This window comes from Bradyrhizobium sp. 25ACV, from assembly GCF_054863005.1.
Genome location: NZ_JAVAYO010000019.1, coordinates 1 through 109,510 on the forward strand (window position 1 = coordinate 1; position 109,510 = coordinate 109,510).

121 protein-coding genes and 2 pseudogenes are annotated in these 109,510 nt (G+C 64.3%); 58 read left to right on the forward strand and 65 right to left on the reverse strand.

Annotation, left to right across the window (positions count from 1 at the left end):
* The first annotated feature begins 195 nt into the window (after positions 1-195).
* From RAD04_RS32490 to kynU, 3 genes are read left to right on the forward strand one after another with little or no spacing between them, the layout of a single operon-like run.
* Positions 196-1,005 carry an alpha/beta hydrolase gene (locus RAD04_RS32490; protein WP_461627050.1) on the forward strand — a complete coding sequence of 270 codons (810 nt, stop codon included), beginning with the start codon at positions 196-198 and terminating at the stop codon, positions 1,003-1,005.
* A 36-nt stretch (positions 1,006-1,041) separates the two neighbouring features.
* Complete coding sequence (gene kynA / locus RAD04_RS32495) at positions 1,042-1,881, forward strand: tryptophan 2,3-dioxygenase (protein ID WP_461627051.1); 840 nt, start codon at positions 1,042-1,044, stop codon at positions 1,879-1,881.
* A gap of 20 nt (positions 1,882-1,901) precedes the next feature.
* Entirely contained in the window at positions 1,902-3,104 is a 1,203-nt protein-coding gene (gene kynU, locus RAD04_RS32500; RefSeq protein ID WP_461627052.1) for a kynureninase, read from the forward strand.
* Between the two features lie 180 nt (positions 3,105-3,284).
* On the opposite strand, the gene RAD04_RS32505 is transcribed toward kynU, so the two are convergent.
* A complete protein-coding gene (locus RAD04_RS32505) occupies positions 3,285-4,064 on the reverse strand; it encodes a cobalamin-binding protein (protein WP_461627161.1) in 780 nt (259 codons plus the stop codon).
* A 117-nt stretch (positions 4,065-4,181) separates the two neighbouring features.
* On the opposite strand from RAD04_RS32505, the gene RAD04_RS32510 reads away from it, so the two are divergent.
* Together RAD04_RS32510 and RAD04_RS32515 are read left to right on the forward strand one after the other, a co-directional pair.
* Positions 4,182-4,580: a PaaI family thioesterase gene (locus tag RAD04_RS32510; protein WP_461627053.1), complete on the forward strand. Its 399-nt coding sequence runs from the start codon at positions 4,182-4,184 to the stop codon at positions 4,578-4,580.
* Positions 4,581-4,747: 167 nt separating this feature from the next.
* Positions 4,748-5,359 carry a GNAT family N-acetyltransferase gene (locus RAD04_RS32515; protein WP_461627162.1) on the forward strand — a complete coding sequence of 204 codons (612 nt, stop codon included), beginning with the start codon at positions 4,748-4,750 and terminating at the stop codon, positions 5,357-5,359.
* 80 nt (positions 5,360-5,439) lie between these two features.
* Here RAD04_RS32515 and RAD04_RS32520 read toward each other — a convergent pair whose 3' ends face one another.
* The 4 genes from RAD04_RS32520 to RAD04_RS32535 form a co-directional block, all read right to left on the reverse strand.
* A complete protein-coding gene (locus RAD04_RS32520) occupies positions 5,440-5,745 on the reverse strand; it encodes a hypothetical protein (protein WP_461627054.1) in 306 nt (101 codons plus the stop codon).
* 95 nt (positions 5,746-5,840) lie between these two features.
* Positions 5,841-6,527, reverse strand: a complete 687-nt coding sequence (locus RAD04_RS32525; protein WP_461627055.1) for a DUF2161 domain-containing phosphodiesterase — start codon at positions 6,525-6,527, stop codon at positions 5,841-5,843.
* A 100-nt stretch (positions 6,528-6,627) separates the two neighbouring features.
* Entirely contained in the window at positions 6,628-7,308 is a 681-nt protein-coding gene (locus tag RAD04_RS32530; RefSeq protein ID WP_461627056.1) for an SDR family oxidoreductase, read from the reverse strand.
* A 23-nt stretch (positions 7,309-7,331) separates the two neighbouring features.
* Entirely contained in the window at positions 7,332-8,075 is a 744-nt protein-coding gene (locus RAD04_RS32535; RefSeq protein WP_461627057.1) for a tyrosine-protein phosphatase, read from the reverse strand.
* Between the two features lie 72 nt (positions 8,076-8,147).
* On the opposite strand from RAD04_RS32535, the gene RAD04_RS32540 reads away from it, so the two are divergent.
* Positions 8,148-8,474 carry an MliC family protein gene (locus RAD04_RS32540; protein ID WP_461627058.1) on the forward strand — a complete coding sequence of 109 codons (327 nt, stop codon included), beginning with the start codon at positions 8,148-8,150 and terminating at the stop codon, positions 8,472-8,474.
* Positions 8,475-8,585: 111 nt separating this feature from the next.
* On the opposite strand, the gene RAD04_RS32545 is transcribed toward RAD04_RS32540, so the two are convergent.
* Positions 8,586-8,789, reverse strand: coding sequence for a DUF2735 domain-containing protein (locus tag RAD04_RS32545; RefSeq protein ID WP_018317483.1), 204 nt, complete (start codon positions 8,787-8,789; stop codon positions 8,586-8,588).
* Positions 8,790-9,329: 540 nt separating this feature from the next.
* Here RAD04_RS32545 and RAD04_RS32550 point away from each other — a divergent pair.
* From RAD04_RS32550 to RAD04_RS32575, 6 genes are all read left to right on the forward strand, one after another.
* Complete coding sequence (locus tag RAD04_RS32550) at positions 9,330-10,364, forward strand: glutamine synthetase beta-grasp domain-containing protein (protein ID WP_461627059.1); 1,035 nt, start codon at positions 9,330-9,332, stop codon at positions 10,362-10,364.
* A gap of 199 nt (positions 10,365-10,563) precedes the next feature.
* Positions 10,564-11,265: a GrlR family regulatory protein gene (locus RAD04_RS32555; protein ID WP_461627060.1), complete on the forward strand. Its 702-nt coding sequence runs from the start codon at positions 10,564-10,566 to the stop codon at positions 11,263-11,265.
* 18 nt (positions 11,266-11,283) lie between these two features.
* Positions 11,284-11,967, forward strand: coding sequence for a substrate-binding domain-containing protein (locus tag RAD04_RS32560; RefSeq protein ID WP_461627061.1), 684 nt, complete (start codon positions 11,284-11,286; stop codon positions 11,965-11,967).
* A gap of 31 nt (positions 11,968-11,998) precedes the next feature.
* Positions 11,999-12,820: a tetratricopeptide repeat protein gene (locus RAD04_RS32565; protein ID WP_461627062.1), complete on the forward strand. Its 822-nt coding sequence runs from the start codon at positions 11,999-12,001 to the stop codon at positions 12,818-12,820.
* A 70-nt stretch (positions 12,821-12,890) separates the two neighbouring features.
* Positions 12,891-13,040, forward strand: a complete 150-nt coding sequence (locus RAD04_RS32570) for a hypothetical protein (RefSeq protein WP_007591825.1) — start codon at positions 12,891-12,893, stop codon at positions 13,038-13,040.
* A gap of 263 nt (positions 13,041-13,303) precedes the next feature.
* Entirely contained in the window at positions 13,304-14,008 is a 705-nt protein-coding gene (locus RAD04_RS32575) for a GrlR family regulatory protein (protein WP_461627063.1), read from the forward strand.
* 99 nt (positions 14,009-14,107) lie between these two features.
* Here the strand turns inward: RAD04_RS32575 and RAD04_RS32580 are convergent, their stop codons facing one another.
* From RAD04_RS32580 to RAD04_RS32590, 3 genes are all read right to left on the reverse strand, one after another.
* A complete protein-coding gene (locus tag RAD04_RS32580) occupies positions 14,108-14,524 on the reverse strand; it encodes a RidA family protein (RefSeq protein ID WP_461627064.1) in 417 nt (138 codons plus the stop codon).
* A 261-nt stretch (positions 14,525-14,785) separates the two neighbouring features.
* Positions 14,786-15,634, reverse strand: a complete 849-nt coding sequence (locus tag RAD04_RS32585) for an SDR family NAD(P)-dependent oxidoreductase (RefSeq protein WP_461627065.1) — start codon at positions 15,632-15,634, stop codon at positions 14,786-14,788.
* A gap of 246 nt (positions 15,635-15,880) precedes the next feature.
* Complete coding sequence (locus tag RAD04_RS32590; RefSeq protein WP_461627066.1) at positions 15,881-16,297, reverse strand: SRPBCC family protein; 417 nt, start codon at positions 16,295-16,297, stop codon at positions 15,881-15,883.
* Positions 16,298-16,645: 348 nt separating this feature from the next.
* On the opposite strand from RAD04_RS32590, the gene RAD04_RS32595 reads away from it, so the two are divergent.
* Positions 16,646-16,912 (forward strand): hypothetical protein, encoded by a 267-nt coding sequence (locus RAD04_RS32595; protein ID WP_028144937.1) that lies wholly within the window; start codon positions 16,646-16,648, stop codon positions 16,910-16,912.
* A gap of 234 nt (positions 16,913-17,146) precedes the next feature.
* On the forward strand, positions 17,147-18,769 hold the full coding sequence (locus RAD04_RS32600) for an ABC-F family ATP-binding cassette domain-containing protein (protein WP_091956946.1): 1,623 nt from the start codon (positions 17,147-17,149) through the stop codon (positions 18,767-18,769).
* On the opposite strand, the gene RAD04_RS32605 is transcribed toward RAD04_RS32600, so the two are convergent.
* Entirely contained in the window at positions 18,766-19,761 is a 996-nt protein-coding gene (locus RAD04_RS32605; RefSeq protein WP_461627067.1) for a glycerophosphodiester phosphodiesterase family protein, read from the reverse strand. The two genes, RAD04_RS32600 and RAD04_RS32605, sit on opposite strands and share 4 nt — an antisense overlap.
* A gap of 147 nt (positions 19,762-19,908) precedes the next feature.
* Here RAD04_RS32605 and RAD04_RS32610 point away from each other — a divergent pair, with 147 nt between their 5' ends.
* Positions 19,909-20,784, forward strand: coding sequence for an MBL fold metallo-hydrolase (locus RAD04_RS32610; protein WP_461627068.1), 876 nt, complete (start codon positions 19,909-19,911; stop codon positions 20,782-20,784).
* 194 nt (positions 20,785-20,978) lie between these two features.
* Here the strand turns inward: RAD04_RS32610 and RAD04_RS32615 are convergent, their stop codons facing one another.
* Complete coding sequence (locus tag RAD04_RS32615; protein WP_461627069.1) at positions 20,979-21,227, reverse strand: hypothetical protein; 249 nt, start codon at positions 21,225-21,227, stop codon at positions 20,979-20,981.
* A 202-nt stretch (positions 21,228-21,429) separates the two neighbouring features.
* Here RAD04_RS32615 and RAD04_RS32620 point away from each other — a divergent pair, with 202 nt between their 5' ends.
* Positions 21,430-21,903 (forward strand): cupin domain-containing protein, encoded by a 474-nt coding sequence (locus tag RAD04_RS32620; RefSeq protein WP_461627070.1) that lies wholly within the window; start codon positions 21,430-21,432, stop codon positions 21,901-21,903.
* Here RAD04_RS32620 and RAD04_RS32625 read toward each other — a convergent pair.
* Entirely contained in the window at positions 21,900-22,862 is a 963-nt protein-coding gene (locus RAD04_RS32625; protein WP_461627071.1) for an alpha/beta hydrolase, read from the reverse strand. The genes RAD04_RS32620 and RAD04_RS32625 overlap by 4 nt on opposite strands.
* Positions 22,863-23,000: 138 nt before the next feature.
* Between RAD04_RS32625 and RAD04_RS32630 the strand changes: the two genes are divergently transcribed.
* Both RAD04_RS32630 and RAD04_RS32635 read left to right on the forward strand, forming a co-directional pair.
* Positions 23,001-23,351, forward strand: a complete 351-nt coding sequence (locus RAD04_RS32630) for a nitroreductase family protein (protein WP_461627072.1) — start codon at positions 23,001-23,003, stop codon at positions 23,349-23,351.
* Positions 23,352-23,484: 133 nt separating this feature from the next.
* Positions 23,485-23,688, forward strand: a complete 204-nt coding sequence (locus RAD04_RS32635; RefSeq protein WP_018322924.1) for a hypothetical protein — start codon at positions 23,485-23,487, stop codon at positions 23,686-23,688.
* A 40-nt stretch (positions 23,689-23,728) separates the two neighbouring features.
* On the opposite strand, the gene RAD04_RS32640 is transcribed toward RAD04_RS32635, so the two are convergent.
* The 3 genes from RAD04_RS32640 to RAD04_RS32650 are packed head-to-tail and all read right to left on the reverse strand — an operon-like array spanning position 23,729 to position 26,336.
* Entirely contained in the window at positions 23,729-24,847 is a 1,119-nt protein-coding gene (locus RAD04_RS32640) for an HD-GYP domain-containing protein (protein ID WP_461627073.1), read from the reverse strand.
* Positions 24,848-24,897: 50 nt separating this feature from the next.
* Positions 24,898-25,230, reverse strand: coding sequence for a PilZ domain-containing protein (locus RAD04_RS32645; protein WP_461627074.1), 333 nt, complete (start codon positions 25,228-25,230; stop codon positions 24,898-24,900).
* The gene (locus RAD04_RS32650; RefSeq protein WP_461627075.1) at positions 25,227-26,336 is read right to left on the reverse strand and encodes a DUF2336 domain-containing protein; all 1,110 of its coding nucleotides are present in this window, start codon (positions 26,334-26,336) and stop codon (positions 25,227-25,229) included. The genes RAD04_RS32645 and RAD04_RS32650 overlap by 4 nt, the downstream gene beginning before the upstream one ends.
* Positions 26,337-26,637: 301 nt before the next feature.
* Here RAD04_RS32650 and RAD04_RS32655 point away from each other — a divergent pair.
* Positions 26,638-27,283, forward strand: a pseudogene (locus tag RAD04_RS32655) (helix-turn-helix domain-containing protein).
* A gap of 49 nt (positions 27,284-27,332) precedes the next feature.
* Positions 27,333-27,923: an NADPH-dependent FMN reductase gene (locus tag RAD04_RS32660; RefSeq protein ID WP_461627076.1), complete on the forward strand. Its 591-nt coding sequence runs from the start codon at positions 27,333-27,335 to the stop codon at positions 27,921-27,923.
* A gap of 6 nt (positions 27,924-27,929) precedes the next feature.
* Here RAD04_RS32660 and RAD04_RS32665 read toward each other — a convergent pair whose 3' ends face one another.
* Positions 27,930-30,011 carry a methyl-accepting chemotaxis protein gene (locus RAD04_RS32665; protein ID WP_461627077.1) on the reverse strand — a complete coding sequence of 694 codons (2,082 nt, stop codon included), beginning with the start codon at positions 30,009-30,011 and terminating at the stop codon, positions 27,930-27,932.
* Between the two features lie 106 nt (positions 30,012-30,117).
* On the reverse strand, positions 30,118-30,549 hold the full coding sequence (locus RAD04_RS32670) for a DUF1810 domain-containing protein (RefSeq protein WP_461627078.1): 432 nt from the start codon (positions 30,547-30,549) through the stop codon (positions 30,118-30,120).
* Positions 30,550-30,738: 189 nt separating this feature from the next.
* Between RAD04_RS32670 and RAD04_RS32675 the strand changes: the two genes are divergently transcribed.
* The 3 genes from RAD04_RS32675 (at position 30,739) to RAD04_RS32685 (ending at position 33,324) form a co-directional block, all read left to right on the forward strand.
* Positions 30,739-31,689, forward strand: a complete 951-nt coding sequence (locus tag RAD04_RS32675; RefSeq protein ID WP_461627163.1) for a DUF2778 domain-containing protein — start codon at positions 30,739-30,741, stop codon at positions 31,687-31,689.
* Positions 31,690-31,755: 66 nt separating this feature from the next.
* On the forward strand, positions 31,756-32,013 hold the full coding sequence (locus tag RAD04_RS32680) for a hypothetical protein (protein WP_018322933.1): 258 nt from the start codon (positions 31,756-31,758) through the stop codon (positions 32,011-32,013).
* A gap of 219 nt (positions 32,014-32,232) precedes the next feature.
* Positions 32,233-33,324 carry a TRAP transporter substrate-binding protein gene (locus RAD04_RS32685; protein ID WP_461627079.1) on the forward strand — a complete coding sequence of 364 codons (1,092 nt, stop codon included), beginning with the start codon at positions 32,233-32,235 and terminating at the stop codon, positions 33,322-33,324.
* Between the two features lie 150 nt (positions 33,325-33,474).
* Here the strand turns inward: RAD04_RS32685 and RAD04_RS32690 are convergent, their stop codons facing one another.
* The 6 genes from RAD04_RS32690 to RAD04_RS32715 form a co-directional block, all read right to left on the reverse strand.
* Positions 33,475-34,248, reverse strand: coding sequence for an ABC transporter ATP-binding protein (locus RAD04_RS32690; protein ID WP_201759891.1), 774 nt, complete (start codon positions 34,246-34,248; stop codon positions 33,475-33,477).
* Positions 34,245-35,300: a dihydrodipicolinate synthase family protein gene (locus RAD04_RS32695; protein WP_461627080.1), complete on the reverse strand. Its 1,056-nt coding sequence runs from the start codon at positions 35,298-35,300 to the stop codon at positions 34,245-34,247. Before RAD04_RS32695 ends, RAD04_RS32690 begins: the two co-directional genes overlap by 4 nt.
* A 6-nt stretch (positions 35,301-35,306) precedes the next feature.
* Positions 35,307-36,128, reverse strand: a complete 822-nt coding sequence (locus tag RAD04_RS32700) for a GNAT family N-acetyltransferase (protein ID WP_461627081.1) — start codon at positions 36,126-36,128, stop codon at positions 35,307-35,309.
* Positions 36,115-37,152: an NAD-dependent epimerase/dehydratase family protein gene (locus RAD04_RS32705; protein ID WP_461627082.1), complete on the reverse strand. Its 1,038-nt coding sequence runs from the start codon at positions 37,150-37,152 to the stop codon at positions 36,115-36,117. Before RAD04_RS32705 ends, RAD04_RS32700 begins: the two co-directional genes overlap by 14 nt.
* Positions 37,153-37,178: 26 nt before the next feature.
* A complete protein-coding gene (locus RAD04_RS32710) occupies positions 37,179-37,949 on the reverse strand; it encodes an ABC transporter permease (RefSeq protein ID WP_461627083.1) in 771 nt (256 codons plus the stop codon).
* A gap of 83 nt (positions 37,950-38,032) precedes the next feature.
* Positions 38,033-38,680, reverse strand: coding sequence for a TetR family transcriptional regulator (locus RAD04_RS32715; protein ID WP_461627084.1), 648 nt, complete (start codon positions 38,678-38,680; stop codon positions 38,033-38,035).
* Between the two features lie 100 nt (positions 38,681-38,780).
* On the opposite strand from RAD04_RS32715, the gene RAD04_RS32720 reads away from it, so the two are divergent.
* The 5 genes from RAD04_RS32720 to RAD04_RS32740 all read left to right on the forward strand — a co-directional run bounded on the left by RAD04_RS32720 (position 38,781) and on the right by RAD04_RS32740 (position 42,275).
* The gene (locus tag RAD04_RS32720; RefSeq protein ID WP_461627085.1) at positions 38,781-39,797 is read left to right on the forward strand and encodes an ABC transporter substrate-binding protein; all 1,017 of its coding nucleotides are present in this window, start codon (positions 38,781-38,783) and stop codon (positions 39,795-39,797) included.
* Positions 39,798-40,100: 303 nt separating this feature from the next.
* On the forward strand, positions 40,101-40,799 hold the full coding sequence (minC, locus tag RAD04_RS32725) for a septum site-determining protein MinC (RefSeq protein WP_018322942.1): 699 nt from the start codon (positions 40,101-40,103) through the stop codon (positions 40,797-40,799).
* Between the two features lie 19 nt (positions 40,800-40,818).
* Positions 40,819-41,634 (forward strand): septum site-determining protein MinD, encoded by an 816-nt coding sequence (minD, locus tag RAD04_RS32730; RefSeq protein ID WP_018322943.1) that lies wholly within the window; start codon positions 40,819-40,821, stop codon positions 41,632-41,634.
* Positions 41,631-41,912, forward strand: a complete 282-nt coding sequence (gene minE, locus RAD04_RS32735) for a cell division topological specificity factor MinE (protein ID WP_018322944.1) — start codon at positions 41,631-41,633, stop codon at positions 41,910-41,912. Before minD ends, minE begins: the two co-directional genes overlap by 4 nt.
* A gap of 177 nt (positions 41,913-42,089) precedes the next feature.
* Positions 42,090-42,275 (forward strand): hypothetical protein, encoded by a 186-nt coding sequence (locus RAD04_RS32740; protein WP_091956924.1) that lies wholly within the window; start codon positions 42,090-42,092, stop codon positions 42,273-42,275.
* A gap of 19 nt (positions 42,276-42,294) precedes the next feature.
* Here the strand turns inward: RAD04_RS32740 and RAD04_RS32745 are convergent, their stop codons facing one another.
* Both RAD04_RS32745 and RAD04_RS32750 read right to left on the reverse strand, forming a co-directional pair.
* Positions 42,295-42,546 (reverse strand): hypothetical protein, encoded by a 252-nt coding sequence (locus RAD04_RS32745; protein ID WP_461627086.1) that lies wholly within the window; start codon positions 42,544-42,546, stop codon positions 42,295-42,297.
* A gap of 108 nt (positions 42,547-42,654) precedes the next feature.
* Positions 42,655-43,044: a hypothetical protein gene (locus RAD04_RS32750; RefSeq protein ID WP_461619980.1), complete on the reverse strand. Its 390-nt coding sequence runs from the start codon at positions 43,042-43,044 to the stop codon at positions 42,655-42,657.
* A 130-nt stretch (positions 43,045-43,174) separates the two neighbouring features.
* Between RAD04_RS32750 and RAD04_RS32755 the strand changes: the two genes are divergently transcribed.
* Positions 43,175-43,960 (forward strand): SDR family NAD(P)-dependent oxidoreductase, encoded by a 786-nt coding sequence (locus tag RAD04_RS32755; protein ID WP_461627087.1) that lies wholly within the window; start codon positions 43,175-43,177, stop codon positions 43,958-43,960.
* On the opposite strand, the gene RAD04_RS32760 is transcribed toward RAD04_RS32755, so the two are convergent.
* Entirely contained in the window at positions 43,961-44,191 is a 231-nt protein-coding gene (locus tag RAD04_RS32760) for a DUF6894 family protein (protein ID WP_018322949.1), read from the reverse strand.
* 376 nt (positions 44,192-44,567) lie between these two features.
* The gene (locus tag RAD04_RS32765) at positions 44,568-45,632 is read right to left on the reverse strand and encodes a hypothetical protein (RefSeq protein ID WP_461627088.1); all 1,065 of its coding nucleotides are present in this window, start codon (positions 45,630-45,632) and stop codon (positions 44,568-44,570) included.
* A 360-nt stretch (positions 45,633-45,992) separates the two neighbouring features.
* Between RAD04_RS32765 and RAD04_RS32770 the strand changes: the two genes are divergently transcribed.
* The gene (locus RAD04_RS32770; RefSeq protein WP_461620072.1) at positions 45,993-46,589 is read left to right on the forward strand and encodes a L,D-transpeptidase; all 597 of its coding nucleotides are present in this window, start codon (positions 45,993-45,995) and stop codon (positions 46,587-46,589) included.
* A 71-nt stretch (positions 46,590-46,660) separates the two neighbouring features.
* On the opposite strand, the gene RAD04_RS32775 is transcribed toward RAD04_RS32770, so the two are convergent.
* Together RAD04_RS32775 and RAD04_RS32780 are read right to left on the reverse strand one after the other, a co-directional pair.
* Positions 46,661-47,095: a COG4315 family predicted lipoprotein gene (locus RAD04_RS32775; protein WP_461627089.1), complete on the reverse strand. Its 435-nt coding sequence runs from the start codon at positions 47,093-47,095 to the stop codon at positions 46,661-46,663.
* A 121-nt stretch (positions 47,096-47,216) separates the two neighbouring features.
* Positions 47,217-47,681, reverse strand: a complete 465-nt coding sequence (locus RAD04_RS32780) for a MarR family winged helix-turn-helix transcriptional regulator (RefSeq protein ID WP_461627090.1) — start codon at positions 47,679-47,681, stop codon at positions 47,217-47,219.
* Between the two features lie 101 nt (positions 47,682-47,782).
* On the opposite strand from RAD04_RS32780, the gene RAD04_RS32785 reads away from it, so the two are divergent.
* The 5 genes from RAD04_RS32785 (at position 47,783) to RAD04_RS32805 (ending at position 52,180) form a co-directional block, all read left to right on the forward strand.
* The gene (locus RAD04_RS32785; protein ID WP_461627091.1) at positions 47,783-49,705 is read left to right on the forward strand and encodes an FAD-binding monooxygenase; all 1,923 of its coding nucleotides are present in this window, start codon (positions 47,783-47,785) and stop codon (positions 49,703-49,705) included.
* A gap of 155 nt (positions 49,706-49,860) precedes the next feature.
* Positions 49,861-50,877, forward strand: coding sequence for an SH3 domain-containing protein (locus tag RAD04_RS32790; RefSeq protein WP_461627092.1), 1,017 nt, complete (start codon positions 49,861-49,863; stop codon positions 50,875-50,877).
* A 212-nt stretch (positions 50,878-51,089) separates the two neighbouring features.
* Complete coding sequence (locus RAD04_RS32795) at positions 51,090-51,317, forward strand: hypothetical protein (protein ID WP_244550826.1); 228 nt, start codon at positions 51,090-51,092, stop codon at positions 51,315-51,317.
* Positions 51,318-51,581: 264 nt separating this feature from the next.
* A complete protein-coding gene (locus RAD04_RS32800) occupies positions 51,582-51,788 on the forward strand; it encodes a hypothetical protein (protein WP_028144895.1) in 207 nt (68 codons plus the stop codon).
* Between the two features lie 71 nt (positions 51,789-51,859).
* Positions 51,860-52,180 (forward strand): hypothetical protein, encoded by a 321-nt coding sequence (locus tag RAD04_RS32805; RefSeq protein ID WP_461627164.1) that lies wholly within the window; start codon positions 51,860-51,862, stop codon positions 52,178-52,180.
* Between the two features lie 14 nt (positions 52,181-52,194).
* On the opposite strand, the gene RAD04_RS32810 is transcribed toward RAD04_RS32805, so the two are convergent.
* The 3 genes from RAD04_RS32810 to RAD04_RS32820 form a co-directional block, all read right to left on the reverse strand.
* Positions 52,195-52,764 (reverse strand): TetR family transcriptional regulator, encoded by a 570-nt coding sequence (locus RAD04_RS32810; protein WP_461627093.1) that lies wholly within the window; start codon positions 52,762-52,764, stop codon positions 52,195-52,197.
* On the reverse strand, positions 52,764-53,108 hold the full coding sequence (locus RAD04_RS32815) for a DMT family transporter (protein WP_028144892.1): 345 nt from the start codon (positions 53,106-53,108) through the stop codon (positions 52,764-52,766). Before RAD04_RS32815 ends, RAD04_RS32810 begins: the two co-directional genes overlap by 1 nt.
* Positions 53,109-53,298: 190 nt before the next feature.
* Complete coding sequence (locus tag RAD04_RS32820; RefSeq protein ID WP_461627094.1) at positions 53,299-53,964, reverse strand: O-methyltransferase; 666 nt, start codon at positions 53,962-53,964, stop codon at positions 53,299-53,301.
* A gap of 97 nt (positions 53,965-54,061) precedes the next feature.
* Between RAD04_RS32820 and RAD04_RS32825 the strand changes: the two are divergent.
* Positions 54,062-54,693 (forward strand): annotated as a pseudogene (locus RAD04_RS32825) (TetR family transcriptional regulator).
* 45 nt (positions 54,694-54,738) lie between these two features.
* Entirely contained in the window at positions 54,739-55,557 is an 819-nt protein-coding gene (pdxY, locus tag RAD04_RS32830) for a pyridoxal kinase (protein WP_461627095.1), read from the forward strand.
* A gap of 3 nt (positions 55,558-55,560) precedes the next feature.
* Here the strand turns inward: pdxY and RAD04_RS32835 are convergent, their stop codons facing one another.
* Positions 55,561-56,865: a hypothetical protein gene (locus tag RAD04_RS32835; RefSeq protein ID WP_461627096.1), complete on the reverse strand. Its 1,305-nt coding sequence runs from the start codon at positions 56,863-56,865 to the stop codon at positions 55,561-55,563.
* Positions 56,866-57,192: 327 nt separating this feature from the next.
* Between RAD04_RS32835 and RAD04_RS32840 the strand changes: the two genes are divergently transcribed.
* The 4 genes from RAD04_RS32840 (at position 57,193) to RAD04_RS32855 (ending at position 58,535) form a co-directional block, all read left to right on the forward strand.
* Positions 57,193-57,363, forward strand: coding sequence for a Flp family type IVb pilin (locus tag RAD04_RS32840; protein ID WP_461627097.1), 171 nt, complete (start codon positions 57,193-57,195; stop codon positions 57,361-57,363).
* A gap of 63 nt (positions 57,364-57,426) precedes the next feature.
* A complete protein-coding gene (locus RAD04_RS32845) occupies positions 57,427-57,681 on the forward strand; it encodes a hypothetical protein (RefSeq protein ID WP_461627098.1) in 255 nt (84 codons plus the stop codon).
* 172 nt (positions 57,682-57,853) lie between these two features.
* Entirely contained in the window at positions 57,854-58,102 is a 249-nt protein-coding gene (locus tag RAD04_RS32850) for a hypothetical protein (RefSeq protein ID WP_461627099.1), read from the forward strand.
* A gap of 286 nt (positions 58,103-58,388) precedes the next feature.
* The gene (locus tag RAD04_RS32855) at positions 58,389-58,535 is read left to right on the forward strand and encodes a hypothetical protein (RefSeq protein WP_162832230.1); all 147 of its coding nucleotides are present in this window, start codon (positions 58,389-58,391) and stop codon (positions 58,533-58,535) included.
* An 18-nt stretch (positions 58,536-58,553) separates the two neighbouring features.
* On the opposite strand, the gene RAD04_RS32860 is transcribed toward RAD04_RS32855, so the two are convergent.
* A complete protein-coding gene (locus tag RAD04_RS32860) occupies positions 58,554-59,114 on the reverse strand; it encodes a bifunctional transcriptional activator/DNA repair enzyme AdaA (protein WP_461627100.1) in 561 nt (186 codons plus the stop codon).
* 125 nt (positions 59,115-59,239) lie between these two features.
* On the opposite strand from RAD04_RS32860, the gene RAD04_RS32865 reads away from it, so the two are divergent.
* On the forward strand, positions 59,240-59,656 hold the full coding sequence (locus RAD04_RS32865) for a nuclear transport factor 2 family protein (RefSeq protein WP_461627101.1): 417 nt from the start codon (positions 59,240-59,242) through the stop codon (positions 59,654-59,656).
* Between the two features lie 86 nt (positions 59,657-59,742).
* Positions 59,743-60,663: a DMT family transporter gene (locus RAD04_RS32870; RefSeq protein ID WP_461627102.1), complete on the forward strand. Its 921-nt coding sequence runs from the start codon at positions 59,743-59,745 to the stop codon at positions 60,661-60,663.
* A 7-nt stretch (positions 60,664-60,670) separates the two neighbouring features.
* On the opposite strand, the gene RAD04_RS32875 is transcribed toward RAD04_RS32870, so the two are convergent.
* Both RAD04_RS32875 and RAD04_RS32880 read right to left on the reverse strand, forming a co-directional pair.
* Complete coding sequence (locus tag RAD04_RS32875) at positions 60,671-61,021, reverse strand: zinc ribbon domain-containing protein YjdM (protein WP_461627103.1); 351 nt, start codon at positions 61,019-61,021, stop codon at positions 60,671-60,673.
* A gap of 115 nt (positions 61,022-61,136) precedes the next feature.
* On the reverse strand, positions 61,137-61,310 hold the full coding sequence (locus RAD04_RS32880; protein ID WP_461619966.1) for a hypothetical protein: 174 nt from the start codon (positions 61,308-61,310) through the stop codon (positions 61,137-61,139).
* 389 nt (positions 61,311-61,699) lie between these two features.
* Between RAD04_RS32880 and RAD04_RS32885 the strand changes: the two genes are divergently transcribed.
* The 5 genes from RAD04_RS32885 (at position 61,700) to RAD04_RS32905 (ending at position 64,876) form a co-directional block, all read left to right on the forward strand.
* Positions 61,700-62,104: a VOC family protein gene (locus RAD04_RS32885; RefSeq protein ID WP_461627104.1), complete on the forward strand. Its 405-nt coding sequence runs from the start codon at positions 61,700-61,702 to the stop codon at positions 62,102-62,104.
* Between the two features lie 39 nt (positions 62,105-62,143).
* Positions 62,144-62,791 carry a cell envelope biogenesis protein TolA gene (locus tag RAD04_RS32890; RefSeq protein WP_461627165.1) on the forward strand — a complete coding sequence of 216 codons (648 nt, stop codon included), beginning with the start codon at positions 62,144-62,146 and terminating at the stop codon, positions 62,789-62,791.
* A 252-nt stretch (positions 62,792-63,043) separates the two neighbouring features.
* Entirely contained in the window at positions 63,044-63,580 is a 537-nt protein-coding gene (locus RAD04_RS32895; protein ID WP_461627105.1) for a helix-turn-helix domain-containing protein, read from the forward strand.
* A gap of 124 nt (positions 63,581-63,704) precedes the next feature.
* Positions 63,705-63,986, forward strand: a complete 282-nt coding sequence (locus tag RAD04_RS32900; protein WP_461627106.1) for a hypothetical protein — start codon at positions 63,705-63,707, stop codon at positions 63,984-63,986.
* Between the two features lie 383 nt (positions 63,987-64,369).
* The gene (locus tag RAD04_RS32905; protein ID WP_461627107.1) at positions 64,370-64,876 is read left to right on the forward strand and encodes a hypothetical protein; all 507 of its coding nucleotides are present in this window, start codon (positions 64,370-64,372) and stop codon (positions 64,874-64,876) included.
* Positions 64,877-65,080: 204 nt separating this feature from the next.
* On the opposite strand, the gene RAD04_RS32910 is transcribed toward RAD04_RS32905, so the two are convergent.
* On the reverse strand, positions 65,081-66,148 hold the full coding sequence (locus RAD04_RS32910) for a hypothetical protein (RefSeq protein ID WP_461627166.1): 1,068 nt from the start codon (positions 66,146-66,148) through the stop codon (positions 65,081-65,083).
* Positions 66,149-66,305: 157 nt separating this feature from the next.
* Positions 66,306-67,100: a transglycosylase SLT domain-containing protein gene (locus RAD04_RS32915; RefSeq protein ID WP_461627108.1), complete on the reverse strand. Its 795-nt coding sequence runs from the start codon at positions 67,098-67,100 to the stop codon at positions 66,306-66,308.
* Between RAD04_RS32915 and RAD04_RS32920 the strand changes: the two genes are divergently transcribed.
* Both RAD04_RS32920 and RAD04_RS32925 read left to right on the forward strand, forming a co-directional pair.
* Positions 67,099-67,245 carry an HNH endonuclease gene (locus tag RAD04_RS32920; RefSeq protein WP_461627167.1) on the forward strand — a complete coding sequence of 49 codons (147 nt, stop codon included), beginning with the start codon at positions 67,099-67,101 and terminating at the stop codon, positions 67,243-67,245. The genes RAD04_RS32915 and RAD04_RS32920 overlap by 2 nt on opposite strands.
* 4 nt (positions 67,246-67,249) lie before the next feature.
* On the forward strand, positions 67,250-67,720 hold the full coding sequence (locus RAD04_RS32925; protein ID WP_461627109.1) for an SMI1/KNR4 family protein: 471 nt from the start codon (positions 67,250-67,252) through the stop codon (positions 67,718-67,720).
* Positions 67,721-67,892: 172 nt separating this feature from the next.
* On the opposite strand, the gene RAD04_RS32930 is transcribed toward RAD04_RS32925, so the two are convergent.
* From RAD04_RS32930 to RAD04_RS32950, 5 genes are all read right to left on the reverse strand, one after another.
* Positions 67,893-68,408 (reverse strand): ParB N-terminal domain-containing protein, encoded by a 516-nt coding sequence (locus RAD04_RS32930; protein ID WP_461627110.1) that lies wholly within the window; start codon positions 68,406-68,408, stop codon positions 67,893-67,895.
* A gap of 234 nt (positions 68,409-68,642) precedes the next feature.
* A complete protein-coding gene (locus RAD04_RS32935; protein ID WP_461627111.1) occupies positions 68,643-69,422 on the reverse strand; it encodes a hypothetical protein in 780 nt (259 codons plus the stop codon).
* Positions 69,415-69,966, reverse strand: coding sequence for a hypothetical protein (locus RAD04_RS32940; RefSeq protein WP_461627112.1), 552 nt, complete (start codon positions 69,964-69,966; stop codon positions 69,415-69,417). Before RAD04_RS32940 ends, RAD04_RS32935 begins: the two co-directional genes overlap by 8 nt.
* 71 nt (positions 69,967-70,037) lie before the next feature.
* Positions 70,038-70,562: a hypothetical protein gene (locus RAD04_RS32945; protein ID WP_461627113.1), complete on the reverse strand. Its 525-nt coding sequence runs from the start codon at positions 70,560-70,562 to the stop codon at positions 70,038-70,040.
* A 482-nt stretch (positions 70,563-71,044) separates the two neighbouring features.
* A complete protein-coding gene (locus tag RAD04_RS32950; protein ID WP_461627114.1) occupies positions 71,045-74,818 on the reverse strand; it encodes a vitamin B12-dependent ribonucleotide reductase in 3,774 nt (1,257 codons plus the stop codon).
* 762 nt (positions 74,819-75,580) lie between these two features.
* Between RAD04_RS32950 and RAD04_RS32955 the strand changes: the two genes are divergently transcribed.
* Complete coding sequence (locus RAD04_RS32955; protein ID WP_461627115.1) at positions 75,581-76,477, forward strand: DMT family transporter; 897 nt, start codon at positions 75,581-75,583, stop codon at positions 76,475-76,477.
* 19 nt (positions 76,478-76,496) lie between these two features.
* Here the strand turns inward: RAD04_RS32955 and RAD04_RS32960 are convergent, their stop codons facing one another.
* Positions 76,497-78,296: a cache domain-containing protein gene (locus tag RAD04_RS32960; protein ID WP_461627116.1), complete on the reverse strand. Its 1,800-nt coding sequence runs from the start codon at positions 78,294-78,296 to the stop codon at positions 76,497-76,499.
* An 8-nt stretch (positions 78,297-78,304) separates the two neighbouring features.
* The gene (locus RAD04_RS32965) at positions 78,305-79,276 is read right to left on the reverse strand and encodes an ABC transporter substrate-binding protein (protein ID WP_104464392.1); all 972 of its coding nucleotides are present in this window, start codon (positions 79,274-79,276) and stop codon (positions 78,305-78,307) included.
* Between the two features lie 566 nt (positions 79,277-79,842).
* On the opposite strand from RAD04_RS32965, the gene RAD04_RS32970 reads away from it, so the two are divergent.
* A complete protein-coding gene (locus tag RAD04_RS32970; RefSeq protein ID WP_461627117.1) occupies positions 79,843-81,420 on the forward strand; it encodes a sensor histidine kinase in 1,578 nt (525 codons plus the stop codon).
* 91 nt (positions 81,421-81,511) lie between these two features.
* Here the strand turns inward: RAD04_RS32970 and RAD04_RS32975 are convergent, their stop codons facing one another.
* From RAD04_RS32975 to RAD04_RS32985, 3 genes are all read right to left on the reverse strand, one after another.
* On the reverse strand, positions 81,512-83,770 hold the full coding sequence (locus RAD04_RS32975) for a CHASE3 domain-containing protein (RefSeq protein WP_461627118.1): 2,259 nt from the start codon (positions 83,768-83,770) through the stop codon (positions 81,512-81,514).
* Positions 83,767-84,189: a response regulator gene (locus RAD04_RS32980; protein ID WP_104464395.1), complete on the reverse strand. Its 423-nt coding sequence runs from the start codon at positions 84,187-84,189 to the stop codon at positions 83,767-83,769. Before RAD04_RS32980 ends, RAD04_RS32975 begins: the two co-directional genes overlap by 4 nt.
* Positions 84,190-84,557: 368 nt before the next feature.
* A complete protein-coding gene (locus RAD04_RS32985) occupies positions 84,558-85,226 on the reverse strand; it encodes a BA14K family protein (protein WP_461627119.1) in 669 nt (222 codons plus the stop codon).
* A gap of 243 nt (positions 85,227-85,469) precedes the next feature.
* Here RAD04_RS32985 and RAD04_RS32990 point away from each other — a divergent pair, with 243 nt between their 5' ends.
* Positions 85,470-85,877: an NADH:ubiquinone oxidoreductase subunit NDUFA12 gene (locus tag RAD04_RS32990; RefSeq protein ID WP_461627120.1), complete on the forward strand. Its 408-nt coding sequence runs from the start codon at positions 85,470-85,472 to the stop codon at positions 85,875-85,877.
* 356 nt (positions 85,878-86,233) lie between these two features.
* Here RAD04_RS32990 and RAD04_RS32995 read toward each other — a convergent pair whose 3' ends face one another.
* Both RAD04_RS32995 and RAD04_RS33000 read right to left on the reverse strand, forming a co-directional pair.
* On the reverse strand, positions 86,234-86,953 hold the full coding sequence (locus RAD04_RS32995; protein WP_461627121.1) for a DUF899 family protein: 720 nt from the start codon (positions 86,951-86,953) through the stop codon (positions 86,234-86,236).
* Between the two features lie 82 nt (positions 86,954-87,035).
* Positions 87,036-87,722: a DJ-1/PfpI family protein gene (locus RAD04_RS33000; protein WP_461627122.1), complete on the reverse strand. Its 687-nt coding sequence runs from the start codon at positions 87,720-87,722 to the stop codon at positions 87,036-87,038.
* 95 nt (positions 87,723-87,817) lie between these two features.
* Between RAD04_RS33000 and RAD04_RS33005 the strand changes: the two genes are divergently transcribed.
* Positions 87,818-88,756, forward strand: coding sequence for a GlxA family transcriptional regulator (locus tag RAD04_RS33005; RefSeq protein ID WP_461627123.1), 939 nt, complete (start codon positions 87,818-87,820; stop codon positions 88,754-88,756).
* Here the strand turns inward: RAD04_RS33005 and RAD04_RS33010 are convergent.
* Both RAD04_RS33010 and RAD04_RS33015 read right to left on the reverse strand, forming a co-directional pair.
* Complete coding sequence (locus tag RAD04_RS33010; protein WP_461627124.1) at positions 88,753-89,757, reverse strand: Na+-dependent transporter; 1,005 nt, start codon at positions 89,755-89,757, stop codon at positions 88,753-88,755. The two genes, RAD04_RS33005 and RAD04_RS33010, sit on opposite strands and share 4 nt — an antisense overlap.
* A 32-nt stretch (positions 89,758-89,789) precedes the next feature.
* On the reverse strand, positions 89,790-90,737 hold the full coding sequence (locus tag RAD04_RS33015) for an alpha/beta hydrolase (protein ID WP_461627125.1): 948 nt from the start codon (positions 90,735-90,737) through the stop codon (positions 89,790-89,792).
* Between the two features lie 209 nt (positions 90,738-90,946).
* Here RAD04_RS33015 and RAD04_RS33020 point away from each other — a divergent pair, with 209 nt between their 5' ends.
* Positions 90,947-91,981 (forward strand): DUF2155 domain-containing protein, encoded by a 1,035-nt coding sequence (locus RAD04_RS33020; protein ID WP_461627126.1) that lies wholly within the window; start codon positions 90,947-90,949, stop codon positions 91,979-91,981.
* A gap of 40 nt (positions 91,982-92,021) precedes the next feature.
* On the opposite strand, the gene aat is transcribed toward RAD04_RS33020, so the two are convergent.
* From aat to RAD04_RS33070, 10 genes are all read right to left on the reverse strand, one after another.
* A complete protein-coding gene (gene aat / locus RAD04_RS33025; protein WP_461627127.1) occupies positions 92,022-92,702 on the reverse strand; it encodes a leucyl/phenylalanyl-tRNA--protein transferase in 681 nt (226 codons plus the stop codon).
* Positions 92,703-92,765: 63 nt separating this feature from the next.
* Positions 92,766-93,869 carry a sensor histidine kinase gene (locus RAD04_RS33030; RefSeq protein WP_461627128.1) on the reverse strand — a complete coding sequence of 368 codons (1,104 nt, stop codon included), beginning with the start codon at positions 93,867-93,869 and terminating at the stop codon, positions 92,766-92,768.
* On the reverse strand, positions 93,866-94,306 hold the full coding sequence (locus tag RAD04_RS33035) for a response regulator (RefSeq protein WP_461627129.1): 441 nt from the start codon (positions 94,304-94,306) through the stop codon (positions 93,866-93,868). Before RAD04_RS33035 ends, RAD04_RS33030 begins: the two co-directional genes overlap by 4 nt.
* A complete protein-coding gene (locus RAD04_RS33040) occupies positions 94,303-95,829 on the reverse strand; it encodes a sensor histidine kinase (protein ID WP_461627130.1) in 1,527 nt (508 codons plus the stop codon). Before RAD04_RS33040 ends, RAD04_RS33035 begins: the two co-directional genes overlap by 4 nt.
* A gap of 106 nt (positions 95,830-95,935) precedes the next feature.
* Positions 95,936-97,294, reverse strand: a complete 1,359-nt coding sequence (accC, locus tag RAD04_RS33045) for an acetyl-CoA carboxylase biotin carboxylase subunit (RefSeq protein ID WP_461627131.1) — start codon at positions 97,292-97,294, stop codon at positions 95,936-95,938.
* Between the two features lie 97 nt (positions 97,295-97,391).
* Entirely contained in the window at positions 97,392-97,880 is a 489-nt protein-coding gene (gene accB / locus RAD04_RS33050; RefSeq protein ID WP_461627132.1) for an acetyl-CoA carboxylase biotin carboxyl carrier protein, read from the reverse strand.
* A 37-nt stretch (positions 97,881-97,917) separates the two neighbouring features.
* Positions 97,918-98,385 (reverse strand): type II 3-dehydroquinate dehydratase, encoded by a 468-nt coding sequence (aroQ, locus tag RAD04_RS33055; protein ID WP_461627133.1) that lies wholly within the window; start codon positions 98,383-98,385, stop codon positions 97,918-97,920.
* Between the two features lie 258 nt (positions 98,386-98,643).
* Positions 98,644-99,432: a DUF1236 domain-containing protein gene (locus RAD04_RS33060; RefSeq protein ID WP_461627134.1), complete on the reverse strand. Its 789-nt coding sequence runs from the start codon at positions 99,430-99,432 to the stop codon at positions 98,644-98,646.
* Between the two features lie 211 nt (positions 99,433-99,643).
* The gene (locus RAD04_RS33065; RefSeq protein ID WP_461627135.1) at positions 99,644-100,411 is read right to left on the reverse strand and encodes a DsbA family protein; all 768 of its coding nucleotides are present in this window, start codon (positions 100,409-100,411) and stop codon (positions 99,644-99,646) included.
* Between the two features lie 98 nt (positions 100,412-100,509).
* Entirely contained in the window at positions 100,510-101,910 is a 1,401-nt protein-coding gene (locus RAD04_RS33070) for a M48 family metalloprotease (RefSeq protein WP_091956985.1), read from the reverse strand.
* Positions 101,911-102,087: 177 nt separating this feature from the next.
* Between RAD04_RS33070 and RAD04_RS33075 the strand changes: the two genes are divergently transcribed.
* The 3 genes from RAD04_RS33075 (at position 102,088) to RAD04_RS33085 (ending at position 105,341) form a co-directional block, all read left to right on the forward strand.
* Positions 102,088-103,275 carry a pyridoxal phosphate-dependent aminotransferase gene (locus RAD04_RS33075; RefSeq protein WP_461627136.1) on the forward strand — a complete coding sequence of 396 codons (1,188 nt, stop codon included), beginning with the start codon at positions 102,088-102,090 and terminating at the stop codon, positions 103,273-103,275.
* An 89-nt stretch (positions 103,276-103,364) separates the two neighbouring features.
* Positions 103,365-103,922 carry a biotin transporter BioY gene (locus RAD04_RS33080; RefSeq protein ID WP_461627168.1) on the forward strand — a complete coding sequence of 186 codons (558 nt, stop codon included), beginning with the start codon at positions 103,365-103,367 and terminating at the stop codon, positions 103,920-103,922.
* 84 nt (positions 103,923-104,006) lie between these two features.
* Positions 104,007-105,341 carry a dicarboxylate/amino acid:cation symporter gene (locus tag RAD04_RS33085; protein ID WP_461627137.1) on the forward strand — a complete coding sequence of 445 codons (1,335 nt, stop codon included), beginning with the start codon at positions 104,007-104,009 and terminating at the stop codon, positions 105,339-105,341.
* 85 nt (positions 105,342-105,426) lie between these two features.
* On the opposite strand, the gene RAD04_RS33090 is transcribed toward RAD04_RS33085, so the two are convergent.
* From RAD04_RS33090 to RAD04_RS33100, 3 genes are read right to left on the reverse strand one after another with little or no spacing between them, the layout of a single operon-like run.
* A complete protein-coding gene (locus tag RAD04_RS33090) occupies positions 105,427-106,659 on the reverse strand; it encodes an NAD(P)/FAD-dependent oxidoreductase (protein ID WP_461627138.1) in 1,233 nt (410 codons plus the stop codon).
* 16 nt (positions 106,660-106,675) lie between these two features.
* Positions 106,676-107,899, reverse strand: coding sequence for an MFS transporter (locus RAD04_RS33095; RefSeq protein ID WP_461627139.1), 1,224 nt, complete (start codon positions 107,897-107,899; stop codon positions 106,676-106,678).
* 43 nt (positions 107,900-107,942) lie between these two features.
* Positions 107,943-109,439, reverse strand: coding sequence for an amidase (locus tag RAD04_RS33100; RefSeq protein WP_461627140.1), 1,497 nt, complete (start codon positions 109,437-109,439; stop codon positions 107,943-107,945).
* Positions 109,440-109,510: the final 71 nt, after the last annotated feature.

Here is a 109,510-nt window from a genome sequence, read left to right on the forward strand (position 1 = left end):
GACTCTCCGGGGGTTCGAGTGTGGAAACCCAAACCTACCGGAAAGGCCACGCTCACCACCCCATGGAATCTACGGCATCTCGACTCGAGCACCAGCTGCCCCAAATCCTTTAAGCTTAAAAGAAGGACTAGGAGGCTGGCCTGACCAGTGGCAGACTGGCGCCCGGTTCGCTGGACGAGTCCTCTGGGAGTTACAATGCGCGATTGGGATGATGCTTACGCCAATTCGGCCCATATCCCCGGCTCGGACAAGATGCCTGGACAATGGGCCGAGCGGGCGGCGGATTACCGCGCCGGGCTGAAGAATTTTCGCCCCGACATCGCCTATGGCGCCGGTGAGCGTCAGCACCTCGACCTGATCCTGCCCGACAGCGACAGCAAGGGCCTCGTCGTCTTCGTCCACGGCGGCTATTGGATGCGCTTCGACAAGTCGACCTGGACGGATCTGGCCGAAGGCGCGCGCCAGCATGGCTGGACGGTGGCGTTGCCGAGCTACACGTTGACGCCGGCCGCACGCATCTCCGAAATCACCGCCGAGATCGCCGCGGCGATCGCCAAGGCGGCTTCGCTCGTCTCCGGGCCGATCCGGCTCGCCGGCCACTCCGCTGGCGGCCATCTCGTCACCCGCATGCTGTGCGACGACAGCCGGTTGGAGCCCGCCGTCTACAACCGTATCGCCGGTGCGCTCTCGATCAGCGGCCTGCATGATCTGCGTCCGCTGCTCAAGACGAAGATGAACGAGACGCTCGGCATGACCATGGAGGAGGCGACGCTCGAAAGCGCGGCGCTGCACCTGCCGCGCGGGCATTCTCCCGTCACCGCCTGGGTCGGTGGTAGCGAGCGGCCGGAATTCATCCGCCAGTCCGATCTGATGGCCAATGTCTGGACCGGCTTCGACGTGCCGACGCGCCTCGTCGTCGATCCCGGTCTGAACCACTTTACCGTGATCGACGGACTGAAGGATCCGTCATCGCCGATCACCGCGCGCCTGATCGGCCTCGACTGAGCAAAGCCGGGAAGATCGATCGAAAGGGCCTGCCCCATGACGTCCAACGATTACGATCCCACGAGAGAAGGCGCCGAGACCGATTTCGCCCGGCGCATGTCCTACGGCGACTACCTCGCGCTGGATGCGATCCTTGGCGCGCAACATCCGCTGTCGGAAGCGCATGACGAGATGCTGTTCATCATCCAGCATCAGACCACGGAGCTATGGATGCGCCTCGCCATCCACGAGCTCAGTGCCGCACGCCGTGCCATCGCCGGGGACAAGGTGCAGCCCGCCATGAAGATGCTGGCGCGGATGTCGCGGATCTTCGAGCAGCTCAACAACGCCTGGGACGTTCTGCGCACGATGACGCCGAGCGAATACACGCGTTTCCGTTCGCAGCTCGGACAGTCCTCCGGCTTCCAGTCGCGCCAATACCGGCTGATCGAATTCCTGCTCGGCAACCGCAACCACGCCATGCTCAAGCCGCACGAGCACGATGTGGAGACGACGAAGCTGCTCGAAGCTGAACTGGCGACGCCCAGCCTCTATGACGAGGTGCTCAGGCTCGCCGACCGCAACGGGCTGAAGATGCCGGCGGCGGTGCTGTCGCGCGACGTCCGCGAGACCCACAGCTTCAACGAAGGCGTGCTGCAGGCCTGGCGCGTCGTCTACGAGGCGCCGGAGACGCATTGGATGCTCTACGAGCTTGCCGAAAAACTGGTCGACTTCGAGGATTACTTCCGCCGCTGGCGCTTCAACCACGTGACGACGGTCGAGCGCGTCATCGGCTTCAAGCGCGGCACCGGCGGCACTGGTGGCGTCAGCTATCTCAAGCGCATGCTGGAGGTCGAGCTATTCCCCGAACTCTGGCGCGTCCGCACCATTCTGTAGAAATGCCCAAAGAAATGTCTATGACCAGATATCGCGTCTATGACGACACCAAAGCGCTGTTCCATCTGCCTGACGGCGTGATCTATCTCGATGGCAATTCGCTCGGCGCGCTGCCGCTGGGGGTGGCCGAGCGCGTCAACCGCGTCATCACGACCGAGTGGGGCAATGAGCTGATCCGCGCCTGGAACAGTGCAGGCTGGTATGCGCAGCCGCGCCATGTCGGCGATCGCATTGCGCGGCTGATCGGTGCCGAAGCCGGCTCGGTGATGGTCGGAGACACGCTGTCGCTCAAGGTCTACCAGGCGCTGGCTGCTGCGCTCGACATGAACCCGTCACGCAAGATCGTGCTCTCGGACACCGGCAATTTCCCGACTGATCTCTATATGGCCGAGGGCCTGATCGCCACGCTCGGGCGTGGCCATCAATTGCGTCTGGTGGCGCCGGAAGAGATCGCGGCTGCGTTGTCGGAGGAGGTCGCGGTGCTCTACATCACCGAGGTCGACTACCGCACCGGCCGCCGTCACGACATGGCGAAGCTCACGGCGGAGGCGCATGCGCTCGGCATCGTCACGGTCTGGGATCTCGCGCATTCGGCCGGCGCGCTGCCGGTCGATCTCGCCGGGAGCGGCGCCGATTTCGCGGCGGGGTGCACCTACAAATATCTCAACGCCGGTCCCGGCGCGCCGGCTTTCCTCTATGTCGCGCCACGCCACGCCGACAGCGCGCGTGCCGCTCTGTCGGGATGGATGGGGCATGCAAAGCCGTTCGCATTTGAGCTTGGCTATGCGGCCGCGGGTGGCGTCGAACGCATGCGCGTCGGCACACCCCCGGTTCTGGCAATGGCGGCGCTGGAGGCCTCGCTCGACATCTGGGACCGTGTCGATATGGCAGAGGTCCGTGCGCGCTCGCTGGCGCTCGGTGACTTGCTGATCGCCGAAGTCGCGCGCCGCTGCCCGTCTCTGAAGCTGGTGACCCCGCGCGCGCATGAGCATCGCGGCTCCCAAGTCTCCTTCGCCTTCGATGGCGGCTACGCAGCGATGCAAGCCCTGATCGCTCGCGGCGTCATCGGCGATTTCCGCGCGCCCGACATCATGAGGTTCGGAGTTACGCCGCTGTATATTGGTGAGACCGAGGTACTGAAGGCAGCCGAGATCATCGAGGAGGTGATCGCAGGCGAGGTCTGGCGGCGGCCGGAATATCAGGTCGTGAATGCGGTGACGTGAGGGAAGCCGTGCCCCGGACGCAGCGCAGCGCGCCGCACTTGCGGCGTGATGCGCTGCAGAGCCGGGGCCCACGCCGCACCGTGCTCCGTCGCGAGATGGGTCCCTGCTCTGCGCAGCAACCCTGGGGGCGTTGCAGCGCGTCCGGGACACGAGAGCGTCGGTGGCCGCGCTATTAGCGCTTCATCCCCACAACGCCATAACGATCGCATCCAGCCCGTCCGTCAGCGCCGCCGGTCCCGGTTGCAGAATGATCGGCGACTTGATCTCGACGATACGATCGTCGCGGACGGCCGGAATTTCACTCCAGCCCTCGCGCGCGCGGATGCGGGTTGGCACGACCTTCTTGCCGCACCAGGAGGCGAGGATGATTTCGGGCGCTGCCTCGCGTACCGCCTCCGCCGCAACGATGCGATCCTTCGCGGCCTGCTGACGTCGCAGCTCCGGAAAGATGTCCGTTCCGCCCGCGATCTCGATCAACTCCGACACCCAACCGATGCCCGAGATCAACGGATCGTCCCATTCCTCGAAATAAACTCTCGGCCGCGGCGAGGGGCGGGGTGTCGCGGCGATCGTGGCAAGGCGCCGCTCAAGGCCTTGCGCGAGTTCCTCCGCGCGTTCCGCCGCGCCGACCAGCGCACCCAGCGTGCGGATCATCGCCAAAATCCCGGTGACGTCGCGCTGGTTGAAGACGTGGACGTCGATGCCTGCGCGGACGAGATCGGCGACGATGCCGGCCTGGAGATCGGAGAAGGCCAGCACAAGGTCCGGTTCCAGCGCCAGGATTTTTGGAATGTCCGCGGACACGAACGCCGATACCCGCGGCTTCTCCCGCCGCACCTGGGGCGGGCGGACGGCGTAGCCGGAGACGCCGACGATGCGGTCCTGCTCGCCGAGCAGGTACAGCGTTTCGACGGTCTCTTCGGTCAGGCAGACGATGCGGCGGGGCGGGAAGTGGCGCATGGCGCTCCATATGCGCAAATGCCGCGGCGATGTCACGGCGGCCATTACCTCTGACGTCATTGCTTTGCCGCCCGAAGCAATTCACGCTGGGACAACAATCCATTGGGAGGACTTTTGATGACGCCGCTCGAGAAACTTAAAGCGATGAAGATGCCGTTTGCCGAGCTCAAGGGCGTCGAGTTCGTCGAGGCCGGGAAGGACCGCGTGGTGGCGCGGATGATGGTCCGGCCCGATCTCTGCACGCTGCACCACACCATCCATGGCGGCGCGGTGATGGCGCTGGCCGATTCCGTCGGCGCGGCCGCGACCGTGATCAACCTGCCTGAGGACGCCAAGGGCACGACCACGCTGGAGAGCAAGACCAATTTCATCGGCGGGGCGAAGGAGGGAACCACGCTCATCGCCACCGCGACCCCGGTTCATCGGGGCCGGCGGACCCAGGTTTGGACCACCCGGCTGGAGACCGAGGACGGCAAGCTGGTCGCCCTGGTCACCCAGACCCAGCTGGTCCTGTAAGACTACGGGGCGTTGATTTTATTAACGAATTGGTCGTCTCCCGTGCCTCTAAGTTGGGCAGGTCCTCGTCTTGCAAAAGATGCTGCGATGCACAATATAGGGGACCTAGGGATTCGAACGCCTCCTCGAGGGACACCAAGAGGAGTTTTGACTTGTCACTCGAAGATTTGGCCCTTGAGGCCATCACCCGCACAACCCACGTTCCGGGCTATGTGCGGACCTTGAGCCAGCAGGAAGAATTGCCGCTCCTGCGCGATCATCTGCTGCGGCTCGATGCCGGAAGCCGGCACGACCGTTTTAACGGCTTTCTCGACGACTCATTCATCGAGCGTTACGCCGCCCGCTGCGCCGAGGACGGCACCGTGATCGTCGCCTATATCGTCGACGGCGTGGTCCGTGGTGCTGCCGAGCTGCATCCGCCCGAAGATGGTTCGCTGCCTGAAGTTGCCTTCAGTGTGGAAGCCACCGCGCGCCGCCAGGGCGTCGGCACGGTCTTGTTCAGCCGCCTGATCGCTGAAGCGCGCTGGAAAGGCTATAAGAGCCTGCGCATCACCACGGGCGCCGAGAATCACGCCATGCGGGCGCTCGCCAGGAAGTTCGGCGCGCATCTGGCTTTCCGCCACGGCGAATCGACTGGCACTATCGACCTCGCCAAGACGCCTGAGGCCGAACTCGCCGATCTCGCGGCCTCGCCGTTCAGGGCCGGCCGCGCTTTGCTCAGCTTCAACTCGACCTGCTGGAAGATCATCTCCAGCATGTACGGCCATCGCGCCGCCTGAGTTCAGGAAACTGTCGGGAATCAAAAAGCGGACCGGCAAAACCGGTCCGCTTTCGTATTGGGAGCAGGGAATGAAGCCCTTTAGGTGCCAGTGCGTGTGGCGGCGCCGAAGCGGCGGACGACGCGGCGTTCGACCACCACCGACCGCTGTGCGCCCTGTTCGCCGGCGATCACGCGCGTGGCAGTGATGCGGCTGTTGGTGCGCGCCTGCTTCTTGACCTCGGCCTGCACGACATCAAGCGGCATCCCCATCAGAGCTGCGGCGATCTCGGCCTGCTGCTCATGATCGTCGGTGATGCCGACGGCGGCGAAGATCGCCTCGTCCAGGGTGGGCGGATCATGGCGGACGCGCCGCGTGCCATATTTGGTATTCCAGTCTGCGCTCATAACGGCCTCGTTTTGATGCCGGGATACCTAGTGCCGCAAATGTTGCATTGCAATATGAAATTAGTGTGGCATCTCAGCTATGCACCGGTCGGGTGTCAGGGCGGTGACGCGACACCGGCATCGATCTCAACCCGTTGTTGCGGCCAGCGCTTCAGGGCGGCATGCCCGGCCTCGGTGAGCCCGTAAATTCCCCGGTCGGCCCGTTCGAACCAGCCATACACATTGTTAAGCAAGATCTTGCCGGCGTCAGGGCAGCGCTCGCGCAAATCGCGCACGGGCCGCGGCCCGTCGGCGAGCGCCGAGGCGCAGGCCAGAGCCTGCTGCCGATAGGCCGTCATGATCGGCGCGCGGGTGCTGCCGCCGAGCACGGGATCGCCCTGGCGGCGCTGGTGTTCCGCGACGAGACGCGACCGTACCTTCGGCTCGCGGCGCGGCGCCGCCGTCGGCGGCTTCACCAGCACCTCGACCTCGCCACGATCGGTCACGCCGAGCATGCCGAAGCCGAGGCGGCGGCAGAGATTGCGATAGCGCGCATCGCTCTCGCGCCCCTTGCCCCGGATCGACATCTTGGCCGCGATCCAGACCTCGTCGCCAGCCGGTGCGCGGTCGACCGCCTGGAGGATCAGCTCGAGATTGAAGGCGAGCTTGAGCTCGCCGATCACCACCAAGGGCGGATCGCCGGCGCTGAGGCCCACGAGATCGCAGCCGCCGATCTCGCCCTTCACGGTGAAGCCGAGCTCTTCGAGGAAGCGTTTGACGGGCAGGTAAAGCGCGGTTTCCAAAGGGGACGTCCGGTCGGAGAATCAGTTGTGGGCAGTTTAGAGCCTTCTGGGGTCCGATTGAATCAGAGCTGCCGCGCAGGAGGATCCGAACGCAACGCGCTTACACCCGTCCACCCACCGGGATCAGCGCACCTGTGACGCCGCTGGCCGCGTCGCTGGCGAGGAACAGGATGACCTCGGCGAGTTCCTGCGGCGTCACCCATTTGGAGAAGTCTGCTTTCGGCATATCGGCGCGGTTGGCTGCGGTGTCGATGATCGACGGCAGCACCGCGTTGACGGTGACTTTGCCTTTCCACTCGCTGGCGAGCGCTTCGGTGAGCCGGTGCACGCCCGCTTTCGAGGCCGCATAGGGACCCATGCCGGAGCCTGCCCGGAGCGCGCCCATGGCGCCGATATTGACGATGCGGCCGGCCCTGGACGCTGCGAGATGCGGCAGCGCCGCGCGCGAGGCGTTGAGCGCGGTCAGGACGTTCAGCGCGTACATGCGCTGCCACGTCTTGATGTCGCCATCGCCCACGGTTTCGAAGGCGAAGCCGCCGGCGATGTTGACGAGCGCGTCGAGCCTGCCGAAATGCTTGGCTGCCGCATCAATTGCCGTCTTCGCCTGCGCCGCGTCAGAGAGGTTGACGCCGCCGATCTCGATGCTCTCGGGCGTTGCGGGACTCTGCGAAGGCGCTTGATCGATGCCGGCCACGCGCGCGCCGCGCGATCGTGCGATCTCCGCAACCACCTTGCCGAGCGCGCCGTGTGCGCCTGTCACGATCAGGACCTTGCCTTGCATCATCGTTCTCCGGGCACGGCTGTCTATGATTGCAGATAGCGCGTCTTCAGCGCGGTCCGCTCCGCCGTGCCGAGCTTGAGGGCGTCGCGCAAATAGGTTTCGAGATCGCCATATTCACTGCCGATGGCTTCGAATGCAGCGGCAAGGTACGAGGCTTCGACGCTGCCGATGGCATTGCGTACGTCCTCCGGCAGGTCGAAGGCGGCCGTCGCATCGCGCTTGTAATGCCGGTTGGTGAGCAGATAGTCCTCGGCAATGATTTCATCGGGCACGCCCAGCGCATGCAGGATCAGCGCGCTGGCAAAGCCGGTGCGGTCCTTGCCCGCCGTGCAATGGATCACCAGCGGCGCCCGGTCCTCCAGGAGATGGCCGAACAGGTTGCGAAAGCTGTTCGTGTGGTGGCGAACGTAGTTGCGATAGGATTCGCGCATGAGCTCCAGCGCGACCGGTGCAGTCAGCGTGCCGCTTGCGAGTTCGGTACGCAGCGCAGCCACGACGCTCGGCTCGATCGGCAGCGAATGCACCGTGATCTCGCTGACAACGCAGACGCCGGCCGCGCGCTCCTCAACCCCTCGGAAATCGAAAGCGCTGCGTACCCCCAGCGCGCGGACGATCTCGATATCGGCGGCGGTGAGTTGGCCGAGATGGTTGGAGCGGAAGATGTGCCGCCAGCGCGTGGTGCGTCCGTCGGTGGTCGGGTAGCCGCCGAGGTCGCGAAAATTGCTGGCGCCTTGCAGGGCGAGGTGACGGGCAGGGGAATCTGACATGGGATCGGCTTCGGTTATGGTTCCATTGGGCGCACGAGGGGGCGTCCTTGAAAGCTATTACAGGGGGCGATCATGGGCCGGCACAAGGCCATTCTTTTGACGACCGCCATGCTGGCAGCTGGAATGACCAGTGCGCGGCAGACTGAAGCGCAGACGTTCCAGACCTATCGCTGCGCCGATGGTACGCAGTTCATCGTTGCATTTTATGACGCCGACAAGCGGGCCTTTCTCCAGATCGATGGCGAGCCGGTCACGCTCGCCAAGCGGCTGTCGGTCGCCGGCGCACGCTATTCGGGGGCGGGGGTCACCCTAACGATTCCCAAGAGGGGATCCACCACGGTGAAGCATCTGAGGCGGCCGGTCACGGCATGCGCGGTGATCGAAAAGCCCGGGATCTAGCCGGGAGGGCAGCTGGAATTCAAAAAGGGCCGAAACATCGCTGTTTCGACCCTTTTCGAGCTGCCGCCGGGCGCCTGCGAGAGCGCGGCGGTTTCAAACCGACCATAGGCATTAGCGATCCCATTTCGGCTTGGCGTCGTCGACCGCCTCCTGGTGGTACCAGCTGTCGCTGCAGATCGAGACATTCGCCGGAAGCGAAGCGTGATCGGCAGGAAGGCGGGTCTCGCCATAGCGGCGTCCCGCGAGAGCCGCGCGGCCCCCGACCGGGAATTGGTAGATCGTTGCCGATCCGTGACTCAGACCATTGTTCATCATTACGATTTCTCCTTGGTCGAAGCGCCTTGGCCTCCATGGTGCGCCCGACTCGTTCGATTGTGGTTACTGGAATCCCCATATCGGCCGCGCATCCCGAAATGCAAAGTGCTGAAAACGAAATCAGTTTCCGCCCAATTTGTAGGCATATGGCCTGCTGCATCCCCTAAGGCACGGTGTCGGTGGCTAACCGCTGGGCCATTCCAAAGGTTGCTAGGCAGGGGCATGTAGCTTTGCAAAAATTGCCGAACGTTGATGCGCGTTTCATCGGCAACCTGGGGCACGGGCCGGCCTGCATCAGAATCGGGCGTTTTTCGCGGGATTTTTGCGGTGCAGCTACACGCAAAGGTGCGCCGCTATGACGCACGACGCCGTCGGCGTCGCGTCGACACCGGGCAGGGGACAACCGCGGTGGAGAACCTCCCGCGCTGCGGCCTTTTGGCACGTTAAATGCTTGTAAAGGGCCGGCCGATGATGGCCGGGTACAAAACGTTCGGGGGCCGCCAGGCCCCCAACCTTTCGCATCATCTACAGAGAGGCTCAATGACCAAGTATAAGCTCGAGTACATCTGGCTCGACGGATATACGCCGACTCCGAACCTGCGCGGCAAAACTCAGATCAAGGAATTCGCGTCGTTCCCGACGCTCGAGCAGCTTCCGCTCTGGGGCTTCGATGGCTCCTCCACCCAGCAGGCCGAAGGCCACAGCTCCGATTGCGTGCTGAAGCCGGTCGCCGTCTTCCCGGACGCCGCGCGCACCAACGGTGTGCTCGTGATGTGCGAAGTCATGATGCCCGATGGCAAGACCCCGCACGCCTCCAACAAGCGCGCCACCATTCTCGACGACGCAGGCGCCTGGTTCGGCTTCGAGCAGGAGTACTTCTTCTACAAGGACGGCCGTCCGCTCGGCTTCCCGACCTCGGGTTATCCGGCGCCGCAGGGCCCGTACTACACCGGTGTCGGCTATTCGAACGTCGGCGACGTCGCCCGCAAGATCGTCGAAGAGCACCTCGACCTCTGCCTCGCGGCCGGCATCAACCATGAAGGCATCAACGCGGAAGTCGCCAAGGGCCAGTGGGAATTCCAGATCTTCGGCAAGGGCTCCAAGAAGGCCGCTGACGAAATGTGGATGGCCCGCTATTTGATGCTGCGCCTCACCGAGAAGTACGGCATCGACATCGAATTCCACTGCAAGCCGCTCGGCGACACCGACTGGAACGGCTCCGGCATGCACGCCAACTTCTCGACCGAGTACATGCGCACGGTCGGCGGCAAGGAGTATTTCGAGGCCCTGATGGCCGCCTTCGACAAGAACCTGATGGACCACATCGCCGTCTACGGCCCGGACAACGACAAGCGTCTGACCGGCAAGCACGAGACCGCGCCGTGGAACAAGTTCAGCTACGGCGTTGCCGACCGCGGCGCTTCGATCCGCGTGCCGCACTCCTTCGTCAACAATGGCTACAAGGGTTATCTGGAAGACCGTCGTCCGAACTCGCAAGGCGACCCATACCAGATCGCTTCGCAGATCCTGAAGACGATCGCCTCCGTGCCGGCCGACAAGAAGGCCGCGGCCTAAGATCCTCCCGGCCCGGGCTGGGGGGCTGGCCCGGGTTGGCTTTCAATCCGCCGGAGCTGCAAGGCTCCGGCGGATTTTTAGCATCTTGATGACAGCCATTCCCGTGACGCAGCAGGGCTGCGTCACGTGAAACCTGTCCATCTCAGTCCAAAGCGGGATAGAGTGCCCCGCAGGATGCGCGCAGGGCCGGGGACGGCTGGTGTTTGAAGGCTTCTACAAGGTGAAATTTCAGCTCGGCGACGCCGTCGGCCGGAGCGTGATGCATGCCGGCAACGGCAAGATGCTCGGCGGCAATTCGGCCTTCGCCCATATCGGCACCTACGAGAAGACCGACAGCGGCGTCGACGTCGTGATCAGCACCGTCCGCCATAACCCCGATCCGAATTACCGCGCCATGGCGGGCACCGACGATGCGACCTTGCTCGCCAAGGGCTGGGCGGATGGCAACCTCTATCGCTTCAAGGGCGAGCTGAAGGAGCTGCCCGGCATTCCCTTCCAGTCGGTGATGACGCCGATCACGGAAGACGAGGTGCCGATCGCCGGTGGCGTCGGCGAAGCCGGCATCGCCGACGGCCTCTACTCAATCCACCTGCGCATGCTCGACGGTCTCGATGGCGGCCTCACCGGCGTGATGCTGCTCAACCGGGGCCGCATTCTCGGCGGCGATGCGGCATTCTACTATCTCGGCAGCTACACCGCCGCGAACGGGCGCTGGAAGGGCCAGATTCTCAACCAGGAGCACACGCCGGCGAAGGATGACCCGATCTTCGGCGGCCACGAGGTCGGTATCGGCTTCTCGGGCAGCTACGATGCGGAGCAGGCGGTGCTGGAGGCGACTGCGCTTGCCGGCAAGCGCAGCCTGCGCCTGACCGCCGCGCTCAAGCTGATGCATCGCGCCTGATCGCGACGGAAATCGCTCATGGAAAACCTTCGCATGCTCTCGACGCTCGGCCTGATGGGTGCGATGCGCAGCCTGTCGTCCGCGTACGAAGCCGCAACCGGCGTCGGCATCGATGCCGACTTCGCGCCGACCCTCGCTTTGCTGAAGCGCCTGCGCGACGGCGAGGCCGCCGACCTCGTGATCCTCACGCGCGAGGGGCTGGATGAGATGATCGGCGAGGGCCGCGTGCTGGCCGAGAGCGCGGCCGATCTGGCGCGTTCCTATGTCGGCATTGCGGTGCGGGCAGGGCAGGCGCATTCCGATATCGGAAGCGAAGCGGCACTGCGCAGGACGCTGCTCGCAGCGCGGTCCATTGCCTATTCGCGGCTAGGTGCGAGCGGCGTCTACTTCGCCCAGTTGATCGTGCGGATGGGGATCGCAGCCGAGATCAACGCAAAGGCGACCATCGTCGAGCAGGGCTTTACGGCGGAGCGTCTCGTCAGCGGCGAGGCCGATCTCGCCGTGCAGCAGATCAGCGAGCTGAAGCAGGTCGCCGGCATCGAGGTGGTCGGTCCGATCCCGCAGGAATTGCAGACACCGGCGGTGTTCTCCGCCGGCCGCATGGCAGGGGCGAAGCATGCCGACGCCGCGGACCGGCTGCTGCGCTATCTGGCATCGCCCGAGGTCGTACCCGTCCTGCGCCAATCGGGACTCGAGCCTTGAATTTGCCGGGGCGGGGACGCAAGTGACGACCATGCGGACTTGTCTCCTTGCCATCGTCCTGGTGCTCGCCGCGCCCTTGGCGGCGCGCGCGCAATCGGCCGATCTGGTGTTGTGCGACCGGGTCGCGGCCGATCCCAGCGATCCCGACAAGCCGGCTGACGTGAGGGGCGTCGCGGAGATCGCGTCTTCCGACGTCGCGACGGCGATCAGGTTCTGCAAGCAGGCCGCTCCGTCCTCGCGCCGCGCGATGTTCGCGCTCGGCCGCGCTTACGCGGCCAACCGGCAGACGGCGGAGGCGATCGTCGCCTGGCGCAAGGCCGCCGACAAGGGATCGAGCGCAGCCATGGTCGAGCTCGGTGTTGCCTATGGCACCGGCTCCGGCATCGCCAAGGACGAGGCGCAGGCGCGAAAACTGTTCGAGAAGGCGGCGCAATCAGGCAACCCCCGCGGCGTCAGCAACCTCGGTGCGCTCGGCGGTGCAGGTGGCGCCGCGCCGGCCGATCCCGCGCAGGCGCGGGCGCTGCTCGGCAAGGCGGCCGAGACCAATGCGGAGGCGCAGTATCAGCTCGGCCTGATGCTCTCCGAAGGCACGGGCGGTGCAAAGGACGACGTCGCGGCGCGTGGGCTGTTCGAGAAGGCGGCGGCGCAAAACCATCCCGGCGCGCTGGAGCGAATGGGGGCCTTCGCGGAAGGCGGCCGCGGCGGCGCAAAGGACAAGGACGCCGCCAAGACCTATTACGAGCGCGCCGCCGCGCTCGGCGACGAGGACGCCAAGAAGGCGCTGGAGCGGCTGCGCTGCCCCTACGCGATCAAGGACAAGCAGGGCAAGCTCGTCACCACGCTGTGTTTCTGAGCAGAGCTACACGCGACGGAACCTCAATCGCGTGGACGCCGTTGATCTCAAGACACAACGGAGCGCGATCATGATCCGCAAACTGGCATCGGGCGAATACCGCCTCTATTCACGCAAGGTGAATCCGAAGACCGGCAAGCGTCGTAACCTCGGGACCTTCCGGAGCCGTGCGGCCGCCGAGAAGCACGAGCGCGAGGTGCAGTATTTCAAGCGTCACTGACGCCTGATGAGCCCGCGGCAAGCAAAAAACGCAAAAACAACCCCATGCACAGTAGCCAAGCCTTTGAAATAGCAGATCAAACGAAATCGTTGCCTGCGGATTAGGCGAAATGGATGTTTGACCCGTCGGGCAAATCAGAGGCATGAAGGCATCGTGCAGGCGGAGGTTCCGCAAGGCCCCTGCGCGGAAAAGCCGGATGGCCTGGCTGGGGCAGCAGTGCTAGGTAGCCCACGATTCTTTTCCGATTTTGCGGGTTCATTGCGTTGCTGGACGGACTCTACAAGGTTGAATACGGCGTCAACGATGCGTTCGGGCGCAGCATCATGTGCCTGCACGACGGCAAGATGCTGGGCGGTAATTCGGCCTTCGCGCATCTTGGCACCTATGTCGAGCGTGATGGCGAGATCATCGCCGAGGTGATCACCGAGCGACATAACGAGGATCCCCATTACAAGCCGCTGATGGGCGCCGACGTCGCCAGGATCGGCGCACGCGGCCGGCTGCACGGCAACCAGATTCGTCTTGCGGGCGGCGCGGACACCATGCCGGGCGCGGGCTTCTGGGCCAATCTGACGCGTCTCGATGACGGGGCGCTGCCACCACGCGGCACGATCGGGCCGGGCGGCATCGCCAACGGGCTTTACGGGATGGGTCTGCGCGCGCTCGACGGCGTCGATGCAGGGCTCTCCGGCGTGATGCTGCTGATCGACGGCCGCATCCTCGGCGGCGATGCGTTCTTCTACTATCTCGGCTCTTACTCTTCGGCGGACGGCCGCTGGAAGGGCGAGATGCTCAACCAGGAGCACACGCCGGCCAAGGGCGAGAACCCCGTGTTTGGCGGCTATGAGGTCGGGATCGGCTTCTCGGGGACCTGCAACGAGGATAGCGGCGAGCTCGAAGGCATCGCACTCGCGGGCAAGCGCAGCTTGCGGCTGGCGGCTTCGCTCAGGTTGATGAGAAGGGCTTAGCACGTTTGCTCGCAAGGGCGGATGTCCGGTTGCTGAGATGAAGCGGCCCTCGACGCGTCGGCGCGGCGATGTCAGCTAGTGACCCGCAAGAGACATCACTCAGCTTCCGGCAACGAAGATAATTGACGGCTCAACCTCAATTAAGAATTCCTCTCGCGCCAGGCTCGGCACACCTATCCAAGTAGCACACGGTGGCCGGTCACCAAAGGTTTCCATCAGTGCGTCGCTAATCGCCTTGCCTTGGTCGATATGGCTTTGCCGGATGTAAAGTCTTATTGCGCCGACTTGATCGAGCGTCGCGCTGACCGACGCCAACGCTGTGGCTAAATTCTCCAGACTTTTCTTCAGTTGAATGCCGATGTCATTCGCACCCACTATGTTGCGGTCCGCGTCCCAGGCTACCTGTCCCGAAACATGAACTGCATCGCCGAAGGGCGTGGGCACGATAGAGACCTGGGCGAACCCAAATTGCAGGCTATCGAAGAGTGTTAGTGGAGACTGGACGGAACGTCCCATTGCATGTCCTGCGGTGTTGATTGATAGATGTCCACTTTAGCTCATACCCCAGCGCATTGTCCGTTTTGGCCCTTGGCTGACTTCAGCCCTGAGAGCGGCGATGTCCGCTTCCCAGAGATGACCTGACCAGGGTCATACTGACTGCCGAGGGCAGTTTTGAACCGATTGAGACATTGGCGGTCCACTGCGCAACGGTTTTGAAGCCGGTTTCAGCCTGTCAGAATGATTGTTTTGGCCGCTATGATGAAAGCGGCGGCGCGCTCAGCGTTGCGGGGTGCGCCCGCGGATGTGGTCAAAGCCTTGCTTGATTGCGGCGAAGCGCGCTTCGACCATCGGCTCAAATTCCAAATCGGTGAAGATATAGGGCAAGTCCTTTTCGACGCCTTCGCGGACGAGTTCACCGACATAGTTGGGTTCTATGCCCTGAGAGATTCGTTCCCGGAGCATATTGATCCGCTCGGCACGCGGGCCCGAAGTCGGCAAGGCAGGCAGCCCCCCTTCGAAGCGTTTGGGGAGATTGCGTCTTGAGTTCATGATTTGGGTGCGGATGACCCCTGGACACAACACCGATACACCAATCCCTCGCGGCGCGAGTTCACGCCGCAGGCCCTCGGACAGCGCGACAACGCCATACTTGGAGACGTTGTATGCATTGCTCTCCCCTGAAATAAGGCCAGCGATCGAGGCTGTGGAGACGATGTGTCCACCCTCGCCATGCTGCTCGATCAACGGCCCGAAAATCTCGATCCCCCAAATGGTCGCCATCAGGTTGACGCCCAAGGTCCAGTTCCACGAGGCCTCGGTCCAGGCGCCATAAGGCCCACCGCCGCCGACGCCCGCATTGTTGACGAGGATGTGCACCTTGCCATAGCGGGCAGTCGTGGCTTCGGCGGCCGCCACGAGTTCGGCTTTGAGTGAAACGTCCGCTTTCACGCCGTCGATGTCGACGTTGGTGAGCCTCAGTTGCTCGAGCGCTGCGGACAGAGCCGCTTCTTCAATGTCGCAAAGCATGACTTTAGCGCCCGCTTGAGCGAAAGCGGTCGCGATCCCCAGTCCAATGCCCGACGCTGCACCGGTCACGAACGCAGTCTTTCCAGCGAGTTCCTTCACGCGCAGCCTCCCCGTGGAAGCGGACACCTGGCGCCAATACGCCAAGTGTCTCCGGACGCCATATGACCGTGTTTTCGCGCGATTGGGAAGCGTGCCGAATGTCCGCGCGTTGGCCCGTGGCTGGCCTCGGTCGCCGCCTGTCGGACGTCAGCGGCGATCCCAAGCGGACTATTCAGTTTCCGTCAGGTACTCCGCGGAAATCCGACCACGCCTGTCAGGATCTCCATCTCCTGCCTACACACGACGTCACGACTTGTTTTGTTTTGCCTCCACATACCGCGCGAAACTGTCGAGGATCGCCTGCCAACCGCCTTGCTGCTGCTCGACCGAGTGCGTCGGTTCGCCATCGAAAACGACGCGGACGACAACGCCGTTTGGGCCGGGCAAGAACTCGACTTCGGCCTTTCGATCGCCGAACGCGTATTCGATCCGCTTCTGTTCAACGATCTTCGTGTAAGTGCCGGCGAAGTCGAAACCCATGCTGCCGTCCTTGGCCTCCATGCGCGACGAGAACGCGCCGCCATCACGCAAGTCAACCGTAGCCCTGGTCGTATGCCAGTCGTCGGACGCGGCGTTCCACTTCACGATGTCGGCAGGCGTCGTATAGGCACGCCAGACCTGATCGACGGGGGCGGCTACGTTGGTCTCGACGGTAATTCTCATGGGCATTGCTCCAGGTTCACTTTGACGGCTCGAGGCGACGACATCACTTCACGTCACGGGTCCATACAGGGCACTTCCGAGCAGTGTCCACCCGAGGACGATCGAGACCGGCCCATGCCGACATGGTCGCGCCGTTAATGTGTAAAAAAGCGAAAGGGTGTCATCAGAACGCCTCGGGGCCATCCGCTAGCGACCGCGATCAAATTCACGGGCCCTGTGGCGAGTTCGGTATCGGCGCCGAGGCAAAGATCATGACGCCGATGCCCGAAGCGGAAGTTGCTCTCGGACGCGTCGAGGAACGGCCTCTGGCGCAGCTTGTTGGTCCGGCAAGCATCAGGAGGCGTGACCATGGAACGCATCAGCAAGGGCCAGATCCTCCTGCTCGCCGTTTTGGCCATGATCCTGATTTTGACCGGTGTCTGGGCCGTTTCGGTATGGAATGCCAGCAGCGGGGTCGAGATCGGCAAGCACGGCTGGATCGCGCTAGGCCTTGGCACATTTTTCTCCTTGCTGATCGGATGCGGACTGATGGCGCTGATGTTCTTCAGCAGCCGCAGCGGTCACGATGACAGCGCCGATCCCTTCCGGCACAAGCAAGACAAATCGGCCGAGTGACGTTCGAGGTCGGATCCAGCCCTCAGCCAATTCGCTGCGGCGAACCGATCATGCGGCCCATAAACTCAAGCGAGATGGCAATGACGCGGGCGGTCGAGGTTAATGTGCCCCAAGCTTCTGGTGAAATGACCGAATTGGCGCCCGCGCGGGCAGGAATCCGTACCCCGCCGGGCTTCCCCTCAGCGCCGGCATGCCCTATGACGCTGCAACGCAAAAATCCCCCAAAAGACAGTCATGATCCGCCTCGACAACGTCAGCAAGCAAGCCGGCCACCAGATCCTGTTCATTGAAGCCTCCGCCGCCCTCAACAAGGGCGAGAAGATCGGCCTAGTCGGGCCGAACGGCGCCGGCAAGACCACGCTGTTCCGGATGATCGCCGGTGAGGAACTGCCCGACGAGGGGCAGGTTTCGACCGATCGCGGCATCACCATCGGCTATTTCAACCAGGATGTCGGCGAGATGTCGGGCCGCAGTGCCGTGGCCGAGGTGATGGACGGGGCAGGACCTGTCAGCGAGGTCGCGGCCGAGCTGCGCGAGCTCGAGGCCGCCATGGCCGATCCTGACAAGGCCGACCAGATGGACGAGATCATCACCCGCTACGGCGAGGTGCAGCACCGTTTCGAGGAGCTCGACGGCTATGCGCTCGACGGCCGCGCGCGCGAAGCGCTGTCCGGTCTTGGCTTCAGCCAGGAGATGATGGACGGCGACGTCGGAAAACTCTCCGGCGGCTGGAAGATGCGCGTCGCGCTGGCGCGCATTCTCTTGATGCGCCCGGACGTGATGCTGCTCGACGAGCCGAGCAACCATCTCGACCTCGAAAGCCTGATCTGGCTGGAAAAATTCCTGCACGACTACGAAGGCACGCTCTTGATGACCTCGCATGACCGCGAGTTCATCAATCGCGTGATCTCCAAGGTGATCGAGATCGATAGCGGCTCGCTCACGACCTACACCGGCGATTACGAATTCTACGAGCAGCAGCGCGCGCAGAACGAGAAGCAGCAGCAGGCGCAGTTCGAGCGCCAGCAGGCGATGCTCGCCAAGGAGATCAAGTTCATCGAGCGCTTCAAGGCGCGCGCCTCGCATGCGGCCCAGGTGCAGAGCCGGGTGAAGAAGCTCGACAAGATCGAGCGCGTCGAGCCGCCGCGCCGTCGCCAGAGCGTGGCCTTCGACTTTCCGCCGGCACCGCGTTCGGGCGAGGATGTCGTGGCGCTCAAGAACGTGCACAAGGGTTATGGCAGCAAGCGGATCTATGACGGGCTCGATTTCATGATCCGGCGCAGGGAGCGCTGGTGCGTGATGGGCGTCAACGGCGCCGGCAAGTCGACGCTGCTCAAGCTCGTCGCGGGCGCGAGCGAGCCCGATGATGGCACGGTGGCAGTCGGCGGCAGCGTCAAGATGGGCTATTTCGCCCAGCACGCCATGGACCTGCTCGACGGCGAGCAGACGGTGTTTCAGTCGCTCGAATACGCGTTTCCGACCGCGGGGCAGGGAAGCCTGCGCGCGCTCGCCGGCTGCTTCGGCTTCTCCGGCGACGACGTCGAGAAGCGCTGCCGCGTGCTGTCAGGCGGCGAGAAGGCGCGGCTGGTGATGGCCAAGATGCTGTTCGACCCGCCGAACTTCCTGGTGCTGGACGAGCCGACCAACCATCTCGACCTCGCCACCAAGGAAATGCTGATCACGGCGCTGGCGGATTTCGAGGGGACCATGCTGTTCGTCTCGCATGACCGGCATTTTCTGGCGACGTTGTCGAACCGGGTGCTGGAGCTGACACCGGAAGGCATCCATCAGTTCGGCGGCGGCTACACGGAATATGTCGCGCGCACCGGGCAGGAAGCGCCGGGGTTGCGGAGCTAATCTTTGCTCTTTCCCGCAACCTTGCCCGCAGTCTTGGCGATGGCCTCGATCTCGTTGGTCCAGATGCCGCCGGAATAGCCTTGCGGCAACCGCGCGAACGCTTCCGGCGTATCGATGCCGGTGGAGAACTCTCCGCCGCTGTAGGGACCGAGCACGAACACCGCGCTGTTGACGCCGTTCATGCGTGCGAGGAAGCGATCGGGCCAGCCCCATAGCCAGGGTGCGGCGTTGATCGGCACCAGCACCATCGCGTTGCGGCAGGCCGCCGGGACCAGGCCGGTCCAGCCATAGCTGATATAACGGATCAGGCAGCCCCGGATGGCGGCGCGCGAGATCGTGCGGACGTCAGAGGTAAGGCGACGGATCGCGCCGATCGGCTCGTCGCCGCCATAAACCATGACCGTGCGGCGCTGCTCGGCCGGCAGCGCATTCAACACGCCGGCAAGTGTCTCGCCTTCGTTCGGGTCTCGGCTCTTCACGTTGATGAGGAGTTTCTTGTCAGGGAAGGTGGCCAACACCTCCGACAATGTCGGCATCATCCCAATCCCCTTGCCGCGGAACGGGAAGGTTTTGCCGTCGTCGGCGGTGTAGCCGTAGCCGATGTCGAGCATTTTCAGCTTCGCCATGCTCTGCTCGCGCGTGACGCCGTGGCCGTCGGTACGGCAATCGACCGTCCAGTCGTGGAATACGGCGAATTCGCCGTCGGTCGTCGGATGCACGTCGAGCTCGACCACGTCGGCGCCGGTGTCGAAACTGGCGCGCATCGAGCGAAGGGTGTTCTCGAGATAATCGTGGGTCGGCGGCAGCATCCGCGCGGCGGTGCAGGTGTCGTTCTTCACATCGCGCTCATCGAAGCGTTGCGCCATGCCGCGATGGGCAAGCAACACCGGCTTGCCGCCCTGATGCGGCGCCAGAAGGCTGGTGTTGTTGATGTAGACGCCTACCGCGACGGCGATGATGGCTGTCGTCGCGAATCTGAGTTTCCGGCCCACAGATGATTCCCAATTCCGCGATTACCCTCAGCGGTATTTGAGGTTGATTTGCGGCGATCGCTTTGCAGGGGCGCTGTCCGCATCGCGCGGCTTGAACGGCCCCATGCCAGTCGCTACGCTCCTGCAGAAAAAGGGAGTGAAACGGCGATGAAGCAACTCCGGATCGGCGACATCACCATCGACGCGGTCGTCGAGCGGGAAGGGCCGTGGCGGCGGCCGCGGGATTTCTTCCCAGCCTATGACGAGGGCGTGTTCGCCCGTCATCTGCCGACGATGGAGCCGGAGGTGTTCGACGCCGCGCGTGGCATGATGGTCATCACCTACCAGACCTTTGTCGTGCGCACGCCGCGCTACACCATTTTGGTCGATACCTGCACCGGCGAGGACAAGGGCCATCCGCCGCCGTTCGATTTTCCCGGCAAGGAGCGCTGGCGCAACGAGCTGTTCGCGCTCGGCATCGGTTTTGAGCAGATCGACTACGTGTTCTGCACGCATCTGCATATCGACCACACCGGCTGGAACACGAGTTTACGCGACGGCCGCTGGGTGCCGACGTTTCCGAATGCGAAATATGTCTTCCACAAGGGTGAATACGCGGCCTGGGAGGCGGAGAATGCCAAGGGCAGCAATCCGCCCGGCACGGTGTTTCGCGACAATTGCCTGCCGATCGTCGAAGCCGGGCAGGCGCTCTTGGTCGACGACGATTACGCGCTGGATGATACCATCACGCTGACGCCGACGCCGGGGCACTCGCCCTGTCATTGCTGCGTGAACATTTTTTCGAAGGGCCAGCGCGCGGTGGTCGCGGGCGACCTCATGCATCACCAGATCCAGTGCCGCGAGCCGGGCTGGTCGGCGAAGCCGGATTGGGACCCGAATCAGTCGACGCTCTCGCGGCGAAAATTCTTCGCCTCCGTGGCGGACACCGACACGCTGATCTTGCCGGTTCATTTCCCGGCGCCGACGGTGGGATGGATCAGGCCGCGGGATGGGGCGTTCGATTACAAGTTCAAGCGGGAGTGATGGCGAAACCGGCAGTGGGCTCGACCCGGAGGTCTCGTGTCCCGGACGCGCTGCAGCGTGTAACGCTGCGCAGAGCCGGGACCCATCCATCGAACCATGCATATGGAAGCATGGGCTCCGGCTCTGCAGCGCACCGCTGAAGAAGCGCTGCGCTGCGTCCGGGGCACGAGAGTGCGTTGGATAACGGCGCCGCCTTACGCGCTGACCTCGCACTTCTTCATAAAGCTGTTCTTGGCGGCGCCGGCGAGCGGCTTGCCGTCGGCGCTGACGGCCTTGGGCGTGCAGGCATCGGCCTTGCACTTCTTCAGGAACGAGGTCTTGGCAGCGCCGGCGAGCGCCTTGCCGTCCTTGCCGACCGCCTTGCTCTCGCAGGTTTCTTGCGCGAAGGCCGAGCCTGCCGCAAAGGTGGCAACGATTGCAGCCAGGAAAATCCGCTTCATCATGGGTGTCTCCGTAAACCAGAAATGGCGAAGAGATTGGAGCCCGGAATCGTGGCGCAATCAAGCTGGATGAGGGCCTGCCGTCCGGTCCGGCTGGCGATTTTTCGAGCGGGAGTCGCGCAGGCGCGCTTCTTGTTGCACTGCTCGCTGACCGCGGCGGGCAATGCTGCTAGGCTTGGCCAGCTTAGCCGGACGGAGCATCGTGATGGAGGCCGTGATCCCGAAACGCCAGGAAGCCGCCGATCAGCATTCGCATCTGGTTCGGCCTCACGACATGGATTGGCAGACGACACGCTTTCCCGGCTGCGAGGCCAAGACGCTGCTGTTCGATCGCCGCACTGGCCTGATGACCGCCTTGATGCGATTTGCGCCGGGATCGGTGCTGCCTGATCACGAGCATGTCGGCATCGAGCAGAGCTGGGTGATCGAAGGCGCGCTCGTCGACAAGGAAGGGCCGGCCAAGGGCATCGCCTGCAAGGCCGGCGAATTCGTCTGGCGCGAGCCGGGCAGCCGGCATGCAGCCTGGTGCCCGGATGGCGCTCTGATCCTGGCGATCTTCCAGGTGCCGAACAAGTTCTTCGAAGCCGACGGCCGCGTGGTCGACGCCGCCGGTCAGGACTGGGACGAAACCTGGGGCACACCGCGGCGCAGCCGGCGCAGAGCGCCTAGCGCGATTTAGACTCCTCGCATGAGCAGGGCCTTGAAGTCGGCTCGCGCGCGCTGCGCCTCGGCACGCGCGACGTCCGAGGCGTCGCCCATGCCAAAATAGCCGTGGATCAGGCCGGGGCCCTCGTGATGCTTGACCCGCACGCCGGCGGCCTCCAGCGCCCGCGCATAGGCAGCGCCCTCGTCGCGCAGGGGATCGAACCAGGCGGTGGTCGCGATCGCGGGCGCGAGGCCCGCAAGTGAGGCGGCCCGCAGTGGCGAGACGCGCCAATCCAGGGCATGGCCAGCATCGGCGAGATAATGGCCACAAAACCATTCCATCGTGGCACGCGTCAGAAAATAGCCCTCGGCATTCTCGGCGCGCGAGGGATAGCGCGCGTTCTCGCGCGCGTCGGCGTAAGCGCCGAGGACGTCGGTCACGGGGTAGACCAGTAACTGCGCGGCCAGCTTGATGCCAGCATCGCGGCAAGCGATCGCAGTGGTCGCGGCGAGATTGCCGCCGGCGCTGTCGCCGGCAACGCCGAGGCGTTTTGCGTCTCCGCCAAATTCCGCGACGCGGTCGAAGATATCACTCACGGCGGCGAAGGCGTCCTCGAACGCGCCCGGAAAGCGCGTCTCCGGCGGGCGGCGATAGTCGACGGAGATGACGACGGCGCCGGTCTCGATCGCAAGGTTGCGCGCCTGCCGGTCATGGGTCTCGAGGTCGCCCGCGACCCAGCCGCCACCGTGGAAGAACACCACGGTTGGCGCGGGCGTGCTGCCGATCCGATAGACGCGTGCAGGAAGCGGGCCGGCGCCGCCTTTCACCTTGATATCCTCGACGCTGTCGACGGGCGGCGGCGGGATGGCGGCGCGCGAGGCAGCCAGTGCGCGCAAGGAATCGCGGGCGCTCTGTGGCGTCATGACCGTGGGATCGCGCATCGGCATGAGCGGAATGATCTGGGCGATGACGGGATCGAGTGGCGCGGCCATGGCTGTGGTCCTCCAGGGTTCTTGGTCTTGCTTGCCGCTTAGCATAGATTCTGCGCGCCGCATCGGCAACCGGATGAGCGGCGGGCCACGGTCAAGCGTGACATCATCAGCCACGGCGAATACCAGAGCGTGCACGATATGCGGCAAGACTGGGTGCTGCACGGCTTCCGCCAATTCGATGCGCCGGTCTCGCTGATCTCGACCTACGACCGCGTGCTCGATCCCGGCGCAGTCTGCCATTTCGATCTCGGTGCGCTCTGCTACGGCATCGGGCTCGCGGCGTGGGACCGCGGTCTCGGCTCTGTCATCAACGGGCATGGCATCATGCGCTCCGACATCGTGCGCGAGGTCGCGAAAATTCCGGAGGACGAGGTGATCATGACCTGCGTCGCGATGGGCTATCCCGACGACGACTTTGCCGCGAACGCCGTTCGCTCGGACCGCGAGCATAACGAAGAGTTCGTGCGCTACGTGGGTTTTGCCGATTAGCACGATGAAGAGGAGATTATTCTCTCGCAAAATTTTTTTGGTGCGGAGTCGTTCGCGGCCTCTTGCAATCTCGAAGATGCGGGAGGAACAATATGCAGACTGAGAGGTTTGTTGCTGGCGCGAGGGAATTGACATGCGGCGGCTGGCTAGCCTGGTTCGATGGTTCTTCGGCCCGCGGCTGCGGCGCCCCATCGATGCTGATCCAAGTCTTCCTTTCACACCCGAAGAGTTCGGCCGGCTGATTCGCAGCGGCCGGCATGAGGATATGAAGCTGCTGGCCGACGGGCTGGCCTGCCGGTCCATCCCGCACCGCGCCAGCCATCGCGCCACGCACTAGCCGGGCTCGCTTCGCGGCCATCGCCATAGGCCCGCCAGCCTTATCGCGTGAGCGCGACCTGCTTGAACGAGGTCACCAGCGCTTTCTCCAATTTTCCGCTCATCCCGCAGAGGACGTCGTAGGCTTCCGCACGAGGCATGGTGGGCTTGTAATGCCGGTGCTCGATCAGCGCTGCGAAGATGTCGGAGATCGTGAGAATCCTTACGACGTCGCCGATGCTCTCGGCGCAGAGCGCATCGGGATAGCCGCTCCCGTCGAGATATTCGTGATGATGGCGAACGGCATCGAGGATCTCCGGCGAAATCTTGTCGTGGCTCTTTAGAAACTCATGGCCAGCGGCCGGATGGGTCTCGATCAGGGCACGTTCCTCCGCATCGAGGCGGCCCGGCTTGTCGAGAATGGCGAGCGGGATCTGCGCCTTGCCGATGTCGTGGAACATGGCCGCCGAGTAGAGGCGCTCCAGATCGGCTCTTCCGACACCGAGGCTCAGGCCGAAGTCGATGGCGACGCCGGTCACGAGCAGGCAGTGCTGATAGGTTCCCTCGTGATGGCGTCGCACCGTCGTGAGCCATTCCGAAAGGCCGCGCTGGGTTATGCGGTCGGCGATCTGGCGGCCGGCCTCCTTGGTGCCATCGACGTCGAGGGGCTGGCCAAGGGTGACGGCCGTAAACATCGAGGCGATCGCCGTTGCCGCGGCCTCGACCGCGTTGTCGGACCGTGCCATCTCGCCCGGCGCGGCGGAGGACGGATCCGCCGGATCGCACAGCGCAGACAGTAGTTTGGGCCGGTTGATCGTACCGGACAGGACGTGAGTCGCCCCGAGCGCGTAGGCTTGCGAGATACCGACGTGAGAGCTGTGCTCGAGGAGAAATATCCGCTTCTTCGCCTTGGCGAGCTTGCCGGCCCGTCTCTTGAGGGCAGCGATATTGTCGACGTCGCGCAGGTCCGCGCGGATGACGATGGCGGCGGGCACCTGCGACAGCTTGGCTTCGGCGTCCAGCCGTTCGCCGGCGATGGCGAAACGGTCCTCAAGGATCGTGCAGACGCCGGCCAGCCTGTCGGACGTATCCGCCAGCACATGCACGAAGGAGCGGGCCGCTTCCTTCTCGCGGATGCCGTCCGCGTTGACGGGGCTGAGGATGGTTCGCGCGTTCTGCACGGCTCGACCTGGACTATCGTGGATTGCAATAATTGGGATGAATTGTTGGCCTATTTGCTCCGGGCGGCGGTCTGCGTCGCGGCCGAGGGTGCGCTCGCCGGCTTCTTTTTGCCATCAGCGGTGACGAAGTGAATGCCGGCCGTGGTGCCATCGATCCAGACCAGCTCGCAGCGCCGATAGGCGAGCCCGGTCGACGACAGCAGCATGAAGAATTCCTTGGCCTGCAGCACGTCCAGCGTGCCCTCGACCTCGACCTTTGCGCCTGTCTGCGACACGTCGAGCAGAACGCAGCTGCGCCGCCATGTGCCGTCAGAGCCCATCAGATTGACGGCCTGTCTGTGGTCCATCCGCACGCGCGCCGCCTTGCGGCCGTCGAACTTCATCGGCTACCCCCCGTTTTTGCGCCGCGATCTCGCCGACTGCTCTCCTTGACGCTTGCGGCGATTTCCCCCCAACGCACCGTCCACTGACTGGTCGACAGAAGCAGCGTCTCGAAAACGTGTTGTGCGCGTTCGCGCTCGGCAAAGGAAAGCCTGGTGCCGCTGCGGTTACTCAGGATGGCAAGCGTGGTCTGCCAGTTCAGCCGCGACGCCCGGCAGGCCATCACCAGGCCTTCGCAATCGCCGTCGGTCATGATGTGCTCGACGATCTCGATGGGGGTCCCCGAAAGCACCGACAAGGCCGTGAACAAATTGGCGGTCTCGCCGCGGATCGCGAAGCGGTTCACCGCGGAATCGTTGAGCTTGCCGGTGCGGTTGAGCGCGACGATCTCCGGCCGTGCGCTTGCATAGGCGGCCGCGCTAGGCAGCATGGGCACGATCGGCGCTGCCGCTCGAGGACACGAGACGGTGGAAGCCTTTGACTCCGCGCGTTCGTCGGGGGCCGGCGAGGCCGGCAGCAACTTCCGCAGGACCGGATCTGGCGTGCCTGGTCTGAGCGCCAGGGCCTTCGTGAGTTCGTCATCGCTTGCGCACGTCTCAACGAGCGCGACGTAGGCGGCATCGGAGAACCGTGCCCCTGCGTTGCTGATCAGCGCAAGGTGAACGGCGCGGCCGCCGCGCTTGATGAGCGTCTCGGTCAATCGGGGTTCGATGCGCGCTCGGACAGCGATCGCGAGTTGCTGAGGTTCGCCGCTCGAAATCGCGATCGTTTCGAGATCGGACGGGGAGAGTGCCTGCGATTTGAGCAGAACGGGGCAGGCCACGCCGGGATCGTCGTGTAAGGCAAGACGTTGCAGGGTCTTCGGCGGAGCCACTTTGAGCTCGGCAAGCGCCGCGCCGAGTTGAATCAATGCGCTGGCCTCGACCCGCTCCGTCAATCGAAGCAGGACGCCGTCGACCACACTGGCCAGCAATTCCTGAGGCCGGTCGCGGCTGCCGGTGAGCAGCTGCAAAATGCCTTCGAGGATGCGAGCGCAGCGATCCAGCGGGCAAGTTGCGACCGCATCCTCCAACTCGACCAAAATATCAGCAGGCGAATTTGCCATCATGGCAGGAGCCTGAAATAAAATAGCTATACGATTTAACGAGCTTTATTGGGCCTCAAAGGTGTTAATTTTTAATTTTGAGAATTAAATCCCAGGGTATTAATGCACCGCGGCATTTTCGGGAAATGCTATCGAAATTCGGCAAGGCTCGACGTCCGGGCTTGTCCTTTCAGCTGGACTCTTCCCAATTGATTGGGACACGTTAGGATTGATTCTTCAGGTCCGACGAGAAACCAAAAAGGGGGAGGCGGATCGGCACCGTTGCCGGATGCGCGTCGATTGCGACACCGGGTTTCGTATTTTCATGAACAGCATTGATGACGTGCCCAGGCTGGCACTCAAGACATTTCGTTTTTCAGATGTCGACGAATTTCGAAGCGCCATACACGGGCTGAATTTCGAGTTCACGCCTTTCGTACGGAAGATTTCGTCTGAGCAGACAATTCTGTCGTTGCCTGGGTGCGACGTGAATTTGACGCGCGCCTTTCCCCGGGTCGTTGATGCACAGCTCGTCGGGAATTGCACGGCGATCGGCTTCACGATGGACGACCTCAACGTCCCCATTCGCTTCAATGGCTCGCAACGTGCACGTCCAGTCGTGGTCATTGGCAGCGGCGGCGCGGCCTACACCGTCATCGAGGAGGTGCAGCGTCAAATCGCCTCAGTGCCTCTCGCAGCCGATCTATAGCGAGGAGATTGCCCGCAAGCTCGGACTGTCCGTCCGCACCATGCACGACGTCATCCGCCGCTATCGCGGCATGAGCCTGCACCGTTACTTGCGCCTGCGCCGGCTGTGGCTGGTGCGCCGGCGGCTGCTCGCCGGCGCCGACAGCGTCAAGGCGGTGGCTCTTGCGTTCGGCTTCTGGCATCTCAGCGATTTCTCCCGAAGTTACCGCGACCAGTTTGGCGAGACGCCGTCGCAAACGCTGGAGCGCGGACGCGGGCGATAGTTGACGGATCGAGTAGGGCCGGACGCCGGTTTTGTGCTACCGTCCGGCCATGAGCAATCGCATCCTCGTCCTCTACGGTTCCTACCGTTCCGACCGCATGGGCATCCGCCTTGCGAATTTTGTCATCAATCGGCTGCGCGAGCGCGGCGACGATGTCACCTTCATCGACGCCAAGGCGATCGGCCTGCCGATGCTCGACCGCATGTACAAGGAGTATCCGAAGGGTTCGGCACCCGAAGCGCTGGAGACGCTGGCCGGACAGATCCGCGACGCCGACGGCTTCGTCTTCGTCACCGGCGAGTACAATTGGGGCATCCAGCCCGGCCTGAAGAATCTCACCGACCATTTCCTCGAAGAGTGGTTCTGGCGCCCGGCCGCGATCGTGAGCTATTCGGCCGGCCGGCTGTCCGGCGCGCGCGCCGCAACGGCCTGGCACGGCACGCTGTCGGAGATGGGTATGGTTGTGGTGTCGAGCACCATCGGGGTCGGCCCGATCGCGCAGACATTGTCGGCCGACGGCGAGCCGATCGGCGACGGCGGCAAGGCCTTGGAGCGCTCGTTCCCGCGCTTTGCCGACGATCTCGCCTGGTGGATCGAGGCGGCGAAGGCGCAGCGGGCGCGCAAGGCGCCGCCGTACTGAACTTGTCTACGCCGCCCTGACCTCGCCGAGGAAGCGGTCGAACTGGCTGGCGAGATCGCGCGACTGTGTCGAGAGCTGCTCGGCGGCGCCGAGCACCTCCCTTGCGGCCGCGCCGGTGTCGTCGGCGGCGCGCTGCACGCCTGCGATGTTGGTGTTGACCTCCTGGGTGCCGCGGGCGGCCTCCTGGACGCTGCGGGCGATCTCCTTGGTCGCCGAGCCCTGTTCCTCGATCGCTGCGGCGATCGCGGTGCCGATCTGGTCGATCTCGCCGATGACGTCGGCGACGTTGCGGATCGCGGCCACGGTCTCGTCGCTCGCGGTCTGGATCGCCGTGATCTGCTCGGAAATTTCGGTGGTGGCCTTGGCGGTCTGGCCCGCCAGCGATTTCACTTCGGAGGCGACCACGGCAAAGCCGCGGCCGGCCTCACCGGCACGGGCGGCCTCGATGGTCGCATTCAGCGCGAGAAGATTGGTCTGCTCGGCAATGCTCTGGATCAGCGTGACGACGTCGCCGATCTTCTGCGCGCCCTCGGCGAGCGTGCGCGCGGTGTCGCCGGTGCGGCGGGCGTTGTCGACGGCGCGGGCCGCGATCTCGGTGGATTGTGCGACCTGACGACCAATCTCGGAGATCGAAGAGGTCAGCTCTTCGGTGGCGCTGGCGACGGTCTGCACGTTGGTCGAGGTCTGCTCCGAGGCCGTGGCGACGACCGCGGCCTGGCTGTTGGTCTGGGCCGCCGTCGAGGTCATCGACTGTGCCGTGCTTTCCATGGTCGAGGAGGCCCGGGACAGGCCGCCGACGAGCTCGGTGACCTTGGCCTCGAACGCGCGGGTGAGCTCGTCGAGCGCCTGGGCGCGGCGCATCTTGCCGTCATTCTCGGCCTGCTTCTCGGCCGCAAGCCGGTCGGCCCGGATCATGTTGTCCTTGAAGACCTGGACGGCGGCAGCCATCGCCCCGATCTCGTCGGAGCGCTCGGCGCCCGGGATGCTGTCCGCAACCTCGCCCTCGGCAAGCCGCGACATCCGGCTCGTCAGGCCGACGATCGGCGCGCAGACGCGGCGGCGAACCATCACGATGAGGCCGACGCTCGCGACGAGCACGGCGGCAAGGCCTGCAAGCGCGATGGTGAAGCTGGTGCGTGCGGCCGAGGAGGCGCCGGCCAGGATCTGCTCGGCATTGTCGTAGAACGCGTCGCGGACCTCGATGATGGTGCCGAGGCCGCGCTGCGTGGCGGCGTAATAGGTGTCCATGTCGTGTTCGTACTTGCCGCTGACCGCGCCGTCCTTGACGAGCTTGAGCTCGCGGCCAAATTCCTCGACATAGATCGAATTGAACTTCTCGAGCGCGGTGGCGACGTTCGCTGGCGTTGCCGGATTGCCGCGCAACTCCAGCAGTGCCATCACGAGCTGGTCGTTGCGGCCCTGCGAGCGGCCGATGTCGGCCTTCTCTGCGTCGGTCGCCGGCTTCTTGCCGCCGACGAGGTTCTTGTGCAGGCTGGAGTTGAAGCCGCCGACGTCGCGCAACGTCATGGCGGTGTTGGCGTAGCTGGCCTGCCGGTAGGCGTCGCCGTTCAGGATCGCCATGCGGCGGACCTGCTCGTTCAGCAGCGCGGTCACGCCGCTGTTGAGCACGGCATTGTCGGCGACGATCTTCTTGGCCGCGTCCTTGCGGGCCTCCGCCGGCCCGGTGAGCGCCTTGTCGATGGCCTCGCGCAAGGCGGTGAATTTCGCATTGATGCCATCGATGTGGCTGCCGATGCTGTTGCCGTCGTCGAACGAGCCGGGCAGCTCCTTGCGCAGCGCGTTCATCCTGTCGCGGGCGCCGTCGGTCTGCTTGCGCAGCTTGTTCTGTTCGGCGAGCAGCGCAGGGTCGATCGTGGCGGGGCCGTAGAGGATGTTGGTGGAAAAGCCGCGCTCGGGGTTGAGATAGCGCGGGATGTCGCTGGCGGCGCGGACGATCGCCAGGCGGCCTTGCGCCTCGCTGATCCGCTCCATCGTCTGGTACTTGGTCACGGCGACGTAGACGGCGAGGCCGCCGCCCACGGTCGAGAGCGAGACGATGGCGGTGGTCAGCAGCGTTCCGATTTTCATGATCTGTCCGGCAATTGGCGCGGGGGAGAAAGATATTCTCCGGAAAATAGACAGGCCGTGTTAATCGCGGGTTTACGCTGGTGTATGCCGCGGGTGCGAGCCTGGCTTAGCGACCGAGGGTGGCAAGGATTTCCAGCGTCGCGGCGTCGCGTTCGCCTGCGAAATAGCGGGCGAGCGCCTCGCCGAACACGGGCTCATCGGACACCGCACCGAACAGCGTCATCGACGAACGGAATTTCGAATCGTCCGGCGCGCCGAGGATGGCGTTGATGCTCCGCCCTTGAACCGCGAGCACCAGCCCGGTGCATTCGATCAGGCGCGCCCCGAGCACGGGATGGGCGAGATAGGCCTTGGCCTCCGCGCGGGAGCCGATGGCGTAGCGCTGCGACATGGCGCTGAAGCCGAGGCCCGCGATCTGGGGGAAGACGAACCACATCCAGTGAGTCTGCTTCCGGCCCCGGGCCAGCTCCCCCTGGACGGCGCGAAAAACCGGATTCTGGGCCGTTACGAAGCGCTCTAGATCGAAGGGATCGGTCATTGGATACCTTAGGAGGGCTTGCCGGCCGCGATTATGCCTAACTTTTGGCTCCCAATGTGGTAGCTGGTATAGAGTCTCCGGGCGGGGGTTGGGCCCCCCGGGGGTCGATTTGGGGATCTGATGGTTTCCGACGCAGCACATGCCGAGAGGCTGTTGTCGCGCCGCCGTGTCGGGCGAGCCGAGAGAGTACTGCTGTCGCTGGCCGCCGTCGCGCTGGCGCTGGGGGCTGCTGCCTGGGTTGTCGATATCGGCGACACGACCCCGCTTGTCACCGCTGCACTGCCGCCGGCCAATAGCCCGTCTTTCGAGGACCGTTTCGCGTCGGCGTCCGGCAATCCGCCCGCCCGCGAGCTCGGCCTGCGGACGATGGAGCGTTCCGCCCTGAGTGCGGTCCAGCTCAAGCTCCGCGATGCCAAGGCGATGCTCGCCCAGAAGCTCCAGGGCGACGATTGGCGCTCGACCCTGACCGATGACGACCGGCACGTGGTTGACGAGACGAGGCCGTCGCAGCGTGCCGACGCCATCCCGATGCCGCGCTCGCGCCCGACCCAGGCGGACTTCTCCGCCCAGATCGCCTCCAGCCAGGCCTATGCCGAGACCAATCCCAAGGTCGACAACCGCAACTTCTTCGAAAAATTCACCGACAAGATTAGGCTGGCCTCGCTGACGCCTGGCGACGGCCTGTTCGCCAAAGCGCCGGATCTGGCCGCACTCGGCTACGATTCGCGGACGGCGGTCTATGACATCAAGGCCAAGGCGCTTTACCTGCCGAGCGGCGTCGCGCTGGAAGCCCATTCCGGCATGGGCGCGCTGATGGACGACCCCAATCATGTCGACCAGCGCATGGTCGGCGCGACCCCGCCCGCAACCTACGACCTGAAGCCGCGCGAAAAGCTGTTCCACGGTGTCCGCGCGCTGCGCCTGACGCCCACCGATGGCACCAGCGCACTCGGCCGCGTCGGCCTTCTCACCCACAATTACATGCTCGGGCCGCGCGGCGACTCCAACGGCTGCGTCTCGATCAAGGACTATGATCGCTTCCTCAAGGCTTACGACAATGGCGAGTTCAATCGCCTTGTCGTGGTGCCGAGCCTGGGCGGATCTGCGACTGCCTCGCAGCGCGCCAGCACCGACTCCTGATATTCGCCTGCTGCGGCGGGGCTGCCGTTTCCCCTTCGTTAAGCCGTCATCGTCCAGAAGCAGCCCATGAGTGATCCATCAAGTTCCGAGACCCCGCTGCGTACGACGTTCAAGATCAAGCTGAACGGTGACACGTTGGCGATCGCGACCGTCGGTCAGGCCTATCAATTCCTGACCAACTTCAAGTCAGTCGAATGGATGGAATTCCGCTCCCTGCACGAGGACGCCGTCGAGGCTCTGGAAGGCGCGGCCGGTAACGCGATGCTCGCGGTGCAGGCAACCAACGCCGTGCGCGCGCTGTTCGTCAGCGCCAAGCTGCTCTGAAGCCCTTTCAGCTCATAGTCTCGTAGCCCGGATGGAGCGCAGCGTAGTCCGGGACCCCTGTCGCTTGTGGCACGATTCCCGGATTGCGCTTCGCTCCATCCAGGCTACAGGCCATCTCCTCGCGCATCTTGAACTCTGCTTTGCGAACGGGCAAACGGTCCGCGAAGATCGTCGCCGCACGCCGTATGTCTGAAATTTAGTTCAGGGAGAGACCCCATCATGAAACGCCGTACATTCCTCCAGGGCGGAGCGGTCGCCGGCGCGACGACGCTGGTTGCCGCACCTGCGATCGCGCAAAGCGCGCCCGAGATCAAGTGGCGCCTGACGTCGAGTTTCCCGAAGTCGCTCGACACCATCTACGGCACGGCGCAGACCTTCGCGAAATACGTCGCCGAAGCCACCGACAACAAATTCCAGATCCAGACCTTCGGCGCCGGCGAGATCGTTCCGGGCTTGCAGGCGCTTGATGCCGTCAGCACGGCGTCGGTGGAGATGGCGCAGACCCCGCTCTATTTCTACATCGGCAAAGAGCCCGCGCTGGCCTACGCCACCGGCGCGCCGTTCGGCATGAACCATCGCCATCAGGAATCGTGGTGGCACTTCGGCGGCGGCGCCGACCTCACCAATGAAGCGCTCAAGCCGTTCAAGGCGCACGCGATCCTCTGCGGCAATTCCGGCACCCAGATGGGCGGCTGGTTCCGCAAGGAGATCAAGACCGTCGACGACCTCAAGGGCCTCAAATTCCGCATCGCGGGCATGGGCGGCCATGTGCTGGCCAAGCTTGGCGTCGTGCCGCAGCAGATCGCAGGCGGCGACATCTATCCGGCGCTGGAGAAGGGCACGATCGACGCGGTCGAGTTCGTCGGCCCCTATGACGACGAGAAGCTCGGCTTCCAGAAGGTCGCCAAGTACTATTACTTCCCGGGCTGGTGGGAAGGCGGCGCGATGCTGCACATGATCGTCAACGACGAGAAATGGGCGTCGCTGCCCAAGCAGTACCAGGCGATCGTCAATCAGGCCGGCGCGGCGGCCGGCGCCTGGATGGTCCAGAAATACGACAGCGTGAATCCGGCGGCGCTGAAGCGGCTGATCGCCAACGGCGCGGAGCTGAAGGCGTTCCCGCAACCGGTGCTGGAGGCCTGCTACAACGCCACCCAGGAGCATCTGAACGAGCTCGCCGCCAAGAGCGACCTGTTCAAGCGGACCAAGGAAAGCCACGACGCGTATATGAAGGAGCTGCTGTTCTATACGCAGATCGCGGAGAACTTCTACGACAACTACCTGCTCGGCAAGATGCGCAACAAGAGCTGATTGTGAGGAGGGCGCGGTGACAACGCCGCGCCCGGCTCTCGTAGGGTGAGCAAAGGCGCGCTTGCGCCGTGCCCACGACTGCCCCGCGTTTCATAAAATTGGTGGGCACGCTTCGCTTTGCCCACCCTACGGCACCTGTCGTGCGGCGCCTTACACCGCGCCCAGACCCAGCTTCGCGTAGATCCGCCTTGCATAGGCGCCGAACGCATCGGTCGTCTTGAGCGGCAGGTCGCGCGGGAAAGGCAGGTCGATCGGAAAATAGTCGGCCATCTTCGCAGGTCCCGCCGTCAGCACAGCACAATGCGAGGACAGGAAGACGGCTTCCTGGATCGAATGCGTGACGAAGATAATGGTCTTGCCGCTCTCCCGCCAGATCCGCAACATCTCCAGATTCATCTGCTCGCGCGTCAGCGCGTCCAGCGCGCCGAACGGCTCGTCCATCAGGATCAGCTTTGGGTCGTGAATGAAGGCGCGCGCGATCGCGGTGCGCTGCTGCATGCCGCCGGACAGCTGCTGCGGATATTTCTGTTCAAAGCCGGCGAGCCCGACCAGGTTGAGCAGGTCGCGCGCCCGCTCGCGCGCCGCCTTCATCGGCAGGCCAACGATCTCGGCCGGCAGCAGCACGTTGTCCAGGATCGTCCGCCATTTCAGCAGCAAAGCCTGCTGGAACACCATGCCGATGTCGCGGGTCGGATCGAACGGGCTGTTGGCGTTGCCGATCTTCACCGTGCCGCCGTCGGCGCCATGCAGGCCGGCCAGGATCTTCATCACCGTGGTCTTGCCGCAGCCGGACGGGCCGACCAACGAGACCAGCTCGCCTTCCTGCACGTCCATGGTGACGTCGGACACCGCCAGGAATTCGGCGCCGCCGCTGCGATAGACCTTTCGGACGCCCTGCAGGCTGATGAAGGGGTCTGGGCTCATGCCAGCCACTTATCCCGATTGGCGGCGACGAAGGCATCGTCGCTGAGGTCGGCGTGCGCGCGATAGACGCGGTCGATCTCCTCTTTCTGACCCGGGCTGAGGCCTTCGTCCGGATCGAGGCACCACAGGCCTTGCATCAGGCCCTGGCGCCGCAGCACTTCATGGCAGCCGGCGATACAGCCGTGGAAATTGTTGGCGACGTCAAAGAAGGCGCTGTTGCAGTCGGTGACGCGGGCATCGAGTGCCAGCAGGTCGGCCGGCACGCTGTCCTTGTGCCGCGCCGACTTGCAGCGCTCGAACTGCTTGATCGCGCTCGCCGTCCACACCGACCAATGGCCGAGTAGACCGCCCTTGAAATAGGTGCGCGTGGTGACGCCGTTGTCGCGCAGATCGAACGGCAGCATCAGGTCGAGCAGGATGTGGTCATCATTGCCGGTGTAGAGCGCGACGCGATCGAGCGCGCCCGCGGCCGCGACGCCGCGCAGGACGTCGAGGGTGCGATAGCGGTTGAACGGCGCGATCTTGATCGCGATGACGTTGTCGATCGAGGCGAAGCGCTGCCAGAACCGGGTGGAGAGGATGACGCCGCCGACGGCCGGCTGAAGATAGAAGCCGACCAGCGGGATCTCGGCGGCGACCGCCGTGCAGTGCGCGATGATCTCGTCCTCGGAGGCGCTCTTCATCGCGGCGAGGCTGAGCAGGCCGGCATGATAGCCGATGTCGCGCGCGGTGCGGGCTTCGGTGACCGCCTGTTTTGTCGGACCTGCGAGGCCTGCGACCATCGCCAGCGGTCGCTTGGTCCAGCTCGCCGCGGTCTCGGCGGCGAGCTCGAGCACCGGACGGTAGAGACCGACGTCGCGGATCGCGAACTGCGTCGTGTGCACGCCGACGGCAAGGCCGCCGGAGCCGGCGTCGATGTAATAGCGCGTCAGCGCACGCTGATGCGTCTTGTCGAGCTGGCGCTCGGCGGTGAGCGCGAGCGGATGCGCCGGTATCACGGTGCCCTCAGTGATCAGGTTGCGGATGTCGCTGTTGATCTGGCTGTGATGCATGATGTCCTATCCGAATTCAGGGCCGGCAACGGCGAATGGCATTTCCTCGCCCGTGACGGTGGCGGGGCCGAACCGCATGCGCTGGAACGGGCGCTCGATGGTCCAGCTGGAGGCGGTCAAGCCTTCCAGGAACGCGGCTTGCGACGCGACGGCGTCGAGCAGGAGCGGGCTCGTCTCGGAACGCACGATCGTGTCAACGAGCGCCAGAGCCGCCGCGGCATCGTTGGCCAACAACGGGCCGATATGGCGGGCGGTCCGGCCGTCGCGAACCAGTGCGATGGCGCCGTGGGCACCGACGATGCGCGAGCCGGAACGTTGTGCGAAGGCGGAGAGGAGGGCGGTCCGGTCGAAACCGGTGGCCCGCCGGTCCCGTATACGAAGCGCATCGAGTGTCGCGGATGACGATGGCGGTGCTTCGGCCCGCGCAGGCTTCAACAGCTTCAGGCGGCGTAATTGCAGGGTCGGCGTGAACCCCAGCGGTCCGTAGACGGCGGCGCCGTCCGGCGTGGCGTCGAGCCAGCTGGTCAGCCCGTTCTGACGCGCCGTCTCCAGGCAGGCATCGACCAGACGGGTGGCAAAGCCACGGCGGCGATGCTTGCCTGATACCAGCACCATGCTGATCCAGGCGTTGTTGCCGGAATAGGGTAGCAGTGCTGCGGTTGCGACCAGCCGCATGCCGTCGCGAATGCCGAACACGACGCCGTCGCGCAGGAAGATGCGCCAATCCTCGTCGGTCTGGTTCCAGTGCGCTTCCGTCGACAACGCCAGCCCCGCGATTGCGTCGTCGACGCCGAGCTGGACGATGTGCGGGGCGTCAGTAACGGCCATCGCGCACCTCGTATTTGGTGGGCTTGCCGAGACTCGGCATGGCGCGCGAGACCCAATCGGCGGTCCAGGCGATCAACTGCTCGGTGTCGACGACCGGAAGGCCGAACAGCTCGACCGCCTTCGACGTGTCGGTCAGCCATGCCGTCGGCTCTTCCTTGCCTGTCAGCACCGGCGCGCGGCCGAACCTTGCGCCGAATCTCTGGGCGAGATCGCGCACCGCCAGAATCTCGTGGCCGCTGACATTGATCGGCGAGGTTGGCGCGGTGCAGTGCGCAAGGCAGCGCAGCGCCTGCGCGGAGGCATCGCCCTGCCAGATGAAATTGACATGGCCGAGGCTGACGTCGATCGGCGAGCCGCCCAGCACTTTCGTCGCGATGTCGTGCAGCACGCCATAGCGCATGTCGATCGCGTAATTGAGACGGAACAGCCGGCCCGGCGTTGCGAATTTGTGCGAGAAATACTCGAACATCCGCTCGCGGCCGACGCAGGACTGGGCGTATTCGCCGGGCGGGTTCGGTGCCATGTCCTCGGTCGAGCCTTTGCCGTCCACAGCGACGAAGGGATAGATGCAGCCGGTCGAGAACGCCACGATGCGCGAGGACGGGAACGCCTGGGCGACCAGGGCGGGCACGTGCGCGTTCATTGCCCAGGTCAGCGACAGATCGCCCTCGGCGCCGAACTTGCGGCCGGCCATGAAGATGATGTTCGGCGCCTTCGGCAGCGCCCGGATGGCAGTCTCGTCCATCAGGTCGCAATTGATGGTTTCGACGCCGCGCGCGTGCAGCCAGTCCTTCACGCTGGCGTCGCTGAAGCGGGCCACGCCGATGATCCGGCGATCCGGCGCGGCGGCCTTGGCGAGCCCCGCCAGCGTCGGGCCCATCTTGCCGCCGACGCCGAGGATCATGATGTCGCCCTCGACCTTGGCGAGGTCGTCGATCAGCGCTTGCGTCGGACGGCACAGCAGCTCGTCGAGGGCTGCGATATCGGGGATGGTCTTCGGCAGCGTCTGGCGGGTGAGCAGCATGGATTTGTCCCTTGGTTCTGCCGTTGTCAGGTTTGTCTTGCGTCACCGACCACGAACATGCGTTCGAGGACTAGGACGAGGCCGTAGAGAGCGACCCCGAGCAGCGTCAGCAGCACGACGGCCATCACCATCGCGGGCGTGTCGAGCGCCGACTGCACCTGGATCATGAGGTAACCGAGCCCGCGCTCGGAGGCGATGAACTCGCCGACGATGGCGCCGGCGACCGCCAGGATGGCGCCGACCTTCATGCCGGAGAACACGTAAGGCAGCGATCCCGGCAGCTGGATCTTGCGGAACAACGTCCAGCGCGAGCCGCGCAGCGATTTGACGAGATCGAGCAGATCCGGCTCGACCTCGCGCAGGCCTCGCGCGGTGGTGAGCAGGATCGGAAAGAAGCAGATGCTGAAGGCGATCAGGATGTTCGGAATGATGCCGTAGGAGAACCAGACGATGAAGAGCGGGCCGAGCGCGACCTTCGGGATCATGTTCAGCGTTACGAACAGCGGCAGCAGCACGAGGCTCAGCAGCGGCGCCCAGCTGAAGATCACGGCCAGCGCGACGCCGACGAAGGCGCCGAGCGCGAAGCCGCCGAGGATCTCGACCGCCGTCACCAGCGTGTTGGCGCCCCAGGCGTAGCTCGCGGTTCCCAGCGTCTGCACCGTCGCCAGCGGCGAGGGCAGGATGAATTTCGGCACGTGGAAGGCATCGACCGCGCCCTGCCAGAGCACGAGCACGGCGAGGTGCACGATCAGGATGATCGCAAAGCTGCGCGAGGCGCGTGCGCTGTCTGCTGTCACCGATTGCTCCCTGTTGGCGCGGCGGCGATGCCGCAGGTCGCAAGCCTAGCCGCCTTCCGGGGAAGTTTCAACCAGTTGGTTGATTAGGGCCGGAGCGACTGCAGCACCAGATCGGCGACATGGCGGCGGCGGGCGCGCCGCGCAGCGCGGCTCGACAGGTCCTTGCCGAAGATCGCCGACAGGGTCGGCGTGTTGGAGAAGAAGAAATAGCTGAGGCCCGCAATGGAGATATAGAGCTGGACCGGGTCGATGCCCTTGCGGAACACGCCCGCGCGCACCCCCTCGTTGAGAATGTGGGAGACGCTCTTCACCAGCGGGGAGTGCATCGCTTCCAGCCGCGTCGAGCCGCGGACGTGGCGGGCGCCGCCACGGTTCTCGTCGTTCAAAAGCACGATGAAATCAGGGTGTGCGGCCAGATGGTCGAACGAAGCCTCGATCAGCTTGCGGATCGCCTTCTCCGGCGGCAGGCCTTCGAGATTGAGCTTCCGCTCCTGCTCGCGAATGTCCTCATAAACCCATTCGAGCACGGCGAGGTAGAGCGCGTCCTTGTCGCCGAAATAATGGTAGACGAGCTGCTTGTTGACGCCCGCGCGCTCGGCGATCTCGTCGACGCGGGCGCCCGCAAAGCCGTGCCGGGCAAATTCCAGGCGCGCCGCGGTCAGCAGCTTGTTGCGGGTGGCGACGGGGTCGCGGCGCTGCGGCACGGTGTCGCCAGATCGTTTTGCGGGCATTTCCAACCAAACAGTTGACAAGTGGAAGGCGGGCTTGTTGCATTGGTATCCTCACAAGGGGAGAGCGACAAGCCGGGTCGCGGCAATGAGGAGAGATGCGATGAAGCGTTTGCAGGCGGCGGGCTCGGCCCTGGTCTTGACCCTGATGCTCGGTGCGGCTGCGGTGCCCGCGCATGCGGGCGAAGCGGTCAATCTGATCCTGAACTGGACGCCGACGGCCGATCACGCGCCGTATTATTACGCCAAGGCGCAGGGCTGGTACGAGAAGGCGGGCATCGACCTCACGATCGAGACCGGCAAGGGCTCCGGCGTCTCCGCCGCCAAGGTCGGCTCCGGCGGCTCGCCCTTCGGCGTCGCCGATCTCGCCACCATGCTGGTGGCCAAGAGCAAGGGCGCCGACACCGTCGCGGTGATGAGCGTCTATGCCAATACCGGGCAAACCTTCTACTGGCTGAAGAGCTACGGCGTGAACGGCGTCAAGGATTTCGCCGGCCACAAGATCGGCAATCCGCCCGGCGATGCCTCGCGCGTAATGTGGCCGGCTTTCGCCAAGGCCGCCGGGCTTGCGCCCGATGCCGTCGGCTTCGTCAATGTCGGGCCGACCGCGAAGATCGCGGCATTGAAGAGCCACACCGTCGACATCATCAGCGACTTCTACAACGAGCACGATCTGAAGGTGATCGAGTTCGGGCCCGACCTCGGCTACGTCAACTGGAAGGACATCGGGCTCAACCCTTACGGCAATTCGCTGATCGTCAACGGCGCCTACTTGCAGAAGAATCCGAAGGTCGTCGAAGAGTTCGTGCGCGTCACGCAGAAGGCCTTTGCGGCCTGCGTTGCCGACGTCGCGCCGTGCCTGAAGGCGCTGCTCGACCAGGTCTCCGGTCTCGACCAAGCGAACCAGGAGCGCCAGTGGGAGCGCATCAAGTTCCTGATGACCGACGAGTTCACCACGACCAAGAGCCTTGGCTGGATCGATGGCGAGCGGATGAAGAAGGACTATGAGCTGGTCCAGACCTATCTCGGCATGGAGAAGCCGTTCGACGTCTCGACGACGTTCACGACGAAGATGCTGGATCCGAGCATCAAGATGGATGCGAGCAAGGTGAAGAAGTAGGGGGCGGGCTCATCGTCGGTCCTCGTGATTGCGAGCAGCTCTGCGTCCCGTCACCCTGAGGCGGCCGCTTCTTCAGCGGCCCTCGAAGGGCGACGGCCCGGCTGCATCAGGGGGGCCGTTCATACTTCGAGGCTCCCGGCGCGATGCTTGAGCATCGCGCCACTCGCGCCTCAGGATGACGGGATCCAGAGCGCCGACCAGCCAGCTAACCACCCCGACGTAACCCCATGGAGATATTAACCGGCCGTTAACCAAATCCGCCGCATCGTTAACCATTCAATAACTGGGAACGAGTCGGCCGATATGGAGGCTGCAGTCAAACCTCAACGCCAAATGGTGCGCCTGCGCGGGCGCTCTTATGTGGCTTTCGTGTTCACGCCGACGGTCCCGGTGCAGGATTGGCTGCACGAGATCGACGCCACCATTGCGCGCTCGCCGGGCTTCTTTGCCGGCCGGCCCGTGGTGATCGACCTGTCCTCGGTCGATCTCAGCCAGTCCGGGATCGGCCATCTGCTCACGAGCCTTCAGGACCGCAACATCCGCGTGCTCGGCATCGAGGGAGTTGAGGAGGCGAGGCTGACCCCGATGATGCCGCCGCTGCTCTCGGGCGGGCGCAGCTGCGTGATCGAGCCGAACGCGCCGAAGAAGGCCGAGACGAAGTCCGAGGCCAAGCCGACATCGCTGCTGCTGGAGAACCCAATTCGATCGGGCCAGACCGTGATCTTTCCCGAAGGCGACGTCACCATCCTCGGCTCGGTCGGCTCGGGTGCCGAAGTCGTCGCCGGCGGTTCCATCCACGTCTATGGCGCGCTACGCGGCCGCGCCATGGCGGGCGTGAACGGTCGCACGAGCGCGCGCATCTATTGCCAGAAGATCGAAGCCGAACTGCTTGCAATCGATGGGTTTTATCAGACCGCCGACGATATCGACGAGGCCCTGCGCGGCAAGCCGGCCCAGGCCTGGCTGCAGGGCAACACCATGCGAATTACCGCGCTGAACTGACCAGAAGGAGATTTCAGAAATGGCAAAGGTACTGGTCGTGACATCAGGCAAGGGGGGCGTCGGCAAGACCACGACGACCGCCGCGCTGGGGGCCGCGTTGGCGCAACGCGGCGACAAGGTCGTCGTCGTCGACTTCGACGTCGGCCTGCGCAACCTCGACCTCGTGATGGGCGCCGAACGCCGCGTCGTGTTCGACCTCATCAACGTGGTGCAGGGCGTTGCAAAGCTGCCGCAGGCGCTGATCAAGGACAAGCGGCTGGAAAACCTCTGGCTGCTCCCAGCCTCGCAAACCCGCGATAAGGATGCGCTGACGGAAGAGGGCGTCGGCAAGGTCATCGACGATCTGCGCAGCCGTTTCGACTGGGTGATCTGCGACAGCCCCGCCGGCATCGAGCGCGGCGCCTCCATGGCGATGCGCTTTGCCGACGAGGCCGTGATCGTCACCAATCCGGAAGTCTCTTCGGTGCGCGATTCCGACCGCATCATCGGCATGCTCGATTCCAAGACGGTGCGGGCCGAGAAGGGCGAGCGCGTCGAGAAGCACATTCTCATAACCCGCTACGACCCCTCGCGGGCCGCGCGCGGCGAGATGCTGACCATCGACGACATCCTGGAAATCCTCGCAACGCCCTTGCTCGGCATCATCCCCGAGAGCCAGGACGTTTTGAAGGCCTCCAACGTCGGCACACCGGTGACGCTGTCGAACGCGGACGGCGCACCGGCGCGGGCCTATATCGACGCGGCGCGCCGGCTGTGCGGCGACACCGTGCCGATGCAGGTTCCGACTGAGCGCAAGCGCTTTATGGATCGTCTGCTGCGACGGAGGGCTGCATGAGCATGGGTCTGCTTCGGCTTCTCCGCGGCAAAAAGGCCTCTGCACCCGTCGCTCGCGAGCGGCTGCAGATCCTGCTTGCCCATGAACGCGGAATGCGTGGCCAACCCGATCTGCTCGGGGTGCTGCGTGAGGAAATTCTCGCCGTCGTGTCCAAGCATGTCACGCTTGACCCGACCAAGGTCATCGTCCGGCTCGAGCGTGGCGACGACGTATCGACCCTGGAGGTCGATATCGAGGTGCCCAACGACTTCGATCGCAAGAAAGCGGCGGTCGCATAGGGGACGCGGCCGACGAACTCCAGCTTTGGGGTGGGTGAGAAGGCGGTCCGCTGGGCATAGCGGGCCGCCTTTGTTTTGGGACCATAGGGACGGTGCGGAACGAGGTCCCGCCCTCAATCGTTGTGAACAACCGCGGGAGCGATGCGGCCTGCGGTCTGGTCAGACGGGAGAGCGCCCATGATGTCCGAGGTCCAGGTCCACACCGTCGCGCGGCAGATGCTCGAACGGCATGGTTTTGCTGCGATTGCGAAGGCCGCTGAGCAGGCCCAGGCCTGCGAGGGCCGCGGCGAGGCCGATGAGGCCAAGGAATGGCGTCACATCGCCGACGCCATGAAGATCATTCGCGGGCCGGCCCACAGCTGATCGCTGGGCCATAAACGCTTCAGTGTTCCTCGCGATCCGGCCCCCGTGACGGGGATCGATGCTGCGTCTGCGGCTGACCGCGCTCGCCCGCCTCTTTGCAGGGGAGCTGTTCCCACGAACCGTCCGGCGCCTGCTGATAGGCGCTGCACGAGGACGACGAGGTCGATTTGTCCTCGCCCTTTTGGGCGTCGGAGTTCTTTGCCTGCGCCGGGGCGGTCAGCGCTGCGCTCACCGCGAGCACGCCGGCGACAATGAGATGCGTCATCCGCATTGGGCTTCTCCTGTGCGAAAGAGCCCGCATGCTGGCGAGGAATGTGACGATTATTGGCCGAAACGCAGGTTCCATCGCGGTGTGCTTAACGCCGCGACAGCCGGCTTGCTAGCCGCCCTTGGCCCGGATCAGGCCGGCAAGGTTGGTCTTCTGGGCCTCGCACCAGTTAGGCATGCCGAGGCGGCGCTGGTTCAAATCTGTCGCCTGGGTCGCCACCGCGACCTCGGCCATCAGATCGTCGTCCTGCTTCTCGCCCATCTTGCCGCCGGTATGCATCCAGGCAATCGCCTTGCGCACCTTCTCGGTGGTGCCGTCGGGCAGCTTCATCTGCGCCGCCTTCTGCACGAGATCCTGATAGACGACGTCCGTGCCCGGGCATTCGACCTTGGCGGCGAAGGCCTGCAGGACCAGGGTCACATAGGTCGAGCGTGGGTGATCCTCGGCCTGGGCCGGAGCGGCGATCAGCAACAGGCCAGCCATCAGGAAACCGTAGCGCATCCTTGGTATCTCCTCCATTTTTTGGGGAGGCTAGCGTCCGGCGGGCTGCTCCGCAATGGTGCCGGGACGAATTTGTCGCGCCCCGGCGCGGTGCGCTATCGTGGCCCGTATCCCGGCCTCGGAGAGCGACATGAGCCTGTTCAGCACGCCATTCGATCCTGCCCGCGACACAGCGCTCGTCACCGGCGCGGGCAACGGCATCGGGCGCGCCATCGCGCAGGCCCTGGTCGGCGAGGGCGTCCGGACCGTGTTCGCCGACGTCAGCGCGGAGCGGGTGAGCGGCGCGATCGGCGCGAGCAAGAGGCCCGAGCTGGCGGTGCCCTGGGTCGGCGATCTCGCGGAGCTCGACGCGTGCGACGCGCTGCTTGCCGCCGCGGACGCAGCGTTGGGCGAGATCACGCATTTCGTCCACAGCGCATCGCCGTCGCGGCGGGAGGCCGATCATGCGCTCGCGGTCGATCGCGAGATCTGGCAGCAGATGCATGCTGTCAATCTCGATGCCGGCTTTCACCTGGCGCGCGAACTCGCAAAGCGGCTGATCGCGGCGAAGCGGCCGGGCTCGTTCCTGTTTCTCACCTCGCTGCATGCGGGCACGCCGCGCAACCTGCCGCATTATTCGACGGCGAAGGCGGCGATGGCGATGCTGGTGAAGGAGTTGGCCAAGACGTTCGGCCGTCACGACATCCGCGTCAATGCGCTGGTGCCCGGCGCGATCGCCGCCGGCGGGTTCGTTGCGGACCCCGCGCTGGCGCGGCACATTCCGCTGGGGCGTCTCGGCGAGGCCAATGACCTTGCGCCGATGGCGCTCACCGTATTGTCGAACAAGCTCTCCGCTTACGTCACCGGCGCAGCCTTCGTCGTCGACGGCGGATTGTCGCTGACAAACTGGTTCGAGCCGCCGGCGCTTGACGAGTAGTCAGCGGCGCCAGGCCGGCACGGGATCGAGCGGCGTGCGGTAAAGCTCGTTGTCGTCGCGATCGGTGACGCGCACCGCGCAACCCTTCTGCTGCAGCTCCGGCTTCACCTGCGAGAGCTCAGTGGCGAGCTGATCGGCGCGATCGGAGGCAACCTCGATGTCTTCGAGGATGATTCCGCCCTGGTTCCTGAACTCTCCACCAACCACAAGATCGAAAGAGTAGTACGGCATCCGAATTCCCCGGTGTGACGAGATGAGCTTCAATGGAAGTCTCAACACATGTCGGATGGTACCACTGAGTCGACATCTACCGATGAACGGACCGCGCACTCTCTGTGCTTATGGCGCAGAAATGATGTGCAGCGTGTGACGACCTTAACATTTAATTAAATATGTTGGCGCGATCATAAGGCATGGAATTGCAGTAGAACCGGGCTCCGGGAACCGGCAGCTGCAAGAGAAGGCCGCCGGCATAGATCCCGACGGCCTTTTCTCTTGAGCGAGAAAAATCGCTGTCCGTAATTGTCCGGACTCAACGCATCGCATCGACTCGGACAGCATACGCGACGTTGTCGCAGCGCGCCGTCCTGCTTGCGCGGTTTCAGTTCTAGCGCAACGGCATCGGCGGACGCACGATCGGTCCATCGTCATCGGCGACGGCTTGAGTCGTGGTAACAGGTGCGGCGGCCGGTGGCACGGCGGCAGCCTGCGAAGGCGGCGGCGGAGCGGCGAGCGGCGCGGGCGAATAGGCCGGCATGTAGGTGTGCGACACGACCGGTTTCGGTTTGCGAACCGGCGGCGGTGACGGAGCTCGCGGTGGGACCGCAGCAGTGCGTGCGCGCGGATCAACGGGCTTGACCTCTGCTACCGGTTTCGGCGCAGGCGGTTTTGCCATCTCGCGCGCCATCTGCTCCTGTCCGGCCTTCAACTCGGCGATGTTGGCCTTGAGCGCGTCGATCTGCTGCGCCATCGCGGCGAGGTCGCGCGTCATCGCTTGCACTGACTGTGCAGTATCGGGCTGCGTCGCTGCGGGCGCAGCTGCCGCGACCTGGATTGCGGGTGGTGTTGCAGATTGTTGGGCCGTTTGATCGGTTGCCGCTTGCGCTACGGGCGGGGCGACCTGCTCCGCGGGCGGTGCGGCCTGCTCGGCGGGCGGTGCGGCCTGCGCGGCAGCGACCGGCGCGGTCTGCGATGTCGACGGCAGCAGCGACGTCAATGCCGGTGTCCATTCGGCGAGCATCTGTTTGGCGGTGTCGCCGTGTTTCTCCCAGGCGATGGTGGCGGCCGCACTGCCGCCCGCAAACAGAAACGTGACGAAAGCGCCGCGCAGCCACTTGCCCGCGGCGGATCGCTTTCGCGGACCGAGACCATCGCTCGCCGCGACACGGACGGCCGTGTCGACAGAGGGCGGGGGCGCCGCCTGCGGTTCCGAGACGGGACTGAACTTGGGCTCAATGGAGATCTTGCGCTCGAGCAAGGCTTTGGGCTCCGGCGCGAATTTCGGCTCCGGACGCGTCGCAATGTCAGGCGCCAGCGCGGGCGCAACGCTGACGGGGCGCGAGGCCAGCACAATGTCGGGCGAAATCTGAATCGCGTCGTGCGGATCGTTGTCCTTGACCGTGTCCTTCACGATCTCATCGACGATTTGCTTGGGGTTCAGCGTCGCGAGCATCGCAGCTCCTTTGAAGCCCGGTGTTTGAAGGCCGGGCGCTTGAAATACTGGTCGTCCGCATTGGCGCGAGCCGATCTATTGGGGTGAGTCCATCCCAACCGGATGAGCCTCGCACGAGTCCAGTCGGGTTTGACCAAAGCAAGGCGCGGGGATGGAGATGCTGCGACGCTCTTCCGCCGTTTGTGGTGATGGAACCCGTTTTGTTGAACACGCGCACGTGTTCCGCGCTGCCTTGTTTTCAGCACGATTTGGGCAGCATCTGGGGATGCTGGGGGCGCTGCTATCCGCTATCGGGGGCCGGCGGTGCCAAGATCTTTAATCGCTTTGTTCGTCGTTGCCTTGCTGCCGCTGGGCGGCTGCATGCAGGCAACGCTTTCGCCGTCGACCGACGCGAGCATGACGCCGCGCGACCGGCAGTTGCTTTCGCATACGCCTTACGCGCAAGCGAACGTGCCCGAGCAATATCTCCGTCACGTCGTCGACTACCAGCGCAAGGAGCAGCCAGGTACCATCCTGGTTGATACCGACGCGCGCTACCTCTATTACGTGCTGCCTGGGGGCAAGGCGATCCGCTACGGCGTTGCGGTCGGCGAGGAAGCCATGGCGTTCTCCGGTGTCGCGCGGGTCGGCCGCCTGGCGGAATGGCCGGACTGGGTTCCGACAGCAGATATCCAGGCGCGGCTCGGTCCGTATCCGGCGCGCGTTCCCGGCGGTCCTGCCAATCCGCTGGGCGCGCGGGGCATCTATCTCTATTCCGGCAACAAGGACACGCTCTACCGCATTCACGGCACCAACCAGCCGGAATATATCGGGCAGGCGATCTCGTCCGGTTGCATCCGGATGCGCAACGAGGACGTGATCGATCTCTACGACCGGGTGAAGCTCAATTCGATGGTCGTGGTGCTGCCGCCGGGACAGAACGCGCAGGCCGAGACCGGCGCGCGCTGGCGCGGGTAAGCACACACCAGCGTCTCAATCCTCGCGAGATGATCATCGTGCACACGGGGGCACGATGATGGCGGCTTTGCTTACTCGCCGGGCCGGGCGACGCGCCATTGCAGCGTCGTCGCATTGCCGTTGACGTCGCCCGGCGTCTTGTCGGCGGCCGAGGTGTAGAGCGGGCGATAGCGGTACGCCCACATCCTGCTGCCGTCGTTGCGGCTGATCACGGTGAAGTCGCCAATGGCCTTGGCGTCGGACGTTGCGGGCAACGGCATCCAGCTCTCGGTGCATTTGCCGTTGCAGTTCGACGTCTTTCCGGTGGTGTCGCGCTCGTAATAATAGAGCGTCATGCCCTTGAGATCGACGAGCTTGGGACCCTGCTTGGTCAGCACCACCTTCGCCGGTGCGGTCGTCGCCTCGGGCTTGGGCGGAGGAGGGGCATCGCCGCCGCCATGGCCATTTGCGAGCGCATGACCGGTCGAGAGCGCGATGGCCGCTGCCGCAATGAGGAATTTGAACATCCTGACCTCCCGAACCGGCAAAGTTAATCGCGCGTTAAGCGCAGAATGTTGCCGACCGTAACAGCCGAAGGTTAGTTCCTGGTTTCGCAGTCTTGCGACAATTACGTACAAAAATACCGGATCATGCCTGGAGCTCGCGGAGCGGTGCGCGGCTGAGATCGTTGCCGGCGGCAATCGCCTTGCGCAGCAGCCGCATCAGATCCTCGCCCTCCTTTGCGCTGAGGCCGCGCAGCAGGATGCGCTGGGCCGATTCCACGGCCGGTGTGATCTTGCGCAGCGTGCGCCGGCCCTCGTCGGTGATCTCGAGCTCGCGGGCGCGGCGATCGCGGCTGGAAGCGCGGCGCTCGGCCAGTCCCTTCTGCACGAGGCGGTCGATCACGCCGGTGATGGTGGTGCGGTCATAGGCGATCAGCCCTGCAAGCGTCACCTGGTCGAGCCCCGGATTGGCCTTGATGGTCGCAAGCGCGGCGTACTGCACCGGCGTGAGATCGAAGCCGGCATCCTCGACCTCGGCCAGGAACACCGCGACGGCGATCTGCTGGAACCGGCGCGCCAGATGCCCGGGCATGTCGTTGTTGTCTTTCACCGAATTCTCCTCGGAGGCAGGACGGCGTACGATCGTTGACAAGCATACTGATAGTCAGCATACTGATCAATATCAAAACAGAGTGTTGACGGGAGAGGCTCATGCAATTCCATCTGAATGGATTTCAGCCGGGCGACCCTGACATCGTCGACCCCGCCGAGCGCGTTCAGGCCCCGGGCGCGGCGGGCGCCGTGCCTGGCGAGGTCGATGTCCTCATCGTCGGCTGTGGCCCTGCGGGCCTCACGCTTGCCGCCCAGCTCGCGCAATTTCCTGACATCAAGACCTGCATCGTCGAGCAGAAGCCGGATCGCTTGCTGGTCGGTCAGGCTGACGGTATCGCCTGCCGCACCGTGGAAATGTTTCACGCCTACGGGTTCAGCGAGCGCGTGCTGAAGGAGGCCTATTGGGTCAACGAGACGACATTCTGGAAGCCGGACGAGCGGCGGCCCGAGACCATCGTCCGCAGCGGAAGGGTGCAGGACGTCGAGGACGGCCTGTCCGAATTCCCGCATGTCATCCTCAACCAGGCGCGCATCCATGACGGATTTCTCGACGTGATGCGGAAATCGCCAGCCAAGCTCGCGCCTCATTACAGCCGCCGCCTGCTCGACCTCGAGGTCGATCCGGCTGCAGATCCAGCCGACCATGCCGTGACCGTGCGCCTCGAACGCGTCGATGCCGCAAGCGAGGGCAAGGTCGAGACGATCAAAACGCGCTATGTCGTCGGCTGCGATGGCGCGCGCAGCACCGTGCGCAAGTCGATCGGGCGCGAGCTGCACGGCGATTCCGCCAACCACGCCTGGGGCGTGATGGACGTGCTGGCGGTGACTGATTTTCCGGACATCCGCTTCAAGTCGCTGATCCAATCGGCGAAGGACGGCAGCCTGCTGATCATTCCGCGCGAAGGCGGCTACATGGTCCGCATCTATGTCGAGCTCGCCAAGCTCGATGTCGGCGAGCGCGTCGCCAGCCGCAACATCACCGCCGATGAGGTGATTGCGAAAGCGCAGCGGATCCTGAAGCCCCATACACTCGACGTGAAGGAGATCGCCTGGTGGTCGGTCTACGAGATCGGCCAGCGTCTCACCGACAAGTTCGACGACGTGCCGGAAGCCGAGATCGCAACGCGCCTGCCGCGCATCTTCATCGCCGGCGATGCCTGCCATACCCATAGCCCGAAGGCGGGGCAGGGCATGAACGTCTCGATGCAGGACGCCTTCAATCTCGGCTGGAAGCTTGCCGCCGCCCTCCGGAAGCAGTGCGCCCCACACCTGCTGCATTCCTATTCGGCGGAGCGTCAGGCGGTTGCGAAAGAGCTGATCGATTTCGATCGCGAGTGGGCGGGGATTTTGGCTTCGTCAGCAAAGGCGGGCGGCGCCGATGCTGCCAAGACGCAGGACTATTTTGTCAGGCATGGCCGCTACACCGCGGGCACGGCGACACATTACACGCCATCGATTCTCACCGGTGCAGCCTCGCATCAGCACCTCGCGCAAGGCCTCGTCATCGGCAAGCGCTTCCATTCGGCCCTGGTGATCCGGCTGGCGGACGCCAAGCCGGTTCATCTCGGTCACGCCGCTCAGGCTGATGGCCGCTTCCGGATCTACGCGTTTTCGCCTGCTGAGAATCCCGCAGCATCGGACTCGGCCATTCGTGTATTGTGCGAGTTTCTCGCAGAATCCCCAAAATCTCCGATCCGCCGATACACGACTCGAAGCTCCGACATCGACAGCGTGATCGATCTGCGCGCAGTGTTTCAGCAGGATCATCGAGAACTCGCGATCGAGGCGATGCCCCCCATGTTGCTTCCGAGCAAAGGCCGTTACGGCTTGTACGACTACGAGAAGATGTTCTGTCCAGACTTCAAGAACGGGCAGGACGTTTTCGCCATGCGCGGCATCGATCGGAAAGCCGGCTGTATGGTCGTGGTGCGGCCGGACCAGTATGTCGCGAACGTGCTGCCGCTCTCCGACTTTGCCGGGCTTGCGTCGTACTTCGACGCGTTCATGTTGCAGGTCAACTGACGGTCCGCCAGCGCGGCTTACGCGGTGTGCCGATGAACGGCGGATGAATATTGAACCGCGCGCGGCGTGCGTTTCAATCTTTCGACGGATGAGACCCTCGTGCGCGGAACGCCTGTTCCGCTGGCGCGTTCCGCCTCTCAAAGGAGGAATGCGCCATGAAGTTCAGAACCGCTTTAGTTGCAGCATTTTTGTTGGTCCCAACAGCCGCATTGGCCGCGCCGGGCATCGTCACCGTCTCGACCGGCCTGCGCGCCGGGCCGGGCTCGGGCTTTCCCCTGGTCGATCGTATCCCCGAGGGCGCCCGCGTCAACATCCATGGCTGCCTGCGCGGCAATGCCTGGTGCGACGTCAGCTTCTCTGATGATCGCGGCTGGGTGTCGTCGCAATATCTCGAATATCTCTATCGCAATCACTACGTCTATCTCCCCGACTATGTCGACGAGATCGATGTGCCCGTCGTTCCCTTCGTGCTGACCTCGTATTGGTCGAATTACTATGGGGGACGTCCCTGGTATCGACGCCATGCCTATTGGAATAATTACTGGACCTCGCATCAGAGCGTCGCGACGCGGATGACGATCGATCCGCGCGCGGCCCGCATTGGCCGCGCGGCAACGCGCGACGCGGCGATCGCGCTCGAACGCAGCGGTGTGCGCGGCAAGGGGGCCGCCGCGATCTCAACGCGTGACGCCGCGACCACACAGCGCGACGCGGCGATCGCGAAGCGCGACGCCACGATCGCGAGGCGCGACGCTGCGATCGCCAAGCGCGGCGCTGCGGTTACGCCCGACCGGGCCCGCGTTGGACCAAGTGAGCGCATCGCGCATGAGCGGACCAATGTGCAGACCCGCAATCCGCGTGATGCACAAGCCCGCATGATGCGCGAGCAGGCCGCAACCCGCGCTCCGGTGCGTTCGCAGCCGACGGCCCGTGCGCACGAAGCGCCGCGTGCGTCGGCCGCGCCTTCAGCGCGTCCCGCGACGCCCCATGTCGCCCAGCCAGGCGTGAGCCATGGTTCGCCGATGAATGCCCGTGCGCAGATGCCTGCGCCGCGCGCGGCCGCGCCTGCCATGCCGCACGGCGGCGGGGGCGGAGCTCCGCATATTAATGCCGCCCCGCGTGGCGGCGGCGCCCCGGCGGGCGGCCCTGCTGGCGGACATCAGAAGCACTAGCTTTGCAAAGAAAAGCCCGGCCCTGATGCCGGGCTTTTTCTTTGCCGTGTCGAGGCCTTTACAATTTAAGACAGATCTTCGCGGGCAGATTTCATCGATCGTAACATGTCTACCCAAAGGTGTAAGCATCCACTCGGGGCAGCGGGGCACGGGAGGATGATATGAGACAGAGCCAGGCGGAGACGCGCCGCCAAAATGTCGCGAAGCGTTCGATGACCAAGGAGGCCAAACAGCTGACCGGCCTGATTGCCGGGCTGCGCGAATCCCTCGAAGGGATCCACAAGGAACGGACGAGCACCAAGCTCACCGGCGCCGAGATGGGCATGCTCGACGAGCGTCGCAACAACCTGCTGCTCACCATCGCAGCCCTCGACGACCGCCTCTCCGCTGTGCAGGGGCTGATCGATCTCGGCCGACCCCACATCATCCGCGTGCACTAGCGGGGCTCGGCCATGGGACGATCGGTTCCGTTGCTGCCGTGACGAGCCGCCCCGGCGGCCGATCCGGCACGACATGGCCCAGCACGGCTGGTAGACGGCTCCGTCGTCGCAGGGGGAAACCTGCGATGGGTTGGAATCGCATCCCAGCGGGGCACGGCTCGACGCCGGCCGCCGGCCGATCATCGGCGCCATGCCTGCGGATGGCACCAAATTGCCATGCTCCCGGCGAATTGCCGCCAAAGCCCGCTGCCACGAGAAGGCCGGGTGCAGGGCGACGCAAGGGGATGCGAATTGGCCTACAAGATGATCGCAGAACGCGACAACGAGAAGTACAGTTTCGCCCGAGAGAGCCGGCTGCTCATCGTGGCGAAGGCGAAGGTGTGGGCGAGCGAGGGGTGGCGGGTCGTCATCACCGACCAGGACGGCAAGGCCTACGCACCGCCGGAGTTCGATCAGCTGTCGGCGGCGTGACCGAAGGGCGGGCGAGAGGACGGCATTTGAGATCGCTGTTTCGATCGGGGCGCGACCGGATCGTGCCCGTGATGACCGTTGCAGCCGCCGCTCTTCTGACGGTGACGGTCGCCGCCGCGCAAAATCTCGACGCCGGCAAGCCGCCCGCAAAGCTCTTCGCTGAGGGCTGCGCGACCTGCCATCGCAGTCCGCGCGGCCTTGCCAAGGGTCGCTTCAGCCTGACGCTGTCCTGGTTTCTCAGGGATCATTACGCGACCAGCTCGGACTCGGCCAAGGCGCTCGCGGCGTATCTTGAGTCAGTCGATACTCCGCCGCCGCGCGCTGCTACCAAGCCCGCCAAGAAGCCCGCGCGATCCGCATCGCGTCCGCCCAAGCCGGTGCAGAGCCAGTAGGACGTGCGGGGCTGCTATCTGCGCCGATAGGTTTGCGCGAGTAGCCGTGCGTGCACGGCGCGTAGCTCGGCGCTCATCCGCGTCTGTCCCGTCGTGACATAGGAGAGCCATGCGCCGTCGGCGGCGAGGCGCACGATTTGCAGATCGGGCGCGTCGTCGGTCGTGCGATGACGCTTCAGGCGCGCCTTGATCCAGTCGTTCCAGAGCCGGCGCAGCGGCGGATCGGTGACGACGACCATGCTCAACGCCGCCCATGGGGTCGCGAAGCCGAAGGCCTTTCCGGTGAACACGGCATTCACATAGGCCCGCGTGAAGCTGCCGTTTGGTTTCGGGTCGGCTTCAATCGCGGCGTCGATCTCGGCATCGACGCGCGCGAGCAGGTCGGCAAACAGGCCCTCGATCAGCGCCTGCTTGCTGCCAAAGTGGTGAAACAGCCCGCCCTTGGTGACGCCGGCTGCGACTGCGACCGCTTGCACCGTGACGCCGGCGACGCCGTGGTCCATGGCGATCGCCGCGGCACAGTCGAGCAGGGCGCGCCGGACCTGCTCCGGCTGCTTGGCGCGGGTGTAGCGGCTTTCCGCCATCAATGCACACTGGCCTGCGAGAACAGGTTGATGACCACGACCCCGGATACGATCAACGCGATGCCGACGAAGGCCGCGGCGTCCAGCATCTGGCGGAACAGCACGAAGGAGACGGTTGCCGTCAGGATGATGCCGACCCCGCCCCAGATCGCATAGGCGATGCTCAAGGGGATGACGCGGATCGCCACCGACAGCGCATAGAACGAGGCGACATAGAACAGCACCATCGCCAGCGTGGGCCACGGGCGGGTGAACTGCGCGGATTGTTGCAGGAAGGCGGAGGCCGTGACCTCGAGAACGATGGCGAGGGCAAGCGCTGCGTAGGCATTGAAGGCGGAAGTCATGGTCAGCTCCGGCGCGGGGGCAATAGAAAGATACCGCGCGGTAGGTATGTTTAGCACGCCGGGCCCGGCTTTGGCCCGAACGAGGTATCACGTGTGAGTGACGAGGCTGCGACACGCGTGACGCAGCATGAAGCCGCCGCGTGGCAAATAGCGCGGCGGCTCCAAAATTTTCGTGGCGTTTCGACCGGTGTCAGCTGATCCGCACGGAGAGTTCGACGTCTTCGGCGAAGGGCGTGGACATGTAGCCGCTGCCGGGCGCGCGCACGCGCGTCAGATAGTCCGGGCTGTCGTCGGCATTGTCGGCGACGATGATCGCACCCGGTCCGAGATGGCCTTCCAGCAGATCAAGGATCTCCGGATAGAGCGCCTTGGCGCCGTCGAGCAGCACGAGGTCGATCGTGGCAGGCAGATCGGCGCTGAGCGTCTTCAGCGCGTCGCCTTCACGGATTTCGACCAGATCGATCAAGCCGCCGGCGATGAGGTTTTCCCTTGCCCGCGCCGCCTTGGACGGCTCGAACTCGCTGGTGATGAGGTGGCCGCCGCCATTGTCGCGCAGGCCGGCGGCAAGGTGCAGCGTCGAGATGCCGAACGACGTGCCGAACTCGACGATCACCCTGGCGCGGGAACTACGTGCCAGCATATAGAGCAGGTGGCCTGTCTCGCGCGAGACCGCGAGCGGTGCGTCCTTCAGGCGTCCGTAGAGGTCGCGATACTCGGTCTTGCTGCGCATCAAGCGCGCCCGGTCTGCGTCGGACAAATCTGCGACGGCGGCGCGCGTTGCGCCGTTTGCTGCCTCGGCCGCGTCGAACAGGCGGTCCAGCAGCGGCGCAAGCGATGTGATGGTCGGGGTGGTCATTCGAGGTCTCCAGAGTTGGCGAAGAAGCGCGTCCTTGCGTGCCGAGTGAAATACGACTAATTCATCGCATTTCCTATTCGCATTGCCTGAGTGAGCCATGGCCGAGCGTCGAAGCCGTTCAATTTCCTCACGAAAGCAGCCGCAACAGGCCCGCTCCAGCGAGCTTGTCGCGGCCATTCTCGATGCCGCTGTTCAGGTCCTGGCGAAGGAGGGCGCGCAGCGTTTCACCACGGCGCGGGTGGCGGAGCGGGCCGGGGTGAGCGTCGGCTCGCTCTACCAATATTTTCCGAACAAGGCCGCGATCCTATTCCGTCTCCAGAGCGACGAGTGGCGGCGCACGAGCGACCTCTTGCGCGGCATCCTCGAAGACCGGGTGAAGCGACCGCCGGCGCGGCTGCGCGCGCTGGTCCACGCCTTCATTCTGTCCGAGTGCGAGGAGGCCGCGATCCGCGGCGCGCTCAGCGATGCTGCACCGCTTTATCGCGACGCGCCCGAGGCGCAGGACGCGCGGGCCGCCGGTGAGGGATCGTCGCGGCGTTCATGCGGGAGGCGCTGCCCAAAGCTTCCGAGGCGACCCGCGCGCTTGCCGGCGAACTGATCAAGACGACGCTGAGCGAGGTCGGCAAGCGGTTTTCGGAAATGCCGCGCAGCGAGGCCGAGATCGCGCGTCATGCCGACGGGTTGGCCGACATGTTCTGTGCTTACCTCGGTAAGTTGGCGCGACGCTGAAGCTACTCTTGCCACACACGACGTTTGACCTTACGGACCTCTTTCATGCTCGTGATCTCCATTCAAAGCCAGGTGGTCCACGGCCATGTCGGCAACAGCGCGGCCGCCTATGCCATTCAGGCGGAGGGCGTGAACGTTGCGGCGGTGCCGACGACGCTGCTGTCCAACCATCCGCGCTATCCGAGTCTGCGCGGGCGGGTGCTGGAGACCGAGCTCGTCGCCGATCTCCTTGAGGGCGTCGAGGAGCGCGGTCTGGTCGACGAGGCCGCGGTGCTCGTCACCGGCTATCTCGGCTCGCCGGGCAACGCCGCTGTCATCGCCGATTTCGTCGAGCGGGCGCTCACGCGGAATTCCAAGCTCGTCTATCTCTGCGATCCCGTGATCGGCGATGATGGCCGCGTCTATGTCGCCGACGGCATTTTGGACGTTGTCCGGCACCGACTGCTGCCGGCCGCAAATCTGGCGACGCCGAACCAGTTCGAGCTCGAGCTGCTCTCAGGTCTCACGATCGCGGGTGCGGAGGGACTGCGCGTTGCGTGTGCGGCGCTGGCGGGGACCCGCCGCATCGAGATCGTCGCCACCGGCTGCACGCTCACCGATACGCCCGAAGGGCAAGTGGAGACGATCCTGTGCGCCGACGGGCAATTGTCGCGCTTTGCGACGCTGCGCCTGCCGATCCGTCCCTACGGCACCGGTGATCTCCTCACCGGCCTGATCGCCGCGCATCTGGCCAAGGGCCAGGCGACGGAGGCCGCGGTGCGGCTTGCGGTCGAGACCATCTTTGCGGTGCTCGTGCGCACGCAGGACGCCGGCACAGCTGAGATGCGGCTCGTGCCGCTGCCGACGCCGGGACACCAGCCGTAGGTCTCAGGTCGCGCGCTTACCGGTCGATTGCGCCGATTTCTGCGGCTTGGCCGGGCTCTTTTGCTCACGCGCGGCTTGTGCCTTTTGGGCCCTTGACGGCTTGGCGCTCGCAACAGTCCGCGTCTTCTTCGATTTGGCGCTGGCGACTTCCTTGCGCTCACCCGTGCCGCGCTTCGAGATGTATTCAGCGCCGTCGACCGGGCCGACATGCGGCGGATCGCGGCCGAGATAGGGCCGGCCGATGCCGTAGGCCTTGCCGTTGGCGTCGACCCACTTCCACAGAATTTCCGTCGAGACCCAGCGCTGCGCGCGGTTATTGCCCTGGGTGCTGACAATATCCGCCGCCATACCATGGCCGTAGCCGCCGCGCGTGCTGCCGCCGTGATAGGAGCGGTCGGAGGCGGCCTTCAGGCCGCTCGCGATCGACTGGCGATAATCGTCACGGAACGCGCTGGTGATGCCGGGCGAGAGTCCGGCGGCTTCCGCGGCGAGCAGCGTGCGGAACAGCTTCCGCTTGAAGCTCTTGTCCATGCCGCCGATGACGTAGTCCATCATCGACATGCCGGCGTGCTCGGCGGCCTTTGGATCCTTCCAGGTGAAATCCTGGTCGACCAGCTTGGTGAAGCTGCGCATCACCGTGACCGTCTTGCCCTTGCGCTTGACAGTGACGGCGCGGCGCTCCTGGACCTTGATCGAGTCCTCTTTTGCAGTGCGCTGATAGAGCGCCCAGAGATAGCGGTCGATGCAGGCATCCATGACGAAGCATTCGTCCAGCACGGCGACGGTGTCGGCGGGCGGTGATGCCTTGCTCGCAGGCGTGACGGGGCCGCTCGCGATCGCCGCGGGGGACAGCGCGTCGGTCGTCACGATCTCGGTGGGATCGGCAGATGCGAGCTTGACGGGCGCCGGCGCTGCAACTGGGGCAGGCTCGTTGATGGCGGGCTCTGGTTCAGGCGATATCTGCGGCGCGGGCGGCGTCTCCGTCGGAAGGATCAGCGCCGGATCTGCCGAGGCGAGCTTGACGGCGGGAAGCTCGGGCACCGCTTCAGTGATCGTCGGGGCCGGTGCCGCAGCGACGGCAGCTGCGATGTCGGCAGTCAAGGCGATGCCGTCCTCGATCGTCGCAGCGTGCGGGACGTCGGCGAGGTCGAGCCAGCTGAGATCTTTCGCGCGCGACACGGCAGCCGCATTGGCGCCGCTGTTCTCGATGAGGGCAGGGGCATAGGCGGAGAAGGAAAGTGCCAGCCAGCCGGCGAGAACGGCCGAGGGGCACGCCACCGCCACCAGAAGAGACCGCCGATCGTTCATGATCCCTGCCTCCAAACGGTTCTGTTCGGACACGCTTTGTCGGAACAGTCATGATGCAAAAACAGTCTTGCACGGAAAGGCACGCAGCACCTCGATTGTTCGGAGGACCGTGTGGCGACGCAATGGCGTAATTCGGCGAAATCGGGCTTTTCGCGGAGGTGTTGCCAAGCTGCAACGCGAGTTCCCACTGCGGTTTTCAACGGAATCGCCAGCAAATGCGGCGTTCATTGTCGTCGACTTGAAGCGATCGAAGTCACTCAATCTTGGATTGTGATCGTGCATTTCTCGCCTACCGGCCGTTCCGGCAGAGTTGGGAAGGACACGATTGTGAAGTTGAAATGCAAATGGGCTGAATTCGTCGCCGAGGAATCCGGCGCCACCGCGATCGAATACGGCCTGATCGCAGCCGGCATCGCGCTCGCGATCATCGAGATCATCTATGCGCTCGGCACCAATCTCGTCGCAAAGCTGCAAGCGCTGGCGACCGCCTTGAAATAGGGCGTCGTGCCACGGCATCGATGACGGAGTGTGGGGCGGAATCACCGTCTTGATGAGGGCGTCTTGTCCGATGCGTTGCCGCAACTTTGTTGCGGCTGGCGCGTTTGGTCGGCCATGACGCATTCCTCGCTTCGTCCCATGGACGCTTTCGATCCCACCGAGCCCGCCATTCTGCACGATCGCATTACGGACACGATCATCACCTGGACCGCTGACCAGGCCGACGATTACCGCCAGGCCAGCCGCCCGGGCGAGGACGGAACCGTGGCCTGGAAGGCCTATCTCTTCGATGGCTGGGGCAATGTGCTCGGTGGCTGAGCACCGTCCATAAATCCGTCATGTCGCGGCGGGCGGTGATTCGGCCAACGCCTTGTACGCATTAAACATATCGCCATGCACAGCACGCTATGTTGCAATGCAATAAAACATGTCGCGACGCAGCAAAACGCACCTAAATATGCTCCGACTCTTCCACTCAGGAGCATCACCAATGAACAAGAAGACTCTGTCGATCGCCGCCGCCATCCTGACGATCGCGGGCAGCACCGCGGCTTTCGCCGCCGAACTGCCGACTTACGAGACCAATGGATTTCCGGTCTCGCCCTTGCAGGTTCGCGTCCTCGGCGCCGCGCGTGTCGAGCAGCAGACCGCTGCGCCGACCACGCTGGCCTCGGTCCACCAGGCGAAGGTGCTCAGCCCTCGCAAGGTGAAGACCGCGACCGTTGGCGTGGCCCACTAAACTGCCATCGTGAACGGCAGATGGGTTCCGCGGAGAGGCGGGACCCATCTGCACCAATTGATCGAAATCGACGCTGCCCGCGCATCGTGCAAATGTCTCGGCACGATGAATTGACACCGATGCGCTGATTGAGAATCCGGCCGCGAACAAGTTCGCGTGAATGTGCCGGTGATGTATGCCCGTTCATAACGGGCTTGATCCTTTTAACAGTTGCTTTGCACGTCGCGTTGCTTGATGCGGCCGCCGCATTGTGGCGGCCAATTTTGAAATCATAATGGAGGCCATTATGCCCGTTGCGCAGAAAGTCGTTGCCGCCACCACGTCGCCGCGTGCGTTCATTCTCAAGCAGACAGCTTTGTTCGCCGCCGCCGCTTTGTTCGTGTTCGTGCTGAGCCTGACCTACGGCCTCGATCTCAGCCCCGGATTTTTCTGAGCGACTTCCAGCGGCGCGCTAAGCTCTTCGCGCGCGCAGGCTTGACGGCGAGCGGCCGTAGAGTTCGGCGAAGGCGGCGTTGAATCTGCGCAGGCTGCCGAAGCCGGCCTGGAATGCGATATCGGTCATGCTGTCGTCGCCGGCGTCGAGCAGGCGCTTGGCGCGCTGGACCCGCAGCGTCCCGGCGAGCTGCTGCGGCGTGGCGCCGACGTGGCGCTCGAACAGGCGCGCCAGATGACGCGAGGAGATGCCGAGCCGCATTGCCAGATCGACCACCGAGCCTTCGTCGAGCGCGCCGTCATCGATGAGCTTCATGGCCCGCGCCACCGTGGAGCGCGTGCCGTTCCAGGCCGGGCAGAACGGCGCAGTCTCGGGCCGGCAGCGCAGGCAGGGCCGGAAGCCGGCGGCCTCGGCCGCCGCCGCCGTCGGATAATAGGCGACGTTGCGCGTCAGCGGCTGCTTGGCCGGACAGACCGGGCGGCAATAGATGCCCGTGGTCTTCACCGCCGTGAAGAAGCGGCCGTCATACCGGGGGTCGCGGCGCAGGCGCGCTGCGTTGCAGACATCGAAGCTCAGCATGGCCGGATCATAACGCATGACGGCAGCGGCGGAAGGGCTGCGGGATGACCGAGTCCGATTGTGGCGAGCTGCAAGGCGCATCGCGGCCTAGAAGGCGACCCTCAAGGAAAACGAGGGAACGCATCATGTCGAGCGCAAAAGGTATCGTCCTGAACGCGTGGAAGATCTTTTCGTCGCGCGATGCCGAGCGCATCGCCGCATTATTCACCGACGACGCCGAATGGATCGCGCCGAAGGGCAATGCCACGGCCGTCGCGCTCGATCACACCGACCATATGGCCGGACCGCACCAGATCGCGCGCTTCATCGCGCAGGAGATGCACAAGATGTTCTCGAACATCGATATCGCGTTCCGCGGCGTCTATGCCGACGGCGACGTCGTGATCGTGGAGGAACGGATGCGCGCCACATTGCCCGGCGGCAAGCCCTATGAGAACGATTATTGCTTCGTGTTCACGGTGACGGGCGACCGGATCCGGCAGGTGCGGGAATACATGGATACGCGCAAGGGGTGGCGGATGGTGTTCGAACAGGAGGCGTGATGCGTGGGCCCCACAATCATCGTTGCGTGCCAGCCCTGCAGCGGCGTGGGTTGAGCCGATTTACACGCTGACATAAGGCTTGGTCCATGGATCAGCGGACGAGCGGCGCCGACGCTCTATCTCAGAACAAGGATGCGGCGCCGGCACTGGTCGGCGTAACTTGCGGCCTTGCCGCGGCGCTGTTCTGGGCGCTCGGCTTTGCCGCCACGCGGCATGGCCTCAAGCTCGGCTTCACGCCGGTCGATCTCCTGGTGCATCGCTATGTCTGGTCGGGGATCGCGTTCCTGCCGCTGGTGTTCCGCGCCGGCATCTCCGATCTCTGCGGCATCGGCTGGAGCAGGGGCCTTGTGCTGATGGTGCTCGGCGGTCCCGTGATGTCGCTGATCTCCTACACCGGCTTCCTGTTCGTGCCGCTCGGCCATGGCAGCGTGATCCAGCCCTCCTGCGCGACGCTGGGCGGCCTGCTGCTCGCGGCGGTCGTGCTGAAGGAGCACATCTCCGTCTCACGGCTTGCCGGCGCCGTCGTCATTGTCGGCGGCCTCGGCGTGATCGGCGCGGAATCGATCGGCCATATCGGGGCCGACGGCGTGCTCGGCGATTTGATCTTCGTGCTCACCGGATTGATGTTCGCCGGCTTCGGCGCAGCTCTGCGCCACTGGCGCGTCTCGGCCGTGTCGGCCGCGCTGGTCATCAGCGTGCTGTCGCTGCTGCTGCTGCCGGTCTACATCGCAACCGTCGGGCTCGCCCATGTTGCGGCGATCGGCGTGACCGAGAACGCGATCCAGGCGCTGGCGCAGGGCGTGCTCGCCGGCCCCGCTGCGCTCTATCTCTACGCCGTCTCGGTCCAGCGCCTCGGCGTTGCCCGCGCCGCGGTGTTTCCGGCCTGCGTGCCGGCGCTGACGCTGCTCACCGGCTGGCTGCTGCTCGGCGAGCCGCCGACGATGCTGCAGGCCGCGGGGCTGGTGACGGTGCTCTGCGGGTTCTATCTGGCGCAGCGGCAAAGCTAAGCGCAAGCTACGCCTTCTTCACGAACTCCGACTTCAGGTTCATCGCGCCGATACCGTCGATCTTGCAGGCGATGTCATGGCCGTCGCTGGCGTCCTGCAGGCGGATGTTACGCACCTTGGTGCCGCCCTTCACCACCGAGGAGGAGCCCTTGATCTTGAGATCCTTGATCACGATGACGCTGTCGCCGTCAGCGAGCACATTGCCGTTGGCATCGCGCACGCCCGCGTCCTGCGCGGTGTCCGCCGCCGCCTCCGCCGCACCGCTCCATTCATGGCCGCATTCCGGGCAGACCCAGAGATCGCGGTCCTGATAGGCGTGCTCGGAGCTGCAGGCGGGGCATTTCATCGTGTCGGTCATGGCAAGTCTCGTTGAACCCTTCTCTCGTCTCACGCTTCGTTCGCGGCGCGACCGTAGGGGCAGGATCGCGGAAAGCAAGGAAAAGCTGCGGCCTGCGATCGCTACCGGTGCGATATCACCGAAACAGCGCGACGAAGATCACGTAGAACCAGCCCAGGATGCCGTGGATGATCGCCCACAGAATAGAATGGTTGTTGGTGTAGGAGATCGCGATGGCGAGCGCCGAGCCGAAGCCGACGCCGTATTTCGCGCCCTCGACGTGGACGCCGTAAGAGCGGTTGCCGTTCATGGTGATGCCTCCGTGAGTCGTTGACGGGCGCGAGCCTATGCGGTTGCGGCGATCCTGGCGACCGGCTTGATCCATGAGGCAATGTCGTCGTTGCGACTTGAGCTGCCTCAACGCCTCCGAGACATCGAATCTCGAAAACAACCCCATGCACAGTAGAGGTGGCCTTGATAAGGCTCGTGTTTTCGGCTTGGCCGAATAATGTTCTGATGCGTCGGGCAAAACAGTGGCATGATGCGATGGTGCCGCTCGTCCGCGAGGCGCTTTGTGCGGCGTGCGTAGCCCGGATGGAATGTCAGCGACATCCGGGTCCGGACATGCGGCAACATCCCGGATTACGCTGACATTCCATCCGGGCTACGCTTGCTGCGCAACCGCGCAACGAGTCCGGCATGACCTTCCTCCTCAACATCGACGTCCCCGACGTCGCGCAGGCCACGGGCTTTTACACCGCCGCCTTCGGCCTCACCGTCGGCCGCCGCTTCGGCGCCGACTTCGTCGAGCTGCTCGGCTGGCCGGCGCCAGTCTATCTCCTGACCAAGCAGGCCGGCACGTTAGGTGCCGGCGGCGATCGCCGCCGCTACGAGCGGCACTGGACGCCGGTGCATATCGACGTCATCGTCGACGATGTCGACGCTGCCGTCGCGCGTGCGCTCAGTGCCGGCGCGATCCTGGAAGCGCCGGCGTGCGATGCGCCGTATGGGCGGATCGCGATGTTGGCCGATCCGTTCGGGCACGGGTTCTGTCTGCTGGCGTTCAGCGAGAAGGGGTATGATGCGCTGCTGGGGAATTCGTAATTCGTAGCGCGGGTGAGCGAAGCCACAAATCGGGACGACATGCCGGCAAAACCGAAACGAAAACTGAAGACCTACCAGACCTCGCTCGGCTTCTACGACCAGGCCATCGCCGCGCCCTCGATGAAGGCGGCGCTGGAGGCCTGGGGCGCCAGCTCCAACTTGTTCCATCAGGGCGCGGCGAAAGAGACCGACGATCCCGATATCGTTGCGGCGACCATGGCAAAGCCAGGCGTCGTGCTCAGGCGCCCCGTGGGATCGGACGGGCGGTTCACCGAAAGCGCCGAGCTGCCCACCGATCTCGTCGATGACGACGCCAGGCCGAGACGCAAGGCCAAGAGCAAGACGCGATCGACGAAGCCTCCCTCCAAGGCCGCCAAGAAATCATCCGGCAAGATCGACGATCAGGCCGCCCGCAAGGCCGCTGCGGCATTTGAGAAGGAGGAGCGGCGGCGCGAGGCCGAGCGCCGCAAGGAGGAGGCTGCCCGCGCCAAGGCGCGCGCCCGCCGCGACAAGGCGGTCGCCATCGCGGAAGCGACGCTGGATAAGGCGCGGCGGCAGCACGACGCGAAGGCAGAGGAGATCGACGCCGCCCGCGCCGCGCTCGACGACCGCGCCGAGGCCGAGCAGTCCCGCTGGGACAAGCAGCGGGCGAAGCTGGAGCAGGCCCTGCGCCGCGCGCGGGAGTAGGGTGGCAAATAGCGGCAAGTAGCCCGGATGAGCGAAGCGACATCCGGGAGCGGAGCGGGCGGTCCATTTCCCCAATATCGCTGCGCTCATCCGGGCTACGATCTACGGGATCGCCCGGGAGCAATTCCTTTACCATGCCATCCAGTCCCGGCTGAGGCGGTTGCCGGTTAGGAGTTGCAGGAAAGTTCTGCGCTATCTTCGCCCCGATTTCGGCAGCGTTGGAAACGCCGTCGCAAGTTTTCGGGAGCTGTCATGAGCGATCATCGCGCCGCAGTCAGGCATCACACGTTGCGGACCGGCCTTGTCGAGTTCGACAACGGCACCGGCAGCATCGTCAGCGTGCCCTGTACGATCCGCGATGTCTCCGGCACCGGCGCGCGCGTGGCGCTCAACAGCTCGGCATGGGTGCCGGAGCAGTTTTCGCTGATCTTCTCGAGCGGTCTGCGCAAGGGCTGCCGGCTCGCCTGGCGCAAGGAGAGGCTGATCGGCGGCGCGTTCGCGGACGGTTATGCGAGCGCGGACGAGCAGGCCGCCATGATGACCGCGGACGAGCAGGCCCGGCACCGGCTCGGCATCGGCGCGCGCGTCAAGGCCGCACGCGAGACCCGCGGCTACACCGAGGCCCAGCTCGCCGAGCACCTGGGTGTCACGCCAACCTTCGTGGCACTGGCCGAGCAGGGCGAGGTGGACATTCCGCTGTACCAGCTGATGCACATCGCCGATCTGCTGATGGTCAGTCTCGACGGGCTCGTTGCGGGGCCGGTGCTTGAGGATGTTGATGCGGGGTAGGGCTTCGTAGCCTGCTGAAACGCCCGAGCGCGCGTCTCGAAGGATGGCCGCAGAAAAAGTCGCGCGAAATTCGCTTGCCTTGCCCCGCGTCCTTTTGCACTCTTTGCGCGAAGGAGACCAACGCATGAAAAAAATGACCGCCGCCTGCGCGCTCGGAACCGCCCTGGTGCTGAGCAGCCTTGCAACATCAGGCGCGGAAGCGCGGACGCGGAAAGCCGTCGTCGTTCGCGCGCCGCAAGAGCGGCTCATCGTCACGGCGCCCGTGCTGAGGCCGACGCCGTGGGATTACAATGTCGTTCCGCGCTATCGCTATCGCCCCGAGGACGACCGCGTCGATCCCTACGGCCCGCCGCTGGTGCCGTCCTATGTGCGCTATGAGGGATGGCGCTGGCCGTATTGGTGGTGAGGTACGATCACATTCTGAGCACGTGATCGGCCGGCGCGGACGCAGGGCTGAATACTCGCGGTTGGCGTGAGACGCAGCCGATGAAAGGTTCTGCGCGTGCGGCAGCCCTCACGCCACGCTCGATCCGGGCCAGGCTCGTCAGCAATTCGTGCAGGTTCATTTGTCTTTTGGACAGTCGGGCGCTTGAGCAAACGACATCTTCCATTTGGAACGCGGACAAGTTGAAGTTTGATGGCTCGTCATCTCTGCGTGCAGAGTTGGCGATTGGGAAAAAATGGCAAAGTGGAGACTGTCAAGGACACATCGAGGTAGAATGACATTTATCCCCGTAATAAACCCAATGCTGTTTGAGGTGCTGGGCGCGCGTATTGGGAGGAATGGTCATGGCAAGTGTCGAACAATTGCACAGGCGGGACGGCGTGAACTTGGTCCAACTCGAAGCCGACATCACGTCGATCCGCTCGGGAAGCTCCATTACTTCAATTAATCTGCCTGATTACGTCGAGCACACCGCGGGCGTCTCGCGCGTCGGTGCGCTCAGTGCAGAGGCGGTCGTTCGCGACTATGAGTCCGCGGCAAAAGAGATCGAGGCCATGGGCACCGAGTTGATCGACGCCGCGCAAAAATGCGAGGCGCTGACGGCCCAGGTCCATGATGCGATCGCCTTCATGCGAGAAACCGCGGCGGGGTATCGTGAAGAGGGACGGAAGATCTTCAAGCGAATCGAAGAATGCGCGCTGTTCACCGAAGACGTGCGCAAGACCTGCGAACAGGTCAAACGCAGAATGACTGAAGTCTCGGTCGGCCCGTCTTCCGATGAGGAGCTTGCGGCGCAAGATCCCGAGCTGACGGGGATCGCGGCCCAGGTGACGATGAACGAGATACGGTGAGGCGAACGTAGAGCGTAGCTGGTTGATCGCCCGGATGAGCGGAGCGATATAGGCGGGGCTTTGCTGCCGAAGCATTCCCCCCGGATGTCGCTTCCGCCTTCGCGCTTCGAGCGACGGCGGACAAGTCGCTCGTCCGGCGACGCTCGTTTGCCAACCGCCGTCATCCGCCCGCGCGTGCGAGAAACAAGTCCGCGCCTTGCGGGCTCACCAATCCGGATCGCCGTAATATGGGTCGTAGGGCGGCGGCATCCACGGGCCTCGCGGCGGCGGCCTCGGCCGCCGGGGTTCCGCCGCTGGGATGTGCGGCCGGGCACGCGCAGCCGAATCGTTGCTCACCACGCTGCGCACGACGGGCTTGGCGGCTGCAGAGGCGGATGATGCCGATGACGCGCTCAGTTGCGTTTGCAGCGCCTGGACCTGCGCGGCGAGGCGCGCATTGTCCGCCGCATCCTTCTCTTGCGCTGTCTTGAGCTGTTGAATGGTGTCGGCCTGCTCGCGCAGGGTCTGCTCGTTGCGGGTTTTCAGTTGCTCGAGCTTGCCGTTGATGCTTGCAAGCTCGCTCGTGATGGCCTTGAGCGATTGCGCGAGATCGGGCGATGACGGGTCGGGCGCTGTGGCGCCGGGCCTTGGAGCGTCAAGCCTTGGAGCGTCAGTCCTTGGAGCGTCAGGCTTTGGCGCGCTTTCCGTTTCCTTGGATGGCGGCGGCGCGGGCACCGGGCTCGGATCACCCGCGGCAGCCAGTAGCACGGCCGGCGGCTGCGCTGGGCCTTCCACCGCGGACGCTTGCGGGGGGCTGCTCGCGGCCGGCGGCGCCCATCGTGCCATGATCGACTTGCTGATCGAGCTGGCCTCATCGCGATATTGCGAAGCGAAGGCGGCGCCGAGAAGCCCGATCGCCAGCACGAGGCCAACCAAAGCGCGCATCATGGTCCGATCTCCTTTCAAGCCTTGATCGCGAAGCTTGGCATTCGGAGCGTTGACATTCGGAGGCTTGGCATCCGGCGTCGGCGCCTTGTTTCCGGGAGCGGTGGCTGCCGTCGTACCCGCGCTTGCGCGCGAGGCTGGCTTGCCTTCGCCGTCGTGTTCCATTCCGGAAACCAGCCGGTCCAGCCGTGCAAGGTCTGCCTGTGTGCTCCTGATCTGGTCAAGAGCCCGCGTCAGCCCGCCGTCGGCACGCGCCTCGTCCGGCTTGGCGGCATCAGGTTTGGCGGTATCAGGCTTGCCAGTATCAGGTTTGGGGTCGTTCGTGTCAGGCACCGATGCGCTCTCCATCCGGTCGGGCGTCAATGGGAGGCAGTCCGATCTTGGGAAGGATAGGTCTCGCCACTGTCCGACACAACGCGCACGCAAAGGAAAAATTATGGCGGACTCGGGCGACATCGTGGGCACGGCACAAGTGTGCCTTTGCCCACCCTGCGGCACCACCGTATTAGTCGCCGTCCTCCGCCGCCAACCGCAGAAATTGCCGCTTCATCGCGTTGACCCTGCCGACATACCCCGCGACGAGGTGATCGCCGCAGCGTGTCCCAGCGATCATCACGAACCTGCGCCGCGCATAGGCCGCTGCGGGACCTGCGCCGCAGAGATGGATGAAGGCGGCCAGATCCTGCTTCTGCTGCGCGCTCGCCTTCACGTCGCCCGCGAGGGTGAGAACCATGGCTACCTGGCGGTCCAGATACACCGAGGCCAGCTCGATGGCATGGCTCGGGATCGCGCGGATGTAGAGGCTCGTGAAACCGCATCCGGTCTGCGTGACCGCGTTGCTGCGGACACAGAACCGTGCGGCCTCCGCGAAGGCCGGATCGGTCATCTGGAAGAGCCCGACAGCACTGGAGGCGGGCTTGTAAATCGCCAGCGGATTGAGACTCCATCGCCAGCGCCAATAGGTGCGCGCCACCGGATTGCCCGAACTCTCGACCTGCGCCAGCGCGGCCAGCAATTCGGGCGTGATCGCAGCGGTGGAGTAGGTGCGGAAGAGGGGACCGTAGCTCGCCCAGGTCTTGGCCGACTCCTTGTCGAGGGCGTGACCGACGACGGCGAAGAGCTCGGTCGGCTTGCGGATGATGTGATAGGCGATGTTCAGGAATGCGAGGGTTGCCAGAAGGATCACGACGCCGCCTGTGATCCGGACCATCCGCGGCGCGCGCGCAAACCTCTTTCGCGCCCACTGGACGCTCCGCCGGACTCTGCGAAGGCGGAAGAGGAGCTTGCTTTTCCTTGGCATGGGCGCTGTGGGCATAAATCGCGGAGACAATGATACATGGCGCCACCATCAAGACATGAAGAGCATGCAGCTGGTACCACGTAGCATAGACAGAGAGCTCGCCCACCGGGGCGGCGACTTCATGACCACGGGACAGGACGCCTAGGCCCATGAACTATCTCGATCTCATGGACAACCGACGCCCACCGGCGTCCGCCGATGCCATCCACGCGCTGGAACACCATATCGGCGCGCCGCTGCCCGCGCCCTACAAGGCGCTGCTGGCGCAATCCGACGGCGGCGGCTTCGAGCCCTGCGGCGTCGAGCTGCCCTGGCGCAACGACCGCACCGTCCTGGACCTGCTGTTCACGACCCATCCGACCGACAGCTACGGCGTCATCGACAATTACGACATGTATCGGAGCATGAACCGAATCCCCCGCCTGAGCTGCCCCTTCGCGCCCGATCCCGGCGGCGACCTGTTCCTGCTCAGCCTGGAGCAGGACAGCTATGGCCGGGTGTTCTACTGGGAGCACGAGCGTGAGCCGGCGGATGGTGGGGAAGTGTTCGCAGAGTACCCGAATACGAATGTACTCGCGGCGGATTTTGAGAGCTTCATTCTTGGGTTGGGGGAGGCGTGAGTTCGGAGTTTAGTCCCCAAAGATCAGGCCAAAAGAGTTGAGTGCACTGTCACTGTAATTTGGTAGCCCGGATGGAGCGCAGCGCAATCCGGGATGTTGCCGCAGGGTATACCGCCCCGGATTTCGCTGCGCTCCATCCGGGCTACGCGCTCCATGAGCTGATAGCCGGCAATCAATACCGGCCGCCGCTGCCCTTTTGCTGCGTGATCCAGGCCGACAATGATTTCGGTGCCGCCTTCGCAATGCGGCCTGGTGATGCCTTCGGATTGTCGCGGACGCCTTTCGCCAGACGGGTGCGCGGCGCTTCCGTTGCGCCAGCGCCCTTCAAGCTAGCCGTCGATGCCTCTGCGGCTTCCTTCTCGAGGCGCAACTGTTTCAATCGCGCCATCTTGATGCGCTCCGCCTCGACTTCAGGTCGTTCGGACAGCAGCGGCTTGTGTTGAGCCAGCTCGGCCGGAACCAGGACACCGATAATGGTCGTCTCGCCGAGCGCCTTGCAGGCTTCGAGCCGATGCAGTCCCTCGACCAGAACGAGGCGGTCTCCGTCGAGCCGAACGGAAATGGGCTCCTGTTGTCCGATCTCCATAATACTTTCCGCGACCTCCGCGACGGTCTCGGGCTTGATGGCCTTCTTCTGCTTCGTGGGAACGAAGATCTTCTCGATCGGGAAGCTTTCCGGTTTGGGCATAACTCGACTCCGCTTCTACCGGGCCCGTCGGAACCCATGCCGGTGGTGTCGGGAGTTTAGGGGGGAAGGGCTCGACCGCAAAGGCAATTTCGGCGAATTACTGTGTGCACTTAATCAGGGTCGCATGCGAAAGTTAGCCGAAGTAGCCTATCCGGCGATGGCGAACGAATTTAGTGCACTGTCACCTTAATTCTTGCTCGAAATGCGTGTAAGACGACCGGATGGCGCTTCGTTCTAGCCGGCTGGGCTCGCTCGCTCAGTGCTGCTGCTAGAATTCCTTGCAGGTTCAATCTTTGCAAGATGCATTAATTCAGCGATCACTCGACGAAACTTTAGCTTCAAATCGTCGACGTCCTGCGGCTTCGTTATGTATGTTCTGTTGTGCGCAGCAGTATCGCCCGCTGATTTTACTTCTTCCAAGATCTCTGCACTTCCTCGCGATAGCTTTATAAACTGGCCGCTCTTAGCGATACCGATAATGTCGCTCAGTTGAACATAGTTGCCTTGATGCTTGATTGCAGCCGAATGGCTGTTCTGTTCAAAGGCCTCGATAAGGAGAGTTTCCATTAAACGTCGACACAGCACGACGCAGGCATCGTAGAAGCCAAATTGGTAGGAACCGTTTATCTGGCGCACGAGTGTTTCGAGATAACGTCGAGTAGCCAGGAAGTCGTCACTGGCCAGCACGTGGCTCTCGACTTTCGGCATCGGTCGCTTAAGTAGAGATTCGTATTTCTGCTCTAAGAGCGATTTTTTCGATAGCTTGATTTTGTACGAGCCTGCCCTCTTACCTCGGACGACATCGCCGTGGGCCGTGAGGCGCGTGCCTAGTCTTGTAGAATTTACTCTTCCTCGCAAGGAAAGGTCGTGCATAACATCGGCCAACTCCGACGTGGTAACGTCGTGCGCCTCTAAAGTGTGTTCGAGGAACCACAGCAGGGCTACAGCTAAGTCGACCTCGCTTAACTGTATGCTGGCGAGCCCTTCACCGAAGGCGACTAGATCGTCATTCATTTTTCATCAGCCAGTTTTCAAAATCAGCAGCGGCCTGTGCGCTCAGTCGATAAGTAGCCGGTGGGCCACCTGCCCGTCGTTGGGCAGAGGTTAGAAATTTGCTCATGTATTTCTTTAGTGTTTTGGATACGTCGGGAAGGCCGATTCGAATGGCGAGAGCTTCCAAGGTGCGATGTATTTGTCCGGAGGTGAGCGGTTGGTCAGATATCCAAAGGATGAGTGCAACCTTGTTGAAGGGGTCGCCCTTAGCGTGGATGATCTTGCTTGTAATGCGATCGAAAATTGCGTGCTCTTTGATTTCGTTGGCCGTTGCGTTCGCGTCGAATGCGCCATCGGCATTGTCGTCGATCGGTCTTGATGCCTGACGAGTCCTCTTTTGCTTGTGGCGTTCCAGGGTCGCTTTGGCACCCTCGGGGGCGGGCTTAAAGGGGAGGTCGGAATCCTGCCACCATCTTTCGAGAAGGGCATCCACGTCATTGCGCGGCCCTTCAACTTCGATCTCTCTGACGCCAATCCGCAACTTAATCTTCACTGCATTTATCATCGCGATCCTCGTTGAAAAATTTGAAATAATCACGAGTCTGGGGAGGCTAGTGCAGCCAGGCTACATTGCGCCTAACTCGGTTCGTCCGATGGGAATGAAAGCTTTGTCATGGCGGTCACGCGTTTGGCTCCCTCCATTGTGAGCTTGTAGGTTTTGCGCGCTTGTCGAGAAGTGCCGCCCTTCTTCAGTTGAAGTACGAGAGCGGGACGTTCGCTTTTCAGCGCAGTCAGCGCCTCAGTGATGTTGCCGACGCCGTGGCCGAGATCCTTCAGCAGTGCATTTAGAGTTTGAGCGGGAAAGGCGGGGGCGCCTTCACAAATCTGTATCCAGTACGCCGCGATCAGAGCTTTGTCCTTTTCGGTCGTTGGATTCGCCGCATCGAATAATTCAGCGAAGCTGCGGTACTCACTGGCGTTAGCTGAATCGGTGGTGAGTTCGATCGGGCGAGCCGTCGACGGCTCGATAGTGGCCAGAGATTGTGTTCCGCGAAACCGACTTAGAGCCCAATGAAGTGCCCTGGCTCGAGCTGCGTCGTCCAATGGCTCCAACGCGTCGGCGATCTTCTTCATCGCATCTAGTTCGTCGAATCCAGTCACTTGAGGATCCTCCTGTTCAATTTGGCGTCAGTCTATGCCGTTCGCTATCTGCATGTCAATATTAGACACGATGTCGTCTTTGTAACGTGTTCTAATAACTGAATAATTAGTGCATCAAATTTCTCTATGTAGCTGCATGCATATGATGTGTGGCGCCTGAAGAACTCCCGACTACGATCTGGTCAAGATGATGTGGAATTGTCCCATGCGCAGATGCGCGATCTGTCAGACCGAAAAATTACGATATTACAAAGCATTGTTGGTGATGTGGGAGAATTTTTGGGTTGACGCGTACGCCGTGGCCATTTTGCTTTGACGAGATCGCGGCCAGGAGTGCGGCGGTAGCCGATATGAAAGTATAAATTTTCTATAGGGACATTGCTATTCACTCTATTGAACCAAAAAGGGCGGCCTCTCGGCCGCCCTTCGTGGATGCCCGGGGCGAGCCCGGGCATGACGAACTTGGTTAGGGAGCTACGTTCTCACGAACACCCCGTCGTGCTGCCGCAAGTATCGCACTTCATGCAGGTCCCATTCCGCACCAGCGTGAAGTTGCCGCACTCCGAGCACATCTCGCCTTCGTAGCCCTTGGCCTTGGCTTCGGCGCGGCGCTCGGCCTTGGTGGGGACGAGGGTCTGGGCGGTGCTGCCGGCCTTGCTCCATTGCAGCGCCTCGAGCTTCTCCGTGGGGGAGAGGTCGTGGGCCGCTTCCTGCTTCAGGGCGACGGCGCCTTCGAGGGCGTCGCCGACGCGGGCGCTGGTGCCGTGCGCGGCGAGCGCGGTGACCTTGCTGCCGCCGGTGGGGGCGCCGTCATTGCCTGGCGCGATGGCGGCGGAGCCGCCGCGCATCACGACGAGGTTGTCGGTCCGCGAGCGGGTGAGGCCGCGCGAGACCAGGCGGGTGGCGTGGTGGCCGCCGTCCTCGTCCGGCTCCTTGCCTTCCTCGACGCCCTTGCCGAGCGCGTCGAAGCCGGTCTCGTTGGGGTCGACATGGGCGAGGTCGAAGCGCGACATGTAGCTCACCGCGAGCTCGCGGAAGACGTAGTCGAGGATCGAGGTCGCGTACTTGATGCTGTCGTTGCCCTGCACGGGACCCGCCGGCTCGAAGCGGGTGAAGGTGAAGGCGTCGACATATTCGTCCAGCGGCACGCCGTATTGCAGGCCGAGCGACACCGCGATGGCGAAGTTGTTGATGAAGGAGCGGAGCGCCGCACCTTCCTTGTGCATGTCGATGAAGATCTCGCCGAGACGGCCGTCGTCATACTCGCCGGTGCGCAAGTACACCTTGTGGCCGCCGACGACCGCCTTCTGGGTGTAGCCCTTGCGGCGATCCGGCATCTTCTCGCGCTCGCGCATCACGATGATGCGCTCGACCAGCTTCTCGACGATCTTTTCCGAGACCTGGGCGGCGCGCGCCGCCATCGGCTTCTCGTAGAGGCTTTCGACCGCATCGTCCTCGTCCTCATCGTCGCTGATGAGCTGCGAGTTGAGCGGCTGGGAAAGCTTGGAGCCATCGCGATAGAGCGCGTTGGCCTTCAAGGCGAGCTTCCACGACAGCATGTAGGCGGACTTGCAGTCCTCCACCGTGGCGTCGTTCGGCATGTTGATGGTCTTGGAGATCGCACCCGAGATGAAGGGCTGCGCCGCCGCCATCATGCGGATGTGGCTCTCGACCGACAGATAGCGCTTGCCGATCTTGCCGCAGGGATTGGCGCAGTCGAACACCGCATAGTGCTCGGCCTTGAGGTGCGGGGCACCTTCCACCGTCATCGCGCCGCAGATGTGGACGTTGGCCGCCTCGAATTCGCGCTTGGTGAAGCCGACGGCCTGGAGCAGGTCGAAGCCGGGGGCCGCGATTGCCTCGGCACCGATGCCGAGCTGGTCGCGAATAAAATCTTCGCCAAAGGTCCACTTGTTGAAGGCGAACTTGATGTCGAAGGCGGTCGGCAGGGCCTTCTCGACCTTGGCGATGGCTTCATCGGTGAAGCCCTTTGCCTTGAGGGTCGAGGCGTTGATGCCAGGCGCGTTGGAGAGCGAGCCGTGGCCGACGGCGTAGGCCTCGATCTCCGCGATATCAGCTTCGCGATAGCCGAGCGCGCGGAGCGCTGCGGGGACCGCGCGGTTGATGATCTTGAAGTAGCCGCCGCCGGCGAGCTTCTTGAACTTCACCAGCGCGAAGTCGGGCTCGATGCCGGTGGTGTCGCAATCCATGACCAAGCCGATCGTGCCGGTCGGCGCGATCACCGTGGTCTGGGCGTTGCGATAGCCGTGCTGCTCGCCGAGTTCGAGGGCCGCATCCCAGGCCGCCTTGGCATGGGTGACGATGTCGGCTTGCGGGCAGGAGACGAGATCCATCGGCACCGGGTTGACGCTGAGCGCCTCGTAGCCAGAGGACTCACCGTGCGCGGCGCGGCGGTGGTTGCGGATGACGCGCAGCATGTGCGCGGCGTTCTTCTTGTAGCCGGGGAAGGTGCCGAGCTCGGCCGCCATCTCCGCGGAGGTCTTGTAGGTGATGCCGGTCATCACAGCGGTCAGCGCGGCGCAGAGCGCGCGGCCTTCCTTGCTGTCGTAGGACAGGCCCATGGTCATCAGGAGGCCGCCGATATTGGCGTAGCCGAGGCCGAGCGTGCGGAACTCGTAGGAGAGCTCGGCAATCGCCTTCGACGGGAACTGCGCCATCATCACGGAGATTTCGAGCACGATGGTCCAGAGCTGGCAGAGGTGCTCGTAGCCCCTGACGTCGAACTGCTTGGTCTCGGTGTTGTAGAACGTCAGCAGATTGGCGGACGCCAGGTTGCACGCGGTGTCGTCCAGGAACATGTATTCCGAGCACGGATTGGAGGCGCGGATGTCGCCGGACGCCTTGCAGGTGTGCCAGTCGTTCATGGTGGTGTTGAAGTGCAGGCCCGGGTCGGCCGACGCCCAGGCGGCGTAGCCGATCTTTTCCCAGAGGTCGCGCGCCTTCAGCGTCTTCGTCACCTTCTTGGAGGTGCGGGCGTTCAGATTCCAGTCGCCATCGGTTTCGACCGCGCGCAGGAAGTCGTCCTTCAGCGAGACCGAGTTGTTGGAGTTCTGGCCGGAGACCGTGAGATAGGCTTCGCTATCCCAGTCGGTGTCGTAGGTGTCGAACTGGATGTCCTTGTAGCCCTGCTTGGCGAACTGGATGACGCGCTTGATGTAATTGTCGGGCACGAGGCTGCGGCGCGCCAGCTTGATCTCGCGGCGCAGGGCAGGGTTCTTCTCGGGGTCGAAGCAATCGTCGCCCGAGCCTTCGCAGTTGACGCAGGCCTTCAGCACCAGCTTGAGGTGCTTCTGGTTGATCTTGGATCCGGTGACGAGGGCTGCGACCTTCTGCTCCTCCTTCACCTTCCAGTCGATATAGGTCTCGATGTCGGGGTGATCGACGTCGACCACGACCATCTTGGCGGCGCGGCGGGTGGTGCCGCCCGACTTGATCGCGCCGGCGGCGCGGTCGCCGATCTTGAGGAAGCTCATCAGGCCGGAGGAGCGGCCGCCGCCGGAGAGCTTTTCGCCTTCGCCGCGCAGGCGCGAGAAGTTGGAGCCGGTGCCGGAGCCGTATTTGAACAAGCGGGCTTCGCGGACCCAGAGGTCCATGATGCCGCCCTCGTTGACGAGGTCGTCACCGACGCCCTGGATGAAGCAGGCGTGCGGCTGCGGATGCTCGTAGGACGATTTCGAGCGGGTCAGCTTGCCGGTGAAGGGGTCGACGTAATAATGGCCCTGGCCGGGACCGTCGATGCCATAGGCCCAGTGCAGGCCGGTGTTGAACCATTGCGGCGAGTTCGGCGCGACCATCTGCATGGCGAGCATGTAGCGGAGCTCGTCGTAGAAGGCCTGCGCGTCCTCGTCGGTCGAGAAATACTTGCCCTTCCAGCCCCAATAGGTCCAGCAGCCGGCGAGGCGGTCGAACACCTGCTTTGCTGAGAGCTCGCTGACATAGCGCTCTTTCTCGGGCAGGAGGCTAAGCGCCTCGGTGTCGGGCACGGAGCGCCACAGGAAGGAGGGGACGGATTCCTCCTCGACCTTCTTCAGGCGCGCGGCAACGCCGGCTTTGCGGAAATATTTCTGGGCGAGCACGTCGGAGGCGACCTGCGACCACGCGGTCGGGACCTCGACGCCATCAAGTTTAAACACGACCGAGCCGTCGGGATTCCTGATCTCCGACGTGGTCTGGCGGAAATCGATTCCCGCGTAAGGTGACTGTCCCGAAGTGGTGTGGCGCCGCTCAATCCGCATCGTCTTGCCCCGTCCTATTCATTGACCGGACCCGCCTCCGTTCAGGCGTGCCGGGTCGACATTTCGTTTCGCGATGCCTTGCGGCCGTTCGGCCCTGGAGCATCGCAGTTCAGCCGGTGGACCCGGCCCTGTTTTTCCCGACGCGATGGCTCGATGCGTGCATCGATCATCCGCCGGCATGTCCAGACACATCCGCCCCCAAGGGGATGAGACCGACATGCGTTCAACGCCCCACAACATCACTTCTACCGATGCCATCCGAGCCTGTTGCCGGCCCGTTCTGGCGCCCGAAAAGTCCGCTTTCGCGGGCAGACAAGCCCTCATCCGCTGCCTTCGGCTGGCTTGGCGGAGTTGAGATTTGCGAGACCCTTTGGGGGAGTGCCGGCGGGACGCAAACTCACTCGCGCCGAACGGACCGAAAGCTAGGACTCTCCGTTGCGCCCGTCAAGAACTAGTGCGAGTTCCTGAATCAAATACTAAATATGGTGGATTGCGGGGGATAACAGGGGGCAAGCCCGCGCCTGTTGTGGAGGCAAGTATCAGTGAGTCCTCAGAGATTCCCAACCGAAAAAATTTGCATCCCGTGGTGCTGCGGATGCTTCATCCCGCTGTTCACAGGGCAGGTATATTTTTGAGCAATGGGATTGCGTCAGCGGGACTCACGTAGCCCTACGGAAGGTGAGGGCAGGCATGCCCGCCGAGGCGGTGGCGAGAGGGGCGAATCCGGGCCAAGCTGAGGCTCGATTTTGCCGGACCACCCACATGCTTGATTCGACTCGCCGGGATGCGCGGCCGCGCATCGCCCCGGCCGGCCTGATGTTCCTTGCCATCACCTCGATCGGCTGGGGCTTTAATTGGCCGGTGACGAAATTCCTGCTCTCCGAGCTGCCGCCGCTGACGCTGCGCGGGGTGACCGGCGTGCTCGGGGCGGTGCTGCTGGCGGCGCTGGCGATCCTCCGCCGGCAGAGCCTCAAGGTGGACCCCGCGATCTGGCCGCGCCTCCTGACCGCCGCCGTGCTCAACGTCACCGGCTGGATGGTGCTGATGGGCCTGGCGCTACTCTGGCTGCCGGCGAGCGAGGCAGCGCTGATCGCCTATACGATGCCGGTCTGGGCCTCCATCATCGCCTGGCCGGTGCTGGGCGAGCGGCCGACCGTGCTGCGGACGTTGGGGCTGGTGATGGCCTTTGTCGGGCTTGCCTCGATCATGGGCGGCAACGGCATTGCCGCGAGCGTCGAGAAGCTGCCTGGAATCATCATGGCGCTCTGCGGCGCGTTGGGCTTTGCCGTCGGCACCGTGTTCTCGAAGAAATACCCGATCCATCTGCCACCGATCACGGCCGCGGCCTGGCAGATCGGGATCGGCTGCCTGCCGATCTCGATCATCGGCCTCCTGGTCGAGACCACGCATCTCTCCCAGGTGACGCCGGTCGGCTGGTGGCTGCTGGTCTATTCGACCGTGGTGCAGTTCTGCATCGCCTATGTCAGCTGGTTCGCAGCACTCGCCCGCCTGCCGGCCTCGGTCGCCGCGATCGGGACCATGGCGGTGCCCGTCATCGGCGTCGTCGCCTCCGCGCTCGCGCTTGGCGAGCCGCTGGGGGCAGGGCAGATCGCGGCGTTGATCTTCACGCTGGCGGCGGTGGTGCTGGCGACGCGCTAGCCGTCCGGACGCCGGGGTATCAGTGGTCCTGAGGCTCTTTCTCTCGCCGGCGTTGTCCCGAGCCCGGCGGTTTCAACGGCAGGTCAGCAGGTGCGACAGCAAAGACTTCGAGGGCCTGGTCGTAGCCTTTGATGGTCCGCTGTCCGAGCGATGCCAACGGAACGCTATCCCTTACCCTTCCAGCGATAGTGGGATCAGCCAGGATCTGCGCGTCCTTCGCGAGATTGCAGAGCCGCGACGCCAAATTCACCACGGCTCCCATCGCCGTGTAGTCTAGCCGACCGTTATAACCAACCGTTCCTACCGTTGCCGGTCCCATGGCAACGCCCACACCAAAGCCGATCGCGTGGCCGGCGTCGCACCATTTGCCGGCAAGGGACTGCACCGCCATTTGCAGGTCGATCGCGAGCCGGACCGCTTGAGTTGCCGGCTGTTCGCATGCAACCGGGGCATTGACCAGGAGCATGACTCCATCGCCATCAAAGCCGATGAGCGTTGCCTCGTGACGAGTCGTCACGGCGCCGACGGCCTCGTAGTACTCTCGCATGACGGCCATGATGACATCGGGTTCATTGCGTGTGGAGAACGCCGTGAAGCCGCGTAAGTCGCCAAAAATGACAGCCACTTCGCGTCGCTGCCCTTCGAGCAGTTCATGAGAATGCTCGACCAATTCGGCGACCTGTGATGGCAGGAACTGCTTCAGCCGTTCGATCCGCGCAGATTTCTGCTGCGAGATCGCCAGTTCAGAAGCCATTTCATTGAAGCGCAACGCCAGTTGCTGCAACTCGTCACCGCTGAAGATTTTGATGCGATGCTCGAATTGTCCGGTTCTGATCCGCTCCACGCCCTCTTCCAGTTGCTTGATCGGGCCGGACATTCTGTGCGCGCGCCAATAGGCGAGCGCCAGGGCGATGAGAACACCAAAGGCAATGAGAATTGACGAGCGCCACAACGCCGCGCGAATTGATGCAAAGGCTTCCGAGGCCGGCTGCATCGCGATCACCGTCCATCCCACATCGGCGGCCTGAACGGATAGCGCCACTACCGGGTTGCCTTGGTCCCCGGTTATCACCGCCGCTCCGCTCGCCGCGCCGGCGAGATGCTTGATCCGGCCGAAACTGCCCGAGCTGGCGCGGCCGCGCAGGACCTGACTGATATCGGGATGTGCGATCAGATGACCGGAATCATCGACGACAATGGCGTAGCCGGTCTCGCCAATTCTAATGGCTGCGATGACATCCCAGATCAGCTTCAGATTGACCTCGGCGATCGCAACCCCCGCGGCCGGCAGGCTCCCGGCAACCGCGATCCTCATGTAGGGCTCTGAATCTCGCTGGTACTGAACCGGTCCGTACCAAACCTTGTTGGCGCGTGCGCCCAGAACAGCGGGATCCGTAGACATATCAATGCCGCGCCCGGTCCTGTTCAGATGCAGCCTGGAAACAAAGACCCGTTCGGTACCGGTCTCATCCAGAAGCGAAACCGAAACGATTGCGGGCACCTGCTGGAGGAGGCGCAAGGCATCGATCTTATGTTGCGCATCGTCTCCGGCAGACCAGGGAAGCTGTACCATCCAACCCAGCTGATCTCGGATGCCATCGGTGAACGCCTCGATCCTGTCGGACGCCGCGCGAGCATCGGCCTGCAGCACCGCGCTGATCTGGCGGCGCTGGTCTCGGTAACCGAAAGAAGCCTCGACGGCCGCGCCGAGTATCAGAGGCACGACCGCAGCGACAAACAACGTCGCGAAGTACTTGCAGAACAGCGAGCGACGCGGGGGCATCGTACACGAAGAGGACTGCGCAGCACCGTCCGTCATAACTACTCTCAGGAGATCACCTTGCTGGCGCGAAACAGGATCGACGACACATCCAGGTCGATACCCAGAAGCCTGGCTGTCTTCAGATTGACTGCCAGTTCAAACTTCTCGGGGCGCATCACCGGAAGATCTGACGGATTTTCACCGCGCAGGATGCGATCGGCATAAGTGGCAAGCCGATAATAGGTCGTGCGCTGGTTTGCGCCGTAACTCAAGAGACCTCCAGCGTCACAATATTCAGACCAGCCAAACATCGAAGGCAGTCGGTGCGCGATTGCAAACTCCGCAATCTTCGCACGATGCACCAGCGTCACAACATCGGGAAACACGAGGAGAGCATCCGCGTCCACCTTGCCGGCAGCCATCAACCCATTCTCGATTTCGCGGGCGCCACAGAACGGAACGTAGGCTGCCTCAATGCCGAGATTCCGGCACGACTCCAAAGTCGCACGCCATTCCAATGGCTCTCCCGGATGATCCGTGTTCGAGAAGACCGCCAGTTTTCGCAGCTTTGGATAAATGTCCTTGAGCAGCTCAACGCGCTTTCCTGCCAGCTCGAGCGACAGGAATGTGCTGCCGGTGAAATTGGTGCCGGGGTGAGCAAGGCTCTTCACCACACCCAAAGCGACGGGGTCACCGCTCAATGCAAACAGCACGGGGACGTCGGTGACCGCAGTCATGACGCGTGTCGCCGGACCGCTCGAGACCACAAGGTCGATATCCCCTCGCTGCAATTCGGAGACGATCTTGCGCAGTGCCTGCGGATCTCCGGGGGCATAATGCGTCTCGAAGGTTACGGTCTTGCCCTCGACGTATCCCAGTGCGCGCATTCCCTCGCGAAAGCCGTCCAGGAAGGGATCTGGTTGGGACTCGGTGGAGACCCAGAAGATCCGATGCAGCTTGGCTCCGCCCTGCGCCCGTGCGATCGCAGGCCAGGCCAATGCTCCACCAATCAACAAGATGAACTCTCGTCTTTTCATGCGAGCACCTGTCGAAGCTGCGCCGTCAATTCCGGCCGCAGACCATGATCCTAGCTGTGCATCTGGTGACTGCGCTCGGTATCGCGCTCCGCAAGCGGACTGGCGCGACACCGGCTCCAACATTTGTCGCTGAGAGCATGCTCAGAGATTGGGCTGGTGAGACGATTTGTCCTTGAGATGCGCTTGATTTTTGCTTGAGACCGGCCCGATCGAGATCAATACGGCCTTACTCGTTGCATAGCGCGGTGTCTAAACACCTCGGGCGCGGATCCGGGCGAGCTACGGCGCATCAAGAGGACAACCGGAACTCACATCAGGAGCCAGTGCCCTCGACCTCTTATATGGTGCGACTGCAGCGCCCCTTCGGCAGTTCACGCCCTAGAGTACTCATCAAGGCAATGTCCGCTCCAGAGGGACGAGCGGAGATCTTCTGATCGGCCAGAGCATTACTGCTTGTGACCCAAGCCGGACGTTAAGCGGCTAGTCTGCGGCTGACTGGGCGAACCGCCCTTCCGTTCCGATGGCCAAGACAGATAAGATGCCCGCGCTCGACCCGGGGGCCGGAAATGACGCGCGTGGTAAAGACGGGCAACAAGGCAGCCAAGGCGAGAGCCCGCAGGAGAAGTTCGCCAAAAGGTCGCGAATCGGCCAAGACCAAGCGCGGGATAGCCCCATCTGTCACTCGTCGCGAGGCAGCGTCGATTGCCGATCTACAGGCGCAGCTTGAACGTCGGACTGTGGAGCTGGATCAAGCGCTGGAGCAGCAGACCGCGACTTCGGAAGTGCTGAAAGTCATATCCAGTTCGCCTGGTGAGCTTGGGCCCGTGTTCGAGGCCATGCTGGAAAATGCCGTGCGCATCTGCAGCGCCAGTTTTGGGACGCTGCTCCTATACGAAGGCGACAGGTTCCGGCGGGTGGCGCGAATGGCCGCGCAAAACGTGCCGCAATTGTATGCGCCCGACCAGGAAACGCCGCCACACTTCATCGCGCCGTTTGATGGGACGCCTTCGCTGGGGCGCCTCGTCGAGACCAAGGCGCTGGTTCACATTGCCGATATTGCCATCGAGTATCCCGACGATCTGATCTACAAGGTCGCCGCAGCCCGCACCGTTCTGATTGTGCCGATGCTCAAGGAGAGCGAGCTTATCGGCGCCTTTGCCGTCTACCGCAAGGAGGTGCAAGAGTTCAGCGACAAGCAGGTCGAGTTGCTAGAACATTTTGCGGCACAAGCGGTGATCGCCATCGAGAACACGCGGCTGCTCCGCGAGCTGCGCGAGCGCACTGACGATTTGACTCGTTCCCTCGACGACCTGCGCGCCGCGCAGGACCGCCTGGTGCAGACCGAGAAGCTGGCGTCGCTCGGTCAACTCACCGCCGGCATCGCCCACGAGATCAAGAATCCGCTCAACTTCGTCAACAATTTCTCCGCGCTCTCTGCCGAGCTCATCGACGAGCTGAACGATACGCTGAAAGCCGCTGCTCTGAACGACAAGCTCCGCGAGGAAGTCAACGAACTGACGAAGTTGCTCAAGGAGAATCTGGAAAAGGTCGGGCAGCACGGCAAGCGCGCCGACTCCATCGTCAAGAACATGCTGCTGCATTCCCGCGAGGGGCCGGGTGAGCAGCGGCCCGCCGACATCAATTCGCTGGTGGATGAAAGCCTCAATCTTGCCTACCACGGCGCACGCGCCGAAAAGCCCGGCTTCAGCATCACGCTGCAGCGCGACTTCGATGCGAATGCGGGTGCGGCCGAGCTGTTTCCGCAGGAGATCACGCGCGCGTTGCTTAATCTGATCTCGAACGGTTTCTATGCCGCGACTAGGCGAAAGGCCGAAGCAGCCGACGATACCTTTGAGCCTGTCCTTAGCGCTGCCACCAAGAACCTTGGCAAGACAGTCGAAATCCGGATTCGCGACAATGGTGTCGGCATTTCATCCGAAGTCAGAGAAAAGATTTTCGATCCCTTCTTCACCACTAAACCGGCCGGAGAAGGAACGGGGCTCGGCCTCTCAATGACCCATGACATCATTGTCAAACAACACGGCGGCAGGATCGACGTCGAGACCGAGCCTGGCGCTTTTACTGAGTTTATTATTACCCTGCCGCGCGGCGACGGCACCGCATCCGGCCCGCGGCCGGAATGATTGCTTCTGGCCCTTCTCGGACCTCCTGCTACGTCCGCTACTGCACCGTTGTTGGGGATAGGCGGACATCGCCGATTTATGAGTGCACCCCCTAGCTCGCCGTCATCGTCCCGCCGCCCAGCGCTTTCCGGATCATCTCGGCGAGCTGGTTGCGGCGATAGGGCTTTGTCAGCAGCATCACGCCGTCATCGAGCTTGCCGTGATGGACGATGGCGTTGTCGGTGTAGCCGGAGGTGTAGAGCACCTTCACGCCGGGCCGCAGCTTGGTTACCTCGTCGGCGAGGTCGCGTCCGCTCATGCCGCCGGGGATGACGACGTCGGTGAACAGGAGATCGAACGGCTGGCCGGCCGCGATCAATTCCAGCGCGGATTTGCCGTCGGGCGCGGCAATCGTCTTGTAGCCGAGGCTCTCGAGCTGCGCGGTGACGAAGTTGCGCACGAGATTGTCGTCCTCGACGACGAAGATGATCTCGGCGCCGCCTTCGACCTGCGGCGCGGCGGCGGCTGCGACGTCCGCCGTGCCTTCGCCGGGCGGCAGATAGAGCTTGATCGTGGTGCCGTGGTTTTCCTCGCTGTAGATCTTGATGTGGCCGCCGGACTGCTTGACGAAGCCGTAGACCATGGAAAGGCCGAGGCCTGATCCCTTGCCGACCTCCTTGGTGGTGAAGAAGGGCTCGAACGCCTTCTGCTGGATGTCGGGCGACATGCCGGTGCCGGTGTCGCTGACGGCGAGCATGACGTAGGGGCCGGCAACCACGTCCGCATGGGCCTGCGCATAGGCCTCATCCAGCACGACGCGGTGGGTCTCCAGCAGCAGCTTGCCGCCGTTCGGCATGGCGTCGCGCGCATTGATCGCCATGTTGAGCACGGCATTGGTGAGCCGGGACGGATCGATGTGCGCGGTCATCGGCCCCTGTTCCAAAACGGTCTCGATCTGGATCTGCTCGCCGAGGGTGGGGCGCAGGAGTTTCGCGATGTCCGCGATCGCGGCGTTGATCTCGACGTTGCGCGGCTGCAGCGGCTGCCTGCGCGCAAACGCGAGCAGATGCTGGATCAGCTCGGCGCAGCGCTCGGCGGCATCGTCGATCAGCCGCGCCGCGCGCTGGAGCTCGGGCTGCTGCTTCAGGCTCGCCACCAGCGTCTCGGTGTTGCCGGAGATTACAGTCAGCATGTTGTTGAAGTCGTGCGCGACGCCGCCGGTCAGCTTGCCGATCGCGTCCAGCTTCTGCGACTGGTACAGCTGCCGCTCGGTCTCGCGCGACATGGTGGCGTCGTGATAGACCAGCACCGCGCCCGTGATGTCGCCTTGCCCGTCCAGCATCGGCCGGCCGCTGATCATGAGATGGCGGGGAGGATTGCCGCTGTGCGGGCGGACGATCATCTCCAGGTCCTCGAACTGCTCGCCGCGCAGCACGCGCACCGAGGGCAGCTCGTCGGCCTTCATCGGCGTGACGCCGTCGCCGTGAAACACATCCGACAGCGCGCGCAGATTGCGCAGGTTCATGCCGGCGCGATGCAGCAGCATGCGCTCCGCGGCCGGATTGGACAGCAGGACGTTGCCCTCGGCGTCGATGACCAGCACCGCCTCCGCCATGCTGTGAAACGTGCTTTGCAGCACGTTGACCGACAGGCGCAGCTCGTCATGCGCGGTCACAAGATGCTCGGTGCGCTCGGCCACCGCCGCTTCGAGCGCGTGCTTGGCGGCTTGTGTTTGCTCGAGCGTGCTCTGCAGCTGCACCGTGGCGCGCTGGCTCTCGCGCATCACCAGCGCCACCAGCAGCAGGATCAGCACGGCGCCGGCGACGTCGATGCCGAGCAGCACGATGCCGGTACGGCGTGAATCCTGGGAGCGCGCGGTGAGCAGGCGTTCTTCATCCGCGCTCAGATGGTCGAGATTGCCCATCACCATGTCCATCAGGCCGCGGCCCTCGGCCTTGCTGTTGAGCGCGGTAATGCCGGCCTGGTCGTTCGCCGCGCGCAGGCGCATCGCTTCGGCGGCGATCTCGACCCGGCGCAGCGCCAGCGGTTCGGTGCCCTCCAGCAGCGCGACCTGATCGGGATTGTCGCGCACGCCGCGCTTCAGCTCGGCCAGCGCCGGCGCGATCTGGACCCGCACGCTCTGAAACTCGTCGGCGAGCGTCTGGCTGCGATAGAGTTCATAGCCGCGTGCGGCGCTCTCGGCGCGGCGAAGCAGCACGCGCAGATCGGAGATCTTCTGCTGCACCTGGACGGTGTGATTGACCCACGTCGTGTCGGACCGCGACTTGACGTCGAGGGCGATCGAGGCCGCAGTGATGATCAGGAGGATGGCAAGTCCGGCACCGAGAATGACGCGCTGCGTTGGGATCAAGGGGATTCTTTCTTGTCCTTCGGCTGTGCGCTCTCGCCCGGACCGGCGAGGCATTCCCGGATCGTGGTCAGCAGCGCGTCCGGCGTGAACGGCTTGCGCAGGCAGCGCGTTGCCCCGAGCTCCAGCGCCATGCGAAGGAAATCGGGAGAGGGCGAGGCGGATGAGGCGAAGGCATAGCCGGACATCGCGATCAGCGGAGTAGCCGGCGCGCGCTCGTGAAAGATGCGGATGGATTCGAAGCCGCGCATATGCGGCATGAAGATATCAACGAGCATCACCTCAAAGGCCTGCGCTTCCAGCGCAGCCAGTCCTGTTTCGCCGCCGTCGGCCAGCGTGACGTCGAAGCCCTGACGTTGGAGGAGGACCTCGATGGTCGCGCCGACCATCGGATCGTCATCAACCACGAGAATACGCGGCATGACACTTCCCAGTAATCGAAGTCCCCACTGTGATTGGTGATATCCGCGAATCGTGTCTCGGGTCAATTTTGGATTGGATCAGGGTCGATATGCATGGTGCGGTGCATAGGGCTGCGACGCGCAGTTCCGTCAGGTGTTTCGGGCCATGTGTGTCATCCACACGTCATGGATCGCGCAAAAGCGCGCGCGGCACGCGAGGTGCGAGCAACTTCGATGAAAGGTTGAAGCAAAGTCGAGGGGATCGCGAGGCCAGACGCGATCGGCAAGACGACTGGCGAAACTGCAGCGGCTCGAAGAACAGACATGGGCGGCGCCGGTGATGGCCGGCGCCGCCCATGCGATTTGTTGCATCGATTGTTCAGGCCGTCTTAGGGGCAGGGATGCCGCTGGCCGTCATAACCGAGATAGGTGCCCGACGCCGGGTCGTATGATTTGTAGCGCTGCGCGCAATAGGCAGGGTCGCCGCCGCTATCCGGGACCACCGCCACGGACGGCTCATCATAGTAGCTGTCGCCATAGTAGTAGGGGTCATCGTAATAGCCGCCGCCGTAATAGGCATACGAGCCGAGGCCACCGATCGCCGCACCGGCCGCGAAGCCCGGCCAGAAGCCGCCGCGACGATGATGATGATGATGCCAGCCTCCGCCGCTCCAGTTGCCGCCGCGGCCTTGCCAGGTGCCGCCGTTGGCGGCTGCAAAGTTACGGCTGACGCCACCGGTGAAGGACGTGCCGCCGCTCGGACGTACCGCTGGGCCGGCCGCGAAGTTGCCGCCACCGCCCTGCAACGCGGGGCCGCCGCCAACCCGTGCTCCGCCACCGAAGCCGCCGCCACCCATGCGCGCGCCGCCGCCACCACCGAAGTGAGCGCCGCCGCCACCGCCACCGCCGAAGTGAGCACCACCACCACCACCGCCGACGTGGCCGCCACCACCGCCGCCACGGCCACCGCCGCCGGGCCCCTGTGCAAAGCTCGGTGAGGTCATGGGTAGAACGAGCGCCAGCGCTGCGGCGGCACTCAAAACTTTCAGGCTTTTCATGATAAAACTCCTTTCCCGGAAGCAAACCCTATGAAAGGGCTGGGGTTCCTGGGATCACGCCGGTTTGCGCGTGAACGGAGCCTCGCTCCCAATGGCTGTACCCGGCATGAACGGATCGCGTCCGATTTGCGGCAGCGTTCATGGCGAGGCCGGCGCATTTGCCGAGGGCACCGCCGCCCCGCCGAACTGGACATTTCGCCGCCCGGATGGCATCAGGACCCGACGAAGCAGGGCCCTTGCCGCATGAAACAATTCTTCCTCAAGTTCTTCACCTGGTGGAACGGCCAGACTTTTGGCACCCAGCTCTGGACCAAGCGGTACGGAGAGCTGGTCGGCCAGGACGAGCAGGGCAATCTCTACTATCGCACCCGCGGTGGGGCGGTCGATCCGACGCTCGGCTTCGAGCGACGCTGGGTGGTCTATAACGGCTATGCGGAAGCCAGCCGGATTCCGCCGTCCTGGCACGGCTGGATTCATCACGTTGTCGATGTGCCGCCGACCGAGGCCAACTATCAGCCGCGCGAATGGGAAAAGCCGCACCAGCCGAATCTCACCGGCACGGCAAAGGCCTATCGGCCCTCGGGCTCGACCCTCGCCGGCGGCAAGCGTCCGAAGGCGACCGGCGATTATCAGCCCTGGACGCCTAGCTAACTGCCCGCGGTCTTCCATCGTTCGACTGGATGCATCCGCATCCGCATCACGCCGCTGTGGACAACGGGAACAGCGGGGATGACGCTTGCGCGGTCGTTGCACTGATGCGGGCGATGCGGCTCAATGATTCCCATCTTACGGAGATGGGAAACCATCGTGTTCGGTTCGGGCAACAGTTCGCGACTGTCCCGAAATGCAGCGGCCGCCGACAAGGACTCGATCGGGAGATAGGCCCCCGGTCTGGAAGGTCCGAAATCGCCCGATGTGAATGTGCAGCCGCCGTAAGACAGGAAAGGCCGCTCGGGAAACCGAGCGGCCTTTTTCTTTGAGGCACTTCGTCGGCCGGTTTGCGCGCCTCAGCCGTAGCGCACCTTCGGGAAGAAGTCGCCGCGGCCTTCGGGCGTCATGTCGAGCAGGCCCCAGAGCGGATCGACCAGATCACCGGCGCGATGATGCTGCTTCGGCGCGGGCGGCGCGAAGCTCATCTCCGAGCCCCAGAAGTGCCTGATCTTGCCGTTCGCTCTCTTGAAGACGTTGAAGATCGTTTCGTCCCAGTTCTGCCCCTCGGGAACGTGGTGCTGCGCGCGCATACCCTTGGAGAATTTCGAGGTGTCGCCGAAGTAATCGGCGTCAAAGCTGTTGCCGGCGGCGGACAGCAGCGACAGATGTTCCCAACCGCGTTCGTGGGCCCAGGCGGCGAGACGCGCGATCGGCGATTTTGCAACAATGTGAAGCGCGGCACGCTCGCCGACATGCCGTGCGGCGCCGTCGAGCCCGTCAAGCAAATGGGTGCAGCCGGGGCAGGGCAGCTCGCGCTCCGGCCCATACATGAAGCTGTACAGGATCAGCGTGTCATGCGGGCCGAACAGCTCCGACATCCTGACCTGTTCCGGCATGCTCGTTTTGCCGATGCGCTCGAAAACGTAATCCTGGGGCACCTCGCCACCGAGCGGCAGCGCGCGACGCCTGGCAGAAACGACCTCAATCTGAGCCCGGAGGGCAATCTCCTCATCCAGCAATGCATTTCGCGCGGCACGATACTCAGTGCTTTCGTTGGGGTAGTGGAGATGCTCCATGATTGCGCTCCGGATGCTGTGAGTTTCGTGCGGGCTTAACTCGCCTCCCGAAATCTCAGTTCCACCACCGAAGGTGGAATGCCTACATCAGACGCGCCGCCGCGCGTTCGACGGCATCGAGGCGGTGGGCCTGCAAAGGCTCGATGCGCTGCTTGACGGAAGCGAGCACTTCGGCGGGCGCGGTATCGGGCGAGCCGGAAGTGAACGGGGGCGCCGGATTATATTCGATCCCGAGCTGGATCGCCTCCGCCGTGGTGCGGTCGATCAGCGTCGACACCAGCGTCAGCGCGAAATCGATTCCTGCGGTGACGCCGCCGCCCGTCAAGCGATTGCGATCGACGCAGACGCGCGCCTTGGTCGGCGTCGCGCCGAACTGGCTGAGCATCTCCATCGCGCTCCAATGGGTGGCGGCGCGGTAGCCCTTCAAAAGGCCGGCGGCGCCGAGCGCCAGCGAACCCGTGCACACCGAGGTGACGTATTTGGCGCCCTCGGCCTGCCGGCGCAGGAAGTCGAGCACCTCGTCGTCATTGAGCAGGTCGTCAGTGCCGCGGCCGCCGGGTACGCAGATGACGTCGAGTTGCGGGCAGTCGCCGAATGTCGTGGTCGGCGTCACGATGAGCGCGGAATCGCTCGGCACCGGCTCGATCCGCTTCCAGATCAGGTGCAGCTTCGCGCCGGGCACCATGGAGAACACCTGCAAGGGACCGGTGAAGTCGAGCTGGGTGACGCGCGGGAATACCAGAAGGCCGATCTGGAGCGGTGACGACATCGGCAGGTCCTCCAAAGATGAGCTTGACGCGGGAAGATTGGCATGGTGCGGTTATGTCTGAAATGGCTTAATTCCCTCTATTTCGGACACAGGCTATGATCGGCATCCTGATCTTCCCGGATTTCCAGCTGCTCGATGCGGCCGGCCCGATCTCGGTGTTCGAGGTCGCGGCGCGCTGCACCGGCAAGACGCTTGCGCTGCGGGTGCTGGCCGCGAGCGCAGGACTGGTGCGCAGCTCGTCGGGCGTCGAGATGTTGGCGCGTGATTTCAAGTCGGCGAATGCGATCACGACGCTGGTGATCGCGGGCGGCGCGGGCGTTGCGGATGCCGCGCGCTGCGAGGTCACGCGCGCCTTCGTGCAACGGCTGGCGCGGCGCGGCGTGCGCGTCGCGAGCGTCTGCTCGGGCGCCTATGTGCTCGCCGAGGCGGGGCTGCTCGACGGCCGCCGCGCCACCACGCATTGGGGACGGACGCGCGATTTCGTCGCGCGCTATCCGAAGGTGAAGTTCGAGCCGGACCAGATATTCACCCGCGACGGCAATGTCTGGACGTCCGCCGGCATTACCGCCGGCATCGACCTCGCGCTCGCGATGGTCACCGAGGACCACGGCGAGGAGATCGCGCAGACAGCCGCGCGACAGCTCGTGCTCTACCATCGCCGCAGTGGCGGCCAGTCGCAGTTCTCCTCGCTGCTGGAGCTGAAGACGCCGAACGGCCGCTTCGGGGCGCTGTTGTCCTGGGCGCGCGAAAATCTCGACGCGCCGCTGACGGTGGAGGACCTCGCCGATCGTGCCGGCATGAGCGCACGGCATTTCGCCCGCGCGTTCGCCGCCGAGACCGGCGCGACGCCGTCGAAAGCGATCGAGCGGCTGCGGCTCGAAGTCGCGCGCGAGCGCGTGCAGTCCTCGCGGGAGGGGATCGAGCTGGTCGCAGAGGCGACCGGGTTTGGCGATCCCGAAAGAATGCGCCGCGCCTTCATCCGCGCTTTCGGCCAGCCGCCGCAAGCGCTGCGGCGCGCGGCGAGGGCGGGTTAGGGCGTGCTTGTCGCAGCAGAGCTGGAGGTGTTCGCGCGTACCGTCAGCCGCCGCGCGATCGGCATCAGCATGTAAGGCGCAAGGTGAATCGGAAACTGCGTCATCGCGAAATAGAGCCAGGTGGTAGGCGGTAATGCGCCGGCCGTCGCCGCCAGCATCAAGCCGAGATTGCGCTGCGACACCATCAGCCCGAGCGCCAGCGCGCGCTCATAGCCGATGCGGCGGAATAGCAGCGTGGTGATCGCGAGCAGGATGAAATAGATCGCGAATGAGAGAGCTGCGAGGCCGAGGGTGAACAGCGGCTGTGCGAGAAGGTCGCTGACGACATCGCCCATGATCGCAGCAGCGAAGATGAAGAGGATGATGATGTTGAGACCGTCGATCGGCGTCTTGTGACGCTGGATCGCCGCCGCGCCGAAGATCCATCGGATCACTGTGGCGGCCAGCAGCGATGCTGCGAGGATACCGAGCAGTTTCAGGCCCAGCGTCAGCGGTGTGACGCTCAGCATGTCGCCGAGGAAGAGGCCGGCGAATAGCGAGGCCGTGAAGGGCACCAGCGCGGTAGAGGTCACCAGCGTGATCAGCACGAGCGTGGCATCGAGACCCATCAGAGCGGCCAGTGCCGGAGAGGCCATCATCGGCGAGGCCATGCTTTGGAGCATCAGTGCGAGCGAAAGCCCGGGGGCGCGAGCCGTGAGTCCGGTTGCGTGGGCGATCAATCCGACGATCAGCGGCACGCCGATTGTGGTCCAGGCCGTGGCAGTTGCAACCAGCGCCGGCCGGCGCAGATGGCTGTAGAGGGCGGCCAGATCGACCCGCATGAAGGAGATGCAGAGCAGGCACAGGATCGCCTCGGTGAGATAGGGACGCAGCAGCGCGCCGAGCGGTGGCACCGCGGCCGCGATGAATACGACAGCGGCGACTCCGCGCGTGCCCTGGCCGCCGAGCCATGTCAGGACGCGCAGCGGGAAGGTGATGATGGTTTGGAGAAGGAGAGGCATCGGTATCGTTGGTGCGTCGGGCTACGGGACTGTCATCCCAATCCCTTCAACCATGCGCCGATCTCGCCGACGGCGACATTGGCCTGCTGCAACAGCTTGCCCATCGTGAAAAAGCCATGGAATTGGCCGGGATAATGCTTGGTCGTGACTAATACGCCGGCCTGCTTGAGGCGCTCGGCATATTCGTCGCCTTCGTCGCGCAGCGGATCGGCGCCGGCGGTCAGCACATAGGCCGGCGGCAGGTCGGCCAGGTTTTGCGCACGCGCCGGCGAAGCGCGCCAGTCATGGATGTCGGCGGCGCCACTGAGGTAGTGGTCGCGAAACCAGCGGATCACCGAATGCGTCAGCAGCACGCTGGTCTCGGGCTCGCTGTGGGAGCCGTGCGTCATGGCGAAATCGGTGGCGGGGTAGATCAGCACCTGGCCCGCGAGTGCGGGGCCGCCAGCCTCACGCGCGGCGAGCGCCACGACCGCGGCGAGATTGCCGCCGGCGCTGTCGCCGCCGATCGACAGGCGCGAGGCGTCGATGCCGAGCTCGCGCGCGTTCGCGGCGATCCATTGGGTCGCGGCGATGGCATCCTCAATGGCCGCGGGAAATTTGTGCTCGGGCGCGAGGCGGTAGTCGACCGAGATCACGATCAGCGCGCCGGCGTCGGCCAACTGGCGACAGACGACGTCGTGGGAATCGAGATCGCCGATCACCCAGCCGCCGCCGTGGAAGAACACCAGCGCCGGCGACAGGCCGTCGTGCCGGCGCGGCTCCTTCGGCACGTAGAGGCGCGCGGGGATCGCCCCGTGCGGTGCCGGGATCGATAGCGGCGTGGCGCGCGCGAGCTCCGGCGGCTCGGGGTTGGTGGCAAAGCGCGCCTGAGCATAATAGGCGCGCGCTTCCGGCGCGGTCAGGGTCTCGTAGGCAGGGCGGCCGGCCTCCTGGAAAGCCCTGTAGACGGCGGCGGCATCGGGATCGAGCACAACGGGCATGGAAGGGCGCACCTCTGGGTTTCCGGTTATCGTTGGATGTCATTTTCGGGGCGCGATGCCCGCCTCGCGCCCCTGGGAGGGGCCTCCGACTATCCCACCCGCCAGCCGCCCTGGCCAGCGGGCGGCGGGCAGGGCAGGGATGCCGCCCTTCCCCCGCCGTATTCCCCGTGTTAACCGGAGGGCCTGCGAGCGGCGGTATCCCCTGTAGAATGTCCAACAAGCCCGATTCGCTGTTGAAGCCGCGCGAGATGTTTCGAACCATTACCCTGACAGGTCTTGCGGCGCTTTTGGCCGCCACCGCACTGACGGTTGCGACGTCGGCTCAGGCGCAGATCGGCACGATCTTTTCCGATCCGCCGCCGCTGCGGCCGCCCGGCAACATTCCGCGTGGCCAGCCCCAGCCGCAGCAGATCCCCGATGACGACGAAGAGGTGCCGGAGCTGCCGCCGCAGGGCCGCGTGCTGCCGTCGCGCCCGATGCCTCCGCCTCAGGGACGGCAAGGCAATGTGATGCCGGGGCCGGTTGAGACCCAGCCTCTGGCGCCGCCGCCGGGCTCCACCGTCGCCCCGCCAAATCAGCCGCCGCCTGTGGCGGTCGCGCCGCCGGGCGCCGGCCAGCCGGGTGCGCCGGGTCGCCAGCCGCAGCAGAAGGGCGGGCCGGGTGGCGCCGTGCCGCAGACCCCGGCAAGCCTGCAGCCGGGCGACGAGGTTGTCACCGAGCCGCCGGCCCAGAAGATCGTGAACAAGAAGGCGACCTTCTCCGGGCTCGACAAGATCACCGGACGCATCATCAATTTCGACGAGGAGATCGGCGAGACCGTCCAGTTCGGCGCGCTCAGGGTCAAGACCAACGCCTGCTACACGCGGCCGGCGACCGAGGCCACCAATACCGACGCCTTTGTCGAGGTCGACGAGATCACCTTGCAGGGCGAGGTGAAGCGGATCTTCTCGGGTTGGATGTACGCGGCAAGCCCGGGCCTGCACGGCGTCGAGCACCCGATCTACGACATCTGGCTCACCGACTGCAAAGAGCCGCAGCAGACCATTGCGACCGCAGCGCCGGATCCCGCGACCAAGCCCGCACCTCCGCCGCCGCCCGCGCAGAAGAAGGCCGCGCCGAAGCAGGTGCAGCAGCGTCCGCCGCAGCCTCTGCCGCCGATCCAGCAGCAGCAACCGGCACCGCCGCCGCCTCCGCCTCCCGAGCAGCGGCCGGGTCTGTTCGGTATTCCGGGGTTTGGCCGCTAGGCCAAATCCCCCGGGGTTCGGCCGCTAAGGCTGCTATCGATTATTGCCGCGCGGCGATGATCTCGAGCGCGCGTGCGCCCGGGATCGCCTCACCCGCAGAGAGCTTCAGGAAATCGCCGGGCTCGCCTGCGAGCGCCTTGTCGAGCAGCCCGGTGTAGCGCCGCCGCGAGATCTCGGCCGCGCCAAAGCTCTTCAGATGTTCGGTGACATATTGGGTGTCGAGCAGCTCGAAGCCGCCATGGATGAGCCGCGCGACGAGATGCACCAGAGCGACTTTCGAGGCATCGCGCGCGGTGTGGAACATGCTCTCGCCGAAGAAGGCCCGTCCGAGGCTGACGCCGTACAGCCCGCCGACGAGGTCCGCGCCCTGCCAGGCCTCGACGCTGTGGCAATGGCCGAGCTCGTACAGGCCGCCATAGAGGTCACGGATGCGCTTGTTGATCCAGGTGTCCTCGCGTCCGGCCTGCGGCGCGGCGCAGCCGGCGATCGTCGCCTTGAACGCGGTGTTGACGGTTATGCGAAACACATCCGAGCGCACGGTGCGCGCGAGCCGCGAGGCGACGCGAAATCCGTTGAGGGGAATGACGCCGCGCAGCTCCGGCTCGACCCAGAACAGGGTCGGATCTTCGGCGCTCTCGGCCATCGGAAAGATGCCGCAGGCATAGGCGCGCAGCAGCACGGCCGGTGTGATTTCAGACGGGGCGGAGTCGCGCGAAGTCATGGTTCGCAATCATAGCAGGATCGCGACGCGGTTGCGATGGGGGTGCGCAGCAGGGCAGCGAGATCAGCTCGCGGCGGCAGTGCTGGTTCTGCCGGGGGCTGCGGGCATGCGAGCGAATTTCAGCACGATCCGGGTTCCGGAATGGCCGGGATCGCGCTCGACCGTGGCGTCGAGCTTGGAGGCCATGGCCGCGACGATGCGCTGGCCCATGCCGGTCGAGCGCGGATCGGCCTTGACGTTGTCGCCGACGCCGTCGTCGGTGATCGACAGCAGGACATCGTCGCCCTGCGCGTGCAGCTCGACATGGATCGGGCCGGCGCCATCGGGATAGGCGTATTTCACCGCGTTCATCACCAGCTCGTTGACGATGATGCCGACGGCGACCGCGCGATCGGGATCAATCTCGATCGGCTCGGCCTTCAGCGTCAGGCGCGACATGCGGTTGCCTTCGGCCGAGCGGCGAAGATCCTCGAGCAGCGAGTCCAGATACTGGTTCAGGACCACGCTCTTCAGATCCTGCGAGGTGTAGAGGCGGCGGTGCACTTGCGCGACCGCGGCGACGCGGCCCATCGCATTGGTCAGTGCCGCCTTGACCTCGTCCTGCGCGGCGGAGCTTGCCTGGAGGTGCAGCAGCGAAGCGATGATCTGGAGCGAGTTGCCGACGCGGTGGTTGACCTCGCGCAGCAGCAACTCGCGTTCGGCGGCAAGGGCGGCGTAGCGGTCGCGCGAGGCATGGATCTCGGCCTCGGCTTCCTCGCGTGCCTTCTGCAATTCGGCCTGGCGCAGCGCGCCCTCGGTTGCGACGTGGAGCAGGGGGATGAAATCGCCCGTGACGTCCTTGACGAGATAATCGGCCGCGCCAGCCTTCAGCGCGGTCACCGCGATGCTGGAATCCTGCGAGGCCGTTACGAACACCACGGGCGGCGCACCCGGGATCGCCATGATCTGCTCCAGCGTCTCCAGCCCGTCGAGGCCGGGCATGTACTGGTCGAGCGCCACCACGTCGATGCCGCCCTCGGCCGCGGCGCGGCGGATGCGCTCCAGGCCTTCCTCGCCGCTCGCGGCATGGACGACCCTGTAGCCGCGCCGCGTCAGGCCGCGATCGACCAGGCGCGCCAGCGCACTGTCGTCGTCGATGTAGAGCAGTGTTGGCGTGCGCTGGTTCATGGGGCGGCGGGAGGGACCTGGATGACCGAGAAGAACAGGCCAAGCTGCCGGATGGCATTGGCGAAATTCTCGTAGTTGACGGGCTTGGTGATGTAGACGTTGCAGCCGAGCTCGTAGCAACGCTTGATTTCCTGGGAATCGTCGGTGGTGGTCAGCACCACCACGGGCGAAGCCTTCAGATATTTGTTTTCCTTGATCTGCCTCAGGATGTCGATCCCAGTCATGTCGGGCAGGTTGAGGTCGAGCAGGATCAGCAGCGCGTTGCCCTTCTGCACGAGCCCGCTGCCGTCGGGGCCGAACAAATGCTGCATCGCGTCCGTGCCGTTGGGGAACGAGACGATCTCGTTATTCACTCCCGAGCGGCGAATGTTGCGCTCGATCAGGCGGGCGTGGCCCTCGTCGTCCTCGATCATGATGATGGTGACAGGCTGGGTCATCGATCTGCGTTCCGGTTGCTCACATTCCAGGCGATCGGCAGCGTGATCGTGAAGGTGCTGCCCGCGTCCAGTTCCGATGATACCGACATGGTGCCGCCGAGGCGACGCACAAGTGCACGCACATGCGCAAGACCAATGCCCTGGCCGGGCTTGTCCTGGGTTCCCGCGCGGCGGAACAGGTCGAATATCCGCTGATGATCCTTCGGATCGATGCCGCGGCCATTGTCGCTGATCTCGAAGATAGCGTAGCCGAGCTTGGTCCGCCCGCGAATTCTGATCTCGCCGGGCACCCCGCGCTTCAGGTACTTGATCGCATTGTCGATCAGATTGGAGAAGATCTGCTCGAGTGCGAGCCGGTCGCTGACGATGTCAGGCAGAGGCTCGAGGTGGATCTGGGCCTGCGCCTCGGCGGCCTGATGCGCCAGCGTCGACACGATGGCCTCGATCAGCTCGCTGGTGTCGATCTTCACCGGCTGGAATTCGCGTCGGCCCTCGCGGGTGAGGTTGAGGATGGCCGAAATCAGCCGGTCCATCTTGGCGATCGACGTCTTGATGAAGCCGAGCGCTTCGGAAAAATCCTCCGAGAGCTGCTTGTCGGCGCCTTCGAGCGCGATCTCGCCGGGCGCGCCTGGCGCCAGCGGCGGCCCGCCGGCGGGGACTTGGGTGAGGCTGCCGAGGCGGCGGAAAACATCGCCGCTGAGCTCTTCGAGCTCGCTGGTGAAGCCCATGATGTTGACGAGCGGCGAGCGCAGATCGTGGCTGACGATATAGGCAAAGCGCTGGATCTCTGCGTTGGCTTCGCGCAGGTCCGCGGTGCGCTCGTCGACGACGGACTCCAGATTGACGTTGGCATCGCGCATGCGGGCTTCGGCCTCGTCACGGGCGCGGGCCGAGCGCCGCACCAGCCAGGTCGAGATCAGGGCCAGCAGCACGACGAGGCCGGAGCCGATGCCGGTCATCGATGCAGCCAGGGTCTGACTCCGGTCGGAGTTTGCCGTTCGGACCCGGAACAGCCGCTCCTCCTCGCGGATCATCGCGTTGGCCAAATTGCTGATCGTCGTCGTGGTGTTGCCGGCCGCGGCCTCGCGGATCAGCGCCGTGGCCCTGTCCGGTTGGCCCTCCTTCACGAACTTCATCTCGCGCGAAAACTGGTCGAGCCGGGTCGCGATCGCCGTACTCAGCTTCTCGATGCTGTCGCGTTGCGCGGGATTATCGCCGATCTGGCGCGTGAGCTTGTCGAGTGCCGGAATGATCGCTGCGACGGCCTTCTCATGGTCCGACTGGAAATCCGGTCCCTGCGTCAGGAGAAAGCCGCGGGCGCTGCTCTCGGCGCGGCGGATTTCGAGCAGCAGGGCGTTGATTTGGCTCTCCGCCTCGATGGTGTGAACCACCCATTTGCTGTCGTCCCGCGCCTTGTTGACGAGGTAGACCGAGCCGGCGCTGATCACGGTCAGAATCAAGAGGCCCGCCGCGATCAGCAGGATCTGCCAAAATGCGCGCCGTCGATGGGCCTCGGCCGTCACGACGGCCTCGCTCTGTCACGTTCAGCGGAAGTCAAAACGCCCCCTTGGACCTGTCCCCGCGTCGAGAACGCGATGGGGCCCAAAGGGTTCCACGACGAAAGCGGATTTATCGCGGGACGGGTTCCGTCTTTCCGGCCAGATACTGTTCCAGCCAGTGGATGTGATAATCCCCGTTGATGATGTCGTCTTCACGCACCAGCGCGCGGAACAGCGGCAGCGTGGTCTCGATGCCTTCCACGACCATCTCGTCCAGCGCCCGGCGCAGCCGCATCAGGCATTCGGCGCGGGTCTTGCCGTGCACGATGAGCTTGCCGACCAGGGAATCGTAATAGGGCGGGATCGTGTAGCCTTGGTAGACCGCGGAATCGATCCGGACGCCGAGTCCGCCGGGCGGATGGTATTGCAGTATGCGGCCGGGCGAGGGCCGGAAGGTCTGGGGGTTCTCGGCGTTGATGCGGCACTCGATCGCATGGCCGATGACCTGGACCTCTTCCTGCCTTGCCGGCAAATCGCCGCCGGCGGCGATGCGGATCTGCTCCAGCACGAGGTCGATGTCGGTGATGCTCTCGGTGACGGGATGCTCGACCTGGATGCGGGTGTTCATCTCGATGAAGTAGAACTCGCCGTCCTCGAACAAGAACTCGATGGTGCCGACGCCGAGATATTTCATCTCGCGCATGGCTTTCGCACAGGTTTCGCCGATCTTGGCGCGCGCGGCGGCGGCAAGGACAGGCGAGGGGCCCTCTTCCCAAACCTTCTGGTGGCGGCGTTGCAGCGAGCAGTCGCGCTCGCCGAGATGGATCGCGCCGCCGCGGCCGTCGCCGAGAATCTGGATCTCAATGTGACGCGGCTTCTGGAGGTATTTTTCCAGATAGACCGAGGCATCGCCGAAGGCGGATTTGGCCTCGTTGGCCGCCGTCGACAGCGCCACCTGGAGGTCGGCCTCGCTGTGCGCCACCTTCATGCCGCGGCCGCCGCCGCCGGCCGCCGCCTTCACCAGCACCGGAAAGCCGATCTTCCTGGCGATCGCCAGCGCGTCGTCATCGGGACCGACCGCACCGTCGGAACCGGGCACCACGGGAATGCCGAGCTTCTTGGCGGTCTTCTTCGCCTCGATCTTGTCGCCCATCAGGCGGATGTGCTCGGCCTTGGGGCCGATGAAATGCAAATTGTGCTCGGCGAGGATCTCCGCAAAGCGGGCATTCTCGGACAGGAAGCCGTAACCGGGATGCACGGCATCGGCGCCGGTGATCTCGCAGGCCGCGAGCAGCGCGGGCACGTTGAGATAGCTGTCCTTGGATGCCGGCGGTCCGATGCAGACGCTCTCGTCCGACAGGCGCACATGCATGGCATCGGCGTCGGCGGTGGAGTGCACGGCGACGGTCGCGATGCCGAGCTCCTTGCAGGCCCTGAGGATGCGAAGGGCGATCTCGCCGCGATTGGCTATGAGGATCTTGTCGAACATGGTGCCTCAGGGAGCAAACAGGAAGGTGCGAATGGCGAGTGGCGAATAGCGAGTAGAGAACGGTGACACCCTTCGCTATTCGCTACTCCCCATTCGCCTACTCAATGATCACCAGCGGCTCGCCGTACTCGACCGGCTGGCCGTCCTCGACCAGGATCTGCGTCACCGTGCCGGCGCGCGGCGAGGGGATCTGGTTCATGGTCTTCATGGCTTCGATGATCAGCAGCGTCTGTCCGACCGAGACCTTGCTGCCGACCTCGATGAACGGCTTGGCGCCGGGCTCCGGTGCCCAATAGGCGGTGCCGACCATCGGGGAGCTGACGGCGCCAGGATGCTTCGACAGGTCGGGACCGGCGGCGGCAGGCGCGGCGGAGGCGACCGGCAGGGCGGCGGGAGCGGCTGCCATCTGCATCGGCATGGTCGCAGCAACGCTGACGTTGCGGGCGACGCGCAGGCGCAGGCCCGCACGTTCGATCTCGATCTCGGTGAGGCTGGTCTCATCGAGCAGCAAAGCGAGCTCGCGGACGAGCGCGGAATCCTCGCTGGAAAACTTTGCGGCTGCTTTGTCGTCTGGCTGGCGCGCCATGTTCTTTGATCCGAATGTTCTGTTTGATGAGGGGGCTTCAGGCCTTGGGCTTGATGGCAAGCTTGGCGGCAAGGCCCTGGATGGCGAGGCGGTAGCCCTCGATGCCGAAACCGCAGAGCGAGGCGAAAGCCGCGCGTGCGGTGTAGGAGTGGTGACGAAAGCTCTCGCGGGCGTGGATGTTGGTCACATGCACTTCGACCGTCGGGATCTGCACCGCGAGCAGCGCGTCGTGCAGCGCGATCGAGGTGTGCGAATAGCCGCCTGCATTGACGATGATGCCCTTCATCTTGCGCGCATGCGCCTCGTGGATGAAGTCGATCAACTCGCCCTCGCGATTGGACTGCCGGCAATCGGCCTTGAGGTCGAACGTTGCCGCGGTCTCCCGGCACAGTGCCTCGACGTCAGCCAGCGTGGCGTGGCCGTACTTCTCGGGCTCGCGCGTTCCCAACATGTTGAGGTTCGGCCCGTTGAGGACGAGGATCGTATCGGTTGCAGGTTCTGCCATTCCAATCCCGGGAAGAGGTGCTCGGCGTGGCGGGGTTATAGGTAACAAAGCGGCCTAGGGGAAGCCTTGAAGGGCCTCCCAGGGGCCTTCAGGTACCTCATCCCCGGTGCAAAAACCTGTGCGGAAGCTACGGAAATTGCTTGTTAACCAGTTCTAATCGTGGCTGCCGGAGGGAGGCTCGCAGGGGAGGGCGACGCATAGGCCAAAGGCCCCTGCCGATCTCTCGGCAAGGGCCCATTTGGGCTTCAGCGAAGCAGCTTAGCCTTCAATGATATAGACGATCTCGCGCGTCTGCGGACGGACGATCACGTACTGACCGCGGACAAAGATCACCTCATAGCCACGCCACTCCGGGTAGATCTCCACGATCCGGGGCGGAAGCGGATGGACTCGGACGGAGGCCGGGATCGCGGTGCCGACCGAGATGTTGAAGTTGACGTTCGTCGTCTCTTCGATCTTGGTCGACTTGATCGCCGTTGAGATTTCAGTCCGCTTTTCGGCCGGCGGCGCGGAAGCCGTCGCGGAGGCGGCGCCGGTCGTGGTCTGGGACTTGTCGGTCGTGGCCGCATTGTTGGTCTTGGCGGCGCCGCCGGCCTTGTTGTCCTCGGCCTTCATGTCCTTGGCAGACTTGGCGGGGTCAGACTTTGTCGAATCCGAGCTCATGCTCTTCGACTTGTCTTGCTGGGACTTGTCCTGCGCGCGTTCGTCAGTGCGCTGACCCTTGGTGGCGCCGGCCTTGTCCTCGGCCGCGTTCTTGTTCATCGCGCCGCCCGGGGAGCGCTCGTCCTTCATCGCGCCGGATTTGTCTTCGGAAGCCCGATCGGACTTCATGGTGCCAGCGCCACCGGCCTGGCCGACGGTGCCCTTGTCATGGCTCATGGAATCGCGGCCGATCGCGCCCCGCTCGGCGGCGCCGCCGGAAGGCTGCGAATGCTGCATCTGCTGCGAGCCAGCGCCGCTGTCACGGCCCTTGTCTTGTGCGTTCGCCAGACCGGCGCCCGCGACCAGGGCGACTGCGGCGACAGAAATCATAAAGCGGTTCAACATCGAATTCTCCTCACGTGTTTCTTTGCGTCATTGCCCGCGCCGACAACGACAGGAGATTTGAGTTGTTCCGGAACTTCGCCTGTTCCGCGGCATTTGTTTGTTGAATGCCAGATGAATGAGTTTGCACGAAGTCGCCAACGTTCGGCGCAAAGAAAAAGGCCGGCTTGTCAGCCGGCCTCTTCGGGTTTTCAGGATCGTAAAAAACGTACGATCAGCAGGTTGCCTTGCCGCAGCGGGCAATGCCGATCTTTTCCTTGAGGCCCTCGACGCCGACCGCGCCGATCACGATCTGCTTGCCGATCACGTAGCTCGGCGTGCCGTTCATGCCCATCGCTTCGGCGAGCTTGAAGTTCTCCTCGATGGTGGCGCGCACCTCGGGGCTGGCGATGTCTTTCTCGATCTTTGCGGTGTCGAGGCCGGCTTCCTTGGCGGCTTGAAGCGCGCGCGCCTTGTCGGCCGCGCCGCGGCCGCCGAGCAGCTTCTGGTGGAAGTCGAGATATTTCTTGCCGGAGGGATCCTGCATGCGCACGGCGACGGCGACCTGCGCAGCCTCCACCGAGCCCTGGCTCAGCACCGGAAATTCCTTCAGCACCACCTTCAGCTTCGGATCGGCCTTCATGATGGTGAGCATGTCGTCCATCGCGCGCTTGCAGTAGCCGCAATTGTAATCGAAGAATTCGACGAAGGTGACGTCGCCGTCCTTGTTGCCGAGCACGACCTGGCGCGGCGAATTGAAGATCGCGTCCGCATTCTGCGCGATGCTGGCCTCGTGCTTCTGCGTCTCGGCCGCGGCCTGCCGCTTGCTGAGCTCGGCCATGGCCTCCTCGAGCACCTCGGGATGGCTGATGAGATAGTTCTTGATGATCTTCTCGATGTCGGTGCGCTGGGTGTCGGAGAAACTGTCGGCCGACGCGGGCACGGCTGCGCCGAACAGGGCGAGCGCAAACAACGCGGGAGCAAGCAGGCGCAGCGAAGACATAGGTAAATCCTCTTATCCAAAGCAGGTTTCGGAATACGTCCCGGCGGACTTAAGCTCGGTGTCGTGACGTCGTGGTATCGGGCGTCGTTCGAGTTGCGTCAGTTGCGCGGCGGCTTCGCCGCCACGATGTCGTCGGCCTTGACCCATCCGGGCGTGCCGACGGCGAAACGGGTTTTCGCGCGCGTGGCGAGCTCGCGGGCGGTCTTGTTGTCGCCGCGCAGGTAAGCGGCTTGCGCCGAGGCGAGATCCGCTTCGGCATAGTCGCCCTTCCGGCCATAGGCCATCGCGAGCTGGGTATAGCCGAGCACCGCCTCGGGCTCTCGCGCCACCGCGGCGCGGAGAATCCGAACGGCGTCGTCGGTGTAGGCCTTATTATCGGTTCCAACCAGAGCCTGCCCAAGTAACATCTCGATGAGGGGGGCGTTGTTGGAAAGCTGCGCGGCCTTGCGCAGCGGCGCGACCGCCTCGGCCGGCTTGCCGCTCTCCAACAGGGCCTGGCCGCGCACCTCGTAAAAGTACGGATTGTTGGGCTGGACCTGGATCAGCGCATCGATCTGGGTCAGCGCGCTACGGAGATCGCCGTGCAGATAGGTGCTGATGGCGCGGGCATAGCGCGCCGGCATGCTGTCGTTGGTCTGGGGATAGCGGCGGTACACCGTCTCCGGCCGCTCCATGAACGCGGAGATCTTGGCGCGCACCATGTCGTGGCGGAGCTGCAGCGCGGGATCGTCCTTCTTGTTCCAGTAGGGGCTGGAGCTGGCGAATTCTTGAAGCGCGGCAACGCGCTCGGCCGGCATCGGATGCGACTGGAGATAAGGATCGGCGCCGCGCGCGGCGAACAGGCTCTCGCCGGTGAAGCGCTTGAAGGTCTCGTACATGCCCTTCGGCGATTGCTGGGTCGCGGTCAGGAATTTCACGCCGGCGCGGTCGGCGTTCTCCTCCTGCTGGCGCTGATAGGACAGCAGCGTGCGGCGGATCACCTCCTGCGGAGCCGAGATCGCGGCGGCGCCGGCATTGGCGAGCCCGTTGTTGCCTGCGCTGCTGCGCTGGGTGCTACCCGCGGCGATCGCGCCGGCGCCGAGCAGCATCGCGATGATCATCTGGGTCTGGGCGGCGGCGAGCTGCTCGCGCAGCTTGGACAGATGGCCGCCCGCCAGATGCCCGGTCTCGTGCGCGAGCACGCCGATGATCTGGTTCGGCGTCTCCGACTGAAGCATCGCGCCGTAATTGACGAAGATGCGGCGGCCGTCCGCGACGAACGCGTTGAACGAGCCGTCGTTAAGGATCACCATCTGGATGTTCTGCTTCTCCAGACCGGCGACGCGCAGGATCGGGCGCGTGTATTCGCGCAGCAGCTGCTCGGTCTCGGTGTCGCGCAGGACCGGCGGCCCCTTCTGCTGCGCCCGCGCCGCCGGGAGCGGCAGCAGCGCGATCGCCGCAGCCGTGACGAGGGCGGTGAGGGCGGAGGCCTTCTTGCGCAATGCGATCTGGAGAAACATCAAACGGTCTGGAGAGCAGTTTCGTGATTGGTTTTGGCGATTGGCGGCGGACCGGATACGCGATATGCCCTTATGAGCGTTACCCTTATGAGCCGTACAATGCGGCCAGTCTGGGGCGCAAGCGCCCCGTTCCCGGGCCGGACGCACCGGCCCGCCAGCGAAAAATAGCAGAAATCGATGCACGATGCGACATTGAGGAACCGGTTGGGGCAGTGGCTCGAGCCCTCCCACCGCAGTGATGTTCCCCCGTTCATGGTGATGGACGTCATGGCCGCGGCGGCCCGAATCGAGGCCGCCGGCGGCCATGTCGTCCATATGGAGGTCGGCCAGCCCGCGGCTGGGGCGCCCAGCACCGCGATTGCGGCCGCCCACGCGGCGCTCGAGGCCGGGCGGATTGATTATACCTCCGCGCTCGGCATTCCCAGTCTGCGCGAGCGCATCGCGCGCCATTATCGCGATGCCTATGGCTGTGACGTCAGCCCTGACCGGATCGTGGTGACCACCGGCTCCTCCGGCGGGTTCATCCTGGCCTTCCTGTCGATGTTCGAGCCCGGCGACCGCGTGGCCGTGACGGTGCCGGGCTATCCGCCTTATCGTCATATCCTCACCGCGCTCGGTTGCGAGCCGGTGCTGATCGAGACCACGAACGAGACGCGCCATGCGCTCACTGGCGAGGCGTTGCTCGCGGCGCATCGCAAGGCGCCGCTGAAGGGCGTGCTGGTCGGCAGCCCCGCCAATCCGACGGGGACGATGATGTCCCGCGAAGCGCTCGCCGGCTTGATGGCGGCCGCCGAAGACGCCGGCATCCGGTTCATCTCGGACGAGATCTATCACGGGCTCGATTATGCGTTTCCGGCGGTCACCGCGGCCGCGCTCTCCGAGCACGCACTCGTGATCAACTCGTTCTCGAAGTATTTTTGCATGACGGGCTGGCGCGTCGGCTGGATGGTCGTGCCTGAAATTCTGGTGCGGCCAATCGAGCGGCTGCAGCAGAACCTGTCGATCTCGGTGCCGTCGCTGTCGCAGATCGCGGCAGAGGCAGCCTTCGACGGCGCGGCCGAGATGGAGGCGATCAAGCACGGCTATCAGGAAAACCGGCGGATTTTGATCGAGGGATTGCCGAAAGCCGGCCTAGCCAAGTTTCTGCCGGCCGATGGTGCATTTTATCTCTACGCCGACGTCTCGGACTTCACCTCCGACAGTTTCGAGTTCGCCAAGCAGATGCTGGAACAGGCGCGCGTCGCGGCCACGCCCGGGCTCGATTTCGATCCCGTTCACGGCCGCTCGTTCATTCGCTTTTCTTATGCACGCTCGCCCGGGGAGATGCGCGAGGCAGTTGACCGGATCGCTCACTGGCTTAAATAGCCGCCAGTTTTCGACCACTTCCGGAGTTCATCTTGTCTGACCGATCTGTCCCGACCACCGCCACGCCGCATTTTCCTCTCGCCGCATTGATGTGGCCGACCCGGCCGGGCGAAACCGTCGGCGCAGTGCGTGCCGTCGTGCTGGTTGCGCTCGGCACCGCATTGATGGCGCTATCAGCCAAGGTCAGCCTGCCGCTGCCTTATGTGCCCATGACGTTGCAAACGCTGGTGGTGCTGATGATCGGCGCGGCCTATGGCTGGCGTCTTGGCAGCGCAACCATGATCGCCTACCTCGCCGAAGGCGCGCTTGGCGCGCCGGTATTCGCCGGGCCGGTGGGTGGAATTGCGCCGCTGGTTGGCCCGACTGCGGGCTATCTGTTCGGTTTCATTGCGGCCGCCTTCGTGACCGGCTGGCTCGCCGAGCGCGGCTGGGATCGCAGTGTGGTGCTGCTGTTCGCAGCGATGGCTGTCGGCCATATCGTCATTCTGGCCGCCGGGTTCGGCTGGCTGGCGTTCGGCCTGGGGCTCGGCGTTGCGAAGGCCTGGCAGGTCGGCATCGTGCCGTTCGTTGCGGCCTCACTGATCAAGAACGCGCTTGGCGCGGCGTTGATGCCGGCGGCGCGCAGGCTGATCGACCGCCGCCGGTAAAACGCGCAACAGCGAGCGGTTCCAATTGACAGGGCCGGCCAAGTTGATCTTGGCTGGCCCAGTGTTTTGAGGGGGAGTGAAACGATGACGACGACAACGATGGCGGGGGCGCCGGTCGCGCCGCCCGTCGCCAAGCCGTGGTACAAGGTTCTCTACGTCCAGGTGCTGATCGCCATCGTGCTCGGCGCCATCGTCGGCTGGCTCTGGCCGACGGTTGCCACCAACGAATGGATCAAGGCGCTCGGCGACGGCTTCATCAAGCTGATCAAGATGGTGATCGCCCCGATCATCTTCTGTACCGTCGTCTCCGGTATTGCCCACATCCAGGACGCCAAGAAGGTCGGCCGCATCGGCGTCAAGGCGCTGGTCTATTTCGAGGTCGTCTCGACCTTCGCGCTGGTCATCGGTCTCATCGTCGGCAATCTCGTCAAGCCGGGTGCAGGTTTTGGCAATGCTGCGGCGAGCGAAGCGGCCGTTGCGAACTACGCCAAGCAGGCCGCCGGCCAGAAGTCCGTCGACTTCGTGCTGCACATCATTCCGGACACCGTGGTCGGCGCCTTCGCGCAAGGCGAGATCCTGCAGGTGCTGCTGTTCTCGGTGCTGTTCGGCTTCGCCATCATGAGCTTGGGTGAGCGCGGCCACACCATCCGCAGCTTCATCGACGATGCCGCGCATGCGGTGTTCGGCGTCATCTCGATCGTGATGCGCGCGGCACCGATCGGTGCGTTCGGTGCGATGGCCTACACCATCGGCAAGTTCGGGACCGGTGCGATCCTCAACCTGATCGGTCTGATCGCGACCTTCTATGCCACCGCGGCGCTGTTCGTGTTCGTCGTGCTCGGCATCATCGCGCGCCTGGCCGGCTTCTCGATCTTCAAGTTCCTGGCCTATATCAAGGACGAATTGCTGATCGTGCTCGGCACCTCGTCCTCGGAAAGCGCGCTGCCGTCCCTGATGGAAAAGCTGGAGCGGCTCGGCTGCTCCAAGTCGGTGGTCGGCCTCGTGGTGCCCACGGGCTACTCGTTCAACCTCGACGGCACCAACATCTACATGACGCTGGCGACGCTGTTCATCGCGCAGGCGCTCGGCGTCGATCTCAGCTTCAGCCAGCAATTGACCATCCTGGTCGTGGCGATGCTGACCTCGAAGGGCGCCTCCGGCATCACCGGTGCGGGCTTCATCACGCTGGCGGCGACGCTGGCCGTGGTCGACCCGCGCCTCGTGCCGGGTATGGCGATCGTGCTCGGCATCGACAAGTTCATGAGCGAGTGCCGCGCGCTGACCAATCTGTGCGGTAACGGCGTCGCCTGCGTGATCGTCGCCTGGTGGGAGGGTGAACTCGACCGCGACAAGCTCAACGCCAACCTCTCCAAGCAGATCGATCCGACCGACATGGAGACGGCGATCACGACGGACTGATCTGGATCCGACAGCGCGAGCTGCGCTGTCAGACCTTGAAGTCATGGGGCTGGTCGAGATCCTCGATCAGCCCTTTTTCTTTGGGCTAGAACCGCTCCGGCCGGTACGGCGTCGGATCGATCGCGGGCGTCTCGCCGCTCATCATCTCCGCGAGCAGGCGCCCGGTCGCGGGTCCGAGGGTAAAGCCCTGGTGGCCGTGGCCGAAATTCATCCAGAGGCCGGGATGCCGCGGAGCTTGCCCGAGCACCGGCAGCATGTCGGGCGTGCAGGGGCGGGTGCCGAACCACGGATCCGGCTCGACGCGCTTGCCGAGGTCGATCAGCTCGCGTGCGGATGCTTCGGCGCTGGCGAGCTGCACCGGCGTCGCGAGCGCCTCCGGGCTCGTCAGCTCGGCTCCCGTGGTGATGCGAATGCCCTTGGCCATCGGCCCCATGGCATAGCCGCCGGCCTTGTCGATCAGCGGCAGGTCGAGCGACGCGCCGCCGCTGTAATGCATGTGGTAGCCGCGTTTGCGCACCAGGGGAATGCGATAGCCGAATTTGTGGAGGAGATCGGGCGACCACGGCCCGAGAGTCACGACGGCGTTGGCGGCGTCGAGACGCCCCTGATCCGTATTGACCGACCAGCCGGTCGCGGTCTGCTGCAGCGACTGCGCATCGCCCAGCACAATGGTGCCGCCGCGGCGCTCGAACAGCTCGGCATAGGCCGTGACCAGCGCGCCGGGATCGGACACGGTCCAGGTGTCGAGCCAATGAATCGCGCCGGGAAGATCGTCGCGCAGGACCGGCTCGACCCTCGCAAGCTCCTTGCCGGAGAGCACGCGAAAATTCACGCCGAACTCGCGCCGGTCTTCCTCCGCCGTCCTGATCGCCAGATCGAATGAAGCGGCATCGCGATGCAGCATGCGATAGCCGGCGCGGCGGATGAGATTGTCGGCGTGGGCTTCGCGGATGAGGATGTCGTGCTCGCTCGTGGCGTAGGCGATCAGCCGCGCCCACGCGTCGACCGCTTCGCGATGACGCTTCGGCGCCGAATGCCACCAGTAGCGGAGCAGGGGCTCGATATGGAGATGAAGCGACGACAGACTGTAGCGCACGTCGTTGGTGCGGCCGGTCGCGATCTTCAGCAGCGTCGCAAGGTCGCGTGGCATCGGATAGGGGCGGACCGCTTCGGCCTGGATCATCCCGGCGTTGCCGTAGCTGGTCTCGCGGCCCGGCTCCCTGCGGTCAACGAGCGTGACGGCCCAACCCCGCTGCTGGAGGTGCAGCGCCGCGCTCACGCCGATCATGCCGCCGCCGAGAACGATTGCGCTTTGCATCGGCAGAAATCCTCTGTCAGGCCGGCTGTATCGCGAGCTTAGGCTGGGTCGTGTTGATGGTTGCGGCGACCAGCACGGACAGCGCCGTCATCGCCACGAGGAAACCGAAGGCGGCATCGAAGGAGCCGGTTCCGGTCACGATGAAGCCGATGGCCACAGGAGCGACGAAGCCCGCGCTCTGGCCGCCGAGATTGACCATGCCGATCCCGGATCCGATCTGGTCGTCGCGAAGCAGCTTGGTCGGAAGCGCAATCACCGAGGCCAACACGAAGGATTTGAAGAAGTAGACCAGCGATTGATAGACGATCAGCATCGTAATCGTCTCCGCCTTGTACATGGCGTAGAGGAAGATGCCGGTCAATGCGGAGGCGCCGATCAGGAGATATTTTTCGCGCTCGTTGAAGAACGTTGTCATCACCCAGCCGCCGATCGCGGTCGCGATCGTCGCCATCACGAACGGGATCGGCGCCACCACGCCGACGGTCTTGAGGTCGAGCCCGCGTTGCTGGAGCAGATACAGCGGCATCCAGGAATCCAGGCCCTTGTTGACGCAGCTCAGGCCGAACCACACCAACATCAGCTGCCACAGCAGCGGAGTCTTCATCAGCTCGCGCATCGGCGCGCGGTTCTCGGCCTTCGCCGCTGCGCTTGCGCCGACCTCGCCGGGACGTCCCAGATACGGGACGAAGACGAAATAGGCCAATGCAAAGAGGATGCCCGCAATGCCGATCGCGTTGAAGGCATGGCGCCAGCCGAGCCAGAGGATCAGCGGGGCCATGATCAGCGGCGCGACCATGCTGCCGGCATAGTTCGAGGACAGCAGCAGCGCCGACATCTTCGGCCGGCTGTCCTTCTTGAACACCTCCGCGACGGCGCGGATGCTGGCCGGGGGAAAGCCGCCCTCGGCGATGCCGAAGACGAAGCGGATTGCGATCAGCGAGGTGAGCGACCAGGCAAGGCTGGTGAACGCCGTGAACAGCGACCACATCACGATGGTGACGATCACCACATATTTCGATCCGAAGCGGTCGGAGAGCCATCCGCCCGGCACCTGCATCGCGGCATAGCCGAGGAAGAACGCGCTGATGACGATGCCGAGATCTGCGGCCTGGAGATTGAAGTCCTTGCCGATCTGCGCCAGCGCCAGCGAGATCGCCGCGCGGTCGATATAGGAGATGCAGTAGGCGATATAGAGCAGGACGAAGGCGGTGACGCTGGTCTTTCTCGATAGTTCCGTCATGCTCTCTCCGTTACGCCGTCGGTGCAGCCAGACCGATGTCGGGCTATTCCCAGGTCAGGAAGCCGGGTGCCGCCGACAGCGGCGGCGCCGTGGCAAGCCGCGTCAGATCGGGCACCGGCCGGCACAATTGCGCATCGCCCGCGAACGCCGCCTCGAGGCTCGCGGCCACCGAGAGCACGATGGCGTCGCCGCCACGCGGGCCGACGATCTGGAGGCCGAAGGGCAGCCCGGCTTCATCGCGCCCGAGCGGAATGCTGATCGCGGGATGGCCGGGAAGCGTGACGGCATAAGCGAGCGCGAGCCAGTGGAAGTAGGATTTCGTCGGCCGCCCGTCGATCTCGGCGGGGTAGGGCTCCGACCACGGCCGCGGACTGAGCGTGATGGTCGGGCTGATCAGCACGTCGGTCGTTTCGAAGAAGCACTGCCAGGCGCGATAGATCCGCGTCTGTGTCGTTGCCGCGCGCGCGTGATCTTCGAGCGTGTAGCCGAGGCCTTCCTCGACATTGGCGCGGACATTGGGTCCGAGCATCTCGGGCCGCTCCTTGTAGTTCTTGCCGTGGGTCGCGAGGAACATGCCGGCGCGCAGCACGGCGAAGGCGTCGTCGGCGCCGGAGCAGTCCGGCGTCGCTTCGCGACATTCGGCGAAGAGCGGCGCAAGTTTTGTCACGCGATCGCGGAATACACGGCGGAGGGCCTGCTCGGTCGGGGCGAAGCCGAAATCCTCGGTGAAGGCGAGGCGCAACTTGCCGAGGTCTGCGGGGCGCGGGGCGGCCCAGCGCTCGGCGCGCGCGCGCAAGGGCTCGTCGGGCAGCGTATAGGCGAGCGGATCGCGGGCATCGTCGCTCGCCATCACCGACAGCATCAGCGCGGCATCGGCGACGTTGCGCGCCATCGGCCCGTCGGTCGACAGATTGGACCAGCCAAACACGCGCTTCTCGCTTGGCACGAGGCCGTAGGAGGGACGCATGCCGACGATGCCGGAGAAGCCGGCCGGATTGCGCAGGGAGCCGCCGGTGTCCGAGCCCGAGGCGAGCGGGGCCATGCCGCAGGCGAGCGCCACCGCCGAGCCGCCGGAGGAACCGGCCGCCGAGCGCGAGGGATCGAAGGGATTGCCGGTGGCGCCGAACACGGGGTTGCGGGTGTTGCCGCCGGCCGCCCATTCCGGCGTGTTGGTCTTGCCAAAGATGACGGCGCCGGCCGCGCGCAGGCGCGCAACCGAACCCTGGTCGGTGGCCGGGACGTTGTCCCTCAGCAGCGGGCTGCCATAAGTGGAGCGCATCCCGGCGGTGTCCTGGGTGTCCTTGATGAGAACGGGGAGACCGTGGAGGGCGCCACGATCCTCGCCGCGCAGGATGGTGGCCTCGGCTTCCCTGGCCGCGGCGCGAGCGCCCGGCTCGTCCAGTGTCACGACGGCGTTGACCGCGGGATTGATGGCGCCGATCCGCGACAGGCATGACTCGAGCAGCTCGACGGGCGAGATCGCCCGGGCGGTCAGCAGGCGGCGCAGCTCAACAGCGCTGGAATCGCACAGTTCGGACAATGCCAACCCCTTTCAAAATGTGAAAACGATTTAGCATATCGGAAAGTGGCCGGCGCGCACCAATATTCGTC

Coding starts and splice junctions, on each gene's coding strand:
- RAD04_RS33075 (WP_461627136.1), top strand. CDS start 102,088: ATGCACGATGCGACATTGAGGAACCGGTTGGGGCAGTGGCTCGAGCCC.
- RAD04_RS32980 (WP_104464395.1), bottom strand. CDS start 84,189: ATGCCGCGTATTCTCGTGGTTGATGACGATCCGATGGTCGGCGCGACC.
- RAD04_RS33065 (WP_461627135.1), bottom strand. CDS start 100,411: ATGTCTTCGCTGCGCCTGCTTGCTCCCGCGTTGTTTGCGCTCGCCCTG.
- RAD04_RS32960 (WP_461627116.1), bottom strand. CDS start 78,296: ATGACGGACGGTGCTGCGCAGTCCTCTTCGTGTACGATGCCCCCGCGT.
- RAD04_RS32635 (WP_018322924.1), top strand. CDS start 23,485: ATGCGGCGGCTGGCTAGCCTGGTTCGATGGTTCTTCGGCCCGCGGCTG.
- RAD04_RS33095 (WP_461627139.1), bottom strand. CDS start 107,899: ATGACGGAACTATCGAGAAAGACCAGCGTCACCGCCTTCGTCCTGCTC.
- RAD04_RS32900 (WP_461627106.1), top strand. CDS start 63,705: ATGAAAAAAATGACCGCCGCCTGCGCGCTCGGAACCGCCCTGGTGCTG.
- RAD04_RS32925 (WP_461627109.1), top strand. CDS start 67,250: ATGAACTATCTCGATCTCATGGACAACCGACGCCCACCGGCGTCCGCC.
- accC (WP_461627131.1), bottom strand. CDS start 97,294: ATGTTCGACAAGATCCTCATAGCCAATCGCGGCGAGATCGCCCTTCGC.
- RAD04_RS32760 (WP_018322949.1), bottom strand. CDS start 44,191: ATGCCGTACTACTCTTTCGATCTTGTGGTTGGTGGAGAGTTCAGGAAC.
- RAD04_RS32805 (WP_461627164.1), top strand. CDS start 51,860: ATGACCGTTGCAGCCGCCGCTCTTCTGACGGTGACGGTCGCCGCCGCG.
- RAD04_RS32795 (WP_244550826.1), top strand. CDS start 51,090: ATGACCAAGGAGGCCAAACAGCTGACCGGCCTGATTGCCGGGCTGCGC.
- RAD04_RS32995 (WP_461627121.1), bottom strand. CDS start 86,953: ATGGAGCATCTCCACTACCCCAACGAAAGCACTGAGTATCGTGCCGCG.
- RAD04_RS32510 (WP_461627053.1), top strand. CDS start 4,182: ATGACGCCGCTCGAGAAACTTAAAGCGATGAAGATGCCGTTTGCCGAG.
- RAD04_RS32785 (WP_461627091.1), top strand. CDS start 47,783: ATGCAATTCCATCTGAATGGATTTCAGCCGGGCGACCCTGACATCGTC.
- RAD04_RS32590 (WP_461627066.1), bottom strand. CDS start 16,297: ATGAGAATTACCGTCGAGACCAACGTAGCCGCCCCCGTCGATCAGGTC.
- RAD04_RS33030 (WP_461627128.1), bottom strand. CDS start 93,869: ATGAACCAGCGCACGCCAACACTGCTCTACATCGACGACGACAGTGCG.
- RAD04_RS32540 (WP_461627058.1), top strand. CDS start 8,148: ATGGGCCGGCACAAGGCCATTCTTTTGACGACCGCCATGCTGGCAGCT.
- RAD04_RS33060 (WP_461627134.1), bottom strand. CDS start 99,432: ATGTTGAACCGCTTTATGATTTCTGTCGCCGCAGTCGCCCTGGTCGCG.
- RAD04_RS32620 (WP_461627070.1), top strand. CDS start 21,430: ATGGAGGCCGTGATCCCGAAACGCCAGGAAGCCGCCGATCAGCATTCG.
- RAD04_RS32520 (WP_461627054.1), bottom strand. CDS start 5,745: ATGAGCGCAGACTGGAATACCAAATATGGCACGCGGCGCGTCCGCCAT.
- minC (WP_018322942.1), top strand. CDS start 40,101: ATGGAGGCTGCAGTCAAACCTCAACGCCAAATGGTGCGCCTGCGCGGG.
- RAD04_RS32680 (WP_018322933.1), top strand. CDS start 31,756: ATGAGTGATCCATCAAGTTCCGAGACCCCGCTGCGTACGACGTTCAAG.
- RAD04_RS33080 (WP_461627168.1), top strand. CDS start 103,365: ATGTGGCCGACCCGGCCGGGCGAAACCGTCGGCGCAGTGCGTGCCGTC.
- RAD04_RS33015 (WP_461627125.1), bottom strand. CDS start 90,737: ATGCCCGTTGTGCTCGATCCCGATGCCGCCGCCGTCTACAGGGCTTTC.
- RAD04_RS32775 (WP_461627089.1), bottom strand. CDS start 47,095: ATGTTCAAATTCCTCATTGCGGCAGCGGCCATCGCGCTCTCGACCGGT.
- RAD04_RS32835 (WP_461627096.1), bottom strand. CDS start 56,865: ATGAACGATCGGCGGTCTCTTCTGGTGGCGGTGGCGTGCCCCTCGGCC.
- RAD04_RS32990 (WP_461627120.1), top strand. CDS start 85,470: ATGAAACAATTCTTCCTCAAGTTCTTCACCTGGTGGAACGGCCAGACT.
- RAD04_RS32610 (WP_461627068.1), top strand. CDS start 19,909: ATGAAGCAACTCCGGATCGGCGACATCACCATCGACGCGGTCGTCGAG.
- RAD04_RS32665 (WP_461627077.1), bottom strand. CDS start 30,011: ATGAAAATCGGAACGCTGCTGACCACCGCCATCGTCTCGCTCTCGACC.
- RAD04_RS32660 (WP_461627076.1), top strand. CDS start 27,333: ATGAGCAATCGCATCCTCGTCCTCTACGGTTCCTACCGTTCCGACCGC.
- RAD04_RS32885 (WP_461627104.1), top strand. CDS start 61,700: ATGACCTTCCTCCTCAACATCGACGTCCCCGACGTCGCGCAGGCCACG.
- RAD04_RS33085 (WP_461627137.1), top strand. CDS start 104,007: ATGACGACGACAACGATGGCGGGGGCGCCGGTCGCGCCGCCCGTCGCC.
- RAD04_RS32690 (WP_201759891.1), bottom strand. CDS start 34,248: ATGAGCCCAGACCCCTTCATCAGCCTGCAGGGCGTCCGAAAGGTCTAT.
- RAD04_RS32860 (WP_461627100.1), bottom strand. CDS start 59,114: ATGCTGAGCTTCGATGTCTGCAACGCAGCGCGCCTGCGCCGCGACCCC.
- RAD04_RS32930 (WP_461627110.1), bottom strand. CDS start 68,408: ATGCCCAAACCGGAAAGCTTCCCGATCGAGAAGATCTTCGTTCCCACG.
- RAD04_RS32905 (WP_461627107.1), top strand. CDS start 64,370: ATGGCAAGTGTCGAACAATTGCACAGGCGGGACGGCGTGAACTTGGTC.
- RAD04_RS32940 (WP_461627112.1), bottom strand. CDS start 69,966: ATGATAAATGCAGTGAAGATTAAGTTGCGGATTGGCGTCAGAGAGATC.
- RAD04_RS32565 (WP_461627062.1), top strand. CDS start 11,999: ATGCGGACTTGTCTCCTTGCCATCGTCCTGGTGCTCGCCGCGCCCTTG.
- RAD04_RS32530 (WP_461627056.1), bottom strand. CDS start 7,308: ATGCAAGGCAAGGTCCTGATCGTGACAGGCGCACACGGCGCGCTCGGC.
- accB (WP_461627132.1), bottom strand. CDS start 97,880: ATGGCGCGCCAGCCAGACGACAAAGCAGCCGCAAAGTTTTCCAGCGAG.
- RAD04_RS33005 (WP_461627123.1), top strand. CDS start 87,818: ATGATCGGCATCCTGATCTTCCCGGATTTCCAGCTGCTCGATGCGGCC.
- RAD04_RS32600 (WP_091956946.1), top strand. CDS start 17,147: ATGATCCGCCTCGACAACGTCAGCAAGCAAGCCGGCCACCAGATCCTG.
- RAD04_RS32535 (WP_461627057.1), bottom strand. CDS start 8,075: ATGTCAGATTCCCCTGCCCGTCACCTCGCCCTGCAAGGCGCCAGCAAT.
- RAD04_RS32545 (WP_018317483.1), bottom strand. CDS start 8,789: ATGATGAACAATGGTCTGAGTCACGGATCGGCAACGATCTACCAATTC.
- RAD04_RS32685 (WP_461627079.1), top strand. CDS start 32,233: ATGAAACGCCGTACATTCCTCCAGGGCGGAGCGGTCGCCGGCGCGACG.
- RAD04_RS32630 (WP_461627072.1), top strand. CDS start 23,001: ATGCGGCAAGACTGGGTGCTGCACGGCTTCCGCCAATTCGATGCGCCG.
- RAD04_RS32820 (WP_461627094.1), bottom strand. CDS start 53,964: ATGACCACCCCGACCATCACATCGCTTGCGCCGCTGCTGGACCGCCTG.
- RAD04_RS32750 (WP_461619980.1), bottom strand. CDS start 43,044: ATGCGCTACGGTTTCCTGATGGCTGGCCTGTTGCTGATCGCCGCTCCG.
- RAD04_RS32955 (WP_461627115.1), top strand. CDS start 75,581: ATGCTTGATTCGACTCGCCGGGATGCGCGGCCGCGCATCGCCCCGGCC.
- RAD04_RS33020 (WP_461627126.1), top strand. CDS start 90,947: ATGTCCAACAAGCCCGATTCGCTGTTGAAGCCGCGCGAGATGTTTCGA.
- RAD04_RS32670 (WP_461627078.1), bottom strand. CDS start 30,549: ATGACCGATCCCTTCGATCTAGAGCGCTTCGTAACGGCCCAGAATCCG.
- RAD04_RS32720 (WP_461627085.1), top strand. CDS start 38,781: ATGAAGCGTTTGCAGGCGGCGGGCTCGGCCCTGGTCTTGACCCTGATG.
- RAD04_RS32745 (WP_461627086.1), bottom strand. CDS start 42,546: ATGCGGATGACGCATCTCATTGTCGCCGGCGTGCTCGCGGTGAGCGCA.
- RAD04_RS32875 (WP_461627103.1), bottom strand. CDS start 61,021: ATGACCGACACGATGAAATGCCCCGCCTGCAGCTCCGAGCACGCCTAT.
- RAD04_RS32910 (WP_461627166.1), bottom strand. CDS start 66,148: ATGGAGAGCGCATCGGTGCCTGACACGAACGACCCCAAACCTGATACT.
- RAD04_RS32770 (WP_461620072.1), top strand. CDS start 45,993: ATGCAGGCAACGCTTTCGCCGTCGACCGACGCGAGCATGACGCCGCGC.
- RAD04_RS32615 (WP_461627069.1), bottom strand. CDS start 21,227: ATGATGAAGCGGATTTTCCTGGCTGCAATCGTTGCCACCTTTGCGGCA.
- aat (WP_461627127.1), bottom strand. CDS start 92,702: ATGACTTCGCGCGACTCCGCCCCGTCTGAAATCACACCGGCCGTGCTG.
- RAD04_RS32705 (WP_461627082.1), bottom strand. CDS start 37,152: ATGCTGCTCACCCGCCAGACGCTGCCGAAGACCATCCCCGATATCGCA.
- RAD04_RS32965 (WP_104464392.1), bottom strand. CDS start 79,276: ATGAAAAGACGAGAGTTCATCTTGTTGATTGGTGGAGCATTGGCCTGG.
- RAD04_RS32815 (WP_028144892.1), bottom strand. CDS start 53,108: ATGACTTCCGCCTTCAATGCCTACGCAGCGCTTGCCCTCGCCATCGTT.
- RAD04_RS32715 (WP_461627084.1), bottom strand. CDS start 38,680: ATGCCCGCAAAACGATCTGGCGACACCGTGCCGCAGCGCCGCGACCCC.
- RAD04_RS32935 (WP_461627111.1), bottom strand. CDS start 69,422: ATGAATGACGATCTAGTCGCCTTCGGTGAAGGGCTCGCCAGCATACAG.
- RAD04_RS32645 (WP_461627074.1), bottom strand. CDS start 25,230: ATGAAGTTCGACGGCCGCAAGGCGGCGCGCGTGCGGATGGACCACAGA.
- RAD04_RS32625 (WP_461627071.1), bottom strand. CDS start 22,862: ATGGCCGCGCCACTCGATCCCGTCATCGCCCAGATCATTCCGCTCATG.
- RAD04_RS33070 (WP_091956985.1), bottom strand. CDS start 101,910: ATGTTTCTCCAGATCGCATTGCGCAAGAAGGCCTCCGCCCTCACCGCC.
- RAD04_RS32810 (WP_461627093.1), bottom strand. CDS start 52,764: ATGGCGGAAAGCCGCTACACCCGCGCCAAGCAGCCGGAGCAGGTCCGG.
- RAD04_RS33010 (WP_461627124.1), bottom strand. CDS start 89,757: ATGCCTCTCCTTCTCCAAACCATCATCACCTTCCCGCTGCGCGTCCTG.
- RAD04_RS32695 (WP_461627080.1), bottom strand. CDS start 35,300: ATGCATCACAGCCAGATCAACAGCGACATCCGCAACCTGATCACTGAG.
- RAD04_RS32740 (WP_091956924.1), top strand. CDS start 42,090: ATGATGTCCGAGGTCCAGGTCCACACCGTCGCGCGGCAGATGCTCGAA.
- RAD04_RS32550 (WP_461627059.1), top strand. CDS start 9,330: ATGACCAAGTATAAGCTCGAGTACATCTGGCTCGACGGATATACGCCG.
- RAD04_RS33000 (WP_461627122.1), bottom strand. CDS start 87,722: ATGTCGTCACCGCTCCAGATCGGCCTTCTGGTATTCCCGCGCGTCACC.
- kynU (WP_461627052.1), top strand. CDS start 1,902: ATGACCAGATATCGCGTCTATGACGACACCAAAGCGCTGTTCCATCTG.
- RAD04_RS32870 (WP_461627102.1), top strand. CDS start 59,743: ATGGATCAGCGGACGAGCGGCGCCGACGCTCTATCTCAGAACAAGGAT.
- pdxY (WP_461627095.1), top strand. CDS start 54,739: ATGCTCGTGATCTCCATTCAAAGCCAGGTGGTCCACGGCCATGTCGGC.
- RAD04_RS32595 (WP_028144937.1), top strand. CDS start 16,646: ATGGAACGCATCAGCAAGGGCCAGATCCTCCTGCTCGCCGTTTTGGCC.
- minD (WP_018322943.1), top strand. CDS start 40,819: ATGGCAAAGGTACTGGTCGTGACATCAGGCAAGGGGGGCGTCGGCAAG.
- RAD04_RS32920 (WP_461627167.1), top strand. CDS start 67,099: ATGGGCGCTGTGGGCATAAATCGCGGAGACAATGATACATGGCGCCAC.
- minE (WP_018322944.1), top strand. CDS start 41,631: ATGAGCATGGGTCTGCTTCGGCTTCTCCGCGGCAAAAAGGCCTCTGCA.
- aroQ (WP_461627133.1), bottom strand. CDS start 98,385: ATGGCAGAACCTGCAACCGATACGATCCTCGTCCTCAACGGGCCGAAC.
- RAD04_RS32880 (WP_461619966.1), bottom strand. CDS start 61,310: ATGAACGGCAACCGCTCTTACGGCGTCCACGTCGAGGGCGCGAAATAC.
- RAD04_RS32580 (WP_461627064.1), bottom strand. CDS start 14,524: ATGGGACGTTCCGTCCAGTCTCCACTAACACTCTTCGATAGCCTGCAA.
- RAD04_RS32950 (WP_461627114.1), bottom strand. CDS start 74,818: ATGCGGATTGAGCGGCGCCACACCACTTCGGGACAGTCACCTTACGCG.
- RAD04_RS32855 (WP_162832230.1), top strand. CDS start 58,389: ATGCCCGTTGCGCAGAAAGTCGTTGCCGCCACCACGTCGCCGCGTGCG.
- RAD04_RS32865 (WP_461627101.1), top strand. CDS start 59,240: ATGTCGAGCGCAAAAGGTATCGTCCTGAACGCGTGGAAGATCTTTTCG.
- RAD04_RS32490 (WP_461627050.1), top strand. CDS start 196: ATGCGCGATTGGGATGATGCTTACGCCAATTCGGCCCATATCCCCGGC.
- RAD04_RS33090 (WP_461627138.1), bottom strand. CDS start 106,659: ATGCAAAGCGCAATCGTTCTCGGCGGCGGCATGATCGGCGTGAGCGCG.
- RAD04_RS32970 (WP_461627117.1), top strand. CDS start 79,843: ATGACGCGCGTGGTAAAGACGGGCAACAAGGCAGCCAAGGCGAGAGCC.
- RAD04_RS32505 (WP_461627161.1), bottom strand. CDS start 4,064: ATGCGCCACTTCCCGCCCCGCCGCATCGTCTGCCTGACCGAAGAGACC.
- RAD04_RS32985 (WP_461627119.1), bottom strand. CDS start 85,226: ATGAAAAGCCTGAAAGTTTTGAGTGCCGCCGCAGCGCTGGCGCTCGTT.
- RAD04_RS32755 (WP_461627087.1), top strand. CDS start 43,175: ATGAGCCTGTTCAGCACGCCATTCGATCCTGCCCGCGACACAGCGCTC.
- RAD04_RS32890 (WP_461627165.1), top strand. CDS start 62,144: ATGCCGGCAAAACCGAAACGAAAACTGAAGACCTACCAGACCTCGCTC.
- RAD04_RS32560 (WP_461627061.1), top strand. CDS start 11,284: ATGGAAAACCTTCGCATGCTCTCGACGCTCGGCCTGATGGGTGCGATG.
- RAD04_RS32915 (WP_461627108.1), bottom strand. CDS start 67,100: ATGCCAAGGAAAAGCAAGCTCCTCTTCCGCCTTCGCAGAGTCCGGCGG.
- RAD04_RS32790 (WP_461627092.1), top strand. CDS start 49,861: ATGAAGTTCAGAACCGCTTTAGTTGCAGCATTTTTGTTGGTCCCAACA.
- RAD04_RS33035 (WP_461627129.1), bottom strand. CDS start 94,306: ATGACCCAGCCTGTCACCATCATCATGATCGAGGACGACGAGGGCCAC.
- RAD04_RS32895 (WP_461627105.1), top strand. CDS start 63,044: ATGAGCGATCATCGCGCCGCAGTCAGGCATCACACGTTGCGGACCGGC.
- RAD04_RS32700 (WP_461627081.1), bottom strand. CDS start 36,128: ATGGCCGTTACTGACGCCCCGCACATCGTCCAGCTCGGCGTCGACGAC.
- RAD04_RS32570 (WP_007591825.1), top strand. CDS start 12,891: ATGATCCGCAAACTGGCATCGGGCGAATACCGCCTCTATTCACGCAAG.
- RAD04_RS32850 (WP_461627099.1), top strand. CDS start 57,854: ATGAACAAGAAGACTCTGTCGATCGCCGCCGCCATCCTGACGATCGCG.
- kynA (WP_461627051.1), top strand. CDS start 1,042: ATGACGTCCAACGATTACGATCCCACGAGAGAAGGCGCCGAGACCGAT.
- RAD04_RS32650 (WP_461627075.1), bottom strand. CDS start 26,336: ATGATGGCAAATTCGCCTGCTGATATTTTGGTCGAGTTGGAGGATGCG.
- RAD04_RS32765 (WP_461627088.1), bottom strand. CDS start 45,632: ATGCTCGCGACGCTGAACCCCAAGCAAATCGTCGATGAGATCGTGAAG.